This window comes from Bradyrhizobium arachidis (assembly GCF_015291705.1).
In the GTDB taxonomy this organism is placed as follows: Bacteria; Pseudomonadota; Alphaproteobacteria; order Rhizobiales; family Xanthobacteraceae; genus Bradyrhizobium; species Bradyrhizobium arachidis.
This window is the reverse complement of record NZ_CP030050.1, coordinates 2,558,346-2,672,932: the sequence shown is the minus strand read 5'-3', so window position 1 is coordinate 2,672,932 and position 114,587 is coordinate 2,558,346. Positions and strand designations below refer to the sequence as shown.

Annotated in this window: 106 protein-coding genes and 1 pseudogene (1 of these 107 only partly in view); 48 read left to right on the top strand and 59 right to left on the bottom strand. The window is 64.6% G+C overall.

The genetic code is table 11. From position 1 onward, the window contains the following. The 3 genes from WN72_RS12305 to WN72_RS12295 form a co-directional block, all read left to right on the top strand. Positions 1-188: the 3' end of a site-specific DNA-methyltransferase gene (locus WN72_RS12305; protein ID WP_092217888.1), read on the top strand. Its footprint begins 943 nt before the window's first position; 188 of the gene's 1,131 nt are visible here — the last part of the coding sequence; its start codon lies off the left edge, out of view; its stop codon occupies positions 186-188. Positions 189-378: 190 nt separating this feature from the next. Further along, complete coding sequence (locus WN72_RS12300; protein WP_027558154.1) at positions 379-705, top strand: hypothetical protein; 327 nt, start codon at positions 379-381, stop codon at positions 703-705. Between the two features lie 115 nt (positions 706-820). Further along, the gene (locus WN72_RS12295; RefSeq protein WP_092217887.1) at positions 821-1,501 is read left to right on the top strand and encodes a glutathione S-transferase family protein; all 681 of its coding nucleotides are present in this window, start codon (positions 821-823) and stop codon (positions 1,499-1,501) included. A gap of 59 nt (positions 1,502-1,560) precedes the next feature. Here WN72_RS12295 and WN72_RS12290 read toward each other — a convergent pair whose 3' ends face one another. From WN72_RS12290 to WN72_RS12270, 5 genes are all read right to left on the bottom strand, one after another. Next, positions 1,561-3,570 (bottom strand): HAMP domain-containing methyl-accepting chemotaxis protein, encoded by a 2,010-nt coding sequence (locus WN72_RS12290; RefSeq protein WP_027558152.1) that lies wholly within the window; start codon positions 3,568-3,570, stop codon positions 1,561-1,563. A gap of 265 nt (positions 3,571-3,835) precedes the next feature. Next, positions 3,836-6,379, bottom strand: a complete 2,544-nt coding sequence (locus WN72_RS12285; RefSeq protein ID WP_092217885.1) for an HWE histidine kinase domain-containing protein — start codon at positions 6,377-6,379, stop codon at positions 3,836-3,838. Next, complete coding sequence (locus WN72_RS12280; RefSeq protein ID WP_347337488.1) at positions 6,376-6,894, bottom strand: biliverdin-producing heme oxygenase; 519 nt, start codon at positions 6,892-6,894, stop codon at positions 6,376-6,378. Before WN72_RS12280 ends, WN72_RS12285 begins: the two co-directional genes overlap by 4 nt. A 200-nt stretch (positions 6,895-7,094) precedes the next feature. Continuing rightward, positions 7,095-7,310: a YjiS-like domain-containing protein gene (locus WN72_RS12275; protein WP_244553865.1), complete on the bottom strand. Its 216-nt coding sequence runs from the start codon at positions 7,308-7,310 to the stop codon at positions 7,095-7,097. A gap of 5 nt (positions 7,311-7,315) precedes the next feature. Continuing rightward, entirely contained in the window at positions 7,316-7,759 is a 444-nt protein-coding gene (locus tag WN72_RS12270; RefSeq protein ID WP_092217883.1) for a nuclear transport factor 2 family protein, read from the bottom strand. A gap of 91 nt (positions 7,760-7,850) precedes the next feature. On the opposite strand from WN72_RS12270, the gene WN72_RS12265 reads away from it, so the two are divergent. Then, a complete protein-coding gene (locus WN72_RS12265) occupies positions 7,851-8,774 on the top strand; it encodes a LysR family transcriptional regulator (protein WP_092217882.1) in 924 nt (307 codons plus the stop codon). 131 nt (positions 8,775-8,905) lie between these two features. On the opposite strand, the gene WN72_RS12260 is transcribed toward WN72_RS12265, so the two are convergent. After that, positions 8,906-9,526, bottom strand: coding sequence for a glutathione S-transferase family protein (locus WN72_RS12260; protein WP_092217881.1), 621 nt, complete (start codon positions 9,524-9,526; stop codon positions 8,906-8,908). Positions 9,527-9,655: 129 nt separating this feature from the next. Between WN72_RS12260 and WN72_RS12255 the strand changes: the two genes are divergently transcribed. Further along, entirely contained in the window at positions 9,656-10,930 is a 1,275-nt protein-coding gene (locus tag WN72_RS12255) for a flavin-dependent oxidoreductase (protein WP_092217880.1), read from the top strand. Positions 10,931-11,117: 187 nt separating this feature from the next. Here the strand turns inward: WN72_RS12255 and WN72_RS12250 are convergent, their stop codons facing one another. After that, positions 11,118-11,537 (bottom strand): PaaI family thioesterase, encoded by a 420-nt coding sequence (locus WN72_RS12250; RefSeq protein WP_027558145.1) that lies wholly within the window; start codon positions 11,535-11,537, stop codon positions 11,118-11,120. A 254-nt stretch (positions 11,538-11,791) separates the two neighbouring features. Between WN72_RS12250 and WN72_RS12245 the strand changes: the two genes are divergently transcribed. Next, complete coding sequence (locus WN72_RS12245) at positions 11,792-13,537, top strand: sensor domain-containing diguanylate cyclase (RefSeq protein WP_092217879.1); 1,746 nt, start codon at positions 11,792-11,794, stop codon at positions 13,535-13,537. A gap of 6 nt (positions 13,538-13,543) precedes the next feature. Here WN72_RS12245 and mutY read toward each other — a convergent pair whose 3' ends face one another. Next, on the bottom strand, positions 13,544-14,641 hold the full coding sequence (gene mutY / locus WN72_RS12240) for an A/G-specific adenine glycosylase (RefSeq protein ID WP_027558143.1): 1,098 nt from the start codon (positions 14,639-14,641) through the stop codon (positions 13,544-13,546). A gap of 160 nt (positions 14,642-14,801) precedes the next feature. On the opposite strand from mutY, the gene WN72_RS12235 reads away from it, so the two are divergent. The 8 genes from WN72_RS12235 to WN72_RS12200 all read left to right on the top strand — a co-directional run bounded on the left by WN72_RS12235 (position 14,802) and on the right by WN72_RS12200 (position 24,615). Beyond that, a complete protein-coding gene (locus WN72_RS12235) occupies positions 14,802-15,299 on the top strand; it encodes a DUF721 domain-containing protein (protein ID WP_092217943.1) in 498 nt (165 codons plus the stop codon). A 127-nt stretch (positions 15,300-15,426) separates the two neighbouring features. Beyond that, positions 15,427-16,098, top strand: coding sequence for a DsbA family protein (locus WN72_RS12230; RefSeq protein WP_092217878.1), 672 nt, complete (start codon positions 15,427-15,429; stop codon positions 16,096-16,098). Positions 16,099-16,315: 217 nt separating this feature from the next. Beyond that, positions 16,316-19,780 carry a chromosome segregation protein SMC gene (gene smc / locus WN72_RS12225; RefSeq protein ID WP_092217877.1) on the top strand — a complete coding sequence of 1,155 codons (3,465 nt, stop codon included), beginning with the start codon at positions 16,316-16,318 and terminating at the stop codon, positions 19,778-19,780. Positions 19,781-19,910: 130 nt separating this feature from the next. After that, entirely contained in the window at positions 19,911-20,888 is a 978-nt protein-coding gene (locus WN72_RS12220; protein ID WP_027558139.1) for a small ribosomal subunit Rsm22 family protein, read from the top strand. Positions 20,889-21,026: 138 nt separating this feature from the next. Beyond that, positions 21,027-21,587, top strand: a complete 561-nt coding sequence (locus tag WN72_RS12215) for a LemA family protein (RefSeq protein WP_027558138.1) — start codon at positions 21,027-21,029, stop codon at positions 21,585-21,587. Positions 21,588-21,737: 150 nt separating this feature from the next. Continuing rightward, positions 21,738-22,943 carry a M48 family metallopeptidase gene (locus tag WN72_RS12210; protein ID WP_027558137.1) on the top strand — a complete coding sequence of 402 codons (1,206 nt, stop codon included), beginning with the start codon at positions 21,738-21,740 and terminating at the stop codon, positions 22,941-22,943. Between the two features lie 188 nt (positions 22,944-23,131). Beyond that, a complete protein-coding gene (locus WN72_RS12205; protein ID WP_027558136.1) occupies positions 23,132-23,884 on the top strand; it encodes a P-loop NTPase family protein in 753 nt (250 codons plus the stop codon). A 62-nt stretch (positions 23,885-23,946) separates the two neighbouring features. After that, positions 23,947-24,615, top strand: a complete 669-nt coding sequence (locus tag WN72_RS12200) for a hypothetical protein (protein WP_027558135.1) — start codon at positions 23,947-23,949, stop codon at positions 24,613-24,615. Between the two features lie 19 nt (positions 24,616-24,634). Here the strand turns inward: WN72_RS12200 and WN72_RS12195 are convergent, their stop codons facing one another. The 5 genes from WN72_RS12195 to petA all read right to left on the bottom strand — a co-directional run bounded on the left by WN72_RS12195 (position 24,635) and on the right by petA (position 31,322). Next, entirely contained in the window at positions 24,635-25,174 is a 540-nt protein-coding gene (locus WN72_RS12195; protein ID WP_027558134.1) for an adenine phosphoribosyltransferase, read from the bottom strand. Positions 25,175-25,311: 137 nt separating this feature from the next. Then, entirely contained in the window at positions 25,312-27,477 is a 2,166-nt protein-coding gene (locus tag WN72_RS12190; RefSeq protein WP_092217876.1) for an anthranilate synthase component I, read from the bottom strand. A gap of 297 nt (positions 27,478-27,774) precedes the next feature. Then, positions 27,775-28,449 (bottom strand): dienelactone hydrolase family protein, encoded by a 675-nt coding sequence (locus WN72_RS12185; RefSeq protein ID WP_092217875.1) that lies wholly within the window; start codon positions 28,447-28,449, stop codon positions 27,775-27,777. Between the two features lie 216 nt (positions 28,450-28,665). Next, entirely contained in the window at positions 28,666-30,729 is a 2,064-nt protein-coding gene (gene fbcH / locus WN72_RS12180) for a cytochrome b/c1 (protein ID WP_027558131.1), read from the bottom strand. Between the two features lie 62 nt (positions 30,730-30,791). Further along, a complete protein-coding gene (gene petA, locus WN72_RS12175) occupies positions 30,792-31,322 on the bottom strand; it encodes a ubiquinol-cytochrome c reductase iron-sulfur subunit (RefSeq protein ID WP_027558130.1) in 531 nt (176 codons plus the stop codon). Between the two features lie 279 nt (positions 31,323-31,601). On the opposite strand from petA, the gene WN72_RS12170 reads away from it, so the two are divergent. From WN72_RS12170 to WN72_RS12140, 7 genes are all read left to right on the top strand, one after another. Next, positions 31,602-32,060 carry a tRNA (cytidine(34)-2'-O)-methyltransferase gene (locus WN72_RS12170; RefSeq protein WP_092217874.1) on the top strand — a complete coding sequence of 153 codons (459 nt, stop codon included), beginning with the start codon at positions 31,602-31,604 and terminating at the stop codon, positions 32,058-32,060. A gap of 19 nt (positions 32,061-32,079) precedes the next feature. Beyond that, the gene (gene queE / locus WN72_RS12165) at positions 32,080-32,712 is read left to right on the top strand and encodes a 7-carboxy-7-deazaguanine synthase (protein WP_027558128.1); all 633 of its coding nucleotides are present in this window, start codon (positions 32,080-32,082) and stop codon (positions 32,710-32,712) included. A gap of 17 nt (positions 32,713-32,729) precedes the next feature. After that, entirely contained in the window at positions 32,730-33,095 is a 366-nt protein-coding gene (locus WN72_RS12160; protein ID WP_027558127.1) for a 6-pyruvoyl trahydropterin synthase family protein, read from the top strand. 123 nt (positions 33,096-33,218) lie between these two features. Further along, positions 33,219-34,106: an oxygen-dependent coproporphyrinogen oxidase gene (gene hemF / locus WN72_RS12155; RefSeq protein ID WP_194483020.1), complete on the top strand. Its 888-nt coding sequence runs from the start codon at positions 33,219-33,221 to the stop codon at positions 34,104-34,106. Beyond that, entirely contained in the window at positions 34,097-34,843 is a 747-nt protein-coding gene (locus WN72_RS12150) for an HAD family hydrolase (protein WP_092217872.1), read from the top strand. Before hemF ends, WN72_RS12150 begins: the two co-directional genes overlap by 10 nt. Before the next feature lie 298 nt (positions 34,844-35,141). Further along, positions 35,142-36,215 (top strand): hypothetical protein, encoded by a 1,074-nt coding sequence (locus WN72_RS12145; RefSeq protein WP_143130715.1) that lies wholly within the window; start codon positions 35,142-35,144, stop codon positions 36,213-36,215. Between the two features lie 130 nt (positions 36,216-36,345). Next, complete coding sequence (locus WN72_RS12140; RefSeq protein ID WP_027558123.1) at positions 36,346-36,573, top strand: YodC family protein; 228 nt, start codon at positions 36,346-36,348, stop codon at positions 36,571-36,573. 137 nt (positions 36,574-36,710) lie between these two features. Here the strand turns inward: WN72_RS12140 and WN72_RS12135 are convergent, their stop codons facing one another. Genes WN72_RS12135 through WN72_RS12125 form a run of 3 tightly spaced genes read right to left on the bottom strand, consistent with a single transcriptional unit; the run spans position 36,711 to position 41,957 of the window. Next, positions 36,711-39,698, bottom strand: coding sequence for an efflux RND transporter permease subunit (locus tag WN72_RS12135; RefSeq protein ID WP_208617506.1), 2,988 nt, complete (start codon positions 39,696-39,698; stop codon positions 36,711-36,713). Between the two features lie 59 nt (positions 39,699-39,757). Continuing rightward, positions 39,758-40,864: an efflux RND transporter periplasmic adaptor subunit gene (locus tag WN72_RS12130; protein WP_092217869.1), complete on the bottom strand. Its 1,107-nt coding sequence runs from the start codon at positions 40,862-40,864 to the stop codon at positions 39,758-39,760. A gap of 13 nt (positions 40,865-40,877) precedes the next feature. After that, on the bottom strand, positions 40,878-41,957 hold the full coding sequence (locus tag WN72_RS12125) for a calcium:cation antiporter (RefSeq protein WP_092217868.1): 1,080 nt from the start codon (positions 41,955-41,957) through the stop codon (positions 40,878-40,880). 172 nt (positions 41,958-42,129) lie between these two features. On the opposite strand from WN72_RS12125, the gene WN72_RS12120 reads away from it, so the two are divergent. Then, a complete protein-coding gene (locus WN72_RS12120) occupies positions 42,130-43,194 on the top strand; it encodes an IS110 family RNA-guided transposase (RefSeq protein WP_194482925.1) in 1,065 nt (354 codons plus the stop codon). A 683-nt stretch (positions 43,195-43,877) separates the two neighbouring features. On the opposite strand, the gene WN72_RS12115 is transcribed toward WN72_RS12120, so the two are convergent. The 8 genes and pseudogenes from WN72_RS12115 to WN72_RS12080 form a co-directional block, all read right to left on the bottom strand. Continuing rightward, complete coding sequence (locus tag WN72_RS12115) at positions 43,878-45,176, bottom strand: glycosyltransferase (RefSeq protein ID WP_092218103.1); 1,299 nt, start codon at positions 45,174-45,176, stop codon at positions 43,878-43,880. A 248-nt stretch (positions 45,177-45,424) separates the two neighbouring features. Continuing rightward, positions 45,425-47,499: pseudogene (locus WN72_RS12110) on the bottom strand (PQQ-dependent dehydrogenase, methanol/ethanol family). A 547-nt stretch (positions 47,500-48,046) separates the two neighbouring features. After that, on the bottom strand, positions 48,047-48,745 hold the full coding sequence (locus tag WN72_RS12105; RefSeq protein WP_051378033.1) for a hypothetical protein: 699 nt from the start codon (positions 48,743-48,745) through the stop codon (positions 48,047-48,049). A gap of 21 nt (positions 48,746-48,766) precedes the next feature. After that, positions 48,767-49,258 (bottom strand): hypothetical protein, encoded by a 492-nt coding sequence (locus WN72_RS12100; RefSeq protein WP_027564357.1) that lies wholly within the window; start codon positions 49,256-49,258, stop codon positions 48,767-48,769. A gap of 188 nt (positions 49,259-49,446) precedes the next feature. After that, the gene (locus WN72_RS12095) at positions 49,447-49,689 is read right to left on the bottom strand and encodes a hypothetical protein (protein WP_027564356.1); all 243 of its coding nucleotides are present in this window, start codon (positions 49,687-49,689) and stop codon (positions 49,447-49,449) included. A gap of 207 nt (positions 49,690-49,896) precedes the next feature. Next, positions 49,897-50,538: a glutathione S-transferase family protein gene (locus WN72_RS12090; RefSeq protein ID WP_092218104.1), complete on the bottom strand. Its 642-nt coding sequence runs from the start codon at positions 50,536-50,538 to the stop codon at positions 49,897-49,899. A gap of 75 nt (positions 50,539-50,613) precedes the next feature. Further along, positions 50,614-51,087, bottom strand: a complete 474-nt coding sequence (locus WN72_RS12085) for a cupin domain-containing protein (RefSeq protein ID WP_092218105.1) — start codon at positions 51,085-51,087, stop codon at positions 50,614-50,616. 270 nt (positions 51,088-51,357) lie between these two features. Next, positions 51,358-52,431 (bottom strand): TauD/TfdA family dioxygenase, encoded by a 1,074-nt coding sequence (locus WN72_RS12080; protein WP_092218106.1) that lies wholly within the window; start codon positions 52,429-52,431, stop codon positions 51,358-51,360. Between the two features lie 316 nt (positions 52,432-52,747). On the opposite strand from WN72_RS12080, the gene WN72_RS12075 reads away from it, so the two are divergent. The 4 genes from WN72_RS12075 (at position 52,748) to WN72_RS12060 (ending at position 54,101) form a co-directional block, all read left to right on the top strand. Further along, positions 52,748-52,963, top strand: a complete 216-nt coding sequence (locus tag WN72_RS12075; RefSeq protein ID WP_027564352.1) for a dodecin family protein — start codon at positions 52,748-52,750, stop codon at positions 52,961-52,963. A 156-nt stretch (positions 52,964-53,119) separates the two neighbouring features. After that, positions 53,120-53,431, top strand: a complete 312-nt coding sequence (locus tag WN72_RS12070) for a hypothetical protein (RefSeq protein ID WP_027564351.1) — start codon at positions 53,120-53,122, stop codon at positions 53,429-53,431. Positions 53,432-53,561: 130 nt separating this feature from the next. After that, the gene (locus tag WN72_RS12065; RefSeq protein WP_167336525.1) at positions 53,562-53,738 is read left to right on the top strand and encodes a hypothetical protein; all 177 of its coding nucleotides are present in this window, start codon (positions 53,562-53,564) and stop codon (positions 53,736-53,738) included. Between the two features lie 30 nt (positions 53,739-53,768). Further along, a complete protein-coding gene (locus WN72_RS12060) occupies positions 53,769-54,101 on the top strand; it encodes a GcrA family cell cycle regulator (protein WP_347341968.1) in 333 nt (110 codons plus the stop codon). Between the two features lie 49 nt (positions 54,102-54,150). Here the strand turns inward: WN72_RS12060 and WN72_RS12055 are convergent, their stop codons facing one another. After that, complete coding sequence (locus WN72_RS12055) at positions 54,151-54,720, bottom strand: pyridoxamine 5'-phosphate oxidase family protein (RefSeq protein WP_027564349.1); 570 nt, start codon at positions 54,718-54,720, stop codon at positions 54,151-54,153. 99 nt (positions 54,721-54,819) lie between these two features. On the opposite strand from WN72_RS12055, the gene WN72_RS12050 reads away from it, so the two are divergent. Both WN72_RS12050 and WN72_RS12045 read left to right on the top strand, forming a co-directional pair. Next, on the top strand, positions 54,820-55,623 hold the full coding sequence (locus tag WN72_RS12050; protein ID WP_167381031.1) for a helix-turn-helix transcriptional regulator: 804 nt from the start codon (positions 54,820-54,822) through the stop codon (positions 55,621-55,623). A 195-nt stretch (positions 55,624-55,818) separates the two neighbouring features. Next, positions 55,819-56,673 (top strand): alpha/beta fold hydrolase, encoded by an 855-nt coding sequence (locus WN72_RS12045; RefSeq protein ID WP_092218108.1) that lies wholly within the window; start codon positions 55,819-55,821, stop codon positions 56,671-56,673. A 92-nt stretch (positions 56,674-56,765) separates the two neighbouring features. Here the strand turns inward: WN72_RS12045 and WN72_RS12040 are convergent, their stop codons facing one another. From WN72_RS12040 to WN72_RS12020, 5 genes are read right to left on the bottom strand one after another with little or no spacing between them, the layout of a single operon-like run. Further along, the gene (locus WN72_RS12040; RefSeq protein WP_092218109.1) at positions 56,766-57,536 is read right to left on the bottom strand and encodes a sulfite exporter TauE/SafE family protein; all 771 of its coding nucleotides are present in this window, start codon (positions 57,534-57,536) and stop codon (positions 56,766-56,768) included. Continuing rightward, entirely contained in the window at positions 57,533-58,789 is a 1,257-nt protein-coding gene (locus WN72_RS12035; protein ID WP_092218110.1) for a CCA tRNA nucleotidyltransferase, read from the bottom strand. The genes WN72_RS12040 and WN72_RS12035 overlap by 4 nt, the downstream gene beginning before the upstream one ends. A 10-nt stretch (positions 58,790-58,799) precedes the next feature. Further along, positions 58,800-59,063: a DUF6111 family protein gene (locus tag WN72_RS12030; protein ID WP_027564344.1), complete on the bottom strand. Its 264-nt coding sequence runs from the start codon at positions 59,061-59,063 to the stop codon at positions 58,800-58,802. Next, complete coding sequence (locus WN72_RS12025; RefSeq protein ID WP_092218111.1) at positions 59,060-59,731, bottom strand: CoA pyrophosphatase; 672 nt, start codon at positions 59,729-59,731, stop codon at positions 59,060-59,062. Before WN72_RS12025 ends, WN72_RS12030 begins: the two co-directional genes overlap by 4 nt. Continuing rightward, positions 59,728-60,339: a DUF1285 domain-containing protein gene (locus tag WN72_RS12020; protein ID WP_092218112.1), complete on the bottom strand. Its 612-nt coding sequence runs from the start codon at positions 60,337-60,339 to the stop codon at positions 59,728-59,730. The genes WN72_RS12025 and WN72_RS12020 overlap by 4 nt, the downstream gene beginning before the upstream one ends. A 275-nt stretch (positions 60,340-60,614) precedes the next feature. Here WN72_RS12020 and WN72_RS12015 point away from each other — a divergent pair, with 275 nt between their 5' ends. The 7 genes from WN72_RS12015 to WN72_RS11985 all read left to right on the top strand — a co-directional run bounded on the left by WN72_RS12015 (position 60,615) and on the right by WN72_RS11985 (position 71,312). Then, positions 60,615-61,613 carry an AAA family ATPase gene (locus tag WN72_RS12015; RefSeq protein WP_027564341.1) on the top strand — a complete coding sequence of 333 codons (999 nt, stop codon included), beginning with the start codon at positions 60,615-60,617 and terminating at the stop codon, positions 61,611-61,613. Continuing rightward, positions 61,613-62,557 carry a DUF58 domain-containing protein gene (locus WN72_RS12010; RefSeq protein ID WP_092218113.1) on the top strand — a complete coding sequence of 315 codons (945 nt, stop codon included), beginning with the start codon at positions 61,613-61,615 and terminating at the stop codon, positions 62,555-62,557. The genes WN72_RS12015 and WN72_RS12010 overlap by 1 nt, the downstream gene beginning before the upstream one ends. Next, on the top strand, positions 62,554-65,367 hold the full coding sequence (locus WN72_RS12005) for a DUF4159 domain-containing protein (protein ID WP_092218114.1): 2,814 nt from the start codon (positions 62,554-62,556) through the stop codon (positions 65,365-65,367). Before WN72_RS12010 ends, WN72_RS12005 begins: the two co-directional genes overlap by 4 nt. 7 nt (positions 65,368-65,374) lie before the next feature. Then, a complete protein-coding gene (locus WN72_RS12000; RefSeq protein WP_092218115.1) occupies positions 65,375-67,438 on the top strand; it encodes a hypothetical protein in 2,064 nt (687 codons plus the stop codon). Positions 67,439-67,840: 402 nt separating this feature from the next. Continuing rightward, a complete protein-coding gene (locus WN72_RS11995; protein ID WP_092218116.1) occupies positions 67,841-68,245 on the top strand; it encodes a DUF2946 domain-containing protein in 405 nt (134 codons plus the stop codon). A 148-nt stretch (positions 68,246-68,393) separates the two neighbouring features. Next, entirely contained in the window at positions 68,394-70,757 is a 2,364-nt protein-coding gene (locus WN72_RS11990; protein WP_092218117.1) for a TonB-dependent receptor, read from the top strand. Between the two features lie 297 nt (positions 70,758-71,054). After that, on the top strand, positions 71,055-71,312 hold the full coding sequence (locus WN72_RS11985) for a hypothetical protein (RefSeq protein ID WP_167381032.1): 258 nt from the start codon (positions 71,055-71,057) through the stop codon (positions 71,310-71,312). A 247-nt stretch (positions 71,313-71,559) separates the two neighbouring features. Here WN72_RS11985 and WN72_RS11980 read toward each other — a convergent pair whose 3' ends face one another. Next, positions 71,560-72,075, bottom strand: a complete 516-nt coding sequence (locus tag WN72_RS11980; protein WP_027564335.1) for a GNAT family N-acetyltransferase — start codon at positions 72,073-72,075, stop codon at positions 71,560-71,562. Positions 72,076-72,126: 51 nt separating this feature from the next. Next, the gene (locus WN72_RS11975; RefSeq protein ID WP_027564334.1) at positions 72,127-73,296 is read right to left on the bottom strand and encodes a hypothetical protein; all 1,170 of its coding nucleotides are present in this window, start codon (positions 73,294-73,296) and stop codon (positions 72,127-72,129) included. 107 nt (positions 73,297-73,403) lie between these two features. Between WN72_RS11975 and WN72_RS11970 the strand changes: the two genes are divergently transcribed. Beyond that, a complete protein-coding gene (locus tag WN72_RS11970; protein ID WP_092218118.1) occupies positions 73,404-74,180 on the top strand; it encodes a glycosyltransferase family 2 protein in 777 nt (258 codons plus the stop codon). A 58-nt stretch (positions 74,181-74,238) separates the two neighbouring features. After that, positions 74,239-74,655, top strand: coding sequence for a DUF2304 domain-containing protein (locus tag WN72_RS11965; RefSeq protein WP_092218165.1), 417 nt, complete (start codon positions 74,239-74,241; stop codon positions 74,653-74,655). Here WN72_RS11965 and WN72_RS11960 read toward each other — a convergent pair. Beyond that, entirely contained in the window at positions 74,652-75,143 is a 492-nt protein-coding gene (locus WN72_RS11960) for an NUDIX domain-containing protein (protein WP_092218119.1), read from the bottom strand. The two genes, WN72_RS11965 and WN72_RS11960, sit on opposite strands and share 4 nt — an antisense overlap. A 134-nt stretch (positions 75,144-75,277) precedes the next feature. On the opposite strand from WN72_RS11960, the gene WN72_RS11955 reads away from it, so the two are divergent. After that, positions 75,278-76,159 carry a metallophosphoesterase family protein gene (locus WN72_RS11955; RefSeq protein ID WP_092218166.1) on the top strand — a complete coding sequence of 294 codons (882 nt, stop codon included), beginning with the start codon at positions 75,278-75,280 and terminating at the stop codon, positions 76,157-76,159. 140 nt (positions 76,160-76,299) lie between these two features. Here the strand turns inward: WN72_RS11955 and WN72_RS11950 are convergent, their stop codons facing one another. The 3 genes from WN72_RS11950 to WN72_RS11940 form a co-directional block, all read right to left on the bottom strand. Then, positions 76,300-76,857 (bottom strand): hypothetical protein, encoded by a 558-nt coding sequence (locus WN72_RS11950; RefSeq protein WP_092218120.1) that lies wholly within the window; start codon positions 76,855-76,857, stop codon positions 76,300-76,302. Positions 76,858-77,149: 292 nt separating this feature from the next. Continuing rightward, on the bottom strand, positions 77,150-77,359 hold the full coding sequence (locus tag WN72_RS11945; protein ID WP_008560963.1) for a DUF4170 domain-containing protein: 210 nt from the start codon (positions 77,357-77,359) through the stop codon (positions 77,150-77,152). Between the two features lie 30 nt (positions 77,360-77,389). Then, positions 77,390-79,024, bottom strand: a complete 1,635-nt coding sequence (locus tag WN72_RS11940; protein ID WP_027564329.1) for an isocitrate lyase — start codon at positions 79,022-79,024, stop codon at positions 77,390-77,392. Positions 79,025-79,254: 230 nt separating this feature from the next. Here WN72_RS11940 and WN72_RS11935 point away from each other — a divergent pair, with 230 nt between their 5' ends. Next, complete coding sequence (locus tag WN72_RS11935) at positions 79,255-80,700, top strand: helix-turn-helix domain-containing protein (protein WP_027564328.1); 1,446 nt, start codon at positions 79,255-79,257, stop codon at positions 80,698-80,700. A 191-nt stretch (positions 80,701-80,891) separates the two neighbouring features. Here the strand turns inward: WN72_RS11935 and WN72_RS11930 are convergent, their stop codons facing one another. Beyond that, positions 80,892-81,185, bottom strand: coding sequence for an antibiotic biosynthesis monooxygenase (locus tag WN72_RS11930; RefSeq protein WP_014497428.1), 294 nt, complete (start codon positions 81,183-81,185; stop codon positions 80,892-80,894). A 397-nt stretch (positions 81,186-81,582) separates the two neighbouring features. On the opposite strand from WN72_RS11930, the gene WN72_RS11925 reads away from it, so the two are divergent. After that, on the top strand, positions 81,583-82,386 hold the full coding sequence (locus WN72_RS11925) for a hypothetical protein (protein ID WP_167381033.1): 804 nt from the start codon (positions 81,583-81,585) through the stop codon (positions 82,384-82,386). 160 nt (positions 82,387-82,546) lie between these two features. Then, positions 82,547-82,894 (top strand): hypothetical protein, encoded by a 348-nt coding sequence (locus tag WN72_RS11920; protein WP_092218122.1) that lies wholly within the window; start codon positions 82,547-82,549, stop codon positions 82,892-82,894. Positions 82,895-83,069: 175 nt separating this feature from the next. Here the strand turns inward: WN72_RS11920 and WN72_RS11915 are convergent, their stop codons facing one another. Together WN72_RS11915 and htpX are read right to left on the bottom strand one after the other, a co-directional pair. Further along, a complete protein-coding gene (locus WN72_RS11915) occupies positions 83,070-83,711 on the bottom strand; it encodes a tetratricopeptide repeat protein (RefSeq protein ID WP_027564325.1) in 642 nt (213 codons plus the stop codon). A gap of 135 nt (positions 83,712-83,846) precedes the next feature. Next, positions 83,847-84,806 carry a zinc metalloprotease HtpX gene (gene htpX / locus WN72_RS11910; protein ID WP_027564324.1) on the bottom strand — a complete coding sequence of 320 codons (960 nt, stop codon included), beginning with the start codon at positions 84,804-84,806 and terminating at the stop codon, positions 83,847-83,849. 188 nt (positions 84,807-84,994) lie between these two features. Here htpX and WN72_RS11905 point away from each other — a divergent pair, with 188 nt between their 5' ends. The 3 genes from WN72_RS11905 to WN72_RS11895 all read left to right on the top strand — a co-directional run bounded on the left by WN72_RS11905 (position 84,995) and on the right by WN72_RS11895 (position 88,348). After that, a complete protein-coding gene (locus tag WN72_RS11905) occupies positions 84,995-86,296 on the top strand; it encodes a lytic murein transglycosylase (protein ID WP_092218123.1) in 1,302 nt (433 codons plus the stop codon). Positions 86,297-86,564: 268 nt separating this feature from the next. Continuing rightward, positions 86,565-87,068 (top strand): DUF1993 domain-containing protein, encoded by a 504-nt coding sequence (locus WN72_RS11900; protein WP_027564322.1) that lies wholly within the window; start codon positions 86,565-86,567, stop codon positions 87,066-87,068. A 179-nt stretch (positions 87,069-87,247) separates the two neighbouring features. After that, positions 87,248-88,348 carry an alkene reductase gene (locus tag WN72_RS11895; RefSeq protein WP_027564321.1) on the top strand — a complete coding sequence of 367 codons (1,101 nt, stop codon included), beginning with the start codon at positions 87,248-87,250 and terminating at the stop codon, positions 88,346-88,348. A 214-nt stretch (positions 88,349-88,562) separates the two neighbouring features. On the opposite strand, the gene WN72_RS11890 is transcribed toward WN72_RS11895, so the two are convergent. The 13 genes from WN72_RS11890 to glpD all read right to left on the bottom strand — a co-directional run bounded on the left by WN72_RS11890 (position 88,563) and on the right by glpD (position 103,991). Further along, positions 88,563-89,441, bottom strand: a complete 879-nt coding sequence (locus WN72_RS11890; protein WP_027564320.1) for an IclR family transcriptional regulator — start codon at positions 89,439-89,441, stop codon at positions 88,563-88,565. 12 nt (positions 89,442-89,453) lie between these two features. Further along, entirely contained in the window at positions 89,454-90,359 is a 906-nt protein-coding gene (gene dapA, locus WN72_RS11885) for a 4-hydroxy-tetrahydrodipicolinate synthase (protein WP_027564319.1), read from the bottom strand. Positions 90,360-90,391: 32 nt separating this feature from the next. Beyond that, positions 90,392-92,158 (bottom strand): ABC transporter permease subunit, encoded by a 1,767-nt coding sequence (locus WN72_RS11880; protein ID WP_244553878.1) that lies wholly within the window; start codon positions 92,156-92,158, stop codon positions 90,392-90,394. 2 nt (positions 92,159-92,160) lie between these two features. Continuing rightward, complete coding sequence (locus WN72_RS11875) at positions 92,161-93,252, bottom strand: ABC transporter ATP-binding protein (protein ID WP_092218168.1); 1,092 nt, start codon at positions 93,250-93,252, stop codon at positions 92,161-92,163. A gap of 35 nt (positions 93,253-93,287) precedes the next feature. Then, positions 93,288-94,373, bottom strand: coding sequence for an ABC transporter substrate-binding protein (locus WN72_RS11870; RefSeq protein ID WP_092218124.1), 1,086 nt, complete (start codon positions 94,371-94,373; stop codon positions 93,288-93,290). A 13-nt stretch (positions 94,374-94,386) separates the two neighbouring features. Beyond that, positions 94,387-95,853 carry an FAD-binding oxidoreductase gene (locus tag WN72_RS11865; RefSeq protein ID WP_092218125.1) on the bottom strand — a complete coding sequence of 489 codons (1,467 nt, stop codon included), beginning with the start codon at positions 95,851-95,853 and terminating at the stop codon, positions 94,387-94,389. A 422-nt stretch (positions 95,854-96,275) separates the two neighbouring features. Further along, on the bottom strand, positions 96,276-98,018 hold the full coding sequence (locus WN72_RS11860; protein ID WP_027564315.1) for an ABC transporter substrate-binding protein: 1,743 nt from the start codon (positions 98,016-98,018) through the stop codon (positions 96,276-96,278). Positions 98,019-98,147: 129 nt separating this feature from the next. Continuing rightward, a complete protein-coding gene (locus WN72_RS11855) occupies positions 98,148-98,477 on the bottom strand; it encodes a DUF2160 domain-containing protein (protein ID WP_027564314.1) in 330 nt (109 codons plus the stop codon). A gap of 10 nt (positions 98,478-98,487) precedes the next feature. Continuing rightward, complete coding sequence (locus WN72_RS11850) at positions 98,488-99,294, bottom strand: carbohydrate ABC transporter permease (RefSeq protein WP_027564313.1); 807 nt, start codon at positions 99,292-99,294, stop codon at positions 98,488-98,490. Then, positions 99,294-100,268 carry a carbohydrate ABC transporter permease gene (locus WN72_RS11845; RefSeq protein ID WP_027564312.1) on the bottom strand — a complete coding sequence of 325 codons (975 nt, stop codon included), beginning with the start codon at positions 100,266-100,268 and terminating at the stop codon, positions 99,294-99,296. The genes WN72_RS11850 and WN72_RS11845 overlap by 1 nt, the downstream gene beginning before the upstream one ends. Beyond that, a complete protein-coding gene (locus WN72_RS11840; protein ID WP_027564311.1) occupies positions 100,268-101,353 on the bottom strand; it encodes an ABC transporter ATP-binding protein in 1,086 nt (361 codons plus the stop codon). The genes WN72_RS11845 and WN72_RS11840 overlap by 1 nt, the downstream gene beginning before the upstream one ends. Before the next feature lie 11 nt (positions 101,354-101,364). Continuing rightward, positions 101,365-102,444: an ABC transporter ATP-binding protein gene (locus WN72_RS11835; RefSeq protein WP_092218128.1), complete on the bottom strand. Its 1,080-nt coding sequence runs from the start codon at positions 102,442-102,444 to the stop codon at positions 101,365-101,367. Then, positions 102,441-103,991, bottom strand: a complete 1,551-nt coding sequence (gene glpD, locus WN72_RS11830) for a glycerol-3-phosphate dehydrogenase (RefSeq protein WP_027564309.1) — start codon at positions 103,989-103,991, stop codon at positions 102,441-102,443. The genes WN72_RS11835 and glpD overlap by 4 nt, the downstream gene beginning before the upstream one ends. 231 nt (positions 103,992-104,222) lie before the next feature. On the opposite strand from glpD, the gene WN72_RS11825 reads away from it, so the two are divergent. Beyond that, entirely contained in the window at positions 104,223-104,507 is a 285-nt protein-coding gene (locus WN72_RS11825; protein WP_092218129.1) for a type II toxin-antitoxin system Phd/YefM family antitoxin, read from the top strand. Continuing rightward, entirely contained in the window at positions 104,504-104,926 is a 423-nt protein-coding gene (locus WN72_RS11820; RefSeq protein ID WP_092218130.1) for a type II toxin-antitoxin system VapC family toxin, read from the top strand. The genes WN72_RS11825 and WN72_RS11820 overlap by 4 nt, the downstream gene beginning before the upstream one ends. Positions 104,927-104,930: 4 nt before the next feature. Here WN72_RS11820 and WN72_RS11815 read toward each other — a convergent pair whose 3' ends face one another. Next, complete coding sequence (locus tag WN72_RS11815) at positions 104,931-105,776, bottom strand: DeoR/GlpR family DNA-binding transcription regulator (protein WP_027564306.1); 846 nt, start codon at positions 105,774-105,776, stop codon at positions 104,931-104,933. Between the two features lie 103 nt (positions 105,777-105,879). Further along, on the bottom strand, positions 105,880-106,566 hold the full coding sequence (locus WN72_RS11810) for an HAD family hydrolase (protein WP_092218169.1): 687 nt from the start codon (positions 106,564-106,566) through the stop codon (positions 105,880-105,882). Positions 106,567-106,720: 154 nt separating this feature from the next. On the opposite strand from WN72_RS11810, the gene WN72_RS11805 reads away from it, so the two are divergent. Both WN72_RS11805 and WN72_RS11800 read left to right on the top strand, forming a co-directional pair. After that, positions 106,721-107,173 (top strand): nuclear transport factor 2 family protein, encoded by a 453-nt coding sequence (locus tag WN72_RS11805; protein WP_027564304.1) that lies wholly within the window; start codon positions 106,721-106,723, stop codon positions 107,171-107,173. 371 nt (positions 107,174-107,544) lie between these two features. Then, a complete protein-coding gene (locus WN72_RS11800; RefSeq protein WP_092218131.1) occupies positions 107,545-107,937 on the top strand; it encodes a nuclear transport factor 2 family protein in 393 nt (130 codons plus the stop codon). Between the two features lie 143 nt (positions 107,938-108,080). On the opposite strand, the gene WN72_RS11795 is transcribed toward WN72_RS11800, so the two are convergent. The 5 genes from WN72_RS11795 to WN72_RS11775 form a co-directional block, all read right to left on the bottom strand. Continuing rightward, positions 108,081-108,272 (bottom strand): hypothetical protein, encoded by a 192-nt coding sequence (locus tag WN72_RS11795; RefSeq protein ID WP_024341426.1) that lies wholly within the window; start codon positions 108,270-108,272, stop codon positions 108,081-108,083. A 190-nt stretch (positions 108,273-108,462) separates the two neighbouring features. Next, positions 108,463-108,873, bottom strand: coding sequence for an acyl-CoA thioesterase (locus WN72_RS11790; protein WP_027564302.1), 411 nt, complete (start codon positions 108,871-108,873; stop codon positions 108,463-108,465). A 7-nt stretch (positions 108,874-108,880) separates the two neighbouring features. Beyond that, positions 108,881-110,977, bottom strand: coding sequence for a 3-hydroxyacyl-CoA dehydrogenase NAD-binding domain-containing protein (locus tag WN72_RS11785; RefSeq protein WP_167381034.1), 2,097 nt, complete (start codon positions 110,975-110,977; stop codon positions 108,881-108,883). 2 nt (positions 110,978-110,979) lie between these two features. Beyond that, positions 110,980-112,263 carry an acetyl-CoA C-acetyltransferase gene (locus WN72_RS11780; protein ID WP_092218133.1) on the bottom strand — a complete coding sequence of 428 codons (1,284 nt, stop codon included), beginning with the start codon at positions 112,261-112,263 and terminating at the stop codon, positions 110,980-110,982. Continuing rightward, positions 112,263-114,530: an acyl-CoA dehydrogenase gene (locus WN72_RS11775; RefSeq protein ID WP_027564299.1), complete on the bottom strand. Its 2,268-nt coding sequence runs from the start codon at positions 114,528-114,530 to the stop codon at positions 112,263-112,265. Before WN72_RS11775 ends, WN72_RS11780 begins: the two co-directional genes overlap by 1 nt. Between the last annotated feature and the right edge of the window lie 57 nt (positions 114,531-114,587).

The window sequence follows — 114,587 nt, the reverse complement described above, 5'->3', positions numbered from 1 at the left end:
CCCTCGTCCGCGCCGACGGCGCCATCATGCTCGGCGACAAGGTCGGCTCGATCCACCGCATCGGCGCGGTGGCGCAAGGCGCGCAGGCCTGCAACGGCTGGACCTTCTGGCACGTCGAGACCAAGAAGGGCCTCAAGCTGATCGACGAGCTGCGGGCCGAGATTCGTGCGGGCATGGCGGCGGAGTAGCTGCTGCCGCACGTCGCGACCGTGTAGGGTGGGCAAAGGCGCTCTTGCGCCGTGCCCACGGCATCTTTCCGGAGCATGCAGAGTCCGTGGGCACGGCGCTTCGCGCCTTTGCCCACCCTACGGCTCCTTGAATGGCGCGACAGCCGGGACTACATTTGCCCGATCAGCCCCGTCCCGACGGGTGGCCCCCATGCGACGACAGTCCGAGACTTTGCTGTTGGTGCCGCTGCTGCCGATCTTCCTGCTCGGCATGTTTCCGATGTTCCTGATCGCCCTGCTCGGCTTCTTTGGCCTCGCTCTGTTCGGCGTGCTCGTGATCTGCGTTGGCCTTGCCAGCAGCAACGAGGCGCACGACAATTTCAATCACGACGTCATCGTGCACGGCTATGCCCGCGAAACCGAGCGCGCGGCGCGGGCGTCCGACATGCATCTCGCCGCCAAGCTCGGGCTGAGGCTGGAAGCGGTCGGCGCGGCGATGATCGTTACGGCGGCGATCGGGCTTTGTTACGCCGGCTGATCTGCGTGGCGCGCAGATACCGCCCGGCAAACTCGGCGGTTGCGCGTCTGGTCCCGGGTTTGGCAAGAGAGGGCGCCACGCGTTCGCTCTCGGCAACACACTGGGGAGATGCTCAATGCTCAAATTCTATTTCAACGGATCGCCGAACCCGACCAAGGTCGCGCTGTTCCTCGAGGAGTCCGGACTGCCGTTCGAGCCCGTTGCGGTCGACACCCGCAAGGGCGATCAGTTCACGCCGGACTATCTGAAGATCAATCCGAACGCCAAAGTGCCGGCGATCGACGACAATGGCACGATCGTGTTCGATTCCAACGCCATCCTGCTCTATCTCGCCGAGAAGACCGGTAAGTTCCTGCCCGCCAATCGCGCCGAATTGCTGTCATGGCTGATGTTCGTGGCGACCGGCGTCGGCCCGTATTCGGGTCAGGCCGTGCACTTCAAGCATTTCGCGCCGAAGGACCAGAACCACGACTACGCCCATAACCGCTACCAGTACGAGACCGACCGCCACTACACGATCCTCGACGGTCACCTCAAAGGCCGCAGCTACATGGTCGGCGATGCCTATTCGATCGTCGACATGGCGCTGTGGGGCTGGGCGCGGATGGTGCCGTTCAAGCTCGGTGACGGCGCCTTTGCGCGCTACCCGAACGTGAAGCGGCTTGTCGACGAGATCTCGGCGCGTCCCGCCGCGGCACGCGCAATCGCGCTGAAGGACAAGTTCACCTTCAAGGCCGAGATGGACGACGAGGCCCGTCGCAACATGTTCAAGCACATGACGACCAAGGTCGCCTGATCGCGTCCTGCCGCAGTTTAAAGGCCACGCGCATGCGCGTGGCCTTTTGCTTCTAGGGTTCAGGCGGCGTGGACCGAGTTCAGGAATTTGGCGACTTCCTGCTTCAGCCGGTTGCTGTCGGCCGACAGCGAGCGTGCCGCCGACAGCACTTGCGATGAGGCCGAGCCGGTCTCGGACGCGCCGCGCTGCACGTCGCCGATATTGGTCGAGACGCGCTGGGTGCCGTGCGCCGCCTGCTGGACGTTGCGGGAGATTTCCCGCGTCGCCGCGCCCTGCTGTTCAACGGCCGCCGCAACTGTCGAGGAAATCTCCGACAGCCGCTCGATGGTGCCGCTGATCTCCCTGATGGAGCCGACCGACTCTTCCGTGGCGGCCTGGATGCCGGAGACCTGCTGGGCGATCTCGTCGGTCGCCTTCGCGGTCTGTTGGGCGAGCGCCTTGACCTCGGAGGCGACCACGGCAAAGCCGCGGCCGGCATCGCCGGCGCGCGCCGCCTCGATCGTGGCATTGAGCGCGAGGAGATTGGTCTGGCCGGCGATGGTGGTGATCAGCTCGACCACGTCGCCGATGCGGGCGGCGGCCTTGGACAGCTCGCCGACGCGCGCATTGGTCCGGCTCGCCTGGCCGACGGCCTCGGTGGCGATGCGGGCGGATTCCTGCACCTGGCGGGCGATCTCGCTCACCGAGGAGGACAGCTCCTCCGTCGCCGACGCGACCGCCTGCACGTTGGCCGTGGCCTCCTGCGAGGCGGAGGCCACTTCGGTCGACCGGTCCTGGGCACGCGAGGCGGTCGCGGTGAGCGTGCCGGCCGAGGCTTCCAGCTCGCTCGATGCCGACGACACCGTGTCGACGATCTCGCCGACCGCCTGCTCGAACTGATCGGCCAGCCGGACCATGTCTTTCTTGCGGCTTTCGGCCTGCCGCGCCTCGACCTCGACCTGCTCGGCGCGAAGGCGCTCGGTTTCGACCATGTTGTCCTTGAACACCTGGATCGCCTTGGCCATGTCGCCGATCTCGTCGGCCTTGCCGCGACCGGGGATCTCGATCTCGAGATTGCCGCCGGCCAATAGCCCCATCGCACGCGTCATTGAGGTCAGGGGACCAACGAGGCTGCGGGCGGTCAGGAAGGCGACGATCAGGCCGAACAGGACGGCGATGCCGCCTGCAATCTCCTGCACGGTCGTCGTGCCGTCGATGACGGCTTCGGCCTGGCTGCGGGATTCCTTGTAGTCCTTCTTCAGGGCGGCTTCCGCCACCTTGAGCTTGGCGATGCTGTCGACGATCAGCGGCGCGAGATTCTTGTGATAGATCTCGTCAGCCTGGAGCATTGCCGCCGACGTGGTCTCGAACGCGGATTTGTAGATTCCGAGCGAGGTCTTCACCGGAGCCAGCGTGGTGCGCAGCTCGCTCGCCTGCGGGCTCTTTTCGAGCGCCGAAAGCCGCTGCATCGCCCGGTCCACATTGGTCCGGAAGTTGGCCGGCCCCTTGGTGTCGCGCAGGGCCAGGAAACGCCAGTTGGCGATCTGCACGACCAGCAACCTGGATTCGAGATCCGCAACCAGCGCCGCGGTGTCTTCGTCGACGGCCGCACGGGCGACGTCGACCAGCTTGCCCATCTTGACGGTCAGCTCGTCGCCGCTCGGCAGCAGCGTCGCCTTGCCCGTCCGCGCCTCGTTGACGGCATCGCCGAGATTGTCACGCAGGCTTCGCATCCTGGCGATATCGGCGATCAGATCGTTGTAGAGCTTGCGCCGCTCCTCCGAGGCCGTCCCCTTCGCGCCGACCTGCAACAGCTCGGTCGCCGCGGTCTCGCGCTCTGCGGCCTCCCTCATCGCGGATTCATTGGCGTCGTAGATGTAGCGCAGATTGGCCCGCTGGATCGCCTGAAGATGGGTCGAGATCTCCAGCACCCGCGCCGTGCTGTCCGAAAATGCCGAGGCCTTCGCGACCTGCTCCTGCACCGACCTCAAGTTCCAGACGGCAACCACCGCCATCACGAGACCGACCGCCACCAGGGCCATGAAGCCTGCGTACAGGCGTCCCCTGATCCGCAAACGAAACTTCGGCATTCCCACTGTCCACCCAGATGCATGTGAATTCGAGCGGACCGAACGAATCCGGCAATCGTCACGGCCACCCTGGCAGCCGCACGTCGCGCTTGAGGCGACTCACGCTGCACTGCGACACAATGGGGGACACTCGTTAATTGAACCTTCCAATATTTCGCGCAAACCTGCGGCGAAGCGCGCGACGCCTGCTGATTTTGTAGTCAGCCGCGCAAGGATTTGGCGTCCGGCCGCGGTGGACCGCGCGTGTTTCGGCGATGACCGCTCGTCAGGCGTTCGCCTGCTGCAATTTGCCGAGCGCGTGCTCGACAACTTCCAGCGTGTAGGGCTTCTGAACCACCGGCGCCGATGCCAGCTGCTCCGGGATCGGCGCGCGTTCGCCGTATCCCGTCGCAAAAATGAAGGGCACGCCGATCTCCTTCAGCTTCTGCGCCACCTTGATGCTGGTCTCGTTGCCGAGATTGAGATCGAGCAGGGCAAAGCTCGGCCGGGTGCGCTCGATCGAGCGCAGCGCCTGGTCGACAGTCGCGGCGGTGTCGACGTGGCGGGCGCCGAGATCGAGCAGGATGACCTCGGCGGCCATGGCGATGATCAGATTGTCTTCGACGATCAGCGCCGTGTCGGAAATCCTGGGGCGGGTGGATTGCTGCTCTTCGATGCGCATGGCGGCTCCCGCGATGGACGGTACGAGTTGGACGAAATTGGGCGGAATGACGAACTTCGCCTGCACGCCCAGCAGGTCGAAGCGAATCTCGGCATCGCCCTTGAGATCGAACGGCACCGACCGTTCGATGATGGTGGTCCCGAAGCCGCGCCGCGACGGCGGCTGCACCGGCGGCCCGCCGCTCTCCTTCCATTCGATCACGAGGCTGGAGGATGGATCGAGGCGCCAGACCACCTCGACGCTGCCGGTGGAATCGGCCAGCGCGCCGTATTTGGCGGAGTTGGTCATCATCTCGTGCACGACAAGCGCCAGCGTTGCGAACGCCTTGGGATCGAGCGCCACGTCCGGGCCACCCATCTTCACGCGCCCGGCGCGCGCGCCGAGATAGGCTCCAGCCTCGGATTCGACCAGGGTGCGGAGCGCGACCGGCGCCCAGTTCAGATTGGTGATCTGGTCATGGGCGCGCGCCAGCGCCTGGATGCGGCCGCCGAGCACGCCGGCGAATTCCTCGACATTGGTAGCGGTGTCCTTGCTCTGGGCGACCAGGGCGCGAACCAGACTGAGAATGTTGCGGACGCGGTGATTGAGCTCGGCGATCATCAGCTCCTGCCGCTCCTGGGCGCCGCGGCGCTCGCGGGCGGCAAGGTCGGACAGTTGCAGGATCACCTCGAGCAGCGTCACGCGCAGGCTCTCGGCGATGCGGATATCGGCCGCCGACCACGGCTTCGACTGCCCCGCCACCGTCTCCTGCCAGAGCTCGAAGCTCTTGCGCGGCGTCAGGCGCGGCCCATTCGGCCCCTCATCGTAGACCTTGTCGGCTGCGCCGGCCCAGTTCACGGACCGCGTGACCTCGCGGCGGAAGAAGATCAGGCAATCGCGCGGGGTGCGCGAGATCGGGATGGCGAGAAAGCCCGCCGCACGGTCCCGGAAGGCTTGGCCGGCGGCGTAGACCTTGGCGATCTCGGCGCTGGCGAAAATCCGCCCCGGCGAGGTCCGGTTGATGAAGGCGACGAGGTCCTTCACCTCGTCCTCGGTCGGCGCCTCGCCCTGGAGCGCGATCTTGTTGTCGGACCAGACCGCAACGCCGTCGCAGTCGATCATTTGCCGGTAGTCGCCCAGGAAGTCGAAGATCGCACGGCGGCTATGCTCGTGCGAGGCCGCGGTCTCGATCAGCCGCTCCTGAACCTGGTGGGCGCGGGTCTCGTAGGCGACGTCGCCCTCGCGCTCGCGGCCCTCGACAATCCAGGAGAACATCTGGCCGAACAGCTCGGCCGCGGTGCGCTTCTCGAACGAGATGTAGCGCGGCGCATAATGGTGGCAGGCGAACAGACCCCATAGCTTGCCGTCGCGCAGGATCGACACCGACATCGAGGCCGCGACGCCCATGTTGCGCAGATACTCGATGTGGATCGGCGACACCGAGCGCAGCACGCTCATGGAGAGATCGAGCAGCCCGGCATTGTGCGTAGCGGTCGAGACCAGCGCGGCGGGCCCCGCATCGATGTCCGCGATGATGCGCAGCCAGTTGCGCTGATAGAGGATGCGGGCCTGCTTGGGGATGTCGGACGCCGGATAATGCAGGCCGAGGAAGGATTCGAGGCCGGTCTCCGCGGCCTCGGCGATGACCTCGCCCGATCCATCCGGGTGGAACTGGTAGACCATGACGCGGTCGAAGCCGGTCAGCACCTTGAGCTGGCGCGCCGCCTCGCGGGCGAGCTCGCTCATGCTGCGCGTCTTGCGGATGCGCTCCAGCATCAGGCGGACGAGTTCGCCGGAATTGACACCGGGCTCATTCACACTCGGCTCCGCCTCGATCACGAGATAGGCGGCGGAGAAGTGAATGGAGACGTCATAAGGCGGCTTGCCGGCCTGGAGCTCGAGGCCGAACAGACGCTCCGTCGCATCGGGACCGCTCAGATGATCGACCCGGCTGCGGATGGTGTCGACCGCGCCTTGCGTGAAGATGCTCGACAGCGGCTGCCGGAGCAGGTCGGCGACGTCAATCCCGAGAAAGCCGCCCACATTCTCCGAGACCATGCAGATCGTGAAATCGGAGAGCACCGTAAGCAGGAAGCCGTAGGGCTGCACGCTGCCGGGAATGTGGATCGGCTCGCGATCGCAATTGGTGAGATTGACGGCCTCGTTCATGCGCGGTCCGCCGCTCGCTCGAACGCGGCGAAGGCGATGCGGGCGAAATCGATCGCCTCGTCCTCCTCGCAACCCTCCTCGCTCGCGAGCTTCGCCAGAAAGCTCTGCCAAAGCCGCTTGCCCGTGCCATGATTGAGATAGGCGGCCGCCTCACCGAGGCGCGGATCGGCCGCGTCCGCGACCGTCTTGAGCAGGAATTTCGCGCCGAGCCGGGAGCCCTCGAGCACATACATCGTGCCGAGCATGCCGCTGCGCGTCAGCGCCGGCACGGAGACAGTGAACGGCACGGCGCTGCCGAGGCGGCCGAGGTCGGCGACAATCGCGGCACTGCGCGACCGCTCCGGCCAGTCCGGAAATAGTCTTGCGATGCCGGCCTCGACCAGCGCGGTTTCGAGCGGCAGCAGGGCGGCGGCGCTCGCTTGCAGAAAGCGGCGGTAGCCGGAAAACACGGTGAGGTCGAACGCAGACAGCTGCGCATCGAGCTCCCGATGCGCCGACGCGGTTGAGTCCCTCAATCGTTCGCGGAGTCCGGAGAAGCTGCGGCCCACATGTGATGAAACGTCCGAAGCCCCAGCCAGCATGAAATTCCCACGACCCATGTTGCCGGGCGCGCAAGTACCCCCGGAAACCGAGGGAACGTCGGCGGAATTCAAAAGTTCCCTCCGGGGTCTTGATGAGCGGGGCAGACGTCATGCCCCTGCCCCGCACTGATGCTCTATTTCCGCCGAATGGGCTTCTTCAGCTCATAGGCAATCTCCGACCGGGTCATGCCGCAGTCCTGAAGCTCCCGTTCGGTCATGGCAGCGAGCTGATACCAGGCCCGGGACCGCTCCCGCCTGATACGCATGATGTCCACCAGCATCCGCCATGCTCGCACGACAATCGATGGCTGTGACGGATGGAACCGGCTGGCGGACGCGACGTCGTTCAATCCGCTCAGCTCGCGGCCCTCACACCCGTCTGCGGAAAAGGACCCAGCGCCTTCTCGGTCAGGACGGAGTCGCAGTATTCCCGGATCTCCTTGATCTTGCCCTCCTCGAACTGAAACACGAGACAATAGTCGTTGTCGTAGCGCACGCCCTCGGGCGTGACGTTGTCGCCCTTGGCTTCGACCACGACGACGTCGCCGTCGGCGATAAAGCGATGTGCGACGGTACGCGTGCGATCGCGCAGGCGGGTGCGCACATAGCCGTGCAGATCGTTGAGGATCGCCTCCTTGCCGGTGAAGGTGCGCGACCAGGAATACTGGCCGGTCACGACCCATCTGGCATCGTCGGCAAGGCTTGCGGTGAACAGGGCGCGATCGCGCACGGCCGGATCCGGATTGGCGGCGGCGGCGAAAATATCCTGCATCAGTTTCTTGTTGGCGCTCGCGCTCATGGCGGCATCTCCTTTAGTAAGAACCACGGAGATCATCGTTCGCCGATCGAAATTCTTCAAATCGATAGCGAATATGATATCTATTCGCCTCATGAATTTGAATTCGCTTGACCTCAATCTCCTGACCGCGCTCGACGCGCTGCTGCGCGAGGCCAATGTCAGCCGCGCCGCGATGAGGATGGGCCTGTCGCAGCCGGCGGCGAGCCACGCACTGCAGCGCCTGCGCGACATCTTCGGCGATCCGCTGCTGGTGCGGACCGGCGCGCGGATGGAGCTGACGCCGCGGGCACAGGCGCTCCGCGCGCCACTGGCGCAGGCGCTCGACCAGGTCCGCGGCCTGTTCCTGCCGGAGGACTTTGATGCCGCGCGCAGTGAGCGGCAATTCCGCCTGATGATGCCGGATCTGGCGGTCGAGCTGCTGATGCCGCCTTTGATGGAGAAGGTGACGCGCCTTGCGCCCAACGTCCGCATCGACGTCGTGCCGTGGCGGGGGCCGGCGATCTTCCACGCCGAGTTTGCCCGCACCATCGACCTCGTGATCTCGATCGGCAACGCCTTCAAGGGGTTTCACCGCCAGCTGCTCTACACCGATAGCGACGCCCTGGCGGTGCGGCGCGGCCATCCGATGGCTGCGAAGCTGAAGCGGCGTGAGGCATTCCTGGCCGCGCGCCATGTCGGCGTGATCATTCGCGGCAATGCAGAGGATCTCATCGACACCTGGCTGCACAGCAAAGGCATCGAGCGGCATATCTCGCTGGTGGTGTCGGGCTATCTCGAAGCGCTGCACGTCGCGGCGCGAACCGACCTCGTTGCCTTCGTGCCGCGCCGGCTGATCGCGGCGCTGTCCAAGCAGCTCGGCCTCGTCGCGGTGACGCCGCCGTTCGACCCTGGGATCGACGAGCAGTTCATGTTCTATCCGACCCGCGCGCAGATGGATCCGGGCTCGATCTGGCTGCGGCGGCTGATGCTGGAGACGGGACGGGAGCTGGAGCAAGCCAAGCGCAAGCTGCCGTAGGGTGGGCAAAGCGGCTTGTCCGCCGTAGCTCGAAGAGCGAACGCGGAAGCGTACCCACCATCTGTCGCCACCAGAGAAAGATCGTGGGCACGGCGCGTTGCGCCTTTGCCCACCCTACGGGAGCAGTGCTCCTACGCCTTCTGCGCGTCCATCACCTTGCGGATCGCCGGGCGATCGGACATGCGCTTGAAATGATCCGCGATCTTCGGCGTCGCGCTGATGTCGACGCTGTCGCCTTCGAGCCAGTGCGAGAGCGTGTGGAGATAGGGATCGCAGATCGTGAACTGATCACCCATCACCCAGGGCCCCCTGAACATCTTGTCTTCGATCAGCTTGAAGCAGGCGCCCATGGTCTGCGGGACCTTCGCCTTCATGTCCGCAAACGAGGTCTCCTGCGTCGCCCAGCGCGCGCCGCGCATCTTGTGGGCATGGTTGATGTGCACGGTCGAGCAGAGATAGGAGTTGAACGACTGCACCTGCGCGAAGTCGAAGGGATCGTCGAGCGGCGCAAGCTTCGCCTTGGGGAAGGTTTGCGCGATATAAGCGAGCATCGCCGGCGTCTCGGTGAGGACGCCGCGATCGGTCACCAGTGCCGGCACGCGGCCCTTCGGATTGATCGCGAGATAGTCAGGGCTGTTCTGCTGGTTGTCCTTGAAGCTCAGCCGTTCAGCCGTGTAGTCGGCGCCGGCCTCCTCCAGGGTCATATAGGTGGCGAGCGCGCAGGTGCCGGTGGCGTAGTAGAGCTTGAGCATGTCGGACCTCATGGGAAAATTGGAAATTAACGACTGTTGCCCCGGAGGTCCATAGCAAGACATCCTCTTCGCAGTTGCCCACCGCCGTCCGCCTGTGCCAAGACGCCGATGATCGGAGGGGGATTTGTCATGACGGTACTCATCGCCGGTGGCGGCATCGGCGGGCTGACGCTGGCGCTCAGCCTGCATCAGATCGGCGTTCCCGTAAAAGTGTTCGAGAGCGTCGCGGAACTGAAGCCGCTCGGCGTCGGCATCAACGTGCTGCCGCATGCGGTCCGCGAGCTGATCGAGCTCGGGCTGATGGACAAGCTGGATGCCAGCGGCGTGCGGACCCGCGAACTCGCCTATTTCTCCAAGCACGGCAAGCCGATCTGGAGCGAGCCGCGCGGGCTGGAAGCCGGCTACAAATGGCCGCAATTCTCGATCCATCGCGGCACGCTGCAGCAGCTCCTGCTCGACACGGCGGTCGAGCGGCTCGGCCGCGACAACATTTTGACCAGCCATCATCTGACCGGCTGGACCGAAACGGCGAACGGTGTGCGCGCCGACTTCATCGACCGGGCGACCGGCAAGGCCGCTGGCAGTTACGATGGCGCGATCATGATCGCCGCCGACGGCATCCATTCCGCCGCGCGAGAAAAGCTCTATCCGAACGAGGGCCCGCCGATCTGGAACGGCCGCATTCTCTGGCGCGGCGTCACGCCATCAAAGGCGTTCCTCACCGGCCGTACCATGATCATGGCCGGCCACGAAATCCTGAAATTCGTCTGCTATCCCATTTCGAAAGAGCCGGACGCATCCGGCAACCATCTGATCAACTGGGTCGCCGAGCGCCACATGCCGCCGACCTATCAATGGCGGCGCGAGGACTATAACCGCACCGCGCGGCTCGAAGAATTCCTGCCCTGGTTCGAGAGCTGGCAGTTCGACTGGCTCGACGTGCCCGGCCTGATCAGGAACTGCCCGCACGCCTATGAATATCCGCTGGTCGACCGCGATCCGGTGTCGCAATGGACCTTCGGCAAGGTCACGCTGATGGGCGATGCCGCACACCCGATGTATCCGATCGGCTCGAACGGCGCCTCGCAGGCGATCCTCGATGCCCGCGTCATCACCCGCGAGATTTTGGCGCACGGCCCGACACAGGCCGCGCTGCTCGCCTATGAGGCCGAGCGGAGACCCGCAACCACCGACCTCGTCCTGCTCAACCGCAAGAACGGTCCCGAGCAGGTGATGCAGCTCGTCGAGGAGCGCGCGCCTGACGGTTACAAGGTGGTCACTGACGTGCTGTCGCAAAAGGAGCTGGAAGACATCGCCGCCAACTACAAGCGCGTCGCGGGTTTCCAGGTCGAGGCGCTGAATGCGAAGCCGCCGATCGTGAGCAAGGACGCGCGCGCGGGTTAGCAGATCAGCGAACCGCGGGCTCCTTCCTTACCTCGCCCCGCTTGCGGGGAGAGGTCGGATTGCATCGCAGATGCAATCCGGGTGAGGGGGTACAGGTCTCACGACAATCGCATACGCGGAGAGAAGCCCCTCACCCCACCCTCTCCCCGTAAGAACGGGGCGAGGGAGTGAGAGCGCGATGCCCGCCTTACTTCACCACCCTCGCCGCTTCCAGCAACCGCTCGCTCGCGCTCGCCGTCGCCAGCACGGTGCCGTCCGCCGCCGTCAGCTTGCCCTCGACGAACGCAATGGTCTTCCCGAGCTGCGTCACCTTGGCTTCGCCAATGATCGGCCCGGGCTTTGCCGGCGCCAAGAAGTTCACGGTCATGCTGATGGTGGTGGTGTAGAGCCGCCCCTCGCTCATCACCAGCACCGCCGGGCCCATGGTGTCGTCGAGCATGGCCGAGAGCATGCCGCCCTGGATGAAGCCCGCGGGATTGCAGAACTCCGGCTTGCCGTCGAAGGCGAGCTTGATCCAGCCCTCCTCGGGGCGGGCGTCGAGCAGATGCCATCCCAACAGCTCGGCGCAGGGCGGCCTTGGAAAGTTGTCGAGCGCGGTCTTGACCATGCGGCACCTCCGTTACTGCCGACAGATAACCTAGCCCTGCTGACACCCTGGTGGCAGCAGACGACACGCCGCAGCGCGGCAGGCCCCGGGAAAATACGGAAAATTGTGCAGATCGAGGACAGTCCGCACGGCATTAAGCCCACCTCAACCAACCGATTTCACGACCGATTCAATACGATCCAATTGGGCAATCCGCCGGTAAGCGATTGGAAGCTACGACATGGCATGAGCGACGGTCACACCGGAGCCTTTCCATGCGAGCCCTCTTGCAGCAGGCAGCCAGCCGCCTGCATGCGATCGAAGATCGACTGACGGTACGGACGCAGATCGCCGCGGCCGTCGCCGCGATGTCCATCGTGCTGGTGGGCACGCTGGCAGCCGGCGCAGCCCTCATCAGCTACCGAAATACAGCCGCCCTGATCGAGAGCAGCCTCGCCGGGATCGCATCCAGCACCTCGGCCAGGCTCGATCGCTTCATGGCGACGCGGCAGCAGGAGATGAAGCTGTTCGCGGAGCTCCAGCCGATGCAGCGGCTGTGGCAGGGCAACCCCGATGAACTGCGCAGCGCGCTCGAGGCGCTGCAGCATTCGTTCGATTTCACCTGGATCGGCTTCGCCGACGTCGACGGCAACGTCGTCGCCTCGACCGGTGGCCTGCTGCAAGGCCAGTCCGTCGCCTCGCGGCCCTGGTTCAAGCAGGGCCTCGAACGGGTCGCCGTCGGCGACGTGCACGAGGCCATGCTGCTGGCCTCACTGCTGACGCAGCGCGCCAATAACGAGCCCTATCGCTTCGTCGACATCGCCGTCCCCGTCCGCGACGCCTCCGGCAAGCTGCTTGGCGTGCTCGGCGGTCATCTGGACTGGAATTGGGCTTCCAACCTGATCAAGGACGTCGAAGCCAATGACGGCAACACCGACACGCAGCTTTCGATCCTGAGCAAGGGTGGCGTCGTCCTAATCGGACCGCAGAAGGAAACGACGCGTTATGCCGGCGACGAACTCGCCGGCATCCTGAATGCCCGCGACGGCACCTTCCGCGAAACGACTGACGGGCGGCAGATGCTGACCGCGTTCCACGTCGGCCGCGGCTATCGCGACTATCAGGGCCTGAACTGGATCGTCACCGCAAGCCAGCCGGCGAGCGTGGCACTGGCCGCCGCGATCTCGTCGGCGCAGGCGATTCTGGCGATCGGCGGCGTCACCGCCCTCATCGCGTTGTCGCTGGCCGTGCTGGTCGCACGCCGGATCGCAGGCCCGATCATCGCCATCACGCAGGAAGCCGACCGTATCGGGCGCGCCCATGGCCCGACCATGCTGGCGCGACAGAGCGGCTCGGCCGAAGTCGTGCAGCTCTCTCGCGCGCTGCGCTCGCTGATCCGCCGCATCGGCCTCGCCGAGGAGCGCACCAAGGAAGCCGAGTTGCGCGCCACGGAGAACGCGATGCAGCTTCAGGAGGACATGCTGAAGCTGCGCCAGCTCGCCGACACCGATTTCATGACCGGCCTGATGAACCGCCGCTCCTTCCTCGCCGTCGCCGACGATGCCGTCGCGTTCTGCCGCCGCTACAAGCGCAACATGGCGACGCTGATGATCGACATCGATCATTTCAAGAAGATCAACGATACCCACGGTCACGCTGCCGGCGACGACGCCATCAAGCGCGTCGCCGAGATCGTCAGCCAGTCGATCCGCACCACCGACAAGGCCGCCCGCTTCGGCGGCGAGGAGTTCGTGGTGCTGCTGCGCGAGATCGACCAGGAGACCGCCATCCTGCTCGCCGATCGCATCAGGACATCGATCGAGAGCGCCACGGTGCGCCACGGCGACACCGTCATTCCCATCACCGTCTCGGTCGGCCTCGCGCTGTTCGACGACAGCGACCGCGACGTGCAGGACGTGATCGAGCGCGCCGACCAGGGCCTCTATGTCGCCAAGAAGACCGGGCGCAACCGCACCTTCTTGATGCCGGCCGAAGACGAGCGCGCGGCACGCGCGGCCTGACGATTTTCAGTCGAGCGCGTGCGCGATCACCTTGCGCATGACATTGGGCAGCGCCTCGCCGGCAAGGGTTGCGATCGGCACCCAGCGCATGCCCTCGGGCGCGCGCGTGCGCGCCTCCGCCTTCGCCGTGTAGACCACCAGCTCCAGCGGAAAATGCGTGAAGACGTGGGTGACGACGCCCACCTTGCGCTGCCAGCGCGACAGCCCCTTCAGTTCCGGCGCCTGCTGCTTCGCCGTCGCATCCTCCTGGCCGGCCAGCCAGTCCGAGCCCGGCACTTCCGTCATGCCGCCGAGCAGGCCCTTTTCGGGCCTCGAGCGGACAAGCAGCTCGTCGCCGCGCGTGACGACGAAGGCTGCGCCACGCCGTAGCGTCCCACTCTTCTTCGGCGCCTTGCGCGGGAACGTTTCCTGCGTGCCCTGCGCACGCGCGGTGCAGTCGTCATTCAGCGGACACAGCGAGCAGGCCGGCTTCTTCGGCGTGCAGATCGAGGCGCCGAGATCCATCAGCGCCTGCGCGCTGTCGCCGGCCCGGGTGTCGGCCAGAAGCGTCGCCGCCAACTGCTGGATCAGGGGCTTTGCCTGCGGGAGCTCTTCTTCAACCGCAAAGAGCCGCGACACCACGCGCTCGATATTGCCGTCGACCGGCATGGTGCGGCGGTCGAACGCGATCGCGGCGATCGCAGCTGCCGTGTAGGGCCCTATGCCTGGCAGTGCCCGCAGGCCTTCCTCGGTGTCGGGGAAGACACCACCATGCTCGCGCGTCACGGCGACCGCGCAGGCGTAAAGATTTCGCGCGCGCGAATAATAACCGAGCCCGGCCCACATCCGCAGCACGTCGTCCTGCGAAGCGCTCCCGAGCGCCGTGACGTCAGGCCAGCGCGCGACGAATTTTTCGAAGTAAGGCCCGACCGCCTTCACCGTGGTCTGCTGCAACATGATCTCCGACAGCCAGACGCGGTAGGGCTCCGATGCCTCGCCGGGCGGGGCGCGCCAGGGCAGCCGGCGGCGATGGCGATCGTACCATTGGAGGAGCGCGAGCGGACGCGATGTGGTCTCCGGCGGGGAAGGTTCCGGCTTCGGCTTGCGGGCGGATCTGGAGCTCATGCCTCACTGTAACGGCAAAGGCACCGGCCTCTCTACGTCATGCCCGCGCTTGTCGCGGGCATCCACGTCTTTCTTCGCAGGATACGTGGATGGCCGGGACAAGCCCGGCCATGACGGCATTGAGCCTATGGCCCGCCTCACGGAGTGCTATAACGCCGCCATGTCCAAATCCGGCCCGATCTTCAAACCCGGTCCCATCAGCGCAAAACCGCTCGGGATCCTGCTCGACGACGTCTTTGCCGAGGCCTATGCCAAGCAGGGTTTTGCGGCGCGCGAGCTGGTGACGCGGTGGGCGCAGATTGCCGGGCCCGAGATCGCGGCCCATGCCGAGCCGCTGAAGATGCAATGGCCGCGCCCCGTGGAGGGCCAGCCGCAGGAGCCGGCGACGCTGGTGCTGCGGGTCGAGGGGCCGATGGCGCTGGAGATCCAGCACTCCGCCGACGTCATCCTGGAGCGGGTCAACCGCTTCTTCGGCTGGAGCGCGGTCGGCAAGCTGGCCTTCCGCCAGGCCCCCCTGTCGCGCCCTCGGATCCGGAAGCGACCCGGCCCGCCGGACCCCAAGAGCGTCGCCAAGGTGGCCGAGAGCCTCGCGGACATCGAAGATGAAGAATTGAAGACAGCGCTGGCGCGGCTCGGGGCCGCCATCAAGCGAAATTGAGCCTCATTCCCCGGCTAATCTGGACCTGTCTTTGTCCCTCGCCATTGCCTCGAACGAGGTTTCAAGCTAGCGACAGGCCGCCCGAACGGGAACCTCGGGCGACACCTTGCCAATTCGGGAGCCGACCTTGATCATCACCCGCCGCGCCTTCACCACGATGCTGTCGCTGACCGGGCTTGCCGCGGTCGCCGGGCTCTCACCACTGCGGTTCATCTCCGAGGCGATGATCCCTGAGGCAAAGGCGCAGACCGCCGCCGACGTCGCCAAGCCGGTGTCGCTGCCCGACATGGCGCTCGGCCCGAAGGACGCCCCCGTCACCATCACCGAATTCGCCTCGATGACCTGCCCGCATTGCGCGGCCTTCAACGAGCAAGTGTTCCCCAAGATCAAGTCGGAATACATCGACACCGGCAAGATCCGTTACATCTTCCGCGAGTTCCCGCTCGACATCAAAGCTGCCGCCGGCTCGATGCTGTCGCGCTGCATTGCCAATGGCGACGCGACGAAATACTTCGCGGTCACCGACATGCTGTTCCGCCAGCAGAGCGACTGGGTGATGAAGAACACCACCGAGACCCTGACGCGGATCGGCAAGCAGGCCGGCCTCACCCAGCAGCAGGTCGAAGCCTGCCTGAAGGACCAGGCGCTGCTCGACAAGATCGCCGCCGACCAGAAATATGCCAGCGACATCCTGAAGGTGGATTCGACGCCGACCTTCTTCATCAACGGCGAGAAGATCAAGGGCGAGGCCTCGTTCGAGGAGTTCGCCAAGAAGATCAACCCGCTGCTCAAGAGCTGATTCGCTCGTCAAGATCCTGATTCGCATCTCGAAAGCCGTATCGTTCCCGTCATAAATCCCTTGGGAAAAGCGGCTTTCGCCGGTTGCCCTCGCGGCGCACCGCGGCCATTGTCCAGCCGCATGAGGCGCCTCGCGCGACTCGCCCGGATAGCGACATTGCCTTCCATGGTAGTGTCCCGGCAGGGGGATTCGCGCCTGCCAACAGAGATGCGTGCTTATGAAAATCACCCGCCTGCGCCTTCACGGCTTCAAGTCTTTCGTTGAGCCCACGGACTTCGTCATCGAGCCCGGCCTGACCGGCGTGGTCGGCCCCAACGGCTGCGGCAAGTCGAATCTCGTCGAGGCGCTGCGCTGGGCGATGGGTGAAACCTCGTACAAGAGCTTGCGCGCCGCCGACATGGACGCGGTGATCTTCGCCGGCTCCGGCAACCGTCCCGCGCGCAACCACGCCGAAGTGACGATGACGATCGACAATGCCGATCGCACCGCGCCGGCGGCGATGAACGACAGCCAGCTTCTCGAAATCTCCCGCCGCATCGAGCGCGAAGCCGGCTCGGTCTATCGCATCAACGGCCGCGACGTGCGCGCCCGCGACGTGCAGATCCTGTTCGCGGATGCCGCCACCGGTGCGCGTTCGCCCGCCCTCGTCCACCAGGGCAAGATCGGCGAGATCATCCAGGCCAAGCCCGAGCAGCGCCGCCGCGTGCTGGAAGACGCCGCCGGCGTCGCCGGCCTGCACGCCCGCCGCCACGAAGCCGAGCTGCGCCTGAAGGCCGCCGAAACCAACCTCACCCGCGTCGAGGACGTGATCGGCCAGCTCTCCGGCCAGATGGAAGGCCTGAAGAAGCAGGCCCGCCAGGCCGTGCGCTATCGCGAGGTCGCGGCCAAGGTCCGCAAGGCCGAAGCCACGCTGTTCCACCTGCGCTGGATCGGCGCTCATGCCGACGTCAACGAATCCGGCCAGACCCACGATCTCGCCGTGCGCGAGATGGCCGAGCGCACCCAGCACCAGGCCGAAGCCGCCCGCATCCAGGCGATCCGCGCCGCCGAAATGCCGGCGCTGCGCGATGCCGAAGCGCGCGCCGCGGCCGGGCTGCAGCGCCTCACCAATGCCCGCGAATTGCTCGACCGCGAGGAAGAGCGCGCCAAGGAGCGCGTCGCCGAGCTCGAGCGCCGCCTTGCGCAGTTCGAAGGCGACATTTCGCGTGCTCAGCAACAAACGATGGACGCCGACGTCGCGCTGCAGCGGCTCGACGCCGAAGACGCCGAGCTGAAGGAAGAGATCAAGTCGCGCGTCGAGAAGCGCTCCGGCGTCGACGAGCGCGTCGGCGAAGCCGAGGCGGTGCTGACCGAGACCGAGCAGCAGTTCGCCGAGCTCACCACCGCGCTCGCCGACCTCACCGCCAAGCGCAACCAACTCGAAGCCAACGTCCGCACCCATCGCGACAAGCTCGCCCGGCTCGACCAGGAAATCGCGAACGTCACCGCCGAAGAGCAGAAGCTCGCCGCGGATACCGGCGGCTTCGGCGATCTCGACGAGCTGACCGCGACGGTTGAGACCGCGGAGCAGACGCTGGCAGCTTCCGAAGCCGCGGCGCAGGCGAGCGAAGCCGCGCACGTCGCGGCGCGCCAGACGCTGGAATCCTCGCGCTCACCGCTGAACGAGGCCGACAAGCGCGTGCAGCGCCTCGAGACCGAAGCACGCACGATCTCCAAGATCGTCAACGGCGAGACCAAGAATCTGTGGCCGCCGATCATCGACGGCATCACCGTCGACAAGGGTTTTGAAAAGGCGATCGGCGCCGCGCTCGGCGACGATCTCGACGCGCCGGTCGACCCGTCAGCGCCGATGCGCTGGACCAATGCCGGCGTCACCGAGGGCGATCCGGAGCTGCCCGAAGGCGTCACCCCGCTCGCCAACCATGTGCAGGCGCCGGCCGAGCTGGCGCGTCGTCTGGCGCAGATCGGCGTGGTGCCGCGCGAGCGCGGCGCCGAGCTCGTCTCGCAGCTCAAGACCGGCCAGCGGCTGGTCTCGCCCGAGGGCGACGTCTGGCGCTGGGACGGCTTCGTCGCCGCCGCTCACGCCCCGACCGGCGCCGCGCGGCGTCTTGCCGAGCGCGCCCGTCTCGTCGACATCGAGAATGAGCTCGAGCAGGCCCGCATCGACGCGCAGATCAAGCGCCAGGCGCTTGAGAATGCCGAGTCCGAATTGCAGATGGCGGCCAGCACGGAAGGTGCCAGCCGCGAAGCCTGGCGCGCCGCGCAGCGCGAGCTCAACACCGCACGCGAACGTCATGCGAGCGCCGAGCGCGAGATCAGCCGCCACGCCGCACGCAAGGCGACGCTGTCGGAAGCGCATAGCCGTCTCGCCGCCGACCGCGCCGAAGCCGAAGCCGCGCATGAATACGCCGCCGCCGGCATCACCGAGCTGCCGTCGAGCGAGGACACCGAGACCCGCCTCGCCGCCGTCCGCAGCGACATCGAGGCTCATCGCCGCATGGCCGCCCAGGTCCGCGCTGAGGCGCAGGCGCTGGCGCGCGAGGCTGAACTGGCCGACCGCCGCGTGCAGGCGATCCTCGCCGAGCGCACCGAGTGGGCGAACCGCAAGGAGAGCGCGGCCTCCCATATCGACACCATCCAGGCACGTATCGCCGAACTCACGATCGAGCGCAGCGAGCTCGAAAACGCGCCGGCCGTGTTCGCCGAGAAGCGCAGCGCGCTGATCACCGAGATCGAATACGCCGAGAACGACCGCCGCATGGCCGCCGACGCGCTCGCCACCGCCGAGACCGCGATGGCCGAGACCGACCGCGTCGCCAAGCTGACGCTCGAAGCTCTCTCCAGCTCGCGCGAGGCCACCGCGCGTGCCGAAGAGCGCATGGAAGGCGCGCGGCGCCGGCTCGAGGACATCGAGCGCGAGATCCGCGACATGCTCGAGGTCGAGCCGCAGGCGGTTGCCGGCCTCGCCGAGATCGAGCCCGGCGCGGAGCTGCCGCCGCTGCACGACATCGAGGAAGACCTCGAAAAGATGCGCCGCGACCGCGAGCGCCTCGGCGCAGTCAATTTGCGCGCCGAGGAAGAGCTGCGCGAGGTCGAGACCCAGCACACCGGCCTCGTCACCGAGCGCGACGACCTCGTCGAAGCCATCAAGCGGCTGCGCCAGGGCATCCAGAGCCTCAACAAGGAAGCGCGCGAGCGCCTCCTGACCTCGTTCGAGGTCGTCAACAACCACTTCAAGCGCCTGTTCGTCGAGCTGTTCGGCGGCGGCGAGGCCGCGCTGCACCTGATCGAGAGCGACGACCCGCTCGAAGCCGGTCTCGAGATCATCGCCAAGCCCCCGGGCAAGAAGCCGCAGACGCTGTCGCTGCTCTCGGGCGGTGAGCAGGCATTGACCGCGATGGCGCTGATCTTCGCGGTGTTCTTGACCAACCCCTCGCCGATCTGCGTGCTGGACGAAGTCGACGCGCCGCTCGACGACCACAACGTCGAACGGTACTGCAACCTCTTGCACGAGATGACCGGCTCGACCGACACGCGCTTCATCATCATCACGCACAACCCGATCACCATGGCGCGGATGAACCGGCTGTTCGGCGTCACCATGGCCGAGCGTGGCGTCTCGCAACTGGTGTCGGTGAGCCTCGCCGAGGCCGTGGACATTCTCGACCAGAACGTGGCGTGACGCTGCGGTCGCGCCACACCCATTGACGTCATCATCCGCGAAGGCGGATGATTCAGTACGCCGTGACTTCTCGATTGACGGCACTGTCTCGGAGTACTGGATGCCCCGCCTGCGCGGGGCATGACTGCGGATGATGATAGCCCCCACCCTCCCCGCCGAATTGAAAGCCGCCCTCGACGGCAAGCTGCAGGGCTTCTCTCGTACCGACGCCGCACAACGCTCGCAGAAAATCTCCACCACCTATCGCGCCGGCGGCGGCTCGGGCACGATCAAGTCGGAGGCCGATGCGCTGGCTTACGCGCTGGCGCGCATGCCGGCGACCTACGCGGCCGTGGCCGCGAGCCTGAATGCGCTGACCGAGATCGCGCCAAGCCTTGCGCCTGAAACGCTGCTCGACGTCGGCGCAGGCCCGGGCACTGCGAGCTGGGCCGCCGCGGAGGCGTTTCCATCGCTGCAGGATTTCACCCTGCTCGACGCCAACCCCACGCTGAGCCGGCTCGCGCTCGAGCTGGCGCGCGACAGCTCGCGCCTTTCGGAGTGCCGCTATCTGCCGGGCGACGCCGGCGGCAACCTCACTGAAGTCTCGCAAGCCGATCTCGTCGTCGCCAGCTACATCATCGGCGAGCTCAATGAAGGCGACCAGCGCAAGCTGACGGAAGCGATGTGGGCCAAGGCGCGCCACGCGCTGGTCGTGATCGAGCCGGGCACGCCCGCCGGCTACGCCCGCATCCTCGCGCTGCGCCAGCAGCTGATCGCAGCTGGCGCCTACGTCGCCGCGCCCTGCCCGCACGAAAAGCCCTGCCCGCTCGTAGCGCCCGACTGGTGCCATTTCAGCCAGCGCCTGCCGCGCTCGCAGGCGCACCGCCAGATCAAGGGTGCCGAGGTGCCGTTCGAGGACGAGCGCTTCATCTACGTCGCCCTGACCCGTACGCCGCCAACGCGTGCGTCACGCGTGCTGGCACCGCCGGATGTCGGCAAGGCCGAGATCACGGCCAAGCTCTGCACCGAGAGCGGCGTCGAACTCGCCAAGGTCGCCCGCCGCGACAAGGCCGCCTATGCGGCTGCCCGGCGCTGGCGCTGGGGCGATGCCGTTATTGCCGAAAGTTAACCTCATTCAAGGCTTTCGCCTTGAACTTGGATGGTTCCCGGTTCGACCAAGTCTTACCTGCCCTCTGCGCCGGGGCTCTCGTCCTGCGCCAATTTGGTCTACCCTAGCGCCCGCCTCAATCCCCTTCAGGAGTCCTCCATGTCGACCGGCTGGATCGTTCTCGGCGTCATCGTCGTTCTCGTGTTCTTGGCCTTCAGCGCCTACAACCGCCTGGTCGCGCTGGGCCAGCGCGTCGGCCAGGCCTTTGCCGATATCGACGTGCAGCTCAAGCAGCGTCACGATCTCATTCCGAACCTGGTCGAGACCGTGAAGGGCTATGCCTCGCATGAGCGCGGCACGCTCGACGACGTCATCAAGGCGCGCAATTCGGCGATGTCGGCGCAGGGCCCGGCGCAGGTATCCGCCGCCGAGAACCAGCTCTCCGGTGCGCTCGGCCGGCTGATCGCGCTGTCGGAGGCCTATCCGGACCTCAAGGCCAATGCCAACTTCCAGCAACTCGCATCCGAGCTCTCCGACCTCGAGAACAAGATCGCGGCGAGCCGCCGCTTCTTCAACAACGCGGTCCAGGAATACAACACCGGCATCCAGCAGATGCCCGCCGCGCTGTTCGCCGGCATGTTCGGCTTCACCAGGAAGGACTTCTTCGATCTCGGCGCCAGCCGCACCGAGGTCGAAGCCACGCCTCAGGTGAAGTTCTGATTGCCTAGCATGTCCATTGTTTTTCTCCGTCATTCTGGGGCGTCACGAAGCGACGAACTATGGTGCGCAGTTGCGCACCAGGGAATCTCGAGGTTCCGGGTTCGCGCCTTCGGCGCGCCCCGGAACGACGGACATTGACGAAGGCCCGCCATGGCCGCGTATGGACTCTACACGCATATCGCCTCGAACAAGTTTCGTTCGATGCTGCTGCTCGCCGGCCTGTTCGCGCTGGTCTATGTGCTGGTCTATGCCGGCGCGCTGGTCGCTGAAGTTCTGATCGACAGCAATCGGACCGCCGCCTTCTACCTGAGCCACGCCTTCCATGATCTGATCGTCGCCGCGCCCATTGCGACGGTCGTCACAGTGGCCTGGGTCGTGATCGCCTATTTCTTCCACCAGTCGATGATCGACGCCGTGACCGGCGGCCACGATGTCACCCGGCAGGAGGAGCCGCGGCTCTACAATCTGCTCGAAAACCTCTGCATCTCGCGCGGCATCACCATGCCGAAGCTGAAGATCATGGAAAGCCCGGCGTTGAACGCGTTCGCGACCGGCCTCAACCCGCGGCAATACTCGGTCACCGTCACGACCGGTCTCCTCAGCGCGCTGAACGACAAGGAGATCGAGGCGGTGCTGGGGCATGAGCTGACCCACATCAAGAACGGCGACGTGCAGCTGATGGTGGTTGCCGTCATCATCGCCGGCGTGGTCGGCTTCTTCGGCGAATTGTTCTTCCGCCTGTTCACCAATTTCAGCTGGAACACCAGTGGCGGCTCGTGGTCGTCAGGCTCCTCCTCCTCGTCGCGCTCGTCCTCGTCGAGCGACAGCAAGAGCTCCGGCGGCGGCGCGGTGATCGTCATCATCATCGCGGTCGTGCTGATCGTGGTGGCCTGGCTGATGTCGCAGGTGGTGAAGCTGGCGCTGTCGCGCTCGCGCGAATATCTCGCCGATGCCGGCTCGGTCGAGCTGACCAAAGATCCCGATGCCATGATCTCGGCGCTGCGCAAGATCGAGGGCCGCGGCGAGCTACCGGGCGCGACCTCGGCGGTGATGGAGCTCTGCGTCGACAATCCGCGCGAGGGCTTTGCCGATTTGTTCGCCACCCATCCCTCGGTGCAGTCCCGGGTCGATGCACTGGTCAAGTTTGCCGGCGGCCACGATCCCGGCCCGCTGCCCGACCCGACTGCAGCGACGGATCAGCCCGAAGCGCAGGCTGACTCGCAAACCACCCCGCCGCCGCTATCGCAGGGACCGTGGGGCGATGCAGCCGGTCCGGCCAGTCCGCCGCCGATCCCCGCGCCCAGCCCCTCCGGAACCGCGGCTGGCAATCCGATGGGTCCCTGGGGCCGCCATTGAAGCAGGCACCGCGTGCGGCGGTTTCGCAACGATCAGGAAAAACCGCCGGAATAGCTGCATCGGCGTGCCGAGGATTTGAATTCTCCCTTGTTTCTGCCATGTTCGCGCCCAACAGCAGACTCGGGACATCGGTCTCGGGCCCGGCCGATTGCGACCTCGCGATCGGGGGCGCGCGTTAGGGGACAGCAATGGCAAAGCCGGCAGTGGTTGTGGTGGGCGCGGACAAGGGCGGGGTCGGCAAGACCACGGTATCGCGCACCCTGCTCGATTATTTCTCAGCCAACAACGTGCCGACTCGTGCCTTCGACACGGAGTCGCCGCGCGGAACCCTGAAGCGCTTCCACCCTGATATCACCGAGATCGTCGACATGACGACGACGGCCGACCAGATGAAAATTTTCGACACGCTCAACGCGGTCAGCCCGTCGGTCACCGTCATCGACGTCCGCGCCGGTCTGCTCTCGCCCGCGCTGGCCTCGCTCCGCGACATCGGCTTCCTCGACGCCGCCAAGGCCGGCCAGATCACCTTCGCGGTGTTCCATATCCTCGGCCCCTCGATCGCCTCGCTGGAGGAAATCGCCGAGACCGCCGGCTTCATGACCGGCGCGAAATACTTCCTGGTCAAGAATTTCATCAACGATACCCAGTTCTTCCAGTGGGATCAGGCGACCTATAATTCCTATTTCCACCGCATCAAGGACGCCACCGAGCTGACCATCCCCAAGCTCAACGAGATGGCCTATGAGCAGGTCGAGGTGTCGTCCGTTCCGTTCCTGAAATTCGTCGCCAACAAGGGCATCAGCGACGAGGCCGCGAACTATTCCTTCGTGCTACGCGGCTATGTCCGCCACTGGCTGGCCAATGTCTGGAGCGAGTTCGACCGCATTCGCCTGACGGACATCGTCGGTTCGAAGCCGGTGACCCGCAACAGCGAAAAATAGTTGCGGACCCCGGGCTGATACGGCTGGATTGGGCGGCAAGTTCGCTCAAATAATAACCCGCAATGTCCGCGACACCCGTCTACATCATCTGCTCGCCCCGCCCGCAGGTCGGCAAGACCCTGCTGGCGCGGCTTCTGAGCGAATTCCTGCTGCTCAAGAACGGCAACGTGGCGGCCTTCGACGTCAATCTGAAGGAGCCGTCGCTGCTGGACTATCTGCCTGGCATCACCGAGACCGCCGACGTGATCGACACCTACGGCAAGATGCAGCTGATGGACCGCGTCATCGTCGATGACGGCCTCGCCAAGGTCATCGACCTCGGCTTCCACGCCTTCGACGAGTTCTTCAAGATGACCGAGGAGATCGGCCTGCTCAAGGAAGCGGCACGCCGGCATGTCGCACCGCAGATCATGTTCGTCGCCGACACCGACCGCGTCTCGGCGCGCGCCCACGAGATGCTGCGCGGACAGATCCCCCGGATGAGCTTGATCACGGTTGACAATGAATATGTCGTGCGCGGCGAGCTGCCGGCTGCGATGGAAGGCGGCCGGCTGTTCCGCCTGCCCGCGCTGCCCGGCTTCCTGAAAACCTATATCGACCGGCTGAACTTCTCCTTCACCGGCTATCTGCGCCAGGAGAAGGACTCCTCGACCGAGCTGCACCAGTGGACCCGGAGGAATTACCTCGCCTTCCGCGAGCTGGAGCTCAACCTGATCCTGCAGAGGTCGTGACCCGAAACGACCCGGACGCTCAGTGCCCCTCGAACGTCATCAGCGTGCGTACCGGCAGGTCCATGGCGCGCAGCTTGGCGGCGCCGCCGAGCTCGGGCAGGTCGACGATGAAGCAGGCAGCGATCACGTTGGCGCCGATCTGGCGCAGCAGTTTTACAGCGCCCTCCGCGGTGCCGCCGGTGGCGATGAGATCGTCGACGAGAATGACGCGTTCACCGGGCTGGACCGCATCCACATGCATCTCCATCTCGTCGATGCCGTATTCGAGCGAGTAGGCGATGCGCACGGTGGTGTGCGGCAGCTTGCCCTTCTTGCGGATCGGCACGAAGCCGGCCGAGAGCTGATGCGCCACCGCCCCGCCGATGATGAAGCCGCGCGCTTCCATGCCGGCGACCTTGTCGATCTTGTTGCCGGCCCAGGGATTGACGAGCTCGTCCACCGCGCGGCGGAAGGCGCGCGCATCGGCGAGCAAGGTCGTGATATCGCGGAACATGACCCCCGGCTTGGGATAGTCGGGGATGGTGCGGACGCTCGCCTTCAGATCGTGGTCAAAGGTCATTTGTATCCCATGTTAGCTGTCATTCCGGAGCGGCTCGAAGAGCCGAACTCTGGTGCGCAATTGCGCACCTGAGAATCTCGAGATTCCGGGTCTGGTGCTTGCGCACCATCCCGGAATGACGAGCATGAAACATGCACTCAATTCGTCCCGGCATCCAGCCGGAACGCATTCTCGACAATCTTCAAGCCCACCTCGTTGCCGAGCGACATCAGCGATTCCGGGTGGAATTGCACGCCGGCGACCGGCAGGGTCTTGTGCTCCAGCGCCATGGCGACGCCGTCCTCGGTGCTGGCGGTGACGCTTAGCACCTCCGGCATGCTGTCGCGCTCGACGAACAGCGAATGATAGCGGCCGATGACGATCTCGTTCGGCAGATTGCGCATCAAGCGTCCGCCGCGCACCTGCACCCGCGACGGCCGGCCGTGGGCTGGATGGGTGAGCTGGCCGAGCTCGCCGCCGAAATATTCGCCGATGGCCTGCACGCCGAGGCAGACGCCGAACACCGGCAGCTGCTTCTCCAGCGCCGCATCGATCGTCTTTTTGATCCCGAAATCTTCGGGGCGCCCAGGGCCAGGCGACAGCACGAGCAAATCCCACCTCTTGCGCTTGAGCATGTCGAGCGCATGCACATAGCGGACCACGGTGACCTCGGCGCCGACCTGGCGGAAATAGTCGGCGAGCATATGCACAAAGCTGTCGTCGTGGTCGATCAGCAGCACCTGCTTGCCCGAGCCTGTGGCATCGGGCGCGAAAGTGGAGAGCGGCTTTGGCGGATCGCCGCGCAGCGCCTGGAACAGCGCAGCGGCCTTGACCTGGCACTCGCGGTCTTCCGCGGCGGGATCGGAGTCGAACAGACAAGTCGCGCCGACCCGCACTTCGGCAAGGCCGTCTTTCATGCGGATGGTGCGGATGGTGAGGCCGGTGTTGATGCTGCCGTCAAAATTCACCGCGCCGATGGCGCCGGCGTACCAGCGCCGGGGCGAGCGTTCGTGATCCTCGACGAACTGCATCGCCCAGAGCTTTGGCGCGCCTGTTACGGTCACCGCCCAGGCATGGGTGAGGAACGCATCGAGCGCGTCGAAGCCGGGGCGCAGCATGCCCTCGACGTGATCGACGGTGTGGAACAGCTTTGAGTAGGTCTCGATCTGCCGCCTCGCCAGCACCTTGATGGTGCCGGGCACGCAGACGCGCGCCTTGTCGTTGCGATCGACGTCGGTGCACATGTTGAGCTCGAACTCGTCCTTCTCCGAGTTCAGCAGCTGGCGGATTTGTTCGGCATCACCGATCGCGTCGGTGCCGCGCGCGATCGTGCCCGAGATCGGGCAGGTCTCGACGCGGCGTCCGTCCGAGCGCACGAACATTTCCGGCGAGGCCGAGACGAGGAATTCGCCCTCGCCGAGATTCATCAGCGCGCCATAGGGCGATGGATTGATGACGCAGAGCCGCTGAAACACTTCGGCCGGCGAGCGATCGCATGGTTCTGCGAAGAGCTGGCCGGGCACAGCCTCGAACAAATCGCCGCGGGCAAACGCCGCGCGCGCGGTCTCGACGGTCGCCTGATATTCGCCGGGCGCGTGATCGGCAAAGCCCTGGCGCGGCGTCTTCAGATACGGGCTCTCGGCGGTCTCGCGCGGCAGGCCCTCGGTGGATTTGCCCTTCCAGGCAAAATCGTAGGTGAGCACCACGCCGCGGCCGGTGGCGCGGTCATAGGCCAGCAGGCGATCGGGAACGTAGAGCACGATGTCGCGCTGGTCGGCCTCGCGCGGGCGCTTTTGCACGAGGTCCTCGATCTGGAACACGAGGTCATAGGCGAAGGCGCCGAACAGGCCGAGCAGCCCGTCATCATTGGCGGAGAAAGCGGCAATGATGTCGCGCACCATCGACATCACGCTGGCGCGCCGCGTGCGCTGGTCCTCCTCGACCGGCGCATCGCCGCGGATGATGTGGCCGGCAAGGCGCGTGGCGGTCTTCTCGGAGATCACCACGCAAGGCTCGCGCAGCACGTCCGCGAGGAAGGCGATCAGTACCTGGCCGCGTTCGTTGAGCGCCTCCAGCTTGAAATCGACGCCTGATGTCTCGAGCTTGAGCGGCGGATCGGAGAAGCCGAGGTCAAAGCTCTCGTAGCGGCCGGGCACGGTGGTGCCCGAGGACAGCACCACCCCGCGGCGGCGGTCGAGCAGATTGATGAGATCGTCGAGCCGATTGGCGCCGCCGGTGAATTGCTCCGCGACACGCGTGATCGCGAGACCGCCGCGGGTCACGTAATCGCTTCTGGCCGGGAGGGCAAAGACTATCCTGTTCATGTGATCCTCTTGGGGTCCTCTTACGAGACTTGCCGAGGGAACGCCACACAGGACAAACGAGAAGGCCGCCGCGCTGTGCTGGCGACCTCAGACGATTTGGGAAAGGAAAATCGCACCGGCCACCTCTTTAGGAGGTGCGCCACCAAAGACGGGCTGGGCGGACGGCGGTGCTCATGGGGCGGATACTCACCATGGCCCGGGGGCGGCGTCAAGGGTGGCGGCAAGGCGGTAGCCCGGATGGAGCGAACGGGGCGACGCTTCGCGCCGACCCGTTGGCTCCATCCGGGCTACGAGCGATCACCCAAGATGCTTCCGGAAAAACTCCGTCGCCCTGCCCCAGGCGAGCTCGGCGGCTTCGCGGTCGTGCACGGCCTGGCGCTGCTCGTTGACGAAGGCGTGTTCGGCGTCATAGCGGAACAGCTCGAGCGACTTGCCGGCGGCCTTCATGGCCTTCTCGAAGCCGCCCACCAGCTCCGGCGTGCACCAATCGTCCTTGTTGGCGAAATGGGCCTGGAGCGGGATCTTGACGTCGGCGGGCTTGGCGGCCTGCTCCGGCGGGATGCCGTAGAACACGACACCGGCGGCGAGCTCAGGCACATGGACCGCGCCGATGATGGTGACGGCACCGCCGAGGCAGAAGCCTGTCAGCCCGACCTTGGCACCGTTGCGCGACAGATATTGCGCGGCGCCGCGCACGGTCTGCGTGGTGGCATCCATGAAGTCGAGCGAGTTCATTTCCTTGTTGGCGGAATCCGTGTCGTGATACGGCACCACCTTGCCCTTGTAGAGATCGGGCGCCAGCGCATCGAAGCCGGCCAGCGCAAAGCGATCGCACAGGCCCTTGATCTGGTCCGACAGGCCCCACCATTCCTGGATCACGACCACGCCCGGCGCATTGCCGCGCGCGGCATTGGCGAGATAGCCCGAGGCGTCCTTGCCGTCCGGGCGCTTGAAGGTGATCGTGGTTCCCATGGTGTCCTCCGGTGAGTTTCTTGGGGGAGCGGTTGACGGCATTTTGGCGGGTGAGGACGTGTGAAGCAATCCACACTCTCGTCATTCCGGGGCGGTGCGCAGCACCGAACCCGGAATCTCGAGATTCCGGGTTCACGCCATCGCGCGCCGCCCCGGAATGACCGCACAACAAAAAAGCCCCCTTGCGGGGGCTTCTTCATTCTCGTCGCGCGCCGCTCAGTGGGAGTCGGCCCAGACCTTCTTCTTGGTGAAGTACATCAGCAGCGCGAAGATGATCAGGAACACGAACACCTGGAAACCGAGGCGCTTGCGCGCTTCCATGTGCGGTTCGGCGGTCCACATCAGGAACGTGGTGACGTCCTTGGAGTATTGCGCGACCGTCGTCGGCGAGCCGTCGTCATAGGTCACCTGGCCGTCGCTGAGCGGCTTCGGCATCTTGATGGCGTGGCCCGGGAAGTACCTGTTGAAGTAGGAGCCCTCCGGGATCGTCACGCCTTCCGGCACCTTCTCCTCAAAACCCTGGAGCACCGCCGCGACATAGTCCGGGCCCTGCTCCTGGTACTGGGTGAAGAAGTCGAAGATGAACCAGGGGAAACCGCGGCCGTAGGAACGCGCCTTGGTGATCAGCGACAGGTCGGGCGGCGCCGCACCGCCGTTGGCAGCACGGGCGGCCTGCTCGTTCGGGAACGGCGAGGGGAAGTAGTCGGCTGCCCGGCCAGGGCGCTCGAACATGTCGCCCGCGTCGTTCGGACCATCCTTGATCTTGTAGTCGGAGGCGAAGGCTGCCACCTGCGCCACGGAATAGCCGGGGCCACCGGGTTCACCGAGATTGCGGAAGGCGACGTAGGACAGGCCGTGGCAGTTGGCGCAGACCTCCTTGTAGACCTTCAGGCCGCGCTGGAGCGCGCCGCGGTCGAACTTGCCGAACGGACCTGAGAACGACCATTTGTTGCCCGGCGGCTTGTCGCTGCCTTCACTGGCCCGGGCATCCCCGAGGCTGCCGAGGAACAGCGCACCGGCGGCGACCAGCGCGACCGCGACGGAGGCCACAGCCTTGCTGCCCTTGGCGAGGATCGCCTCCGAGATCGAGTTCGGCACCGGCCGCGGCGTCTCGATGCGCGAGAGCAGCGGCAGCACGATCAGGAAATAGGCGAAGTAGCACACCGTCAGGACCCGGCCGGCAACCACGTAGATGCCTTCCGGCGGCTGCGCGCCGAGATAGCCGAGCAGGATGCAGACCGCGACGAAGATCCAGAAGAACTGCTTGGCCAGCGGACGGTACTTCGACGACCGCGTCCTGGCGCTGTCCAGCCAGGGCAGGAAGCACAGGATGATGATCGCCGAGAACATCGCGATGACGCCCGCGAGCTTGTTCGGGATCGAGCGCAGGATCGCGTAGAACGGCAGGTAATACCATTCCGGCACGATGTGCGGCGGCGTCACGCCCGGGTTCGCCGGAATGTAGTTGTCGGCATCGCCCAGATAGTTCGGCATGTAGAAGATGAACCAGGCGTAGAGCAGCAGGAAGCAGGACACGCCGAACATGTCCTTGATGGTCGCGTGCGGCGTGAACGGCACCGTGTCCTTTTCCGTCTTCGGCTCGACGCCGTCGGGATTGTTCTGGCCGGCGACGTGCAGCGCCCAGACGTGCAGCACGACGACGCCTGCGATCAGGAACGGCAGGAGATAGTGCAGCGAGAAGAAGCGGTTCAGCGTCGGGTTGCCGACCGAATAGCCGCCCCACAGCAGCGTCACGATGCTCTCGCCGACATAGGGAATGGCGGAGAACAGGTTGGTGATGACGGTGGCGCCCCAGAAGCTCATCTGGCCCCACGGCAGCACGTAGCCCATGAAGCCCGTCGCCATCATCAGGAGGTAGATGATGACGCCGAGGATCCACAGCACCTCGCGCGGCTCCTTGTAGGAGCCGTAATAGAGGCCGCGCAGCATGTGGACATAGACCGCGAAGAAGAACATCGACGCGCCGCAGGCGTGCATGTTGCGCAGCAACCAGCCGTAATTGACGTCACGGACGATCAGCTCGACCGACTTGAAGGCGAGATCGGCATGCGGCGTGTAGTGCATCGCCAGGATGACGCCGGTGAGGATCTGCATCCCCAGCATGAAGGAGAGGATGGCGCCGAAGGTCCACCAGTAGTTCAGGTTGCGCGGGGTGGGATAGACGACGAAGGAAGAGTGCATGAGGCCGAGGATCGGCAGACGCCGCTCGATCCATTGCAGGGCCGGATTGCTCGGCTGGTAGTCGGATGGTCCGCTCATGATGCGATCCTGAGGAAATATAACGACGAGACGGCGCGAAGCTTCGGACGCAGGTCCGCGGCTCAGCCGATCTGGATTTTGGTGTCGGAAACGAACTGGTACGGCGGCACGGCCAGGTTCGCGGGCGCGGGTCCCTGGCGGATGCGGCCAGACGAGTCGTACTGCGACCCATGGCAGGGGCAGAAAAAGCCGTCGTAATTGCCCTCATGGGCGATCGGGATGCAGCCGAGATGGGTGCAGATGCCGATCACGACCAGCCACTGCTCATGGCCGGACTTGACGCGGGCCTCGTCGGTCTGCGGATCGGGCAGGCTCGCCACGTTGACGGCGCGCGCCTCGTCGATCTGCTTCTTGGTGCGGTGGCTGATGTAGATCGGCTTGCCGCGCCAGAACACCTTGATGTCCTGGCCCTCGGCGACCGGGCTGAGATCGACCTCGATCGGCGCACCGGCGGCGATGGTCGACGCATCGGGATTCATTTGGGAGATGAAGGGCCAGAGCGCGGCTGCGCCCCCTACTGCTGCAGCTGCCCCTGTTGCAACGAATAAGAAATCACGGCGTGTCGGATGGTCCGCCGAAGACGCTGTCGTCACGATTCCAACCCTTTCTTCTTATGCTGCCGGCGGAACCGCTCCGGGAGCCCCCAAGGTCCCCAGAACAGCCTGCCGGCGCCCGCGGCCCCCCGCGGCGGCAGAACTTCACTTGTCCCCACCAAAACAAGGGCGAAAACAGCAGTCCAGAATCGTTCTATTGGCACCCTTGCCGGGCGAGCGCAAGCCCGCTAACGGCGCGGGAGCGTGCAATGCACGAATTCCCGCGCCAGCGATGTTTTATTGAGACAATTCGGTCCCGGCCCAACCCGACATCAAGCCATGCAGATAGCGCTTTTCCAGCCTGACATCCCCCAGAACACCGGCACGATTCTCCGCCTCTGCGCCTGCCTGGGTATGACTGCCCATATCATCGAGCCGGCAGGGTTCCCGGTCTCCGACCGCCATTTCCGCCGGGCGGGAATGGATTATCTTGACCATGTCAGCATCGTCAGACACGACTCCTGGGCGAAGTTCGAGGAGTGGCGCGCGGCACAGGGCTACCGCCTGCTCCTGTTCACCACCAAGGGTGCCACCGACTACCGCGATTTCCGTTACCAGACGGCGGACATCCTGCTATTCGGGCGCGAGAGCGCCGGGGTCACCGACGCGGTGGTCGAGGCCGCGGATGCGCGGCTGGTGATCCCGATCAATCCGGGGCTGCGGTCGCTCAATGTCGCCATGAGCGCGGCGATGGCCGCAGGCGAAGCGCTGCGGCAGCTCCGGAACCCGCAAGTTTGAGACCATTGAGGAGAGACCAGTGAGTTACGCGGTCAAGGAGATCTTCCTGACCCTGCAAGGCGAAGGCGCCCATGCCGGGCGCGCGTCCGTGTTCTGCCGTTTTGCCGGCTGCAACCTCTGGAGCGGCCGCGAGGCCGACCGCACGGACGCCGTGTGCAAGTTCTGTGACACGGACTTCGTCGGCACCGACGGCACGCTCGGCGGCCGTTACGCCTCGGCTGCGGATCTCGCCGACACCATCGCCGCGCAGTGGACCGCCTCCAACGACAACCGCTATGTGGTGCTGACCGGCGGCGAGCCGCTGCTCCAGGTCGACGCCGACCTGATCGATGCGCTCCATGCGCGCGGCTTCGAGATCGGCGTCGAGACCAACGGCACGATTGCAGCGCCTGACGGCCTCGACTGGATCTGCGTCAGTCCCAAGGGCGGCAGCGAGCTCGTGCAGACGCGCGGGCATGAGCTGAAGCTGGTCTATCCGCAGGCCCTCGCCGCCCCCGAGACCTTCGAGGGCCTCGCCTTCGAGCGCTTCTCGCTGCAGCCGATGGACGGGCCCGAGGTCACGGAGAACACCGCGCGCGCGATCGACTATTGCCTGCGCCACCCGCAGTGGCGGCTGAGCGTGCAGACGCATAAATCGCTCGGCATCAGATAGGATTGGTTTTCGGACAGATGTGGGAATTGACCAAATCGTTCCGCTTCGAGGCGGCGCATTCACTATCGGGCACGACCTTCGGTGCAGCGAGCGAGGAGATCCACGGCCACTCCTTCCGCGCCGAGGTGACGCTGCGCGGCACGCCCGATCCCAAGACGGGCATGGTGGTCGACCTCGGCCTCGTCCAGCGCGCCATCGAGGACGTCAGGCTCACGCTCGACCACAAGTACCTCAACAAGATCGAGGCGCTGGGCACGCCGACGCTGGAAAACCTCTCGCGCTTCGTCTGGGAGCGGCTGGCGCATATCGGCAAGCTGACCCGCGTCAGCATCCACCGCGACAGTTGCAACGAGAGCTGCACCTATTACGGTCCGCAAGAATAGTCACGATCTCGTAGGGTGGGCAAAGCGGAGCGTGCCCACCAATCAAGACGACGGTGAAAGATGGTGGGCACGGCGCGAGGACGCCTTTGCCCACCCTACGGCAGCTTCGCTCGGGAATAGATGATGGACGCATCGACAATCGAAGACCGCAAGAGCCGCGCCCGCGCCTGGTTCGAAGCCCTGCGCGATGACATCTGCGCAAGCTTCGAGCGGCTCGAGGACGACGCGCCGCAGAGCCTCTATCCGGGCGAGGCCGGCCGCTTCGAACGCACGCCCTGGCAGCGCACCGACCACTCTGGCGCGGCGGGCGGCGGCGGCATGATGTCGATGATGCATGGGCGCCTGTTCGAGAAGGTCGGCGTGCATTGCTCGACCGTGCATGGCGAATTCGCACCCGAGTTTCGCGCGCAGATTCCGGGCGCGGCGGAGGACCCGAAATTCTGGGCCTCCGGCATCTCGCTGATCGCACATATGCGCAATCCGCATGTGCCCGCCGTGCACATGAACACGCGCTTCGTCGTCACCACCAAAGCCTGGTTCGGCGGCGGCGCGGACCTGACGCCGGTGCTCGACCGCCGGCGCACGCAGGAGGATGCCGACACGCTCGCTTTCCATGCCGCGATGAAAGAGGCGTGCGACCAGCCGAACGGCGTTGCCGACTACGACAAGTACAAGAAGTGGTGCGACGAGTATTTCTACCTGCCGCACCGGAAAGAGGCGCGCGGCATCGGCGGCATCTTCTACGACTGGCACGACAGCGGCGATTGGGACGCCGACCTCGCCTTCACGCAGGATGTCGGCCGCACCTTCCTGAAGATCTACCCCGAGATCGTCAGGCGTAATTTCGCGAGCGCCTGGACGGCTGATGATCGCGAGGAGCAACTGATCCGGCGCGGGCGCTATGTCGAATTCAACCTGCTCTACGACCGCGGCACCATCTTCGGGCTCAAGACCGGCGGCAATGTGGACTCCATCCTGTCGTCGCTGCCGCCGGAGGTGAAATGGCCATGAGCGCTTTGAGGCCACTGCCGCGCGCCATGTTGATCGACATGGACGACACCATCCTGTCGGCCTATGGCCGGCCCGAGATCGCCTGGAACACCATCGCCAACGAATTCGCCGCAGAGCTTGCCCCGCTGCCGCCGCGGGAGGTCGCAACGGCGGTGCTGGCCTTCGCGCGAAACTTCTGGACCAATGCGGACGCCTCGTGGCGGCTCAGGCTCGCCGAAGCCCGTCATCTGACGGTGAAGGGCGGCTTCGCCGCGCTCGCCGCCGCCGGCCACCGCGCGCTCCCCGACGATCTCGCCATCCGCATCGCCGACCGCTTCACCGCCTATCGCGAGGAGGAGATGTTCGTCTTCCCCGGCGCGCATGAGGCGATCGACCAGTTGAAGGCGCTCGGGGTCAAGCTCGCGCTGGTGACCAACGGCGCCGCCGATACCCAGCGCGCCAAGGTCGAGCGCTTCGAGCTCGCGCACCGCTTCCACCACATCCAGATCGAAGGCGAGCACGGTTTCGGCAAGCCCGAGGAGCGCGCCTATCTGCACGCGATGGAGGCGCTCGGCGTCAGCGCGAAAGACACCTGGATGATCGGCGACAATCTGGAATGGGAAGTCGTGACGCCGCAGCGGCTCGGCATCTATGCGATCTGGATCGACGTGCATGGCGACGGCCTGCCCGCAGGCTCGACCGTCAGGCCCGACCGCATCATCCGCTCGCTGACCGAGCTCGTGCCGGACCGGGCTTGATCGGGGCACGCCACCAAAAATCGAAAACAACCCCATGCACAGTAGCGGGGTGTTGCAAATTCAAGAGATTGCTGATTTTCAGAATAGTCGTTGACGCGTCGGGCAAAACAGGGGCATGATGTCATCGTCGCGATGTCCGATGGACAGGCGGGCCCGCATCATCCGCTCGCCCATCGAGCCGCCGCCTCCCGACATCCGACAGCGCCCCTGCCCCACTTGAAGTGAAATACCTCACAGTTCGCAATCCGCGATTGCGCTACTTTTGCACCATGGGGCGTGGAGTGAGTTGGAGGCGATCATGGAGCAGGAGAAGGAGAAGGAGAAGGAGAAGGACGCAGCGCAGAAGCAGCCTCCCGCCGAGGAACCGCTGGGTTGGCTCGCCAAGTTCGATCGCCGTTTCACCCTCGTCAAAGGCCTCTCGGTCGTGACGGTGCTGAGCAGCCTCTTTGTCGGATCCTTTCAGTACCTGGGATCCTATCAGGACAAGGTGAGCGCTCAGGCCAAGGAAAACATGCAAGCCGCGGCGAAGACGTTCGACGACATCTCGACGAAGTTTTCCCAGGTGCAGGCGCTGCAACAGCAGCTGTTCTCCGACTACGCGACCGCACTCGACGATCGCGCCGACGCCAGCGAGCAGGCTCTTGCCGTCAAGAGCGCCCAGGAGATTCTGAAGGTCTACGAAGACGCCCAGCTCGCCCTGTTCGAAACCGGCGAGTTGATGGCGCGCAACGCCCAGATGTACATCGACTGGGCGACGAACTTCAGGCGCGATCCGACGGAACAATCTGCCCCGACGAGCGATCCGCTCGACCAGACCCTGCTGCGCGCCTATGACTTCGATTGCGACCACAACCTGCCGCAATTCATGCCCGCGAACGGCAGCACGGCCGCCGCCCCGCGCGTCTCTGCCGAGAATGCGTGCACGATCGATGCCAAGCATAATTGGGACCCGGCCTATTCCTACGTCGATATCTGTCCCAAGAACCGCGAGAAGGCCGGCTCGAACGAGTCCGTGACGATTCATTGGTACAGCGCCAAGCACCAGGTGCTGGTGATGCACTATTGCCTGCGCAATTTGCACGAGAGATTGGCGCCGGTGCGCCACTGGGCTTCGCGACCCGAAGCGAAGGCGGCCGCGAGCGAGGCTTCACCGCCGGTCGATCGGGACAACATCCAATTGGCGATCGACCTTCAGGCCAAGCGGCTCAACGCCTTCATGAACCTTGCGACCTTCGACATGGACGGCATCCGGGAGAGTTATCGTCCGGACAGCTTTGCCTGCCGTGTCCCGATCGTGACGTCCGTGGTGGGCTTCTTCAACGATTCCTGCACGCCGATCAAAACGACGCCGATCATCGTCACCAGGCGTTGATATCGCACCGGAATTTCGGGCGGCGCGGAGGCGTCCGCATCACCGGCTGAAACCCGGCCGCCGGTGATCGCCCTGTCATGACCGCCTGCTAACTTCGCCGCCGCGTCGATCAACTCGAAAGGGACAATCCATGGACTTGAAAGCCGGCGATGTCGTGATGCTGAAATCCGGCGGCCAGCCGCTGACCGTCGCGGAAGTGAAAGAAGACGACGTGCTCTGCCTCTGGATGGGCATGGAAGGCGACCTGTTCCGCGAGACGCTGCCGCTGGCCACGCTCGTGCAGGTGGAGGAAGACCCCGACGAGGAAGAGGACGACGAAGATGAGGATGAAGACGAGGACGACGAAGACGAGGAGTAGGCGCGCCTAAGACCGCATCCTCATCAGGCCGGAGCGTTCCGCTCCGGCGCTCTGATGTCCGCCTCTCTGCCGATAACGCTGCAATGGCGGACATCGCTGGATGGCGCGGATGGGCCAGAACTGACAATGCGATGGCTTCAATGGTGACTCCCGCCGAACCGGAAGAGCAAAAAATAGCCCGCCGGAACGAAAAACAATGTCAGCAACGAGGCGATGGCGAGCCCGGACATCATGAGTATCGCCATTGGCTGCCACAGCGCGCCACCCGCGATCGCCATCGGCGCCAGTCCGAGAACGGTAGTCGCCGAAGTCAAGAGGATCGGCCGTAGCCGCTTTTCGGCGGCCGAAACGATCGCGTCCCGTAAACTCAGCTCCCTTCGTTCGATGTCGATCTGATCAATCAATACGATCGCGTTATTGATGATGATTCCCGACAGGCTAATGATGCCGAGCGTTCCGAAGAAGGAAAGCGGTTGCCCGGTCAGCAGCAGGCCATAGGGGATGCCGATCAGGATCAGCGGAACGGTGATGAACGTCAGGAGCGTGCGGCGGAACGAGTTGAATTGCAGAATGATCGCAAGCACCATGACCCCCAGGGCAAGGGGAAATCCAGCGACGAGCTTCTGGTTTGTCTCCGCACTCTGTTCGATCTCACCTCCGATCGCGACATGATAGCCGCCTGCAAGGTCGAGAGTCTGCAGACCCGGGCGAATGGACTCGAGAAGCTGACCAGCCGTCATGGATGCACCCCGCGCAGACACCGTGATCGTTCGCTCCTGATTCTTCCGGCGGATGCGCGCAAGATCGAATTCGGGCCGCAGCCTCGCGAACTGCGCCAGCGGAATCAGACCGCCGTTCTTCGCAAAGGTCGCACTGGTGAGACCTTCCAGGTTTTCCGACGTGTAGGCTCCGGCGCGGAGCACGATCGGAATGAGATTGTCGCCTTCGCGATAGGTCGACACCGCGTCGCCGCTGAAATAGGTGTTGAGGAGCTGGGCGATGTCTTCCGTGGTTATTCCAAGCTGGCGCGCGCGGTCCTGATCTATCTCGACGACCACTTTGATGAGCTTGTTGCCCCAATCGTCCTCATTTTCCCGGACGCCCGCTACGGCGCGAAGCAGCGATTGCACGTGTTCGCTCAGCTTCAAGAGGCGATCGGCATCGGGTCCGGAGATCTCCACGTCGACGATCCCCGATTCCACGGCCCCCATTGCAAGACGCTTGACCTTGAAGCGCCCCTCCGGGTGATTGGTGTAGAGGTACTTCCAGGCACGATCCGCTGCCCGCACCGCGCCGGGGTAATCGTTGGCATCGACAAGGAAGAAGGCCGACGCGGGATCGGGCGCCACAGGGGTCAACGTCAGATAGAAGCGCGGACCGCCGTCTCCGATATAGACGATGTTGCTAGCGACCTCGGGATTTTGCGTTTTGTCGCCGAGCCATCTGGAAATCGCCAGAGCCTGCGTCTCGGTGCGGGAAATATCCGTGCCATCGGGCATGTTCATGTAAATCAAAAATTGGTTGCGCTCGCTTAGCGGAAACATCTGTCTCGGCACGCGGCCGAACAGCGCAACAGAAAGCACGATCAGGCCGATGCACGCAGCCAGCACGAGAGGAGCGAACCGGAGCCCGGCCTGCAGGGCCGTGCCGTAAATCCATTGCAGCGGTGACGGAGACGCGGGCCGGTTTTCGCTGATCTCGACGCGGCCGAACAGCCAGACGGTCAGTGCCGGTAGGATGTAGAGGGCGGCGAGCCAAGAACCGGCCAACGTCAGGGCGACGACTGCGGCGAGCGAGTAACCGTATTCGCCCGACGATCCCGGCAACAGAAACAGGGGCAAGAAGGCCGCGACCGTGGTAACCGAGGATATCAGCAGCGGAAAGGCATATTGCTCTCCGGAGGCAAGACCCGCAGCCTGGGCCGGCATGCCGCGACCGATGCGACTGACGATATCCTCGACGATCACCACGCCATTGTCCACGAGAAGGCCAAGGGCAATGATGATGGCCGCGATCGAGACCTGCTCGAGCGCAATGCCGAGCTGACGCATGCCGATCAGCGCAAACATGATGGCAAACGGAACGATCATCGCCGCGATCAACCCCGCACGCAGGCCGAGAAACAGCACGACCAGCGCAGCCACGACCACGAAGGTTTGCGCCACGCTCGACAGCGCGGAATTGACGGAAGCGCGGACCTGATCGGCCTGGAAGCTCGCAAAGCTGATCGCGTACCCGATCGGAAGTTGTCGCTCATAGGCCTCCGCCTCGGCGCGCAGCCTCCGTCCGAGTTGCGTCACATCCTGGTCGGGCTGCATGATTACGCTGAGCACGACTGCGGCTCGCCCGTTGAAATAGACGGGCTTGGTCTTGGGAGAGACGTATCCGCGGTGAACGGTCACAAGATCGGCGAGCCGCACCAGGCTGTCCGTCACGCCCACGCGGGTCAGCATGGTCTCGATCGCACGCACGTTCGGAAAATCGCCGGATGTTTCCAACAGCAGTCGGGTGCCGTCCACATTCATGGACCCAGATGGAACCACAACGTTCTGCGCCTGCAGATCTTTTACCAGCGCGTTGACCTGGACGCCGACGGAGCCGAGTTTGCGCACATCGAGCTCAAGCCAAACCCGTTCGTCCTGAACGCCGAGAAGGTCGATCTTGGCGGTCCCGGGCAGATCATAGAGCTTCTTGCGAAAGTCTTCCCCGACGTCCTTCAATTCTCGCTGTGAAAAGCCCTCGCCGGTGATCGCGATCGTCGCGATTGCGACGTCACCGAAGTCGCTGTTGACGAAGGGGCCGGCGACGCCGGCGGGCAGCTCGACCTTCACGTCGCCCATCTTGTCACGCAGACGTTGCCAGGTCGCATTGACGTTGCCAATCTCATCCTTGAGATCGACGTAAATGATAAGCGATCCTTCGCTGGCAAGCGTTCTGATATCCTTGACTTCGGCCAACTCGCGGATCTTGCGCTCGATCGGAATCGCAATCAGGTTTTCAACGCGCTCCGGTGCCATTCCCGGGGACAGCGCCGATACCACCGCGGTCCGGATCACGACGACCGGATCTTCACGCTTGGGAAAACTCGGGTAGAGCGCCACGCCCGCAGCAAGCAGTACGATCATGACTGCGATGGTGAATCGTGACCGGGCGAGACTAAATCGCGTGAGGAAGTTCACGTTGCTTACTCCTGCACGGGAAGAAGCTTCACTTTTTGCCCGTCAAACAGATAGGAGACGCCGGCAGACGCAACGATGTCTCCCTCGCTCAGACCTTCGGTGACGATCAGGCGATTGTCGCGAACGCCTCCGACGACGACCTTGCGCTTGTGCACCGTGGAGCTCTGGCCGTCATAGACAAACACCGTCGCAGGTCCCTTGAGTTCCTTGCCGCCCTCCGGCGCCAGCACGCTGATAGGCACCAGAAAGCCGCTTGGCCCACCGCTCAAGGGATCCTCGATCGTGACTTCGACCGACATTCCGGCATTCAATCCGGTAACGTTGTTGTCGAGCCGGACGACGGCTGGAAAGGCCGACACCTGCTCCGCTTTGGATCCGAGCTCTCTGATCTCCCCGGTCACGGAAACGTCGGGCAGGTCCGCGACCTTGACGCCGACATGCTGACCGACTTTCAGATTCTGAAAGGTCGGTGCCGGCACCAGGAGGGACATCTCGAAGCGGTCATCGCTGTACAGAGTGAGGATCGGCTGTCCGGCCGCAACCTGCGCGAATGACTTCGTGTCCACGCGCGCGACCGTGCCCGAGAACGGTGCGAGAAGCTTGCTGCGGTCGAGATTGTGACTCGCGAGATCAAGCTGCCGCTTCGCTTGGTCCACCTGCGCCCGGGAGGTCAGCAGCGCCGCTCGCGATTGGTCGAATATGGCCTGGGTCGTAACCCCTTTTTTGAGCAGGTCCTCCTTGCGCTGGAAATCCGCCTCTGCGTTGTCGAGCTGTGCCTGCGCCTGCTGCACGCCGGCGCCCGCCTGCTCGACCTGCGTCTGCAGTGAGCGGGGATCGATCTCAGCCAACACATCGCCCAAAGACACCTTCTGGCCGACGATGAGGGTAACCGCTCTCAGTTGGCCAGCGATCTCGAACGACAGGCTGCTGACGTCCGCCGGCTGCAGGACGGTGGGAAAGCGGCGAACACGGCTCCCGGCTGTCGTCGAGACCTTGTAGGCGCGAAGTCCGCGCAAGGGCTGGTCGGTGGCGGCCTGCTGCTTCTCGCTACAGCCCTGCAAACCAAAGACGACGAAAGCGCAGATGACGAGTCGAGAAGACGGTCGACGCATGGCTCTGCTCCGTTCATGGCGCGACAGCAAAGAACATGAACGCGGCGAAAATCATCAAATGGACGATGCCTTGAAGCACCGTGGTTCTGCCGGTGCCGAACGTAATCACGCTGATGAACAAAGTTATGGCCAGCAGGGATTGATCTTTGGAATCCAAACCGAGCTGCAGGCGCTGTCCGAGCACAATCGAGACCGCGGCAACGGCCGGAATGGTCAGGCCGATCGTCGCCAGGGCCGATCCCAGGGCAAGGTTGAGGCTTGTTTGCAACCGATTCATTTGCGCGGCTCTCAATGCCGCCAGGGCCTCGGGCAGCAACACAAGCGCTGCAATGACGACCCCGACGACGGCCTTCGGCACATCGAGGCGAGTGATGGTCAATTCAACCGTGGGGGTGAGAGCCTTCGCGAGCCCGACGATGCCGACCAGAGAGACCATCAGGAGGCCCGCGCTGAGCAGCGTCGTCTGCACAGACGGCGGATGCTCATGTATCTCCTCATCGTCGGTCTTGACCGGAAGAAAAAAGTCGCGATGCCGCACTGTCTGAACGAAAACGAAAGCGCCGTACAACACCAACGACACGAAGCCCGCGAAAACCAGTTGCGGCGTCGTATAGGCCGGCCCGAGTTCCGCTGCCGCATAGTTGGGAAGGATCAGGGCAAGAAAGGTGAGGGCCGCCAGCACGACGAGCGCCGCGCTTGCCCCCTGGATCTGAAATCCCTGCTCGCGATGCCGGGCGCCCCCCATGAGCAGGGACAGGCCGACAATGCCATTGCACACAATCATCACCGCAGCGAAGACCGTATCGCGTGCCAAACCTGCCTTTTCAGCCGGAGCCGCGATCATCACCGAAACGATCAGCGCGGTCTCAATTGTCGTGACGGCCAGAGCCAGGACCAGAGTCCCGAACGGCTCGCCGACACGGTGAGCGATCACCTCCGCATGGTACACGGCCGCGAACACGGCACCGAACAGCGCAATGCCTGCGAGCGCGGAGACCAATCCGCCGGCACCGAGTACGAGCGCGAGTAGAAGTACGAGCCATGAGGCGACCGGCCACGCCCACGTCCACCAGCTAGTCCGTGCCGCACTCATCCGCACCCTCGTGCCCAGCTTTGCCCGCCGAGGATAATGCTGAACGATATCGTTGGAACCGCTTGATCTAAGTCAATGCAGCGCGGAAGTCCGCTAATGGGATGGTCCGGCCGTGCTCCGGCCCTGCCAGCACGAGAAGCTGGCAAGGGGCGCTCAAGACAAGGAGCACGCCATGTCTCAGAAACTCAACGCGGCGATCGCCGTGATCGGCATCGACATCGGCAAAAACTCGTTCCACATCGTGGGTCAGGATCACCGCGGTGCCATCGTGCTGCGGCAGAAGTGGTCGCGCGGCCAGGTGGAAACGCGGCTCGCCAACCTGCCGCCGTGCTTGATCGGTATGGAGGCCTGCGTAGGCGCCCATCATCTCAGCCGCAAACTCCAAGTACTTGGCCACGACGCCCGCCTGATGCCAGCGAAATACGTGCGCCCGTATTCGAAGGGACAGAAGAATGACTTCCGAGATGCGGAAGCCATCGCCGAGGCTGTCCAACGCCCGACCATGAAGTTCGTCGCGACCAAGACCGCCGATCAGCTCGACCTTCAGGCACTGCACCGCGTCCGCGATCGATTGGTCGGTCAGCGTACCGGCGCGATCAATCAGATCCGTGCGTTCCTGCTGGAACGGGGCATCGCCGTGCGGCAAGGCCCGCATTCCCTGCGGTTCGAGTTGCCAGGTATCTTGGCAACACGCACTGATGTGCTCTCGCCTCGCATGTTGCCCATCATCGAGGGTCTGGCGGAAGACTGGCGCCGGCTGGATGAGCGTATCGAGGGTCTATCTGGCGAGATCGAAACACTAGCCCGTCAAGATAGGGCCTGCCAGCGACTGATGACGGTGCCTGGCATTGGCCCAATCATCTCGAGCGCAATGGTGGCTGCGATCGGCACCGGAGACGTGTTCTCGAAAGGCCGCGACTTCGGCGCCTGGCTTGGACTTGTTCCGAAGCAGATATCGACCGGCGACCGCACGATCCTCGGCAGTATATCAAGGCGCGGTAATCGCTACCTGCGCGCGCTGTTCGTGCAAGCCGCGTGGGTTGTTCTGGTAAAGGTCAAGTGCTGGGAGCGCTATGGCCTCAACTCTTGGATCGAAGCCGCCAAGAAGCGATTGCACCACAACGTGCTGGCGATTGCGCTCGCCAACAAGCTCGCCCGGATCGCCTGGGCGGTCCTCAACAAGGGACGCGCCTTCGCGTGCGTCAAGATGGAGGAGACGGTGTCCCGACCTGCTTGATCCTCGCGCCGTGCGCGGGGCCGTCAAGGCGCAGCCTGGCAGCAGGAGAGCAAGACGTCAGGACAGCACGACGGCCGGCTTTGACGGCCCCTTGCGCGCGGCGCGTCTGCGCGCGCAGGCCGGGACGAAGGAACGGCCGCCAGGCACGAACGAAGGAACAGCGCGAAGTGAGGAGCTATCGATGACGTAACAACCCTTACCCGCCGAGGTCTGCGAGAGGATGAGACGACGATGGAGAATCGGTCTTCCCGGCACATGTGAACCCTGGTGACCCAAATGGCCCGGTCGAGGCCTGTCCGCTAACCAGATCACATGCGCGCTGATATCCATGATGGCCCGGAGCACTGCGCTCCAAACAGAGGCCGGATACATTGATGCAAGACCGCATCTACCGGATCGTCGAAATCTTCTTGCACCCCACGGCCGGACCATACATTTGGGTCATGAACCGCCGATGACGGCCATACGAGGCGACTCCCGGCTTGCGCTCAGAAGCCGACGTCAACGAGCACGAGGCTCAATCCGCGATCCGGATGCAAACGCCAATCGGGCCGGGGCCGGATCGCAGACCCGCTAGGCTGCTGTTGCCCACAAATTCATGGCTTTCCGACACGGATCGCAATCTTGTCTGTCAGCTTGGCGGAGCAATGGTGTCGGGTACAAAATCCGTCGGCACCGAACCGTCAGGCAGATTTGCGAAGCGGCAGCCTGTTCGGTTGCCGTCTCGCCGCACGGCCAGTGGCGGCGATCGCCTCCATCTCCTCGACCAGGCTGGACCGATCGATATCGGCCTTCATGGCCTCGCCGAGGAGACCGGCTGCCATCCTGAATCGCGGCTCTGCAATCAATCGGTTCACCGCCGCGGCAATGTCAACTTCGGAGGCGGTTGGCGGCAATTGAAGCCCTGCCCCCTTCGCCTCGATGCGCGCGGCGTTAGCGGCCTGGTCCCGCCCCATCGGCAGAATGAGCTGCGGCAGTCCGTTGATGAGTGAGCGCGTGGTCGTTCCGTGGCCGCCTTGCGATATCACCACGGACACATCCTTCATCACCAGGTCGTGAGGAGCGCCCCGGACCAGATGCACGTTCTTCGGAGCCCTGAGATCGGCGACGTCCAGATTGGGACCGGCCGTTGCTAGGGCATCGACCTCGACCGCTTCCATCGCGTCGAGAATGCGCTGAAACATGTCGCGCTGACCTTGCGCGCCGGTGCTGCATGCGATCAGCGCGCGAGGACGACCCGACCGGGCCGACCATGGCGCTCGCCACGCCTCCGTCTCCAGAGACTTGGACCAGTTCGGGACATCGAGCAGCGGTCCGACATAGCGGAGATTGTCGGGCAGCGTGTCGGCCTGGAAGTCGAACGCCCGGCTGGTCGCAAGCAACAGCCGGCTGGCGCGATCGAACAGGTCGAAGACATCTCTCAGCGGAAATAGACCGAGATCGGCGCGTGCGCGATTGAGATCGAGCAGAAAGGCATTGATCGTTTCGGCCTGCCTGACATTGGCCGCGTCGACCTCGGCGCGCTGTTCCGGCGTCTTCGGTTGGGTCAATCCGCTGGTGGCCGGCGGCACTCCCGGCAGGGGCCGAAGGCTGACATGAGGCGACAGCAGAGCGAACGGCAGGCCGGATGCCTCCGCCCCCAGCGCGCCGCCAAACAGCACGTCAAGCACGAGAACGGCATCCGTCGGTACGCGGCCGATCTCATCGCGAAGATCGGCCGCATAGAGCACGGCCGGATCGAAGATGGCCCGGCGGAAAAAGTCGTTTATGTCCGAGACATCGACCGGATCCGCAGCCGTTCCGGTCGGAGCGCGGCGCCATGTGACGAATGCAAAGCCGGAGGCCTCGACTTCAGAGCGCATCGCCGGATCCGCCATCACCCGGATGCGGTGTCCATTCTGGCGCAACCGCCGCGCCGCAGTCAGCATCGGGCTCAAATTTCCGAGCGTTCCCCACGACGCCAGCAGAAAATCATACGACATTCGAAAGCCCTTCCGTCACGCTGGTGAATTGACTTGCGATCCATCCTGGGCGCAGGCGTCCGGACGGATGCTTGGCCGCACTGGCCACACCAAGAATGAAGCACCACGCGCTACTGAAGGATGTCTCTTCAGGCCGGGATGGTTACAGCTGTAAGGGGAGGACGACCGCTTGTCGGCGCAAAGCGGACATTTGCGTTGATGGCCGCAGGCGGACATTCGCATGTCTGCCTGCCGCACCTGTTGGCTCATCACCTGATCTTCGGCCTGATGGCGTCGACCGTTCCCTGGATGAAGGCCTGGAGCTTGACGACGTCCCCTTCCGTCAGCTTGCCGCTGAAATCCGGCATGCCCTGATCGCGGAATGGCCCGTGGAAGAGGATGTTCCTCAGATTGGTGATCTCATCAGCGCCGACATAACCGAGATTGATGATGTTGCCGCCGCGGCCGACACCGGGCACGCCGTGGCAGGCGACGCAGGCCGCCTCGACATAGATCTCTCCACCTTTCTTGATATCGTTCGGATCGTACGTCACGCCCTGGAGCAGACCTTCGGTCTGATATTTGACGAACGCCGGCAGCTTCGCCGTGCCGCCGAGCGCGTATGTGTAGATCGTTCCCGGGTTCTGGTACTCGGTCACGCGATGCGTAAGGCCGTAGGAGCCGCCCCAGCCGACCGCAATCGAGATGTATTGTTTGTCGTCGACCATGTAGGTTGCAGCGGCCGCCACCGCACCGGTCCCGGTCGGGATTTCCCACAGCTTGGAGCCGTTTGCTGCGTCATAAGCGACGAAGCGGCCATCCGCCGTGCCCTGGAAAACCAGATTGCCAGCGGTGGTCAGCGTGCCGCCATTCCACGGCGACACGTGCTCGACGCGCCAGACTTCCTTCTGATTCACGGGATCCCAGGCGAGCAGACGTCCGAATGGGGTTGAGTTCGGCGGGTTGAAAACGAAGCCGATATTGCCGCCCAATATGCCGCCGAGCTTGCCCGGCGCGGCGGCATTCTGCACGAATGACTTTTCCGGCGTCAGATTGACCGGGATGTGCTGCGCCGGAAGGTAGACGAGGCCGGTCAGCGGATTGAACGACATCGGCTGCCAGTTGTGAGCTCCGTCCGGTCCCGGAATGGACTCGTATCGATCTGCGTCGCGCGCAGCCGGCAGCTCAATAGGCCGCCCGTTGGAATCGTATCCGGTCGCCCAATTCACATCGACGAAGTTCTTCGCCGAGATGAACTTGCCATTGGTGCGATCGATGACGAAGAAGAAGCCGTTCTTCGGCGCGTGCAGGATCACCTTGCGCGGCACGCCGTCGATCTTGATGTCGGCCAGGATCATCGGCTGGGTCGATGTATAGTCCCAATTGTCGCCGGGCGTTTCCTGGTAGTGCCAGATATACTGCCCCGTGTCGGCGTTGAGCGCGACGATGGAGGCGAGATAAAGATTGTCGCCACCCGACGGACTGCGAAGCTTGCGATTCCAGGGACCGCCGTTTCCCGTGCCGACGTAAACCATGTTCAGATCGGGATCGAATGTGATCGTGTCCCACGGCGTGCCACCGCCTCCGTTGACCCAATATTTGCCTGAGGGATCCCAGGTCTTCGCCGCGGCTTCCATCGAAGCGTCCTCGAACGGCTTCGATGGATCCCCGGGCACGGTGAACCAGCGCCAGAGTTGATTGCCCGTCTCGCTGTCGTACGCCGTGACATATCCGCGCGCACCGTATTCGGCACCACTCTGGCCGATCACGACCTTGCCGTTGAAGACGCGAGGCGCGCCGGTGACCGTGTAGGAATGCTTGTGATCGATCAGCGTGTCCTTTTCCCAGAGCTTGGCCCCGGTCGCGGCATCGAGCGCGATCAAGCGTCCGTCATAGGCGGCAACGAAGACCTTGCCCTTGTAAAGCGCGAGCCCGCGGCTGACAGTGTCGCAGCAACCCCGATAGCCCTTGGACCGGTCGACGCCCGGATCGAACGACCAGATCTTTGTCCCGGTCCGTGCATCGATGGCATGGACCACGTTCCAGGGGGCCGGCTGATACATGATGCCGTCGACGACGAGAGGAGTTGCCTCGATCCCGCGCGAAGATTCGAGGTTGTAACTCCAGACGAGCCCGAGCTCCCTGACGTTGTCGGTGTTGATCTGATTGAGCTTGCTGAACGCGTTTCCGCATAGTCGAGGCCGACGGTCGGCCAATCCCAGGATGTTTTCGTATTGGCTTTGATAAAGTCGCCGTCGACTCTCGAAGTTTCCGCCTTGATGCGGTCCGGCGTCGCGCTAGTCGCGGTCTGCGCCAATGCACTGGAAGGCAGGGAAAGACCCAAAAGAGCAAAAAAGACGCTGAGCTCACGGAAGGCAATCTGAATCCTGAACCGGTCGCCCGACGTTTTTTCAGGCCATTGGCACTCTGCGTTGGATCGTTCCATGCCTCACCTCCCGTGCACGTCGAGACCACGGTGCGCGCGCATGCACGCGCCCGCTTCCGTTGATATGAAGCGACGAGCCTGGCTCGACGGTGCTACTGAAGCATTTCAGTCCCGACATGCCCGGTTGCAGTTGTAAGAAAGCGTCCTACGCCGGACAGAGGCGAGCGATACCTACAAGCGAGCCCATGGCGGCAGCACGTTTCAGGTCGCCGAGCTCAAGCGATCAAAGCGATTGCGCCAAAGCATGATCCGGAAAAGTGCGAAGCGGTTTTGCCTTGGTCAACCGTGACGACGGGGGCCTAATAGCCGGTGGAAAGCGGCAGCCTCTGTGCGATAGCACGAGCCGGATGAAATGGAGAGGTCCAGATCTGGGATGATCCGTGAGCGGCTTGGCGTGAAATCCTGGGCGGACTCTGTGATTTCATCCTCGCCTTCGCCAAGCATGTCACTTGCCACCGGCAAGAATATTGATCGCGCTGCCGGCTATCGCGGTCAACGAGACAACTGAGATCGCCGCCTGCAGGAGCATCAGCAACTTGGCGCGGCGCGTCAGTGGCAGCACGTCGGTTGGACTGAACGCGAAGCTGGTCGTGAACGCGACGAACAGATAATCAGCATAGAGTGGGGACCACGATTCATAATGTGGCAAGCTGCTCCCCCGCTGCGGAAACAGAAAATCCCATGGCTCACCGGCCCGTGTGACCTCCTCGACTCCCGGGGGATCAATAATCCAATACCAGATTGAAAAAATCAAAATGTTCGACACCGCCATTAGCCCGACGTCGAGCAGAAGCGTGCGGACCGCCGGCGAGCCGGAACCGAACAGGGTGGCAATAAGGCCGCTCGTCTGGCCCAGCAGTCCCAACGTGAACCATGCGTTGACAAGAATGATTAACTGGAAAAGCGCACGTTTGAGTTTGAAGAGCCACAATATGCTCAGCGCTGTAACGAGGCCAAATCGCAAGACAATCAGGCCCTTTCCGAACAACGACACATCACTCGGCAGAAGGCCCCGCAAAGCGCCCAGCGTCATCGTGTAGGAGATGGCGCCCTGCGCAAGAGAGGTGGCAAACAAGATCAGCACAACCATCGTGAGGCTAGTGCCGCGATTGCGCAAGAAAGACTTCATTGCTGGCGCGAACATGGGGCTTGATCTGCCGGTTGATCATGGCGGCTTTCCTGGTTGCCTTGCAATGGCTGCGATCAACTGCATGACATCATCGACAGACTCTTGCACGCCATGAACTTTCCCACTCGCAAAACCGAGTTCAGCATTTGTGCCGGGAATTTGACTGTCAAACCTAACGGTGGTTACTTGTGATACGTTGACGTAGATCAGCAGACCGCTAGGTTCAGTCAATTTGATCCAAGACATTTCGCCACGTTGTCCGACTGTGACTAACCGCATGACTTCGTCGACGTTCTCCTGCACGCCCTGAATTTTCCCGCTGGCCAAACCGAGTTCGGCGTTAGCACCGGAAACTTGAGTGTCAGATCTGATGTAGGTTATCTGCGCTACGTTGATATGAACCGGCTTCCCATTAGGTTCGGTCAATTTGAGGGAGCCCAGCCGGGAGATGTTTGCCTGCTGCGCGCGGGCCGAGCGCGACCACGCCGCCGCGCCGCTGATCAACCCGAGAAATTGCCGTCGCCGCATCCCTCGCCTCGCGATCAGAGTGCGATAGTGTAGCTGGCCAGAACCGGCGCTTGGAAGACGTCGGCATCGGTTGAATGAGGTATATTTGGAGATACCGACTTGGTGTCCGGGTAGGGTCACAAGCCGCCGACGACGGTTTGGGCTTGCGAGCCGAAATTATCAGTACGAGGTTCGATCTACGGTCCTGGCTAGACGGGGTAGCGCCACCGCAGAACGCGACGGACGACAACCAGAGCCAGGACATTTGCTGGAAGGCCAAACCAGAGCATCATCGGGACCGACAACGCGATGCAAGCGTGGATCAGGTAGATGAGCTGGCCGATCAGGCCGGCAAGGAGCCCAACTCTGATCCAGCCCAGCCACGTTCGCGGCATCCAATCGTCGGACTCGCCGATCAGATATTCAGAAAACCATCCTGACAGAAATTCCATTGCTCTGCCCTAAAGCATGATCCGGAAAAGTGCGAAGCGGTTTTCCGAACAGATCATGCTCAAACGACAACCTAAAGCGCGATGACGATTCATCCCAATCTCATCGCGCTTTAGCACACGATTCGTTCGCTCGCGCTTGAGGACTCGCATCAATATTGATCCAGGCCTTCTCGTCAGCGCGGAGCCACACCCGGATTGAAGCGAGCGCTACAATCCCGGTGATCTCGCCGCCCAGGCCTTGGTGGCCTGGCAGCTTTCCATCGCTCGGGCGTAGGCAGGCCGTGCCGTCGTGCGGGCGAGATAGTCCTGCTCGGTCGAACCGGGGACGTAGTTACCGGTGCGCAGGCCGAGCAGGAGGGCGTAGCTCACCGAGATATCGGCAGCAGTGAATCGGTCGCCGGCGAGATAGGGGCAATCCGCGAGGCGGCGGATAACCAATCCCAGCCGGCTCTCGAAGGTCTCGAATGCCCAGCGGGTCACCCGGGCATTTCGCTCGGCTTCGGGCGCCAGTTGGCGACCGACAAGGACGGTGTTCATCGGCCCGGCGAGCCCGGCCTCGCCCAAGTGGAGAAATTGCAGATAGGACGCGAAGGCGGGATCGTCCGGGGCGACGGCGAGCGAAGCTGAGCCGTATCGGGCGAGCAGGTACTCGAGAATTGCGATCGATTCGACCATGATCGTCTCGCCGTCCTGCAGTGCGGGAATGAAGCCGGCGGGGTTGATCGCGAGGAAATCGCGATCAACCTCGGCTGCCAGCAGATCGACCGGGCGCAGCCGATAAGCCAATCCCAATTCCTCGAGCAGCCAAACAACACGGAAGCCACGACCTTCGCCATAGACGGTGAGCATAGTTGAGCGTTCCTGGATTTGGGCTAGATATGGCCGGCAGCGAACATTCAGGCCGAGGCGTGCGCCACCACTCACCTACTTCTTCGCTTGTTCAATCCTGACGGTGCTGCTCGGACCGATACTCGTCGCCTGAAGAACGACCTCGCCGTCCTTTGCCATCGCGTAATGGGAGATTTTCGCCGGTTCAATCAAGAACGAGCCGGGTGGGTATGCCTTGAATTTGCTTTCATCCCACTCATCGCCGTTCGCGTAATAGAAGGTGCCGGACAGAACGACGGCGGTTCGCGTCTCACCGTGCCAATGCGGCATGATCTTGAAGCCAGCCGGGATTCTCACCCGCTCCGAAAGCATGCCCGCCTTTTTCGGGTCGCCATACAGGACAGCGATCCCCACCGCTCCGGCGGGGCCCTCGAAATGAATGTCCTGGGGAAGCGTTGCGACAACCGCATCCTGGGCAAGAACCGGCGTCGATCCGCCCAGCGCGAGAGACGCCGCAGCCGCAAGGCTAATCAATGAAGGTGCCAGCCTTGTGGAAATCGCGAGCGTCATGTCTCGATCCTTTCTGGGTCGGCGGTTGCCGGAAGGCTAAGCTACACCACGGGCCTGACGCAGAAATATGGCAAGCCTGATCCTGCAAGCGCGCGGCCAAAGCCGCACTCGTGCAGGTGGAAGAAGACCCGGACGAGGAAGAGGACGACGATTAGTCGGCACGGATGAGATCGCATCCTGCCTGGATTGGAGCCCCATGCTCCGCCGCGCCTGATGTCCGCTCTGTGCCAACAGCAGCACAATAGCGGACATCGCCGGACGCCTCGATCGTCAATCCAACGGAACGTTCAGGCTGGTGCCTTTGGTGATAATGCCGCCACGGTTGCCGATCTCGATCGAACCATAGCGCTGCTTGAAGCAATCGGGCAGTGGGCGGTCTCCTTCCATGCTGAGCCAAAGGCGCAACAGATGACGCCTCTGGCTTGCATCGGGCCAATCGCGGAATCCGGTCCGATCGTGCAACAAGGCATGATTGTAGACAAACTGCATGTCACCCGGCTGAAGCCGCATGCCAAAATGCAGCGTGGGGTCATTTGCGAGCGCGTCGAACAGATCGAGAGCCTCGACGTGAGCTGGCGTCAGTCTTGGCGCACCGGGAAAGCGCTGCGCACTATCGATGTACTGGCGCTGATAGAAGCCGGTCAGGAACCCCGCATGCCAGTTCAGCACCGGGATTTCGAGATATGGCTTTTCGTTCTCAGGCACCTCGCCGCGCCGGTCCGTCGCGATGAGATCGAACAAGAGGGCGGCAAGGTCGGGACGCCTGTCGAACATCTCGTTGTAGATGGTCGACGTACTGACAAGGAGAGAATCTCCTCCCTCCATCGCCTCGCGAATGCATAACAGGCCAACCACGTCGGACGAATCCGTGTGGAATGTTTGTCGTTCCGACGTTTGATAGATGCGGGTATTCGGATCCCTCGCATCGGCGCCGATGTCACGGACGTGACCGAGAATATGACCCGCTGCATTCTGGGACCGCGCCGATCCGAGATGCGCGCCCACCCCGCAAAAGATCGTCGCGGCAAACTCCTGGCTGTATCTTGCCACAGGCAAGCCGCGGATGACTTCGAAACCCAGGCCAGCCAGCAGCGTTGTCTTGAGCTCTTCCAGGTGCGCACCGAGGCGGGGAAGCGGAAAGCTTTCCTTGGTGATGTCGGCGATTTTCGTGGTCCGGCCAAGATAGGATTCCGCCGCGCTCTCAAGCTCCGCGATCTCGCTGGCCCCAAGCGATATCAGCCATCGATCAGGATGGGCCTTCATGTCGGCGCCAAGCCAGGCCGATGGGATATCGATCTTCCCGGGCGGGCGATTGATCCCGCTGGGCACTGAGACCACATTCATATCGTTGGCTCCTGGCAAGATTGGCTGTCAGAACAGGCGTCGGACCATCGACATCGACGGTATTGCGCCGACCGCTTGCTTGCAACTTGGCCAGGCACTCTCGTAGAGGCACGACATTTCTAGAGGCACGACATTTTGTCGGCGATTGAACTGGATCGTCCTGCGATCCGGGTCGGATTGAAAAGTGACAGCCAATCGGACGTTTTTCAGTCTACCCGCCGTGAGATGGCGCTGGTCCGGCCGCGGCTACGGGTGCGGTATCGGCCTCGTGAGCCTGATGCTAGATTTCCCGGGTCACACCGGACAGGAGGACGACATGCCCGATAGCGTCTACAAAGTCATAGAACTGGTCGGTACCAGCAGCGACTCGTGGGAGAAGGCGGCCGCCAATGCGGTCGAGCAAGCTGCAAAATCGCTCCGAGACCTTCGCGTCGCAGAGGTCATCAAGCTCGATATGCAACTGGATGAGAAGGGAAAAGTTGAGGCCTATCGCGCCAAGCTCAACGTATCGTTCAAATTCGAGGGCTCCTGAGCCTCGGCATCCTCGCCCCGCTTTGCGGGGCGAGGATGGCTCATCGGAACAAGGCGCTGCGGTCCGCCGAACAGGGCAGTGTAAGCCATCTCGGAAGTAGGCCCTAGTCTGATCGGGACCGATATGTTTTGATGCGTGGGGGCGTGTGGTGACCTCATGTACATGGTCATTCGCAAGTACACCAAGGTTCGTTCGGTAGCGGACGCTGCCCGCCGCGCCAAGAGCGGCGTCGGCGAGATCCTGAGGCAATCGCCCGGGTTCAGATCTTACCATGTGCTGGATGCCGGCGACGGCGTTGGTATCGCCGTGATGATATTTGAGGACCGCGAAAGCGCCAACGCAGCGAACGCCAAGATATTGGCGTTCGTTCAAGCAAGTCTACCTGACCTCGATCTCGGAGTTCCCGAGATCTTCGCCGGTGAGGTTTTGGTGAACATGGAGCCTGACGGGCCTTCAGGCATAAGGTAGCCACGTCACCGTTGCGTGGCGGATGCCGCCCGGACCCCCGTCGCGCTTGCGGCGACCGCGCCTCCGAGCATCTGCATGTCGTCAACCAGGAACGTGCGACTGCGCTTTCCTTTCGAGGAGCAGCAACAACATGAAGCAACACACCTCCGAAGCACTTTTCACCCCAGCGAACGGCTGGACACCGCTCGTGCTTATGGGCACGGCGATGCCGCCAAGAGATCCCGACGAAGACGATGAGGACGAAGACGACGAAGAGGAAGATGACGCTGACGAACCGGCGGTCGTGCGCGAGCCGGACGAAGACTAGACTAGCGCGTGCTCGCCGATCGGCTTTATAATGTCTCCCATGGGCTGGGACGCGAAAGACATAGCGCTCCTCAAGAGGCTCTGGTCCGCAGGACAGAGCGCGGCGGAGATTGCGCGCCGTCTCGGGTGCAGTCGTAACGCGGTCTGCGGCATGTTGACCCGTCAGGGCCTGAAGCGCGGCCGCAAGCCGCCTACAGCAAGGCCCAAGATAAGGCCGCCCCCGAAGCTGATGTCATCGGCAGCCTGCACCAATCGGGTCGCACAGAAGGTGTCGCGGAAGACAGCCGACAGGCGGCAGCCGAAGGAATTCAGCAAGCAGCAGCTCTATGCCATTCTGGCTGAGGCGGTCAAAAACACTGGCTAGGAGCTGGCCGCGACCGTGGTCGCGCTCCCGCGGAATGCAACCTTGCCTGTCAGCTCGGCGGAACCATGCTGTCAGGTACAAAGTCGGTCGGCAGGCCGTCGATGCTCTTCATGTTCTTCAGACGCCAGTATTTTCGCAGATTGTCGACACCCTGCGCCATCCAGTAGCGGACGAGGCTGCCGCGCTCCTGCTTGTAGTCGAACAGCGGCACGCCCATGCCGCACGAGGTCTGCACGAGGTCGACCGCAAGACGCACGATCTGGCGGGCGCCCGCAACTTCCTCGAACTGCGGAACGAGATCGGCATATTCCGGCGTGCCGCGCATCAGCGATCGGCCCTGGCCATAGAGTCGCAGGATCATCGGAGGACCATCGAAGGCGCAAAACATGATGGTCAGCCGCTTGTCATGCGAAGCCATCAGATGCGCGCGGGTCTCGCTGCCGCTGCCGGTGCAATCGAGATAGGCGACGTCGGTCTCCCCGAGCACGCGGAATGATGACAGGCCCTTGGGCGAGACGTTGATGCGTCCTTGCGGCGGGGCGCTGGCGACGAAGAAGATTTTCTGCCGCTCGATGAAAGCCCTGTGCTCCGGCTCGATCCCAGCGAATTGCTTGCCCATGCCCGGCCATCCTTTGCTCAGCGAAGACGTCGAGACAAAGAGCTAGCACGTCATATGTACCGGTTTAAGGATACATCTTATCCTGGTATAAAGACCACCATGACAGGACAAGACCCGATCGCTCCGGCGCTCTCGCTCAGCGCGTTCCTGCGGGCGCTCCGGGAGCGCCAGTCTCCGGCAGAATTCGGTCTCGCCGCCGGGCCGCGACGACGCACGCCGGGCCTGCGGCGCGAGGAGGTCGCGCAGCTCTGCGGATTGAGCGCCACCTGGTACACCTGGATCGAGCAGGGGCGCGATGTGTCGGTCTCCGCCGCGACACTTGCGCGCCTCGCACGCGGATTGCGCCTGTCGCGCGCCGAGCGCAGCTATTTGTTCGAAGTTGCCGGCAAGCGCGATCCCGAGCGGCCGGACAGCAGGGACGATCCGCCCGAGGCGGTGCTGGCCTGCGTCGATGCGATCGATGGTCCCGCCTACATCCTCGATCGCAGCTGGGGCGCGCGGCGCTGGAATGCGAAAGCGTCCCGCCTGTTCGCAGGATGGCTCGATGCCGACGGCGAGAAAAACCTGCTGCGCTACATCTTCCTCAGGCCCGAGGCACGAACGCTCATCCGCGACTGGCCCTCACGCGCACATCGCGTCGTCGCAGAATTCCGTGCAGCAGCGACGGGCTACTCCGACGATCCGGATATCCGCCGGCTCGTCGACGAGCTGAGAATTGCAAGCTCCGATTTCGCGCGCTGCTGGGAGACGCAGGGGGTTCTGGCGCGCGAAGGCGGCGAACGTGCGTTCGATCATCCGGCCATGGGAGTGCTGCACTATCAGCAGGTGTCGCTGTCGCTCGCGGGCTGGCCGGATTATCGGCTGACGATGCTGCTGGCTGCACCGGCGCTGCGCGAGCGGTGATTTGGGCCGGCCAAACCCGCCGATCGAGGAAATTAGAATGAAACGGTCGCCCAAGATCCACTTGCGGACATAGCCGGGCATCCGCTGATGTGACTTTTGGGCCAGAAGTGGACACTATGGCCTGCCTGTCTCCTTGGAACGTTATCGCTTCAGCTCGGTTTTGCCCGCGTGACATCCGTTCCAGGTCGAAGCCTCATGAAAACTGTCGATCAGCTTGACGAACATTGGCGGCTGCAAAATCGTTTCGATTTTCGGGGACACTCGATTGCTTGGGATTGCATCGGAAATGGTCCGCCCGCCGTCCTCTTACATGGTACTCCATTTTCGTCGGTCGAATGGCGGCGGATTGCTCCTCTGCTTGCACAGGAACGCCGCGTATACTACTTCGACATGCTGGGATACGGTCGATCCGATATGCCGAACGCTGACGTGTCGAGAGGCATTCAAAACCGTCTCTTCGCAGCCCTCTATGAACATTGGGGCATCGGTACTCCGGATATCGTCGCACACGACTTCGGAGGATCCACTGCTTTGCGGGGGCATCTGCTCGACGGGCTTGAATACAGATCGCTTACTCTAATAGACCCTGTAGCAATCAGCCCTCAAGGATCAGCGCTTGTTCAATCAGCCAAGCAACACGAGGACGTCTTCTCTAATCTGCCGGCCTATGTCCATGAAGCTATCTTGCACGCTTACATCGACGGCGCGGTTGCCAAGGCCCTGCGTACTTCCGACATGTCGTTGTATTTGCGCCCGTGGCTTGGTGATGAGGGTCAAAAGGCATTCTGGCGGCAGATTGCGCAAATGGACGACAAGTATACGCAGGAGATCGAGTGGCGTTACAGAGAGATGCGCTGTCCCGTTACGCTTATTTGGGGAGAAGAAGACGAGTGGTGCCCGCTGTCGGACGGAGAGGAGCTGTCGCGCCGGCTCTCGGCTCCGTTGATGATCGTTTCCGGAGCGAAGCACCTTGTTCAAGAAGACGCCCCAAAAGCAGTCATCGCCGGCGTGACGCGATTTTGGCGTGCCGACGTCCGCTGTGGGTCATAAACCGCCGATGACGGCCAAGCTGGGCCACCTTCGACTTGCGCTCGGAAGCCGACGTCTGTGCACACACGCCCCTGACGAGCTTCGATCCGCCTCTACGCGACGAGCTGCCTCCCCGCCGCCGAGATCATCACCAGCCCGCCGGTGATCACCGCGACATCGAGGATCGCGGCGTGGATGTGCACCGGCATGCGCTCGACGAAGGCCTTTGCCAGGAACGCGCCGGGGATCGCGATGCCGCCGATCAAAAGCGCGAAGGCGAGTACCTGCGCGGTCACCGCACCGGCGAGGCCGAACACGGCGATCTTGATGAGGCCGGTGCCGAGCGAGATCATCGCGTCGGTCGCGATCACGGCGGCGCCTTCGAGGCCGGCGGCCATCAGGAGCGAGAGCAGGATCACGCTGGAGCCCGAGGTGCCACCGACCAGCACGCCGTAGCCGACCGAGCCCGCGGCAAGGCCGGTATCGCCGATCCTGACCTCGCGACGCCGTAGCATGCGGCGCAGCGGCACGCTCAGCATCAGCATGGCGCCGATCACGATCGCAGCGCCCGCATTGGTCAGGCGCGTATAGCCATAGGCGCCGAGCGCGGTCGTGAGCGCGGCGCAGGCGAGCACGATCAGCGCGCGGCGGCGGTCGGCATAGCGGACATAGGCAAGGGCGCGGCTCGCATTGGTCAGCATCGCGGAGATCGCGATGATCGGCACCACCGGCTCGGCGCCGACCAGCGGCACCAGCACCAAGGGCATCAGCGCGCCGGTGCCGTAGCCGGCAAGACCACCGATGATCGAGGCAAACAACGCCATCATCGCGACCAGCAAAAGCTGAAGGATCGAGATGTCGGCGAAGCCTGAGACGATGGTCAATTTTTCTGATCGCGCGTGATGCGTGCCGCAGCTTGATCGGCGATGGAAGCGAGTGCGGCTTCCTCTAGTGGAAAATCCGCCGCAAGCCAAGCGTCCTCGGCCAGCGTCAACACATGTCCAAGCGCGGGACCTTCGGCGAGACCACGCGCGATGAAATCGGCTGCCTTCAGCGGAAATTTCGGCGCGGTCCAGCGCTGCGGCAGCTCGGCGAGCGCACGCCAGCGCGACGAGCCGGTATCGCCGCCGTCCCGCGCCCAGGCCAACAGCACGCGATCGTGATAGCGCTCCGCGCCGAGCCGGTAGAGCAGCCGCCGCGCATGGGCCTCGTCCTTGGCGGCGAAGCGCCACCAGCGATGGCCCATCGAGTCCAGCGCCTTGGCCTCGGCATTGGAGAGCCGCAGGCGCGTCGCGACGCGCTTGGCGTCTTCCGTCACGGCGACCGTCAGCGCGGCGAGGCGCCGCGTAGTGCTTGCGGCGAGGCCGAGCTCGCGCTCGAGCGCAATCATCGCCGCCAGCGGGCCGGTATAGGCAACGCCGCCGGTCAGCGCCTGCAACAGGCCGCCATCGGTCATCGCCAGCGCGGCGGCGGATGCGCCTGATGCCACCAGCAGCTTCAGCATCTCCATGCGCACTCGCTCGGCCGACAGGCTGGCCAGCCCTGCGCGGCCGCGGATGCAGGCGAGATAGCCGTCGCGGTCGGGCTCGCCGGCGCCGAAGGCGGCATGGATGCGGAAGAAGCGCAGGATGCGCAAATAGTCCTCGGCGATGCGCTGGTCGGGATCGCCGATGAAGCGCACGCGGCGCGCCTTGGCATCGGCGATGCCGCCGACATGGTCGTAGACGACGCCTCTCGCATCGACCGACAGGCCGTTCATGGTGAAGTCGCGCCGCTCGGCGTCCTTCACCCAGTCGCGGCCGAACGCGACCCTGGCCTTGCGGCCGAAGGTCTCGGTGTCCTCGCGCAGCGTCGTGACCTCGTAAGGATGCCCGTCGATGACGAGAGTGACGGTGCCGTGGTCGACGCCGGTCGGCACGCTCTTGATGCCGGCCGCCTTGGCGCGACGGATCACCTCGTCCGGGAGCGCCGTGGTCGCGATGTCGATGTCACCGGGCACGAGGCCGAGCAGCGCGTTGCGCACGGCGCCGCCGACCACGCGCGCCTCCTCGCCATCGGCATTGAGCAACTTCAGGACGCGTGCGGTGCCACCGGAGGTCAGCCAGGGCGCTTGCGCAAGTAACGGCTCCGCGGTCATCGGCCCGCCCCTATCGTTCCACGCCCGGCACGAGCCTGCCGTTCTCGATATGGGCGGGCGTGTAGGTCGAATCCGGCGCCGCGCCGGAGAAATGCGCAAGCCCGACCAGGCCTGCGATCACCAGCACCAGTGCCGCCAGGACGAGGCGCGCGACGACCGTGACCGGCCAGGACGATTGCACGAACAGGCCGGAGCGGGTGGCGGCCAGGAACAGCGCATAGACGGCAAAGGGGATGAGGAAGATTCCGATCTCGGTCAGAACCGTCCGGATCATGATGAATAGATCCGCTCATACAGCACACGCAGCATTCCGGCCGTCGCACCCCAGATGTAGCGCTCCGCGAACGGCATCGCGTAGTAGAACCGCTCCATGCCGCGGAATTCCTTGCTGTGCACCTGGTGGTTCGCCGGGTTCATCAGGAAGGATAGCGGCACCTCAAAGGCGTCATCAACCTCGGAATGGTTGATGGTGAGCTCGAAGCCCGGCCGGACCCTCGCGACCGTCGGCAGGATGCGGAAGCCGAAGGCGGTGCCGTAGAGATCGAGGTAGCCGATCGGCTCGACGAAGTCCCTGGACAGCCCGACCTCCTCCTCGGCCTCGCGCAGCGCCGCATCGAGCGGCGAGGAATCGGTCGCGTCGATCTTGCCGCCGGGAAAGGCGATCTGCCCGGCATGGTCGTTGAGATGGGCCGAGCGCTGCGTCAGCAGGATGGTCGGCTCGGGACGGTCCACCACCGCGATCAGGACCGCTGCGGGGCGCACCGGCTGCTCACGCGCGACGATCTCCAGCATCTTGTCGGTGCCGGGATCGCCGGAGGCGGGAATGATATTGGGATCATAGAGGCCGGGCGGCACGTCGAAGCCGAGCCTTGCCCGCGAGCGGGCAAAGAAATCCGCCGCGCCGATCGCGACGGGCTCACCTCTGGGGATAGGCTTGTTCAAAGCGCGGCCCTCACCTGCTCCGCGTCGGCCATGGCGAAGAACTCGCCGGCCGACTCGACGCCGAACATCGGCTGGCCATCGACCATCCGCTCCTCGCCCATGTCAACCAGATCGTAGTAGAGCGCGCGGGTCACCTTGGCCCAGAGGTCGGCGCGGACATGCAAATACGGCGTCAGCCCGCCGTCCGCGGCCTGCTCGAAGCGCAGCCGGTGCGCGGCATCGCACGTCACCCAGTCGTCGACATTGGTGCGGAAGCGCAGCACGCGATGGTTGTCCTCGCCGCTCTTCAGCATTTCGACCGCCATGAACGGCGCGTCGTCGACGCGGATGCCAACCTTCTCAACCGGCGTGACCAGGAAATGCTTGTCGCCCTCGCGCTTGAGGATGGTCGAGAACAGGCGCACCAGCGCGTGACGACCGATTGGCGTCCCCATGTAGAACCAAGTACCATCGGAAGCGATTCGGATATCGAGATCGCCGCAAAACGGCGGATTCCACAGATGCACCGGAGGCAGGCCCTTTTTGGCGCCTTCGGCACTGGCAGCACTTTTGGCGGCGGCAGTCAGCCCCTCAAGACCGCGATCGGCGCTCTGCCCTTGGTTCGCCATGGTTTGCCCTGACTTTGTCATTTGGCACGAATTTCGTTTGGCACGATTGGTGCAGGTCTACGTTGTAGTGCGGCGCTCGGTTCCACCCCGGATTAGTCCGGTGCGGAGGTCGCCACTTCGTGATGCCGTACATAACCCGAAGCCGATAAGGTGGGGATAGGTTAATTCAACGAATACATGGCCTTCCTGCAAGTCTAGCATAGGGCCCATGATCCAGCCGACGTGCTGATGTGACGACGCAAGCGAGCCGAAGGACCGGCTGAAGGAGCGAGCGAATGGCGGAGAGTGTCGAGAAACTCGAGGACGGGATCGTCCGTTCGGCCGAGCAGGTGTCGAGCCAGATTCGCGCGGCGAAGGAGGCGATCGGCTCCGTCATCTTCGGCCAGGATCGCGTCGTCGAGAACACGCTGGTGACGATCCTCTCCGGTGGCCATGCGCTGTTGATCGGCGTGCCCGGTCTTGCCAAGACCAAGCTGGTCGAGACGCTCGGCGTCACGCTCGGTCTCGATGCCAAGCGCATCCAGTTCACGCCCGATTTGATGCCGTCGGACATTCTCGGCGCCGAGGTGCTGGACGAGAGCACCGCCGGCAGGCGCGCCTTCCGCTTCATTGCGGGCCCGGTGTTCGCGCAGCTGCTGATGGCCGACGAGATCAACCGCGCCTCACCGCGCACGCAGTCGGCGCTGCTCCAGGCGATGCAGGAGCAGCACATCACGGTGGCCGGCGCACGTCACGATCTGCCAAAGCCCTTCCATGTGCTGGCGACGCAAAATCCGCTGGAGCAGGAAGGTACCTATCCGCTGCCGGAAGCGCAGCTCGACCGCTTCCTGATGGAGATCGACGTCGACTATCCCGATCGCGACGCCGAGCGCCGCATCCTGTTCGAAACCACCGGCGCCGAGGAGACGCTCGCCAAGGGCTCGATGAGCGCGGATGCGCTGATCACCGCGCAGCGGCTGGTGCGCCGCCTGCCGGTCGGCGATTCCGTGGTGGAGGCGATCCTGTCGCTGGTGCGCTCGGCCCGTCCGGGCGCCGAGAGCGGCGAAGCCGGCAAGTTCATCGCTTGGGGCCCCGGCCCGCGCGCCAGCCAATCCCTGATGCTCGCCGTGCGCGCCCGTGCGCTGATCGACGGCCGCCTTGCGCCTTCGGTCGACGACGTGCTCGACCTCGCCGAGCCCGTGCTGAAGCACCGCATGGCCTTGACGTTCCAGGCGCGCGCCGAAGGCCGCACGATTCCGGACGTGATCAAGCAACTCAAGACACGGATCGGTTGATGGCCGCAGAGACCGGGCACACAGCAAAGGAGATCATCGCGATCCGACGTGCCGATGGCGAAAGCCGCACGCTCGCCGCTTCGCTGCCGCGCCTGGTGCTAGAAGCCCGCCGCATCGCCGCCAACGTCATCCACGGCCTGCATGGCCGCCGCCGTGCCGGCTCCGGCGAGAATTTCTGGCAATACCGCCGCTTCGTCTCCGGCGAGCCGGCGCAGAACGTCGACTGGCGCCGCTCGGCGCGCGACGACCATCTCTATGTCCGCGAGCTCGAATGGGAGGCGTCGCACACGGTCTGGATCTGGCCCGACCGCTCGCCCTCGATGGCGTTCGCCTCGAAGGCCGCGCGCGAATCCAAGCTGGAGCGCACGCTGATCGTGGCCTTCGCGCTGGCAGAGCTACTGGTGTCCGGCGGCGAGCGCGTCGGCATTCCCGGCCTGATGGCACCGACCGCGAGCCGCAGCGTCATCGACAAGATGGCGCAGGCGATGCTGCATGACGATGCCGACCGGCTCAGCCTGCCGCCCTCCTTCGTGCCCGCGGCGCTGGCCGAAATCATCGTGCTGTCGGATTTCTGGTCGCCGATCTCCGAGATCAAGACCACGCTCGCGGGCCTCTCCGGCTCCGGCGCACACGGCACCATGGTGCAGGTCGTCGATCCCGCCGAGGAGTCGTTCCCCTATTCCGGCCGCATCGAGTTCGTCGAGCCCGAAGGCTTCGGCGTGATCACCGCCGGCCGCGCCGAGAGCTGGGCGCAGGATTACACCGCGCGCCTCGCCCTGCACCGCGACCAGATCCGCGCCGAGACGAGCAAGCTCGACTGGCTGTTCACGACCCATGCGACCGACCGCTCTGCGGCCGAGCTGTTGCTGTATCTGCATGCCGGCATGCAGGTGAGCAAGTCGGGCGTCCGAACCACCACCATCAAGGCGGGGCCGGCCGCATGATGGGACTGCCGCTCGCCTTCACCGAACCGCTGCTCCTGATCGGCCTCGTCAGCCTGCCGGTGCTGTGGTGGCTCCTGCGCGTGATGCCGCCGCGGCCGCGCCGCATCGAGTTTCCGCCGACACGCCTGTTGTTCGACATCGCACCGCGCGAAGAGACGCCGTCGCGGACGCCGTGGTGGCTGACCGCGCTGCGGCTCCTGGCTGCGGCGCTGGTCATTTTCGCCGCCGCCGGCCCGATCTGGAATCCGCAGACCGGGCTTGCCGGCAGCAAGGCGCCGCTGATGATCATGTTCGACGACGGCTGGAGCGCGGCCTCGAACTGGGACATCCGGATCCGGGCCGCCGACGAGCTGATCGCCAATGCCGACAACGACCGCCGCGCCATCGCGCTGGTGCCGCTCTCCGAGCCGAACCGCGACATCACCCTGATGCCGGCGGGCGCGGCGCGCGTCGCACTGCGGCAGCTCGCGCCAAAGCCCTATTCGATCGACCGCGTCGAGACGCTGAGCACGATCGACCGTTTCCTCAAGGCAACCGGCGACTGCGAGATCGCCTGGCTGTCGGATGGCGTCGACACCGGCCGCGGCGAGGAATTCGTAACTGGCCTCGGCAAGACCATCGGCGACCGCAGCCTGACCATTTTCGAAGGCGGCACCTCCGCGCCGCTGGCGCTGGTCGCGGCCGAGAACGCCGCCGCCAAGATGACAGTGAAGGTGCTGCGCACCGACAGCGGCATCGCCGCAGGCACCGTGCGCGCGCTGGACCAGAAGGCTTCCCCGATCGGCGAAGCGCGCTTCTCGTTCGGCTCGCAGGACAAGGAGACCGACGCCGCGTTCGACCTGCCGGTCGAGCTGCGCAACGACATCACCCGGCTCGAAATCTCGGGCGAACGCTCCGCCGGCGCGGTGCAGCTGCTCGACAAGCGCTGGCGCCGCCGCGCCATCGGCATCGTCTCGGGCTCGACCAGCGAGACCGCGCAGCCGCTGCTGGCACCGACCTTCTACCTCACCCGCGCGCTGGCGCCGTTCGCCGATGTGCGGCTCGCCGACAAGGGCTCGCCGCAGCAGGGCATCACGCAGTTCCTCGACCAGAAGCTGCCGATGATCATCCTCGCCGATGTCGGCACCATCGCGCCGGAGCTGCGCGAACGCCTCAACGCCTGGATCGACGGAGGCGGCGTGCTGGTGCGGTTCGCAGGGCCCCGCCTCGCGCAGGCCGAGGACGATCTCGTGCCGGTCAAGCTGCGCAAGGGCGGCCGCACGCTCGGCGGCAGCCTGACCTGGGAGAAGCCGCAGCATCTCGCCTCCTTCGCCGCCGACGGTCCGTTCGCCGGCGTCGTCGTGCCGAAGGACGTCACCGTGAGCCGGCAGGTTCTGGCCGAGCCGGACGCCGTGCTCGCCACCAAGAGCTGGGCCTCGCTGGAGGACGGCACGCCGCTCGTCACCGGCGAGCATCGCGGCAAGGGCCTCGTCAGCCTGTTCCACGTCAGCGCCGACATGCGCTGGTCGGATCTGCCGATGTCGGGCACCTTCGTCGAAATGCTGAGGCGCGTCGTCGACATGTCCGGCTACACCGCCAAGCCAGGCGCTGGCGTTGCCGCCGAGGCCACCACCGAGACGGTGGCGCCGCTGCACATCCTCGACGGTTTTGGCGCCTTCGGCCCGCCGCCGGCGACCGCGAAGCCGCTGCCTGCGGATTACCGCGACCGCGCCACCCCCGATCATCCGCCCGGCTTCTATGGTCCGGCAGAAGGACCGCTTGCCGTGAACACGCTTGCTGCCGCCGACCGCATCGCCGCCCTGAACACCGCGAGCCTGCGCGCCCGGCACGCCACCTACACCAATGCCGAGCCGCGCGACCTGCGCGGCTGGCTGCTGTCGAGCGCGCTGGCGCTGTTCCTGATCGATGCCATCATCGTCGCGGTGCTCGGCGGCGGCCTCGCCGCACTGCTGCGCCGCCGCGCCGCGACCGCAACGATCGTGCTTGGCCTCATGCTCGCAGGCCTCGCGTCGCTCTCGCCCTCGCCGTCGCGCGCCGACAGCGCCGCGGACGATTTCGCGATGAAGGCGACCTCGCAGACCCGCCTCGCCTATGTCGTCACGGGCAATGCCGACGTCGATTCCATCGTCAAGGCCGGCATGTCCGGACTGACGCTGTTCCTGGCGCAGCGCACCGCGCTGGAGGCCGGCGATCCCGTCGGCGTCGATCCGGCGCGCGACGAGCTCGCCTTCTTCCCGCTGATCTACTGGCCGATCGTGCCCGGCGCGCCCAAGCCGCCGCAGGACGCCATCAACAAGATCGACGCCTACATGAAGCAGGGCGGCACCGTGCTGTTCGACACCCGCGACGCCATCGAGGCCGCGCCCGGCGACAACGGCGGGTCGCAGACCCCGGCGATGCGGACGTTGCGCGAGATCCTGTCCTCGCTCGACGTCCCCGAGCTCGAGCCGGTGCCGCGCGAGCACGTGCTGACCAAGACCTTCTACCTGCTGCGCGACTTCCCCGGCCGCTTCAGCACCGGCCAGACCTGGGTCGAAACCCTGCCGCGCGAAGAGGATGACGAGGCTGCGCAGCGGCCGGCGCGCGGCGGCGACGGCGTCTCGCCGATCATCATCACCTCGAACGATCTCGCCGGCGCCTGGGCGGTGCGGCCCGACGGCCAGGCCATGCTGCCCGTGGTCGGAGGCGACCCCCGCCAGCGCGAATTCGCCTACCGCGCCGGCGCCAACATCGTGATGTACACGCTGACCGGCAACTACAAGGCCGACCAGGTGCACGCACCGGCCCTGATCGAACGGTTGGGGCAATAGGATCGATATGAATTACGGCATCGCCTTCACGCCGCTTGTTCCCGCGATCGTGCTGTGGATCGCGCTCGCGGCGATCGTGGTCATCGCACTTCTGCTGCTGGTGGCGCGTGCGCGCGGCGCGGCCGTGCGCGTCGCGGCGCTGGCGCTGTTCCTGCTGGCGCTCGCCAATCCGTCCTTCACCCGCGAGGACCGCGATCCCCTCACCTCGGTCGCGGCCGTCGTCGTCGACAAGAGCCCGAGCCAGAACTTCGGCAACCGCAATCGCGAGGCAGCCCAGGCGCAGGAAGCGCTGGTCGACGGCCTGAAGAAAATCAAAGGACTCGAGGTCCGCGTCGTCGACGCCGGACAGGCCGACGGCGAGACCGACGGCACACGGCTGTTCGGCGCCCTCGCCTCGGCCCTGTCGGACGTGCCGGTCGACCGTGTCGCCGGTGCGTTCCTGATCACCGACGGCCGCGTCCACGACATTCCCGCCAGTGCCGCCGCACTCGGCTTCCAGGCACCGGTGCACGCGCTGATCACCGGGCAGAAGGACGAGCGCGACCGCCGCATCGCGATCACGGCAGCGCCGCGTTTCGGCATCGTCGGCCAGAGCCAGACCATCACCTACCGCCTCGACGACCAGGGCGTCTCCGGCGAGCGCGCCAAGGTCACGGTGCGCCGCGACGGCGAGACCATCAACGAGCGCACGCTCTCGAGCGGCCAGACCGCCAGCGTCGAGGTCGACATCAAGCATGCCGGCCCGAACATCGTCGAGATCGAGGCCTCGCCGCTGGAACGCGAGCTGACGCCGGTCAACAATCGCGCCGTGGTCGCGATCGACGGCGTGCGCGACAAGCTGCGCGTGCTGCTGGTCTCGGGCGAGCCGCATTCCGGCGAGCGCACCTGGCGCAACCTCTTGAAGTCCGACGCCAGCGTCGACCTCGTGCACTTCACCATTCTGCGTCCGCCGGAGAAGCAGGACGGCACGCCGATCAACGAATTGTCGCTGATCGCGTTTCCGACCCGCGAGCTGTTCCAGCAGAAGATCAACGAATTCCAGCTGATCATCTTCGACCGCTACGCCCGCCAGGGCGTGCTGCCGATCGCCTATTTCGACAACATTGCGCGCTATGTGCGCAGCGGCGGCGCGGTGCTGGTCTCGGCCGGTCCGGACTATGCCTCCAACACCAGCATCTGGCGCACGCCGCTGGATTCGGTGCTGCCGGCCGAGCCCGTCGGCGTGACCGAGAAGCCGTTCTATGCGCATCTCTCAGACATCGGCAAACGCCACCCCGTCACGCGCGGGCTGGAAGGCTCGGCCAGCGAGCCGCCGCATTGGAGCCGGTTCTTCCGCACCGTCGACACCCGCAACGCCGTCAACCCGCCTGTCATGACGGGCGTCGACGGCAAGCCGCTGCTGTTCCTGTCGCGCTTCGGCGAGGGCCGCGTCGCGCTGCTGCTCTCCGACCACATCTGGCTGTGGGCGCGCGGCTATGAAGGCGGCGGCCCGCATCTCGATCTGCTCAGGCGGATGTCGCACTGGCTGATGAAGCAGCCTGATCTCGACGAAGAGGCGCTGCGCCTCCAGGTGCAGGGCAAGGATCTCATTGTGGTGCGCCAGACCATGGCGGACAGCGTCCCGCCGGTCAGCGTGACCTCGCCGTCGGGCGTGTCGCGCGACCTGACGCTGAGCGCCGGCGATCCCGGCGAGTGGCGTGCCAGCCTGCCGGCCAATGAGCTCGGCCTGTGGCAGGCCACCGACGGCACGCTGAAGGCGCTGATCAATGTCGGCCCGACCAATCCGAAGGAGTTTTCGGAAGTCACCTCCACCACCGAGACGTTGAAGCCGCTGACGCAGGCGACCGGCGGCAACGCCGTGCGCGTCGTCGACGGCAACAGCGTCGAGCTGCCGCGCATCGTGCCGTCGCGCTCGGCGAGCGTCTTCGCCGGCGACGGCTGGATGGGCGTGCGGATGCGCGACGCCAGCGTCGTGAAGGGCGTCGGCGTGCTGCCGATCTTCGCCGGCCTGATCGGCCTGTTGCTGCTGCTCGGCGCGTTTGCGGCGACGTGGGTGCGCGAAGGGCGGTGATTTCCTAACGTTTGATTGGATCTGCTTGGCGCCCCCAACGCCGGTGCGTTCCCTCCCCCCTTGTGGGGGAGGGCTAGGGAGAGGGATAGCCCAGCAAATGGTGCCGGACGTTGGCGATGCGTCGCGTGTGGGTGCGCGACGGAAAGAGTCCCCGTGCGGCACCCCTCTCCCTGCCCCTCCCCCACAAGGGGGGAGGGAACGGAGAGAGCAACGCTGTTGGCCCAACTCGATTCGAGTTCATCTTCTCATCGCACTAGAGTTGCCCGAACGACACATCGGGCCGGCCGCCTGCGTGCGCGGCTCCGCTCACCGTTGACATCCCCTCACTGATCAGGCGATGTTACATTATAACATCGCGACCGCCTGCAATCGGCGCCGCGCGATGCGGGGTGGCGTCTGCAGATGAAGTGGTTCCGGTCGAATATCAGGCACGGCGCCCGGCTCGCGTTGTTCGCGATGCTGGTGCAGCTCGCGCTGACCTTCGGCCACAGCCATTGGTTCGCGCAGGCCGCGCCGCTTGCGGCAGCCTCGCTTCAGCAGACCGACAGCGGCAAGGCTGTCGCTTCGAGCGACCGCACTGCTGTCCAGAAGCAATCGCCTGGAAGCCCCGACCGCGAACAGCCGGGCGAGGACAATTGCGCGATCTGCGCCGTGGTCGCGATGGCGGGCACCGTCGTGTTTGCGACGCCGCCTCTGTTGCAGCTGCCGCAGGCGACCGAGCTGCTCTACCGCGCCCTCGACGCCGAATTCACCCATCTGGAATCGGCCCGCACGGCGTTCCAGCCGCGCGCCCCTCCCGCGTCCTGACTTCCAACATCGCTTGATCACACCCGGGCTCGCCGCTTTCAGGCGATCGCCTGGGAGCCGTTGAAGTCGAATTCCGTCGCGCCGCGACGGCAGGCCGCCTCCGATCAGCACACCATCACGCGGACGGCGCCTGACTGGAATCAGGACCATGTCATTTGAATTGCGACGCGCGCAGCGCCTCGGCGGAGCGAGCCTGCTCCTGCTCGGTGCCGCCGCCACCCCGGCGCTGGCCCAGGACAAGCCGGTGGCCACCGAGCTTCCGTCCGTCACCGTGACGGCCCCGAGCCCGATCGTGCGCAGAGCGGTGGTGCCGTCCCGCACCCCCGGCCGCGCCACACGAACCGCTCGGGAGCGAAGCCGCGAACGCACGGCCGAGGCCGCGCCGGCAGCACCGCCGACTGCCGCGCCCCAGCAGGGCGTGCTGCCTATCGTGACCAACCAGTTCGCCACCGTCACCGTGGTACCGAACGAGGAGATCCGCCGCGAGGGCGGCGGCCAGCTCGGCGATCTCCTGTTCTCCAAGCCAGGCATCACCGGCTCCAGCTTTGCGCCCGGCGCCTCCAGCCGGCCGATCATCCGGGGTCTCGACGTCAACCGCGTCGGCATCGTCGAGAACGGCACCAATTCGGGCGGCGCCTCCGATCTCGGCGAGGACCATTTCGTTCCGATCGATCCGCTCGCGACCAACCAGGTCGAGGTGGTGCGCGGGCCGGCCGCGCTGCGCTACGGCTCGACCTCGATCGGCGGCGTCGTCAGCGCTACCAACAACCGGATTCCGGATGCGCTGCCGTCCTGCGCTCCCTCGTTCCAGAGCTACGGCCTGCCGACCAAGGCGCCGCTCGCAACCGCCGGAACCTCGCCCTGCGTCACCGCCGAGACCCGCAGCGCCTTCAGCTCGGTCGATCGCGGCGTCGAAAGCGGTGTGCTGCTCGACACCGGCGGCGGCAATTTTGCCTTCCATGCCGACGCCTATGGCCGCAGCACCACGGACTACGGCATTCCGAGCTATCCCTACCTGACCGACCAGACGCGCATCATTACCAACGGCCGCCAGCCCAACTCGGCGACGCGGTCGGACGGCGCCTCGATCGGCGGCTCCTACTTCTTCCAGGGCGGCTATATCGGCGCGGCAATCACGCAGAACGACTCGCTCTACTACATCCCCGGCATCGACGGCGCCGACCACAACACGCGGATCGACGGTCACCAGACCAAGATCAACGTCAAGGGCGAGTACCGGCCCGATGCCACCGCGATCGACACTATCCGCTTCTGGGCTGGCGCCACGGATTATCGACACAACGAGATAGGCCTCGCCGATCCCGCCGATCCCAACACCGACGGTGTGCGGCAGACCTTCACCAACAAGGAGCAGGAGATCCGCACCGAGGTGCAGCTGATGCCGTTCAACGCGCGCTTCGCCGAGGTGACGACGGCACTGGGCTTCCAGGTCGGACACCAGGAATTGACCGCACCGAGCCCCGACAATCCCGGCACGCTGTTCAACGGCTTGTGGGACCCCAACAACAACACGCGCGTCGCCGGTTACGCCTTCAACGAGTTCAAGTTCACGGATGCGACGCGAGCCCAGATCGCCGGCCGCATCGAGCATGTCGAGCTGCACGGCACGACGCCGAATTTCCCGGCCGACTACCTGCCCGACGGCACGCCGCAGGTGGCAATCGCGCGCAATCCGTCGTTCACGCCGAAGAGCGGCAGCATCGGCCTGTTGCAGGACCTGCCGGGCGGCATGGTCGGCAGCATCACCGCGCAATATGTCGAGCGCGCGCCGAAGCCGGCCGAGCTGTTCTCGCGCGGCGCTCATGATGCAACCGCGACGTTCGACATCGGCAATCCGAACCTGAAGATCGAGACCGCGAAGTCGATCGAGGTCGGCGTGCGCAAGGCGACGGGGCCGTTCCGCTTCGAAGCCACCGTCTACTACACGCATTTCGACAATTTCATCTATCGCCGCCTCACCGGCGTGATGTGCGACGACGATTTTGCCTCGTGCGGTGCGCCCGGCGCCGAGCTGAACCAGGCGGTCTATTCGCAGCGCAATGCGAATTTCCGCGGCGGCGAATTCCAGTCGCAGCTCGATGTCGGCGCGTTCCAGGGCGGCATCTGGGGCATCGAGAACCAGCTCGACGTGGTCCGCGCCACCTTCACCGACGGCACCAACGTGCCGCGCATTCCGCCCTTGCGCATGGGCGGCGGCGTGTTCTGGCGCGACGACAACTGGCTGATGCGGGTCAACCTGCTGCACGCCTTCGCGCAGAACAACATCGCCGCGATCGCGGAGACGCCGACGCCCGGCTACAACCTGCTAAGGGCCGAGGTGAGCTACAAGACCAAGCTCGCCCCCAACTGGTTCGGTGCGCGCGAGATGATGGCGGGCATCACCGGCAACAATCTCCTCAACGAGAGCATCCGCAACTCGGTGTCCTACACCAAGGACGAAGTGTTGATGCCCGGCATCGGCGTCCGGGCGTTCGCGAACTTCAAGTTCTAGGTCATTGCGAGCGCTGTAGCCTGGATGGAGCGAAGCGAAATCCGGGACAGCACCTCTGCAGCAAAACGCTTCCCGGATTGCGCTACGCTCCATCCGGGCTACGAGGCTAGACAGTCGAAGTACGAAACTGCGCTTCTGCGGCATCGCGACCGGCCAGCGCTGCGGACCGCCGAGAGCCTGGTGCGAGGCGCGCTGGGAGCATTTTCTGCGTCCGTCGATATTGATCTGAATCAACCTCTTTCACGAGATGCCGTGGCCCTCTGCCCAGGACGTGGATTTGATTGCAGGAGAATTCATATGTTCTCAAATGCATCGTACGTCCTCATTCTTGCTGTTGCCGCTCTCGCAACGACCGACACCGCATCTGCCGGAACGGCAGCTCATGCTTCACCGAAGAATACGATCGGCACAACCAGACCCAAGGTGCCATTTGCGCTCGATGCCCCTTCGGCAGCACGCGGCTTTGTGTTGCGACAGGATCTGTTCGATCGCGCCGCTCCCAACAATGTCAGGTCTGATTGGCCGGCTCCGCCGGCGCAGCCGGGACAGTTTTAGAGATGGAGAGCTAGACGAGACGGCAGCCCAGCAACAGCTCGGCACGGTGTGGGCGACGACCAAGTCCACTGTCCGTGATGCCTGCGAGGGCGAGGCGGTATCAGCGGGATCCCAGAGCTATGTCGATCTACTTACCTGCATCCAGATGACGGAGACGGCGAGTGCGCTGTCATCGCCCCCGCCGCTCAGAGGTGCGAGCAAAAATCGCAACAAGCAGTAGCGAACACATTCCTTTCGACCCGCACCGCTACCCCCGCGCCTTGCTCCAATCGGGCACGACCGTCCCCGACACGCCCTCGAACGCACCTTCAACCAGCTCGTACACCAGGACGCGGGCGGCATCGACCGGGCCCGGCATGATGACGCGGCCCTTCGGCACCGGCTTGAAGCCGACGCGGCTGTAATAGGCCTCGTCGCCGACCAGCAGCACGATGGCGTGGCCTTTCTCCTTCGCGTCCTTCAACGCGCGCTCCATCAACTGACGGCCGATGCCGCGGTCGCGGAACGGCGGCTCGACGGTGAGCGGCCCGAGCATCAGCGCCTTGGTCTCGCCGATCAGGATCGGCAACTGCCTGACCGAGCCGACCAGCAGCGTGCCGATGCGCGCGGTGAAGGAGACGTCGAGCAGATGATCGACATGCTCGCGGATGCGATAGGCGCTGAGCACGAAACGGCCGGGGCCGAAAGTGCGCTCATGCAGCCGCTCGATGGCCTGGGCGTCGCCGGCAGCTTCTGGAAGGATGGAGAGCGAGAGATCATTCATGTCGGCATGCGTCTTCGAGCGAAGTGGACCTGTTCGCGTTCGGAAAACGCGTCAATGCGGGATGCGGGATAACATCTCGCGCGGCCGCGGTCCATCGGACTTCTGGGCGATAAATCCCCGCGCCGGCCCGCGGGTGAGGACGGCGGCGAACAGCAGCGTCCACAGGGACAGCATCAGGATCGGGATGATGTAATACTGCGTGAAGACCGGATGCGTGGCGAAGAATGCCAGATTCAGCGCCAGGTTTCCGGCGACGAGCAACGCGAGTTGCCTGACGCCCGCATGGTCACCGAAACGCCACAGCAGCGCGGTGCCGGCACAGGCGACCACCATCAACGGGAACTGCGGGTCGCGGAGATAGGCGGCCAGCACCGCGGGATCGAGATATGGTGCCGCGGTATCCTGGCCGCCATAGGCCGAGACCAGCGGATGACCCGAATTGACGAGGTTCGCGGCGAACACCGGCAGCAGCCCGACGAGGAATGCAAGACCCAGCGCAAGGCCCGACACGAAGCTCTCGCGGGTGCGCCAGACCAGGAACGACACGCCGAAGAACAGGAAATAGCCGGCCGCAAGAACGATGTTGGCGATCCGGAAGCTCACGGACAGGCTGAGCAGAAGACCGACGATGGCGATCATCAGCAGACGCCTTCTGTCGCCAATGAACAGTCTTGCAGTCAACAGACCTGTCAACGCGCAGACGACCATGGTCGGCGCCATCGAATAGCTCGCCTTGGTCGGATTGATCATGAAGTAGATCGCGAGCGCGCCGAACACTGCTGCAAGCGTCAAGGACCCGGGCTCTCGCGCCCGCCATAGTCCATACAGCGCAAAGCCGGCGATGATGACATTGGCCAGCACATAGAGCGGAATGACCTGGAACCCTTCCGGAAACAGCGCCAGCACAAAACCCGTGCCCGGCGGCGGCGTCATCACCCATTTGCTGCCGTCGGCGGTCTCGGTGTGGCAGGGCGCCCGGGTCGGCTCGTTCCAATTCGGAAAATCGATGCTACGCAACTTGCCCGCGAGATAGCCGTCGGTTTCGTGGGCGAGACTGGTATCGATGCCGGTCCAGCCGAAACGCTGGAAGAGATGCGCCTGCCGGAGATAGCAGATGTCGTCATAGACGCCACGGCTCTCGCTCCAGTGCGAGATCGCCCGAACATTGCTGGCCAGAATTGCCAGAAACAAAAGCGAAAAAAATACTCTAACAGCTCTCATGGATGCCTGCCGGGCGAGCCGCCACAGCTTGAAAAGGGCTCTGCCGCCTGTACAGGAAAAGCACCGGCAAGTATAGCAAGAGTGGGGATTTTGGGGGTGAGGCGGACGTGGCCGACATCGGCATGGGTTTGGGCTTGGGCTTGGGCGTCGGTTCAACCGACACGTGCCGCAGCGGTGCTGGCGCAGCGCGAATCCTGCTCATCATCCCCTGCTTCAACGAGGAGGCCTCGATCGGCGGTCTCCTGAACGAGATCGCCGCGACCGGCCGCTGCTACCACACGCTGGTCGTCGACGACGGCTCAACGGATGCAACCTCCGCGGTCGCAAGCCGTCACTCGCCGGTCGCCCGCCTCGCTCAGAATCTCGGCATCGGCGGTGCCGTGCAGACCGGCATCAAATATGCCGCGCGTCAGAACTTCGATTTCTGCATCCAGATCGACGGCGACGGACAGCACGATCCGCGCGCGATCGAGACGCTGCTGAACGCCTATCGCAAGGACCCCGCCAGCATCACCATCGGAAGCCGCTTCATCGACCATGCCGGCTTCTGCTCGACGCGGATGCGCCGCGCCGGCATCAGGCTGATCGTGCTCGCGCTCAACAGCCTCTTCAGCACCGGCGGCCGCATCACCGATCCGACCAGCGGCATGCGGCTGCTCGACCGCGCCGCCATCGCCTTCTTCGCAAAAGCCTATCCGACGGATTTTCCGGAGCCGATCTCGCTGGCCTGGGCGATGCGCGCCGGCCTCACGGTCAACGAGGTCGCAGTCGAGATGCGGGCGCGGGAGGCCGGCGCCAGCTCGATCGACGGGCTGAAATCGGCAAGCTACATGATCCGCGTCCTCGGCTACATCCTGCTCGCGCGCCTCACGAGATCGCCATGACGCGTTCGTTTTCGATTTGCGACTTCACGATTTCATCGAACAGATTGAGGAGGCGGCCGTGACAAACGTCCTTCCGAGCATCGAGACAGTCGTCGTCATCTCCGTCTTCGCGCTGGTCTACATGCTGGTGCTGCTGAAGAAGACGCTGCAAGGCAAGTTCGATCTCTACGACTTCCTGATGCTGTCCATGGTCGCGATCATCCCCGCGGGCTTCGCGCTGTTTCCAAGTCTCGCCTATCTCCTCAGCCACCTGACCGGCGTCGTGTTCCCGTTCGTCGTGATGTTCGGCGCGCTGTTCCTGGTGGTGTTCGCGTTCATGCACAACATGACGGCGCGGCTGCACCGGCTGGAGCGGCAGAACTGCGCGCTGATCCAGGAGCAGAGCCTGCTCGCGCTGGAGCTGCAGGCGAAGAAGGCAGCCGGCCCGGCCGTCGAGCGGGTTATCGCCAAATTGCCTAGCGCAGAATCAGCTTAATGCCACGTCGTGATCAGCGGCCTGCCATCCAGCACTTCGGCAAGCCGCAGCCGCGTGCCGGGCGTGGTGCCCTCGGGCAGTGCCGAGATCGCGAAGAAGCCGCATTCGGCGATCTCGTGATTGGGCTCGGGCAGACGGTCCTGCCTGAACTGCCTGACGACATAGACCGCGACATGGTCGCGGCGGGAGATGTGGCTGTTGAGGAAGATGCCGTGCAGCACGGCCTCTCCGGTGAGATCGATGTCCCCCTCCTCCTTGAGCTCGCGCCGCATCGCCTGCTCCATGGTCTCGCCATAGTCGACGCCGCCGCCGGGCAGATACCAGCCGCTGACATAGCTGTGCCTGACCAGGAACACCCTGTTGTCGGCATCCAGCACCACGGCGCGGACGCCGAGGGTCATGCCGCGGACGAACAGGAAATAGGTGTGGAAGACGTGCCGCAGCAGCGGCTCGAATTTCCGTCGCATCCGGTCGAGAGGTTCTCCCATCAGGCTTCTTTGACGCTCCGCTTCAGGATTTGCTTGTCAGGCTTGATTGCCAGGCTTGGCTTGCGCGCTGGCCGCGACCTTGCCATTACAGCGGACGAATAGCGAGGCAATCGCGCGCCATGACTTACAACACGCTGGCCCCCTTCACGCTCGCCCACCTCTCCGACCCGCATCTGCCGCCATTGCCGAAGCCGCGGCTGGTCGAGCTCGCGGGCAAGCGCGTGCTCGGTTACGTCAACTGGACGCGCAACCGCCACAAATACCAGCGCCGCGAGGTGCTCGACGCCATCGTCGCCGACATGAAGGCGCAGGCGCCCGACCACATCGCGGTGACGGGCGATCTCGTCAACCTCGCACTGGAAGCCGAGTTCGCGCCTGCCCGCGCTTGGCTCGATGATGTCGGGCCGCCCGACCGCGTCACCACGATTCCCGGCAATCACGACGCCTATGTCCGCGCCACCTTTCATCGCTTCGGCGAGACCTTTGCGCCCTATCTTGCCGGCGACGACGGCCGCATCGGCTTTCCGAACGTGCGCCGGCGCGGGCCGCTCGCGCTGATCAGCCTGTCGACGGCGGTGCCGACCTTGCCGTTGATGGCGACCGGCACGCTCGGGGGCGATCAGCTCGCCGCGCTCGCGGAGGTGCTCGAACGGCTCGCGGCCGAAGACGTCTTCCGCGTGTTGCTGGTGCATCATCCGCTGAAGTCGGCCGCACGCCAGAAGCGAATGACCGATTCGGCCGAGTTGCTCGCGCTCGTGAAGCGCCACGGCGTCGAGCTGATTCTGCACGGGCACGACCACATTCATTCGACGATGTGGTTCGAAGGCCCCAACGGCAACATTCCCGCGCTCGGCGTGCCCTCGGCCTCCGCGCTCGCGCACGGGCGCTATCCGGCGGCGGCGTATAATCTCTTCACGATCGAGAGGGACAATGCCGGCTGGCGCTGCGAGCAGACGGTGCGGGGCCTCGGGGCTGGGTTTCAGATCCAGCAGGTCAAGCATGCGAGGTTGATTTGAGGTCACAGTCATTCCGGGGCGCGCGTAAGCGCGAGCCCGGAATCCATACTCACGATAGTGGTTATGGATTCCGGGCCTGCGTGCTTCGCACGCATCCCGGAATGACGAACTGAGAGATTTGCGCGCTCGCGCGTGCGTCCTCACCAGCTCCGCAAGACCGCCACCACGGCGAGGCCGAACAGCGCGGCGGCGCCGAGGATGAAGCCGAACACGAACGGCCAGACGCGCGAAGGCCGCCGCGACATCTCCGCGACCTCGGGCACCGGCTCGGGCGGGACCACCATCGCGCGCTCGCGCTCGATCATGCGGCGCGCGACATAGTCGGTGACGGCCTCGACGATCACGGCGGTGTCGTGCGATTCGGCGAGCACGATGCGGCCGAAGCGCGTGTCCTGGACGAAGCGGTACTGCCGCTTGTCGCGCCCCATCATGATGTGCGCGACCACGTCGATCCAGAGCCTGGGCGTCTCGCCCTGACTGATGCCGCGGTCGAACAGGTCGATCTGATCGGGCACCTGCGCAAACAGTGGATCGAGCGCGTCGTTGAGGATCTCCAGCCGCGCCACCTCCGCGTCGCGGAGGTCGACGACGACGCCGGTCCGGTCGGCGGCCTCGATCCGCGCACGCAGCAGCGCATCGCGCAGCCGCACCGGGCGCGGCTGGCTGGGATGGGTCACGCTGGTCTCGGGCTCTGACATTGTCGGCCTCGTCCTGAATTGCTGACGTTAACCTATCAGCAACCAAACCGTCCGCAAAGGGTCCACAATTCCAGATACTTACGGCGCCCACAGCAGACTGATTGTGCCAAAAACAGACGATCCCACCCAGGCAGAGCCTGGATGGGACCATCCGTCCTTGGACGTCTTCTTAATTCAGCTTGGCGGCCGGGCTCTTAAGCGCTGAGATTTGGATGAATCGTCATCGCGCTTCAGGTTGTTGTTTACGCATGATCTTTCCGGAAAACCGCTTCGCACTTTTCCGGATCATGCTTTAGGCCGAGACGCGCGAGGGCTCTTCCACGATCGAGAAGCGGACGCCGGCCTTGTGGCGGCTCTCTTCCGAGACCTCGCGCCAGCAGTCCTCGGCTTCCTTGCGGGTCTTGAAGGGGCCTTTGACCTGGGCCGAACCTTCCACGAGCTTGTGGAAGTTCATCGAGCCGAACTCGCCGCCGATCACCCAGAAATTGCTGCCTTTGGTCATTGTCAGTCTCCTCTCGAAGCGCGTGGTGCGTTAGCCGAACTGGTTCATCGTGTTGTGGGCGCCGCCCGCCTTGAGGGCGGCCTCACCCGCGAAGTACTCCTTGTGGTCGTCGCCGATGTCGGAGCCGGCCATGTTCTGGTGCTTCACGCAGGCGATGCCCTGACGGATCTCGGCGCGCTGGACGTTCTTGACGTAGCCCAGCATGCCCTGTTCGCCGAAATACTCGCGGGCGAGATTGTCGGTCGAGAGCGCGGCCGTGTGATAGGTCGGCAGCGTGATCAGGTGGTGGAAGATGCCGGCGCGCTTGGCCGAATCCGCCTGGAAGGTGCGGATGCGCTCGTCGGCTTCCTTCGCCAGCGGGGTGTCGTCGTACTCCGCCTTCATCAGCTCGGCACGGTTGTACTTGCTGACGTCCTGGCCCGCTTCCTTCATCGCGTCGTAGACCTGCCAACGGAAGTTGAGGGTCCAGTTGAACGACGGCGAGTTGTTGTAGGCGAGCTTGGCGTTCGGCACCACCTTGCGGATGCGGTCGACCATGCTGGCGATCTGCTCGATATGCGGCTTCTCGGTCTCGATCCAGAGCAGGTCGGCGCCGTTCTGCAGCGAGGTGATGCAATCGAGCACGCAGCGGTCGGCACCGGTGCCCGGGCGGAACTGGTAGAGGTTCGAGGGCAGCCGCTTCGGACGCATCATCTTGCCGTTGCGGTTGATGATGACGTCGCCGTTGCGGGCGTTCTCAGCGGTGATTTCCTCGCAGTCGAGGAAGCTGTTGTACTGGTCGCCGATGTCGCCGGGCTTGTGGCTGACGGCGATCTGCTGCGTCAGGCCGGCGCCGAGCGAGTCGGTGCGGGTCACGACGATGCCGTCTTCGACGCCGAGCTCGAGGAAGGCGTGGCGGCAGGCGCGGATCTTGGCGAGAAAGACGTCGTGCGGCACGGTGACCTTGCCGTCCTGGTGGCCGCACTGCTTCTCGTCGGAAACCTGGTTCTCGATCTGGAGCGCGCAGGCTCCCGCCTCGATCATCTTCTTGGCGAGCAGATAGGTCGCCTCCGCGTTGCCGAAGCCGGCATCGATGTCCGCGATGACGGGCACGACGTGGGTCTGGAAGTTGTCGATCTTCTCGATCAGCTCCTTCTCACGGGTCTTGTCGCCTTCCTTGCGCGCCTTGTCGAGCAGGCGGAAGATGTCGTTGAGCTCGCGCGAATCCGCCTGACGCAGAAAGGTGTAGAGCTCCTCGATCAGCGCCGGCACAGAGGTCTTCTCGTGCATCGACTGGTCGGGCAGCGGGCCGAACTCGGAGCGCAGCGCCGCGATCATCCAGCCGGAGAGATAGAGGTAGGTGCGATCGGTCTTGCCGCCGAAATGCTTCTTGACCGAGATCAGCTTCTGCTGGGCGATGAAGCCGTGCCAGCAGCCCAGCGACTGGGTGTACTTGGTCGGATCCTTGTCATAGGCCGCCATGTCGGCGCGCATCAGCGCCGCGGTGTAGCGGGCGACGTCGAGACCGGTCTTGAAGCGGTTCTGCAGGCGCATGCGCGCGACGGCCTCGGCCGTCACCCCGTTCCAGGTCGGCTTGGTCTGAAGCAGCGCCTGGGCTGCCTCGATCTCGCTCTGATAGGACGCCGGACGCTCGAGAGCGCTAATGCCGCGGGGCTGGTAATTCATGTGCCTGATCCTTCTCGATGATGACGGAGCCTTCGGTTCGCCATCGACATTTTTGACAGTGCATTGCGAAATGCGTGTCATGAGCTAAACGCGAGAAAGGGAAGTTCGTACAGAGGCCTTGTATTCGAATGGTGATGTCATGTAACATCAGAACATGTAATAGATGTTATTTTGTAAATTTTGTAAATATAGGTCAACAAAACTGACCTTCGTGCATGGAGACCTGAGAAATGCCCGCCGAATCCGGGAAGAAACTGTTCGTCGGGCCGCGGTTCCGGAGGATCAGGCAGCAATTGGGGCTGTCGCAGACCCAGATCGCCGAGGGGCTCGGGATCTCGCCGAGCTACGTCAACCTGATCGAGCGCAACCAGCGCCCGGTGACGGCGCAGATCCTGCTGCGGCTGGCCGAGACCTATGATCTCGACCTACGCGACCTCGCCACCGCTGACGAGGACCGCTTCTTCGCCGAGCTGAACGAGATTTTTTCCGATCCCCTGTTCCGCCAGATCGACGTTCCCAAGCAGGAGCTGCGGGATCTCGCCGAGCTCTGCCCCGGCGTCACCCACGCGCTGCAGCGGCTCTATGCGGCCTATACCGAGGCGCGCCAGGGCGAGACGCTGGCGGCCGCACAGATGGCCGACCGCGACGTCGGCACGCGCTTCGAGGCCAATCCGGTCGAGCGCGTGCGCGAGCTGATCGAGGCCAACCGCAATTATTTTCCGGAGCTGGAGCAGGCTGCGGAGACGCTGCGCGACGAATTGAACGTGCCGGCCGAAGGGCTCTACGCCGCGCTCGCCGCGCGCTTGCGCGAAAAGCATTCGATCCAGACCCGCATCATGCCTGTGGACGTAATGCGCGAGACGCTGCGGCGATTCGACCGCCACCGCCGCCAGCTCTTGATCTCGGAGTTGGTCGATCCGCCCGGCCGCGCGTTCCAGCTCGCCTTCCAGCTCGGCCTTGGCGAATGCACGCAAGCCCTTGAGACCATCATCGGCCGTGCCGGCCCGCTCGACGACGCGCCGCGCCGGCTGTTCCGGATCACGCTGGGCAACTACTTCGCGGCGGCCGTGATGATGCCCTACCCGGCGTTCCTCGCGGCGGCCGAAGCGCTCAACTACGATATCCACGTGCTGGCGCAGCGCTTCAATTCCGGCTTCGAGCAGGTCTGCCACCGCCTCACCACGCTGCAGCGGCCGAACGCGCGCGGCATTCCGTTCTTCCTCTTGCGCGTCGACAATGCCGGCAACGTCTCCAAGCGCTTCTCGTCCGGCACATTCCCGTTCTCGAAGTTCGGCGGCACTTGCCCCCTGTGGAACGTGCACTCGACCTTCGACACGCCGGATCGCCTGCTCAAGCAGGTGATCGAGCTTCCCGACGGCACGCGTTATTTCTCGATTGCGCAGATGGTGCGCCGGCCGGTGGCACCCCATCCGCTGCCGCAGCCGCGCTTTGCCATCGGCCTCGGCTGCGAGATCCGCCACGCCGCGCGCCTCACTTACGCCGCCGGCCTGGACCTCGAGAAGACCGAGGGCACGCCGATCGGCGTCAACTGCCGCCTCTGCGAGCGCGAAAACTGCGCCCAGCGCGCCGAGCCGCCGATCACGCGCACGCTGATTTTGGACGAGACGACCAGACGGGTGAGTTCGTTCGCGTTCTCGAATGCGCGGGAGTTGTGAGGGCAGGAATCGCGCGGGCATTGCTTCGCGTTTGGCGGAAGGCATCCGCTACACCCACCGCTGTCATCGCCCGCGAAGGCGGGCGATCCAGTACGCCGCAGCGGCTGTGATTGAACCGAGACGCCGCGGAGTACTGGATGCCCCGCCTTCGCGGGGCATGACAGTGGAAAATGAGGCGTGACTGACCCGCCTCACGCCAGCGTATGCACGATCACCGGCCCGGCGGCGGCACTCGCATGCCCCGCCAGCAGCGGGCCCAGATCCTTCTCGATCCAGGCGATGGCGCGCCTGTTCGCTTCCTCGGCCTGCTCGAACTTGTCGAAGATCGAGATCGCGGTCACCGTGTCGTCGCCGGCATAGACGACGTAATAGGCGCGGAAACCGTCGACGTCGCTGATGATCGGAACGGCGCCGTCCTTGATGCGGCGCGCCAGTTCTTCCGCGCTCCCGCTTTTCGCCTTGGCCTGACGGATGGCGGCATACATGGCATCCTCCCTTCCGGCTGTCTGAAGCTTGGTAACGTCAACCTACACCTGACAGCCAGCCCCGTCATCTCCGCGCAACGGCGAAGCCGTTGTCGCTGAAGGTGCGAGGCCTGCGGTGCGGAGCACCGCAGGGGGAGCCTCGAAGGATGCACGGCCCCGATGCGGCAGCCGGGCCGTCGCGCTTCGAGGGCCGCTGAAGAAGCGGCCACCTCAGGGTGACGGATGACAGCCTGCGCCCGCAGTATCGGCCTTGGTTAACCCCGCCCTAATCAGCTGCCGCGATCTGCAACCAGCGGTTAAGCACGCCTCAACATCGGTGCCTTAGTGTTGCCCCACTCACTTTTCGCAAACAACGGTGGCCTATCCTGCCGGGCGAAGTGACATCAGGGGGTTCATCATGCGCATTGCGTTGCTGCTGTCCGCAACCATTGTCGGCGCGCTTTTCGCCAATCCGTCCCATGCCGGCTCGCTCGATGCCGCTGGCGCAGCGCAGCCGCTGCCGCCCGGCTTCGAGAGCTACCGCGGCTACATGTTCGACCTCACGGAGAATTCCGAGCGCAAGGACGTCGAGAAGCTCACCGAGAATGTGAAGCAGCAGATCGACGTCGTCGAAGCATCCGGCCTGTCGCCGCGCGTGCTGCGCTTCTTCCGCACCGTCCCGATCGTCGCGAGCGAGCTCGCCTGTCTCGACGAGGGCGCCGCGACCGCCTGCTACGGCCGCGTCACCCCGGACATCCAGCGCAGCGCGCCGCGGACGCTGACGGTGTGGGACCATGACAAGCAGCGCTGGACCAATCCCAACGCCGTCGACCTCGCGGTCGATTCGGGCCTCGGCGTCATCATGCTGCGACCGGACATGATGCGCTACGAGAAGGAGGCTGTGTTGCTGCACGAGTTGCTGCACGCCTATCACGCCCGGCTCTTGCCGGACGGCTACGCCAACAAGGGCGTGATCCTCTATTATGCGCTGGCCAAGACCAAGGACCTCCTGCCCAAGGAATCCTATGCGATGAAGAATCCCATGGAATTCTTCGCCGTGACCGGCAGCATCTTCCTGGCGGGAAAAAGCGAATTCCACGACCCGAAGTCGCGCGAGGCGCTCAAGGAGAAGATGCCGGACTATTACAAATATCTGGTCGGCGTGTTCGGCTTCGATCCCGATCCGGCAGCCACGAGCGGCCCGGTCGCCTCGCTGAAATAAGGCGTCTGCCTCAGACACCCCAAAAGCCGCGCCAACAGCGCGGCTTTTTTGTTTTGCTAACCGGAAGCTGCGGATGACGCGTGGGGAGGAATTGCCAAGGTGGGGCCCGATCTGCATAGTCCCGCCCGCATCGAGACTGTTTTCAAGAGGATAGAACAACATGGCGGACGCCGACCTGGATGTCGTGATCCGGCAACTGGCCAGACAGCTGCATACGGGCCTGATGACCCGCGCCAAGGAGCGGCGGGATCGCTTCAACGGCCTTGCGGCCAAGGCCAAGGGCAAGGAGACCGGCGAGCGCTTCAAGATGATGGCCAAGGCCACCATGGAGCAGGCCACCGCTGCCGCGAGGCGCCTGCAGATGTCCGCCGACAACGTCGCCGACAGCTACGCCAGGTCGATGCGGGTTGCCGCGAGCACGCCGGTTGCGGTGAAGGCGGAGAAGCCGAAGGAAGACAAGCCTGCGAAGGCCAAGGCGAAGAAGGCGAAAGCGAAAAAGGCGAAGTAGCGCCGGAGTTCTTCCCTTCTCTCCTTGCGGGAGAAGGTGGCCCCGCACATTCAGCATCGTAGGGTGGGCAAAGCGAAGCGTGCCCACGCGTCTGTTGCCGTATTGCAAAGATCGTGGGCACGGCGCAAGTGCGCCTTTGCCCACCCTACGATTCCGGGACTAGCGGATAGAGACCTCACCTTCTCGGCACCGACACCTGGGCCGGCTCGGCGCTCGCGAGCTCGGCGAGCTTGGCCCGCGCGGCCTCGCGGGTGCGGGCATCCTTGCCGGCGGGCAGTGCGAGGGCGGCCTCGAAATCGGCGCGGGCGTCGTCGGCCTGGCCGCGGGCGAGGAAGGCAAGGCCGCGGTCGAGGCGGGCCTGCGCATCCGACGGGTCGAGGCGGATCGCCGTGTTGTAGCTCAGGATGGCGCGGTCGAGGTCGCCGGTGGCGGCGAGCGCCAGGGCGCGCTGGTGATAGGGCGCGGCAAGCTTGGGATCATGCGCGATCGCCTCGTCATAATCCTCGATGGCGAGCGCGAGATCGCCGTTCTGCCGGCGCGCCAGCGCGCGATCGCGATAGAGCGAGGCGCGGTTGGGATTGAGGTGGATGGCCTCGTCGAAATCGGCGATCGCCCGCCGGAAGTCGCCATGGCGCATCGCGATCCGGCCGCGCCCTTCATAGGCAAAGGCGATCAGCGAGCCACGCAGCGGCGAGAAGCCGATCACAGCCGAGCAGATGTCGGAATCATCCTCGTCGCCGCAATTGACGACCATGTGCGTGGACAGCCCGATGAGCACGCAAAGGACGATCAGCAATGGTACGGCAGTTCTGGTCATCTTCGACCGTGACCGGCGGCAGGCCGGCCACGCATCCCCTTTCGAAGGAAGTGGCTCGCCTGCGTGTTAACACCGGCCAGGGCCATTCTGTGTGCGCCAGGTCACAAAGCCAGACGCAATTCCTGATCGGTTCCATCAGCCCCAAGGGCCGCGAGCAGGACCATTGGAAGGCCCGCGCGAGGACGAGCGGCCCCACGGGCCCTGCGGCGGATAATTCTCGTTGGCGCCGACCGAGGGCGCCGCATGTGCGCCGAGCTGAGCCGCAAGCCGCTGGAGCGCGGCGATGCGGTTCTGCGTCGAGGGATGGGTCGCGAACAGATTGTCCACGCCGTGGCCCGACAGCGGATTGATGATGAACATGTGCGCGGTCGCCGGGTTGCGCTCGGCCTCGAAGTTCGGGACCTGGTGCGCGGCGCCCTCGATCTTCACCAGCGCCGAGGCCAGCCACATCGGCTGCCCGGCGATGCGCGCGCCGAGATCGTCCGCGGCGTATTCGCGGGTGCGGCTGATCGCCATCTGCACCAGCATCGCGCCGAGCGGCGCCAGGATCATCATCAGGATCGAGCCGACGATGCCGGGGCCGCTGTTGTTGTCGCGGTGGCCGCCGAAGAACATGCCGAACTGCGCCAGCATGGAGATCGCGCCGGCGATGGTGGCAGTGATCGTCATCAGCAGCGTGTCGTGGTTCTTGATATGCGCAAGCTCGTGCGCGATCACGCCGGCGAGCTCCTCGCGGCTGAGCTGGTTCATCAGTCCGACGGTGACGGCGACGGCGGCATTTTCCGGATTGCGGCCGGTCGCGAACGCATTGGGCTGCGGCTCGTCCATCACGAACACGCGCGGCATCGGCAATCCGGCGCGGCCGGCGAGCTCGGCGACGAGGCCGACCAGTTCCGGCGCGCTGGCGCGGTCGACCTGATGAGCCCCGTACATCGAGAGCACCATGCGGTCGGAGTTCCAGTAGGTGAAGACATTGGTCGCAGCCGCGATGACGAGCGCGATCATGGCGCCCGTGGCACCGCCGATCAGATAGCCCACGCCCATGAACAGGGCGGTGAGGCCTGCGAGCAGCATTGCGGTACGAAGATAGTTCATGGCCGTCTCCCAAACCGGCCGCGGGCGGGCAGGAGGCGCCAGCAGGCCGGCAGACATGAGGTGGGGATGACCCCGGCCCGGATGCAAGGTTTCAAGGTGCGTCGCGGAGCCGCGGCACTGGTTTGACCTGGATCATTCCATTAAACTTCGACAAGAATCCTGGCGTCTCCTCCCCTTCCGGAACCCTCATGCTCAAGACCCGATTTGCGATCGCGGCCGCCGCTCTGCTCTCGCTCTCTCTTCCCGCCTCCGCCCAGTTCATGTCGCCGCCCGCAGCGCCCAAGCCCGCAGCGCCGAAGGCACCCTCGCCGCGTGCGGCCTCGTGCCATAACGGAGCGAGCTTCGATCGCTTCCTCGCCGAGGTGAAGCAACAGGCCGTCGCCGCCGGCGTGTCGCAGCGGACGATCGCGGAGGCCTCGCCCTATCTCGTCTACGACCAGGGCATCGTCAACCGCGACCGCGGCCAGCGCGTGTTCGGCCAGCTCTTCACCGAATTTGCCGGACGCATGGCCGCACCGTATCGCATGCAGAACGGGCAGCAGCACATCAAGCAATACGCCGCCGCATTCGCGCGTGCCGAGAAGGAATATGGCGTGCCGCCGGCGGTGATCGCTGCGTTCTGGGGCCTGGAGAGCGACTTCGGCGCCAACATGGGCAATCTGCCGACGCTGAAATCGCTGGTGTCGCTGGCCTATGACTGCCGCCGCTCGGAGATGTTCGTGGGCGAGACCATCGCCGCGCTGAAGATCATCGACCGCGGCGATCTCACGCCCGACGAGATGATCGGCTCCTGGGCCGGCGAGCTCGGGCAGACGCAGTTCCTGCCGGTGCATTACGTCAACTACGCCGTCGACTATGACGGCGACGGCCGGCGCGATCTGTTGCGCTCGGGCCCCGACGTGATCGGCTCGACCGCGAACTACATCGCCAACGGATTGAAGTGGCGGCGCGGCGAGCCGTGGCTGGAGGAGATCAAGGTGCCGCAGAATCTGCCCTGGGAGCAGACCGATCTCACTGTGCAGCAGCCGCGCTCGAAATGGGCGCAGTTAGGCGTCACCTATCCCGACGGACGGCCGCTGCCGAACGACAATCTCGCAGCCTCCGTGCTGCTGCCGATGGGACGCTTCGGGCCGGCCTTCATGGCCTATGCGAATTTCGCGGCCTATACCGAGTGGAATAACTCGCTGATCTATTCGACCACCGCGGGCTATCTCGCCTCGCGCATCGCCGGTGCCGCGCCGATGCGAAAGCCCGCCCAGCCGGTCGCGCAGCTGCCGTTCAACGAGCTCAAGCAATTGCAGCAGCTTCTGGTTCAGGCCGGCTTCAATGTCGGCAAGGTCGACGGCGTGCTGGGCCAGCAGAGCCGCGCCGCGGTGAAGGCGATGCAGATCAAATACGGCCTGCCGGCGGATTCCTGGCCGACCGCCGAGCTGCTGGCGCGGATGCGCGGCGGCACGGCGCAGGCGCAGCCCCAGGCGACGGTGCGGTAAGCACTCAACTCGTGGTCATGCCCCGCGAAGGCGGGGCATCCAGTACGCCGCGGCCTATCGATTCAATCACAACCGTCTCGGAATACTGGATCGCCCGCCTTCGCGGGCGATGACACTGTGGGTGGGGCGGCGATTACAGCGGGGTGGCGAAGCGATAGAATTTTCGCACTGCACAGGCGGCGTTGCGCGATTGTATTTTTCCATGAGGCTCCCATGTGAGTGGCTCAGGTTTTCTCCTGAGATTTCCCACCATTGAAGCGAGCATCACATGTCCTTCTACGACGCCGTCGTCCCCGCATACTTGCAAATGCTGAACAGCCTCACCGGCCTGCTCACCAAGGCCGAGGCGCATTGCGCGGCCAAAAAGATCGACCCGAGCGTGCTGCTCGGCTCCCGCCTCTTCCCGGACATGCTGCCGCTGTCGAAGCAGATCCAGCTCGTCAGCGATTTCGCCACCAAGGGCTGCGCGCGGCTGACCCACAGCGAAGTGCCTTCCAATCCCGACACCGAAAAGACCTTCGAAGAGTTGAAGCAGCGGCTGGCGAAAACCATCGACTACGTGAAGTCGTTCAAGCCCGAGCAGTTCGAGGGCGCCGAGGCCAAGGACGTCACCTTCCCGACCGGACCCGATAAGACCACGACCCTGAAGGGCCAGCAGTTCCTGAGCGCGTTCTCGCTGCCAAACTTCTATTTCCACTGCGCGACCGCCCACGGCATCCTGCGTCACAACGGCGTCGAGATCGGCAAGCGCGATTTCATGGGCCAAACCTGATTTGCGCAATCGCACGGCCGCGGCAGCGGGATTCTGCTGTCGTGGCCGAAATTGCACATGAATTATGCTACGCGAGGCCCCACGCGTAGCTCGCCTGCACTTTCCGTATGGCTCCTCCCTTGCGCGGGTTATCGCGATGCACAAGTGTTGCTGACCTCTCACCGCCTGGAAGCATTCCCATGAGCCGTTCGACCAAATTGTTTGAGACCTACAAGCTCGGCCCGATCACGCTGGCCAACCGTTTCGTGATGGCGCCGCTGACACGCAACCGCGCTGTTCCCGGCACCTTCGTACCCGGTGCGCTCGCCGCCGATTATTACAGCCAGCGCGCTTCCGCAGGCCTCCTGATCACCGAGGCGAGCCAGGTCTCGCAACAGGGCCAGGGCTACCAGGACACCCCCGGCATCTACTCCAAGGAGCAGGTCGCGGGATGGCGCAAGGTCACCGACAAGGTGCATGAGCGCGGCGGCAAGATCTTCATCCAGCTCTGGCATGTCGGCCGCATCTCGCATGTCGATCTGCAGGCGAATGGCGCTGCTCCCGTGGCGCCGAGCGCGATCCGCGCCAAGGGCAAGACCTTCGTGAACGGCGGCTTTGCCGACGTCTCCGAGCCGCGCGCGCTCGAGCTCTCCGAGATTCCCGGCATCATCGACGACTTCAAGCGCGCCACGAAGAATGCGCTGGAGGCCGGCTTTGACGGCGTCGAGATCCACGGCGCCAACGGCTATCTGCTCGAGCAGTTCGCCAAGGACGGTACCAACAAGCGCACCGATGCTTACGGTGGCTCGATCGAGAACCGCGCGCGGCTGATGCTGGAAGTCTCCAAGGCCGTCGTGGCAGAAGCCGGCGCCGATCGCACCGGTATCCGCATCTCGCCGGTGACGCCCGCCAACGACATCTCGGATTCCAACCCGCAGGCTCTGTACGACCACATCGTCGACGGCCTCAGCGCGCTGAAGCTGGTTTATCTCCACGTCGTCGAGGGCGCTACCGGCGGGCCGCGCGACGTCGCCCCGTTCGACTATGCGTCCCTGCGCAAGCGCTTCAGTGGCGCCTACGTCGCCAACAATGGCTACGACTTCGATCTCGCCAGCAAGGTGCTGGACGCGAACGCGGCCGACCTCATCGCCTTCGGCAAGCCGTTCATCTCCAACCCCGACCTGGTCGAGCGGCTGAAGCAGGGCGCGGCGCTGAACGATTGGGACAAGAACACGTTCTACGGCGGCGGCGCCAAGGGGTATACGGACTATCCGTCGCTGGCGGCCGAGCCGGCGGAGTAAGCGGCGGGCACACTGTCATGCCCCGCGAAGGCGGGGCATCCAGTACTCCACCAGCAGTGAGATTCAACCGAGAAGCTGCGGCGTCCTGGATCGCCCGCCTTCGCGGGCGATGACACCGTGAATGTGGGACGCGTGTGCCACGAGCTCGTCATTGTGAGCGCAACAAGAAAAAGGCCGGGATCGCTCCCGGCCTTTTTTCCTGCCCAGAACCGCCTCAGGCCGCGTAGCGGTTGAATTTCGATTTGGAAATCGAGGTCGCGGCGACGTGGACGTGCTGCGCCAGCTCGGCCTCGGCACGCTCCTTGGTCCAGCGCGTCGTCGGCACCGAGATGTTGATCGCGGCAACGGCGCGGCCGTGCTCGTCGATGATGGGAGCGGCGACCGAAATGTCGCCCATCACGGTCTCGTTCATGATGACGGCGTAGCCGCGTTGGGCGGCGACACGCACGCGCTCCAGCAGCGCCTTTGGGTCGGTCACGGTGAAAGGCGTCAGCGGTTCGAGCGGCGTCCGTTCGAGCAGCGCAAGGCGCTCCTCTTCGGGCAGCGCCGACAGGATTGCGGTACCCGAGGCCGTGAAGAAGGTCGGCAACCGGCTGCCGATCACGATGTCGATGTTGATGAGATGCGCGCCCGGAAAGCGCGCCACGAAGACGACCTCGTGGCCGTCGAGTTCGTGCAGGTTGGTCGTCTCGCCGAGATTGCGGCTGATCTCCAGCAGATAGGGCGAGGCGCGGTCGATCAGATCGTTGGCCTTGAGATAGCTGTGCGAGAACTGGAGCACTTTCGAGGTGAGGCCGTAGTTGCGCGTACCCTCGATGCGCTTGAGATAGCCGAGCGTCTCCAGCGTATATACCAGGCGCTGGGTGGCGCTGCGGTCGAGATCGGCGGCGCGCGCAATGTCGGCCAGCGTCATGTAGCGCTGCGGCCCGTCGAAGGCATGCAGGACCTGGAACGCCTTCTCGGTCGAGCCGACGAACAGCGACGAGCGCGGCTCGTCTGCCTTGTCCGTCGTCTTCGTCACCGACTTCGTGCTGGCTTTGGTGGCCTTTGCCTTCGCCGGCCGGCCGCCGCCCGCGCCGCTGCTACGCGCCATGCTGCCATCCCTTCATGCGATGCCTTCCGAGATCGCCAGCTGCCGGCCGAGCTCGGCGCGGAGAGATGCGACCAGCGCCGGCGCCGGCTGCACCAGGGGCGCCAGCATGCGCGGCGCCTCGACGCCGACCATGTCCATCACCGCCTTCATCGGACCCGGATTGGTCTCGGCGAATGCCATGTTCATCAGCGGAATCAGGCCGCGATGCAGGCTCAACGCCTCCGCCGTCTTGCCCGCCGTCGCCGTTTCGAAGATCTGGCGCCAGGCGCGCGGCAACAGGCACGCGGTGACGATGATGCCGCCCTTGGCGCCCGCCGCCAGATGCAGCGGGAACAGGCTGTCCTCGCCGCTCAGCACCGCAAAGCTCTCGTCGACGCCGGCCACGACCTGGAGGAAATGGTACATGTCGAGATTGCAGGCCTTCATGCCGATGATGTTGGGATGCCTGGACAGCTCATGCAGGATTTTGGGCTCGATCGCGATCCGGGTGCGATAAGGAATCTCGTAGATCAGGACGGGCACCGGCGAGGCATCGGCATAGCGCAGGAAATAGTCGCGAATGCCCGCCTGAGTCGGGTTGGTATAATATGGCGTAAGAACGAGGAGCCCGTCCACGCCTTCGGCTGCGAATTCACGGCCGGCCTGCAAGGCATCGTGGAAGCCGGTGTCGAGCACGCCGGCGATGACCGGGCCCTTGCCTGCCATCGCCTTCACTGACAGGCCAGCCATCTTGATCCGCTCGGCACGCGCGAGCGCGCCATATTCGCCGGTGCCGCCAAGCGGCACCACGCCATCGATGCCCTGCTTGTTGAGCCAGGCGAACATGGCCGAGACCGCGCCGGCATCGATGGTGTCGTCGGCCTTGACCGGGGTCGGAATGGCCGGGAACAGGCCGCGGAGGCGATTGGCAGTGAGCATGATTGAGAACCTCTGGTTGGGATGCGGGACGGCTATCTCGCGGCAGCACGCCGGCGCAGGCGTTCGGCGACGAAGATGAGAAGCCCCATGAAGACGAACAGGCAGGTCGAGACGGCGGCGATCGCGGGCGAGACCTGAAGCGTCACCTCGTCCCAGAACTGCTTCGGCAACGTCGCGTTCAAGCCGCCGGTGGCAAACAGCGCGATGGTGAGCTCGTCGAACGAGGTCGCGAAGGCGAACAGGAACGACGACATCATGCCGGCCCCGAGGATCGGGAAGGTGACGTAGCGCAACGTGGCAAGCGGGCGCGCGCCGAGACTCTGCGCGGCATGGTCGAGCCGCGTGTCGTAATTGCGCAGCACGGCCATCATGGTCATGACCACGTAGGGCACCGCGACGACGGTATGGCCGAGAATGAGGCCGAAGGCGCTGCCGACAAGGCCCATGCGCGCGAAGACGTAGAACAGGCCGACCGCGATGATCATGCGCGGCACGACGATCGGCGACAGGATGAAGGCGAGCCACGCCGCCTTGCCGGGAATGTCGCTGCGCACCAGCAGGAACGCGGCCGGCGTGCCGATCAGCATCGCCAGCAATCCAGTGCCGATTCCGACCAGCAGCGAGCGCAGCAGCGCCTGGGTCCAGACCGGCGAATTCAGCACCGTCTCGTACCAATGCAGGGTGAAACCCTGCGGTGGCCAGTTGAGGCCGCCGGTGCCGAACGACAGCGGGATCATCAGAATGGTCGGCGCGCTGATGACGAGCAGCATGGTCCAGACGAAGGCCCGCAAGCCGAGGCCGGCCTGATCTGGATTGCGGTCGCGACGGCGTGACGGCAGCACGCGGAGGAGTCCGTCCGAGATCGCGCCGAGCAGCGTGAGGAGCGCATCTCCCACCCTCTGCGCCGGGGCAAACAAGCGCGACGGCGCCGCCTTGCGAGGCGCGGATGCGCCGGTCATGGTCGACAGGCCGAGCAGTCGGTCATAGGCCGCAAAGACGATGAGGACCACGAGCAGCAGCAGCACCGAAATCGCGCCGGCAAAGCCCCAATTCATGGTCTGCTGGACCTGGTCGATGATGAGCTGCGTGATCATGGTCTCGCGGCGCCCGCCAAGCAGCGCCGGCACGATGAAGAAGCCGATCGCGGTGACGAACACCATGATTCCGGCGGCGGCGACGCCGGGCAGCGACAGCGGGAAATAGATCTTCCAGAACGCCATGCCCGGCCGCGCCCCGAGGGTTGCGGCCGCGCGCGGCAAGGTGCGATCGATGTTCTCCATCACGGAGAGCATGGTCAGAACGGCAAGCGGCAGCAGCGCATTCACCATGCCGACTAGGACGCTGCCGAAATTGTAGAGCAGGCTCGCAGGACTGGAGATGATGCCGAGCGAGATCAGCATCTTGTTGATGACGCCGTTGCGCCCGAGCAGCACGATCCAGGCGAACGCGCGGACCAGGAAGCTGGTCCAGAACGACAGCAGCACCCAGAACAGAAGCGTCGTCTTTCGGTCCTTGCCGGCGATCGAGATCAGATAGGCGATCGGGTAACCCGTCGCGATGCAGACGAGCGTGGTGACCAGCGAGATCTTCAGGGTTATCAGCAGGACGTCGAGATAAACCGACGAGGCAAAGAGCTGGCGATATTGGGCAAGCGTGAAGCCATTGTCGCCGTAGACGCTGAGCAGCAGCAACTGGCCGACCGGATAGACCAGGAACAGCACGAGCAGCAGGATGAGCGGCGCGCCCATCGCAGCCCGCGTCCAGGCCAGCCTCCGCGATATCGTGCGCAGGGCGGCCAAGCTCAGATCCCCTTCCCGTCGCGGATGGCGACGGCGTCGACCGCATTCCATCCGAGCGACAGACGCTGTCCTATCTCGTAGGGCGCCGACCCGCTGCGGGTCGGGTGCGCTGCGACGAGCTGCGGCAGGCCCGCCATCTCCGGAGCGATGTAGAGCCGCGTCAGGCTGCCGCTGATCATCACGTCCACGAGCCGGCCGCTGAGCTGGCCGCCTTCCCCGCCGACCACGAGGTTCTGCGGACGAACCATGACCTTGATCGGCTCGCCAGCGGCGAAACTGCTGCCGTTGCCGACCGCGCGCGACGACCCCGCCTGCTCGGCGAGGACGATGTCGAGCCCGTCGCCGTCGACGCTGCGCACGGTAGCGCTGAGCAGATTGGACTCGCCGAGGAAGTCGGCAACGAACAGCGAGCGCGGCCGGAAGTAAAGATCCTGGGGCGTGCCGAGCTGCTCGATCGCACCCGCATTCATCAGGCAAATGCGATCCGACATGGTCATCGCCTCTTCCTGGTCGTGGGTGACGTAGACGATCGTGGTGCCGAGCTCGCGATGGATGCGCTTGATCTCGAGCTGCATCTGGTCGCGCAGCTTCTTGTCGAGCGCACCGAGCGGCTCGTCCATCAGAATGATCGCGGGGCGATAGACGATGCAGCGCGCCAGCGCGATGCGCTGCTGCTGACCACCGGACAGCTCGCGCGGATGGCGCTTTGCAACGTGCGGCAGCCGCACCGTCTCCAGCGCCTCGGCGGTGCGCCGGCGCGCTTCCGCATCCGGCACTTTCCGCATCTTCAGGGGAAAGGCGATGTTGTCCTCGATCGTCATGTGAGGAAACAGCGCGTAGTTCTGGAACACGACGCCGATGTCGCGGTCATAGGCCGGGCTATGCGTGACGTCGGCGTCGTCGATCAGGATCCGTCCCTCGTCGGGATGGGCGAGGCCCGCGATCAGGCTGAGCAGCGTCGTCTTGCCCGAGCCGGACGGACCGAGCAGCGTGAGGAATTCGCCCTTCGCGACATCGAGGCTGGTCGGCGCCAGCGCGACGAAGTCGCCATAGCGCTTGCACAACTCGTGAATGCGCAGGCTCGATGAGACCATGGGCCGCTCCGATCCCTTGGCGCCTCCCTTGCCGGTCAAGCCAGGATCCAGCTGTTGAAGCGCTCGATGACGGCGGCCTGGTTGTCGTACCAGAACTTCGCGTCGATCTTCAGCCCGGCCTTGATGTTGTCAGGATAGGTCGGACAGTTCTTTGCGACCTCGGGCTTGACGTAGTTGAAGGCCTCCGGCTGCGTCAGGCCGGCCGGGAAATATTCGACGAGCGCCGCCTGCCGCTTCGGATCGGAGGCGAACTTGATGAACTCGCGGCAGGCATCGGCGTTCGGCGTGCCGGCGAGGATCGACCAATTGTCGGCACCCCAGATGCCCTGGTTCCAGACAATCTCGACGGGCGCACCGGCCGCCTGCGCGGACTGCGCGCGCGACACCCAGGTCGGAAGCATGTCGATCTCGCCGGAGGTCAGCATCTGCTCGACCTGCGCGCCGCTGGTCCACCACACCGCGACCTGCGACTTGATCTTGTCGAGCGAGGCAAAGGCCTTGTCGAGATCGCAGGGATAGATCTGCGCGGTCGGCGCGCCCGCGCCCATCAGCGCTTCCTCGATCGTGTCGAACGGATGCTTGCGCACCGAACGGCGTCCGGGGAAATCCGCCACGTTCCAGAAATCGGCCCAGGACTGCGGCGCCTTGCGGCCCTTGAAGGCGTCCGTGCGATAGGCCAGCACGGTGGTGTAGACGTTGGTGGCAACGCCGTAGGGCGATGCGTATTCGGCCGGGATCGATTTGATGACGGGCTCGGCTTCGAGGCCGTGCTTCTCCAGATATTGCTTGGCGCCGGTGGTCAGGATCTGGATCGCGGGCCAGGAAATCTTGGCCATGTCCCAGGTGTAGTTCTTGGTGTCGACCATGGTCTTGATCTGCGCGACAGGCTCGGCATTGGCCTGCACGCCGACGACCTCGATCCCGGTCGCCTCGGTGAAGGGCCGGTAGTACACGGCGCCATAGGCCTTGGTGTAGATGCCGCCGTCGTCGCGCACGACGATGCGCTTGCCGGCGGCGCGGGACGGCGACCAGACGGAGGGCGCGGCGAGCGCGACGGCGCCAGCCCCTGCGCCCAGCAGCAGGCGACGGCGGGAAGTGATGATCTTCGGTGCGTTGGTCATGTCAGTCCCCTCTCTACGATGTTGCATTGGTCGGCGAAGCGGCGGCCGCCTCAGTCGCCGATGACGGCGGCAGAACGCGGCCGGGATTGAACAGACCCGATGGGTCGAACGCCTGTTTCACCGCCCGCATCAAGGCGAGCTCGACCGGCGGCTTGTAGCGGGTCATCTCGCCGGTCAGGGTGCGGCCGACGCCGTGCTCGGCGCTGAACGTACCGCGCAGCGAGCTTGCGACGTCGTTCATGGCGCGGCGGATCCGCTGTGCAACGGCGTCGCGATCCGGCAGCGCGTCCCATTCGGCGAAGCTGAAGAAGGGGATGAGGTGGATGTTGCCGTCGCCCATATGGCCGACGATGATGAACGGCAGACCCGGCACGATCGCACGCACGGCCGCCATGGCCTGGTCGATGAAATCAGGCACGGTCGAGACCGGCACCGCGGTGTCCGACGTCAGGCCGACGCCGGCCTTCTTGTTGGCTTCCGACACGCTGTGACGCACCAGCCACATCGCCTTGCGCTGCGCCTCGCTCGATGCGACGACGCCGTCGCTGACGAGCCCGGCCTCTAACGCCTGTTCGAGCACCGTCTGCATCGTCGCGGCGAGCACTGCGGCATCGCCGGTATCGGAGAGTTCGACGAGGACGTGCCAGGTGTTGATCTCTGCGACCGGACAGCGTCGGCCCGGGACCTGCTCCAGCACCAGCTCAATCTGCTTCGCATTCATCAGCTCGAACGCGGAGAGCCGTGAATTGCAGGCGGCCTGGAACAGGCCGAGCACCTTGAGCGCTGCTTGCGGACTGTCGACCGCGAGCCAGGCAACAGCCTCCGCCGTCGGCAGCGGATGCAGTTTCAGCACCGCGCCGGTGATGATGCCGAGCGTCCCCTCTGAACCGATGAAAAGATGCTTGAGGTCGTAGCCGGTGTTGTTCTTGCGCAGCGCGTAGAGGCCATCCCAGATCGAGCCGTCCGGCAGCACGACCTCGAGCCCAAGCACGTTGTCGCGCGTGTTGCCGTAGCGGAGCACGCCGGTGCCGCCGGCATTGGTGCCGATGTTGCCGCCGATCTGGCACGAGCCTTCGGCGCCGAGGCTGACCGGATAGAGCCGGCCGGCGGCAGCGGCGCTCTCCTGGATGGTCGCCAGCACGCAGCCGGCATCGACCACCATGGTGTTGTTGACGGGATCGAGCGAACGGATTCGGCGCATGCGCGTCAACGCGACGATCACGGGCGGCTTGCCCTGCCCCGACGGCGTCGCGCCGCCACAGAGGCTGGTGTTGCCGCCCTGCGGCAGCACCGGCGTTTCATGCGTGACGCAGAGACGGACGATCGCCGCGACCTGCTCCGTCGTCCAGGGCAGCACCGCACAGAGCGCCGGCGCACGAAACCGGCCGCGCCAATCCTCGGTGACAGCAGCGAGATCCTCCTCGCGCGTCAGGACGGCCGTGTCGCCCAGCAACTGCCTGAACGCCTCGATCAATGCCATCTACCGGCCTCCGGAACGGGCCGACGCTGGCCCAAACGGGTTCTGCATAAGTAATCGCAATGCAATTACTTCAATCGCATTATGCTGATCATGAATTCGATGTGACAGGGAGTCAAGCGGGGGCGTCCGGCTGCGTCGCGGCGACGCGCCACACCTCCGCTGGCATTCCCCGCGAAGGCGTGGAATCCAGTACGCCGCGGCCTCTCCGTGGCCCGCTCCCGTCTCTGGAATACTGGATCGCCCGATCAAGTCGGACGATGACACCGAGAATGTGGAAACACCTGCCACAGACTCGTCATTGCAAATGACGCGGGGAGGCGGCGTCCGACACAACGCAAAAAGAAAAAAGGCCGAGATTGCTCCCGGCCTTTCGTGTTTGATGGATGGCCGGGTCAAGCCCGGCCATGACGACGTCTACGACGTCACTTCGCTTCCGCCCGCTTCGGGGGCTGCGCCGGCCACGACTTGATCAGCGTGTCGTAGTCGACCGTCTCGCCCTTCGGCTTCTCGTTGGCGAGCTTGCGCTGCGGCGCGATCGTGCCGTCCTTCTGGGCCTTGGCGAACCAGTACTCGGCCGTCTCCTTCTTGTGCAGCTTCGGACCGCAGGCGCCCTGCACGCCGGACTTCTCCAGGCGCTCCATCACGGAGTCCTGGGCCGCCGCGAGAGCGTCCATGGCCTGCTGCGGCGTCTTCGTACCGGACGACGCATCGCCGATATTCTGCCACCAGAGCTGCGCGAGCTTCGGATAGTCAGGCACGTTGTTGCCGGTCGGGGTCCACTGCACGCGCGCGGGCGAGCGGTAGAACTCGATCAGGCCGCCGAGCTTCGGCGCACGCTCGGTGAACGACTTGTCCCAGATGTCGGATTCACGGATGAAGGTGAGACCGACATGACTCTTCTTCAGCGACACCGTCTTGGAGACGATGAACTGGAGATAGAGCCAGGCCGCTTTGCGGCGGTCAGCCGGAGTCGACTTCAACAGCGTGAGCGAGCCGGCGTCCTGGTAGCCGAGCTTCATGCCTTCCTTCCAGTACGAGCCGTGCGGCGACGGGGCCATACGCCATTTCGGCGTACCGTCCGCGTTCATCACGGCGATGCCGGGCTTCACCATGTCGGCGGTGAAGGCGGTGTACCAGAACATCTGCTGGGCGATGTTGCCCTGCGCCGGCACCGGACCCGACTCGGAGAAGGTCATGCCCTGCGCCTGCGGCGGGGCATACTTCTTCATCCATTCGAGGTACTTGGTGATCGAGTAGACCGCAGCCGGACCGTTGGTGTCGCCGCCGCGCTCGACCGACGAGCCGACCGGACGGCAGCCTTCCATGCGGATGCCCCATTCGTCGACCGGCAGGCCGTTCGGGATGCCCTTGTCGCCGTTACCGGCCATCGACAGCCAGGCGTCGGTGAAACGCCAGCCGAGCGAGGGATCCTTCTTGCCATAGTCCATATGGCCGTAGACCTTGACGCCGTTGATCTCCTTGATGTCGTTGGTGAAGAACTCGGCGATGTCCTCATAGGCCGACCAGTTCACGGGCACGCCGAGCTCGTAGCCATACTTGGCCTTGAACTTGGCCTTGTAGTCGGGGTTGGTGAACCAGTCGTAGCGGAACCAATAGAGGTTGGCGAACTGCTGGTCGGGCAGCTGATAGAGCTTGCCGTCCGGCGCGGTGCCGAACGACTTGCCGATGAAGTCGTTGACGTCGAGCATCGGGTCGGTGACGTCCTTGCCCTCGCCGGTCATGTAGTCCGACAGCGCGATGGTCTGGCCGTAACGGAAGTGCGTGCCGATCAGGTCGGAGTCGTTGATCCAGCCGTCATAGACGTTCTTGCCCGACTGCATCTGGGTCTGCAGCTTCTCGACGACGTCACCTTCTTGAATGATGTCGTGCTTGAGCTTGATGCCGGTGAGCTCGGAGAACGCCTTGGCGAGCGTCTGCGATTCGTATTCGTGGGTGGTAATGGTCTCGGAGACGACGTTGATCTCCATGCCCTTGAACGGTTCGGCCGCCTTCGCGAACCACTCCAGCTCCTTCTTCTGGTCTTCCTTCGACAGCGTCGAGGGCTGGAATTCCGCGATCCACTTCTGGATCGCGGCATCGTCGGCGGCGCGCACCGGCGCCGAGACGGCGAACGACACCGCAACGATGGCGGCGGCGCTGGACATGGTCAGAAAGCTGCTCTTGGTCAATGGACCTTTCCTTCTCCTAAACTGTCGCATGTTGTTCCTCCGTTGCAGCGACAAACTTTTATACAGACCCGGTTGCCCCCGGATCTGGCCGTCCCTTCGCGAGCGTCAGACCGTGCGGAAAATGAGCACGGCCGTGGCCAGCGAAATTCCACTTGCGAGCCAGAGGCTCGAAATCTCAAAGCCATCCTCGCCGATCGGCAGCGTCGCGATCGCGTCGGTACCGACGAGGCCGATCCACAAGAGGTGGATGACGGCCGCCGATATCAGCGAGATGAACAGGCGATCGCCGCGCGTGGTCGGGATGCGCAGCACGCCGACGCGCTCGGCTTCGGGATAGACCGCGGCAAGGTAAGTCATGACCGCGAGCGTGCATGCGAGTGCGGCGAAGAAGATCGCCGTCGGCAGCGTCCAGGCCATCCATGCGATGGATTCCATTGATGCCTCCTCAGACGCGGCCGAGCGCGAAACCGCTCGCGATGTAATTGCGGACAAACCAGATCACGAGCGCGCCCGGAATGATGGTGAGCACGCCGGCCGCCGCAAGCAAGCCCCAGTCCATGCCGGCGGCCGACACCGTGCGCGTCATGATCGCGGCGATCGGCTTTGCGTGCACCGAGGTCAGCGTGCGCGCGAGCAGCAGCTCGACCCAGGAGAACATGAAGCAGAAGAAGGCGGCGACGCCGATGCCGCTAGCAATCAGCGGCACCAGGATCTTGATGAAGAAGCGCGGGAAGGAATAGCCGTCGAGGAAGGCGGTCTCATCGATCTCGCGCGGCACGCCCGAGACGAAGCCCTCGAGGATCCACACCGCGAGCGGAACGTTGAAGATGCAGTGCGCGAGCGCAACCGCCCAGGGCGTATCGAACAGGCCGATCGCCGAATAGAGATTGAAGAACGGCAGCGCATAGACCGCCGCCGGCGCCATGCGGTTCGACAGCAGCCAGAAGAACAAATGCTTGTCGCCGAGGAAGCGATAGCGCGAGAAGGCGTAAGCCGCCGGCAGCGCCACCGAGATCGAGATGATGGTGTTGAGGACGACGTATTCCAGCGAGTTGATATAGCCGGAATACCAGCTCTCGTCGGTGAAGATGCGCTTATAGTGCTGCAAGGTCGGCGTGTGCGGCCACAGCGTCATCGTCGAGACGATCTCGCTGTTGGTCTTGAAGCTCATGTTGATGAGCCAGTAGATCGGCAGCAGCAGGAAGACCAGGAACAGCCCCATGATGAGGCGGCGGCCGGGAATCGAATGCATCAGGCCACTCCTTCCTTTGGCTTGAGCGCGGGCACGGGCTTGAGCGCGGCCGCAGGCTTGGGCTCCAGCGCCGGTTCGCTCTCCGCCTGGACCTTTCGTTCGACGCCGGCATTGGTCATGACGGTGTAGAAGATCCAGCACACGATCAGGATGATCAGATTGTAGACCAGCGACAGCGCGGCGGCCTTGCCGAGGTCGAACTGGCCGAGCGCGATCTTGACCAGCTCGATCGACACGAAGGTGGTGGAATTGCCGGGTCCGCCGCCGGTGACGACGAACGGCTCGGTGTAGATCATGAAGCTGTCCATGAAGCGCAGCAGCACCGCGATCAGCAGCACGCGGTTCATCTTCGGCAGCTGGATCGCCTTGAACACCGCCCAGCGCGAGGCGCCGTCGATCTGGGCCGCCTGGTAATAGGCATCCGGGATCGATTTCAGGCCGGCATAGCAGAGCAGCGCGACAAGGCTGGTCCAGTGCCAGACGTCCATCACGATGACGGTGACCCAGGCGTCGACCTCGTTGGAGACGTAGTTGTAGTCGATGCCCATGGCATTCAGCACGTAGCCGAGCAGGCCGATGTCGGGCCGGCCGAAGATCTGCCAGATCGTGCCGACCACGTTCCACGGAATCAAGAGCGGCAGCGCCAGGATGATGAGGCAGGCCGCGACGGTCCAGCCCTGGCGCGGCATCGACAGCGCGACGACGATTCCGAGCGGCACCTCGATCGCGAGGATCACCATCGAGAAGAACAGGTTTCGCCCGAGGGAAGCGAGAAAGCGGCCGCCGAGATCAGTCGAGGGGTCGAGCAGCTCCTTGAACCAGCCGACACCGTTCCAGAAGAACTGGTTGTTGCCGAAGGTATCCTGCATCGAATAGTTCACCACCGTCATCAGCGGCAGCACCGCCGAGAAGGCGACCACCAGGAACACCGGCAGCACCAGGAACCAGGCTTTTTGGTTGACGGTCTTGTCCATCAGGCGGTTCCCTCAACCAGAAGGCTGTCGGCATAGACGTGGACATGCGACGGATCGAATTTCAGCCCGGCCGTGCCGTCGGATGGCGTGAAGCCCGCCGGCGCGCGCGCCGCGAGCTTGGCGTCGCCAACACGCACACGCGCAAAGCGGATGCGACCGAGATCGTCGATGCGTTCGACCTTCGCGCTGAGCAGGCCGGGCGCGGGCGTGACGGCCTCGACGAATTCGGGGCGCACGCCGATCTCGATCTTGGCGCCTGCCGATAGATTGTCGTAAGCGCGGTTGAGCGCGATGACATGGCCGTCGACCCTGGCCTCGCGTCCCCTCACCTCCGCCGGCAGGATGTTCATGCCGGGCGAGCCGATGAAGTAGCCGACGAAGGTGTGCGCCGGCTTGTCGAACAGCTCGGCCGGCGTGCCGCTCTGCACCACCCGGCCGTCATGCATGACGACGACGGTGTCGGCGAAGGTGAGCGCCTCGGTCTGGTCATGGGTGACGTAGATCATCGTGAGGTCGAGCTCGCGATGCAGCGCCTTCAGCTTGGAGCGCAGCTGCCATTTCAGCTCGGGATCGATCACCGTCAGCGGCTCGTCGAACAGCACGGCGGCAACGTCGGAGCGGACGAGGCCGCGGCCGAGTGAGATCTTCTGCTTGGCGTCGGCCGTGAGCCGCGTGGCTTTGCGGTTCAGATAGGGCTCGAGGTCGAGCAGGCGGCCGATCTCGGCGACGCGCTTGTCGATCTCGGCCTTCGGAACGCCGCGGTTCTTGAGCGGAAACGCGAGGTTCTGCCCCACCGTCATGGTGTCGTAGATCACCGGAAACTGGAACACCTGGGCGATGTTGCGCTTCTGCGTCGACAGCGGCGTGATGTCCTTGCCGTCGAACAGGATCTTGCCGCGCGAGGGCGTGATGATGCCGGAGATCACGTTGAGCAGCGTGGTCTTGCCGCAGCCGCTCGGGCCGAGCAGCGCATAGGCGCCGCCCTGCCGCCAGGTCATGGTGACCGGCTTCAGCGCAAAGCTTTCCTGTGGCGCATCATTGCCGCCGTAGGAATGGGCGAGATCGACGAGGTCAATGCGAGCCATCGCGCATCCCCCTACGAGCTCGGCGCTGCGACCAATCGGTCGGCAGCATCGAAGACAAAGACATCATTCGGATCAAGCACAGCATCGATGGTCTGGCCGGGCTCGAACTCATGCACGCCGTGCAGCACCGCCACCCAGTTCGATCCGTCGCGGGTCAGATGCACGAAACTCTCCGAACCGGTGATCTCGGTCACCGTGACAGTGGCATGGAACGCGTGGCGGTCGGCCTCGCCGTTGGCAAGCCCGAGCTGATGGGCGCGGAAGCCGACGCGATAGGTGCCGTCGGCGAGCGAGGAATAGAGGCCCGAGGCCGGCGAGGCCGTGCCGCCGCCGGCATATTGCACAGAACCGTTCCTCTTCTCGATGCCGACCAGATTGAGCGGCGGATCCGAAAACACCTGTGCGACGCGCAGGGTCTGCGGCCGGCGGTAGACATTGGCGGTCTCGCCCATCTGCAGCGCCTGGCCCTCCCACATGCACACCGTGTTGCCGCCGAGCAGCAGCGCCTCGGTCGGCTCGGTGGTGGCATAGACGAAGATCGCGCCCGAGGCCTCGAAAATGCGCGGCAGCTCGGCACGCAGCTCTTCGCGGAGCTTGTAGTCGAGATTGGCGAGCGGCTCGTCGAGCAGCACGAGATCGGCGCCCTTCACCAGCGCCCGCGCGATCGCGGTGCGCTGCTGCTGGCCGCCTGAGAGCTGGAGCGGCGTGCGCTTCAGGAACGGCTCGAGCCGCAGCAGCTTTGCCGCCTCCGCCACCCGCTTTTCGATCTCCCCGCGCGGCTTGCCCTGCACGCGCAAGGGCGATGCGATGTTCTCGTAGACCGTCAGCGAGGGGTAGTTGATGAATTGCTGATAGACCATCGCGACGGAACGCTGGCGCACGTCGGCGCCGGTGACGTCCTTGCCACCAACCAGCACCCTGCCCGTGCTCGGCTTGTCGAGGCCGGCGAGCAGCCGCATGATCGAGGTCTTGCCCGACAGCGTCGGTCCGAGCAGCACATTCAGCGTGCCGCTTTCGAGCGTCAGCGAGACGTCGCGGATGTGCGCGATGCCGTCGACGGTCCTGGTCACGTGATCGAGTGTCACGCTCATGAACGTCCTCCTGCTTCCAGCAGTGGACTTTGCTGCACAGCGTGGGTCCTGATCCAGTCTTCAAGTGTCGCGATCTCGTCGGCACTTAGTCGCAGGCCGAGCTTGGAGCGGCGCCAGACGATATCCTCGGCGGTGACCGCCCATTCATTGGCCATGAGGTAGCGCACCTCGCGCTCGGTCAGTGTCGCACCGAAGGCCTGGCCGAGATCCGCGGCCGATTTGGCATCGCCGAGCAGCTTGATCGCCCTGGTGCCGTAAGCGCGCGCAAGGCGACGTGCATGCTCATGGCTGAGGAAGGGATAGCCACGCTGAAGCTCGGCGATCAGGCCGTCGACATCGGACACACCCATATCCCCGCCGGGCAGCGGCCATTTGCCGGTCCAGCCCTCGCGCGCTTTCGCACTGCGAAGATAGGGCGCGAGCCGCTCCAGCGCCTCTTCGGCGAGGCGGCGATAGGTGGTGATCTTGCCGCCATAGATCGACAGCAACGGCACGCCGCCGGGGGTGTCGAGCTCGAACACGTAGTCGCGCGTCGCGGCCTTGGCCTCGTTGGCGCCGTCGTCATAGAGCGGTCGCACACCGGAATAGGTCCAGACCACGTCATCGGGCGTGACGGGTTTCGCCAGATACTCGCTCGCCGCCGTGCAGAGATACTGAATCTCCTCGGGCGTCGCCTTCACCTTGGCAGGATCGCCGTCATAGTCGCGATCGGTGGTGCCTATCAGCGTAAAATCGTCCTGATAGGGGATCACGAAGATGATGCGGCCGTCGGCGTTCTGGAACATGTAGGCACGGTCGTGGTCGTAGAGCTTCTTGACCACGATATGCGAGCCCTGCACCAGGCGCACCTTGGCTTTCGCATTGACGCCGGCGCCGCGGCCGAGCACGTCCTCGACCCAGGGACCGCCGGCATTGATCAGGGCCTTCGCCCGAATCGACGAACGTGCACCGGTCAGCGTGTTGACCATGCTGACGGTCCAGATGCCATCGGACTGGCGAATCTCGGTGGCGCGGGTGCGGGTGCGGATCTCGGCGCCCTTGTCGGCGGCATCGCGCGCGTTGAGCACGACGAGGCGGGCGTCATCGACGAAGCAGTCGGAATATTCGAAGGCGCGGCTGTAGCGGTTCGGGATCAGCGGTTTGCCGACCTCGTCACGCTTGAGATCGACCGAACGGGTCGCCGGCAGCAGATGGCGGCCGCCGATGTGATCATAGAGAAAGAGGCCGAGGCGCAGCAGCCAGGCCGGGCGCAGGCCGGCGTGATGCGGCAAAACGAAACGTAAGGGACGGATGATGTGGGGCGCGATGCCCCAGAGGATCTCGCGCTCGATCAGCGCTTCGCGGACGAGCCGAAACTCGTAATATTCGAGATAGCGCAGGCCGCCATGCACCAGCTTGGTCGACCAGGACGAGGTCCCGCTCGCCAGATCGTTCATTTCACACAGGAAAACCGTGTTGCCGCGGCCCACCGCGTCGCGCGCGATGCCGCAGCCGTTAACACCGCCTCCAATGATGGCGAGGTCGAAAATACGCTCCAACAGACGCATCCCCCGGCGACCGCCCGTTCCTTCGAGCGGCTACTTTCGTTTTTGATTAGATCACACCGAAAAACGAAAGCAAGATGAAAGAGAGGCGAAAGGAAGTGAAAGAGGAACTTTTTTGATGGGCAAGAAGCCGAGAAATGAAGCAGCTCGGAGGGGGCAATTTGAAGCAAGCGCGCCGTTGAAAGGTCATCGACGCAGAATTATAGTCATAATAGTCATATTGGTTTCCACTCCATGGTCGACAGCAACCCTGCACCTGCCACGCTTCCGACTGATGACACTTGGACGCTCGCCAATGCCAAGGCACGGCTGTCCGAGGTAATCGATCGCGCCCAAACCGGCCCGCAGGTCATCACCCGCCACGGCAAGCCCAATGCGGTCGTCGTTTCCGTCGAGGAATGGGCGCGCAAGGTCGCTCGCAAAGGTACGCTCGCCGAATTCCTGCTGGCGTCGCCGCTTCGTGGCGCAGACCTTGAGCTCGATCGCGTGCACGACACGCCACGCGACGAAATGCCGTGAACCTGCTGCTCGACGCGAACGTACTGTCCGAGGTTCGGCGGCCTGCGCCTTCGCCGAAAGTTCTGGCGTGGCTTGATACGATCGATGAGGATCGCACTTTCATCAGTGTTGCCTCGATCGCCGAGCTTCGCCGCGGCGTGGCGTTGCTGGAGGACGGCCGTCGGCGCACAGCGTTAGCCGCCTGGCTGACTCATGATCTACCGGCGCGGTTTGCCGAACGCGTCCTGCCGATCGACCACGCGGTGGCGGAACGCTGGGGCGACCTGATGGCGCAGAGCCGCAGAAGTGGCGTCGTATTGTCTGTCATGGACGGCTTCTTTGCCGCAACCGCGCTCGCGAACAGCCTCACGCTCGTCACGCGCAATGTGAAGGATTTTGCACCGTACGGCCTGTCGCTGCTCAACCCGTGGGACGCCTAACACCCTATCTCAGCCGCACCACCGGTGCCGCTTCAGGCGCCGCGTCCTGCGCATCGGCCTGGGTGTCGTCGATATCCGCCCCCTTCGGCATCGCCTCCACCACTTCGATGCCCTTGCTGTGGCAGATGGTGGCGAGGCGCTCGGGGAGCTCCTGATCCGTCACAAAGGTCTGGATCTGGGTCATGTGGGCGATGCGCACCGGCGCGCTGCGGCGGAGCTTTGTGGAATCGGCAACCAGCATGACACTGCGGGCGTTGGCGATGATGGCCTGCGCGACCTGCACCTCGCGATAGTCGAAGTCGAGCAGCGCGCCCTCCTCGTCGATCGCGGACGCCCCGATGATGGCATAGTCGACCTTGAACTGGCCGATCAGCTGCGTCGCGGTCGAGCCGACCACCGCGCCGTCGGCGCGGCGCACCGTGCCGCCGGCCACCACCACCTCGATGCGAGGATGGCGGTAGAGCAGCATGGCGACGTTGAGGTTGTTGGTGATGACGAGAAGATCCTCGTGCGAGGTCAGGGCGCTCGCGACCTCCTCCGTCGTGGTGCCGATGTTGATGAAGAGCGAGCAGCCGTTCGGAATCAGCGATGCGGCGGCAGCGCCAATCGCCTTCTTCTCATCGGCGGCGACGAAGCGGCGCGCCTCGTAGGCGAGATTTTCCACGCCGGAGGCGATGATGGCGCCGCCATGGATGCGGGTCAACGATCTCCGCTCGCAGAGATCGTTGAGATCCTTGCGGATGGTCTGTGCCGAGACCTCGAACCTGCGCGCGAGCTCCTCGACCATGACACGGCCGGAGGCGCGCGCGATGTTGAGAATTTCGGCTTGGCGGTGGGTCAGTCCGGTCACGGCAACGGCCTCAAATCAGGAGGATGCATGGTGCGGCGGTTCGCGGCTTCGGTCAATGTGCGCGCCGATCACGGTTAACGGATGGCCCTCACCACGCCATTTCTTACCAAGTCATGGCGCTGGCCAGATGCGCGAGCAGCTGCGGATCGTCGAAGGCACTGGCGGACGCGACCGCGCCTGATGCAACCAGGTCAGCATGGCTGAGGCTGGTGCGGATGCCGATGGTCGGAATGCCGGCCGCCGTGGCGGATTGCACGCCGGTGCGGGAGTCCTCGAATGCGACCGAAGTCTCCGGCCTCGCCCCGACAAAGTGGAGACCTTCCTGATAGGGCAGCGGATGCGGCTTGCCGTGCGGCAGCTCGGCGCCGATCACGAGCGCCTTGAAGCGGTGCGTGATGCCGAGGCCGGACAGCAGCAGCTCGGCGTTGAGACGCGGCGCGTTGGTCACGGCGACCATGGGAATGCCGGCGCCGTCAGCCTGGTCGAGCAGCGCCATCAGGCCCGGCAGCGGCGCGATCTGCCCGGCCACCAGCGTGCGGAAGACCTCCTCCTTCTCATCGAGGATCAAGGCGCGCCGCTCCGGCGCTTCGTGGGGCAGAAAGCGCTCGCCGATCGCGACATTGGCGAAACCTTGCAGCTCCCTGGAGAAGCGCGCGTGGTCAAAGACATGGCCGTGCGGACCAAGCACCTGGTTGAAGGCCTTCAAATGCAACGGGTCGGTGTCGGCGAGCGTGCCGTCGATGTCGAACAGCAATGCCCTGCCCGTCGTACCCTGTCTGGCCTCGATCATTTCCGTGCTTTCCAAAATGCGCGACGCATCGATGCGCGAGACGTATCAATACGGCCTCGATCGCGCAATGACGCATCCACATGACGACAATGCGGCACTCGACAAAGTCGCGCGCGGCTGCAACACTCCGTGCAAGATCAAAAAGGAGGAAACGATGACGATCAACCGACGCGATCTGGCTCTCTCGACTCTTGCCGTCTCGGCGCTCGCGCTCACATCACCTGCGCTTGCCGCATCGGCGGACGAGGAAGCCGTGGCGAAGAAGGTCGAGGCCTTCCGCCTCGCCCAGATCGCGGCCGACCCGAAGGCGCTCGGCGCGCTGTGCTGGGACGATCTCAGCTACAGCCATTCCAGCGGCAAGGTCGAGGACAAGGCGACCTTCATCGCCAACGCCACCGACGGCAAGTCGAAATTCCTTTCGATCGAATACAAGGACCCGACCATCAAGGTGATCGGCCCCGCCGCGATCGTGCGCTTCCACTGGGTCGCGGAACAGGAGATGGCGGCCGATGGGAAGAAAGTGCCGACCAACCTTCACATCCTGATGAACTGGCAGAAGCAGGGCGACGAGTGGAAGCTGCTGTCGCGGGCCGCAACGAAGTTGTGATGCCCGCTCTTACCCTCTCCCCCTGCGGGAGAGGGTGGCTCGCCGCAAGGCGGCGAGACGGGTGAGGGGTCTCTCTCCGCGAGCGAATGTCTCACTTGTGAGTTTGCCGAGCCAACACCTCATCCGGCGCCATAGCCGAAGCTTTGCTTCGGCGTTCTCTTAGCAACGGCCGCCGAAGGCGGCCTACGCCACCTTCTCCCACAAGCGGAGAAGGAAGAAGACAGCAGCACTGAGGGCTGCATAAAATTCCGACCATACTTTGCGCGTCAGAATTCGCGCCACCTAGCGCAATGCGCCGTATTGCGACCTGACGCTCGACAAAATCAAGTGCGGCTGCAACAGTGGGCGCAAGATCAAGAACGGAGGACACGATGACACTGAATCGCGATCATGCCGCCACGACGGACCACGAGGCGGTGGCAAGAAACGTCGAGGCATTCCGTCTCGCCCAGATCGCAGCCGACCCGAAAGCGCTCAGCGCACTATGCGCGGATGATCTGAGCTACAGCCATTCCAACGGCTTCCTCGAGGACAGGGCGGCCTTCGTCGCCAACGCCACTGACGGCAAGACGGAGTTCCTGTCGATTACGTACAAGGATCCGACCATCAAGATCGTCGGCTCCGCCGCGATTGTGCGCTTCCACTGGCAGGCCGAGATGATGACCGGCGGACAGAAAGTGGCAAACAGCCTTCATATCCTGATGAACTGGCAGAAGCAGGGCGACGATTGGAAGCTGTTGTCACGCTCCGCGACGAAGTTGTGATCGACGCCGTCATTCCGGGACGCCCGACAGGCGCGGGCGATGATGCGCAATTGTGCATCTGAGAATCCATTGGTCGGCAATTTCTGCAGCACGATAGATTCCGGGGTCACGCTTCGCGCGCCCCGGAATAACAGGTGCGACGCTTACGCCGCCTCCTTCACATCGCCGTTAACCAGCTTGCGCGCAGCGCGCTCGGCCTCGCGGGCGTTGCGAAAGAGCTGGCCTTCGAGACGGTTGAAGCGGTGCGACGAGGCGAAGAAGCAATAGCCTCCTTGGGAACGAACGACGATACCTGCGGTCTGCGAATTAACTTCGATGATGTAGCTGTCCGGCATGGTCCGTGAGGTCCTCAGTGCGCGCAGATAACGGCATCCAGGCCCAAAGGTTCCTGGGCATCTGAGGCCGTTTCCACCCCGAATCGACACGCAATTGAGTACGCCGAGACCTCATCCGTTTTGTGACTTGTTCTTGGCGAAGCCGCGACGGATGCGGACGCGACGCCGCGCGATCATCCGCCGCGCGCGCTTACGTCGCGATCGACGTGTCCGTGGAGCGCACCTCCTGCGGACGGCCGTGCTCGTCGATCGAGACATAAGTGAAGTTGCCGTCGGTGACGAGGAACGGATGCTCCTCGCCGCGGCGCAGCGCCCAGGCTTCGAGATGCACGGTCATCGACGTGCGGCCGACCCGCACGAGATTGGCATAGACCGAGACGAGATCGCCGACGTAGACGGCCTTGCGAAAATTCATCGCCTCGATCGCGACCGTCACCGTACGCGACTTCGCGACCTTTGATGCGAACACGCCGCCGCCGACGTCCATCTGGCTGAGCAGCCAGCCACCGAAGATGTCGCCGTTCGCATTGGTGTCGGCGGGCATCGCCAGCGTGCGGATGCAGAGATCGCCGCGCGGGGCGGTATCGGACTTCTCGGTCATGTGGCTCTCACTTGAAATGATCCCAGCCCGGATCGGGCGCGAAGCGTCCGCCGAATCGTTCGGCCAGCGCGCGCAGCGTGGATACAATATTTTCCACGCCGCGCGTGCGCGCATAGTTCAGCGGACCGCCGCGGAACGGCGCATAGCCGGTCCCGAAGATCATCGCGCCGTCGACCGCATCAGGGTCATCGACGATGCCTTCGCGAAGGGCCGCAACGCAGACATTGGACATCGGCAGCACCAGGCGGTCGATCATCTGGTCGGTGACGCGCGGACCGGTCTCAGGCAGCGGCGCCTTCTCGGCCTTGCCGTCCTTCCAGGTGTAAAAACCCTTGCCGGACTTGCGGCCGAGCTCACCCTCGGTGACCTTCTCGCGCAGCCAGGCCGGCGTCGGCGGCAAGAGGTCGCCGAACTTGGCGCGCAGCATGTCGCCGACATCGAGGCAGATATCGAGACCGACCTGATCGGCGAGCTCGATCGGTCCCATCGGCATGCCGAACTGCTCGGCCGCAGCATCGATCAGGCGCTGGTCGATCTTCTCGTCCAGCATCACCATCGCTTCCAGCATGTAGGGCGTCAGCGCGCGGTTGACGAGGAAGCCGGGCGAGCTCTTCACGGGCAGCGGCAGCCGATCGATGGCACCGACGAAGGCGAGCGCTTCCTTTAGCACCTGCGACTCATTGCCGTCGTGGCTGACGACCTCGACAAGCTGCAGCCGCGACACCGGGTTGAAGAAATGCAGGCCAACGAGGCGCTCCGGCCGCGCCAGCGTGGTGCGCAGATCCTGAAGCGGAATGCTGGAGGTGTTGGTCGCAAGGATCGCGCCCGGTTTCATCCGCGGCTCGAGGCCGGCATAGACCTTCTGCTTCAGCTCGAGCTTTTCCGGCACCGCCTCGATGATGAGATCGGCGTTACGCACGCCCTCGCCGTCCATGTCGGGGATCAGTCGATCGAGTGCGTCGCGCACCTCGGTCGGTCTGCGGATGATCTTGCCGTAGAGCTCGGCGGCGCGCTTCACCGCGCCGGCGATCGGCTCGGCCTTCATGTCGGCGAGCGAGACGCGCAGTCCCTGTCCCGCACACCAGGCCGCGATGTCGCCGCCCATGGCGCCGGCGCCGATGACGTGGACGTGCTTGATGGTGTTGCCGGTGCCGGCGGCCTTCTTCATTTGCTCGCGCAGGAAGAAGACGCGGATCAAATTTTGCGCGGTCGGCGTCACCATCAATTTGGCGAAGGAGGCCTGCTCGGCCTTCAGCATCGCGGCCTTGCTGCCGCCATGCGTCTCCCACAGATCGATCAGCGCGTCAGGCGCCGGATAGTGCTCGCGCGATGCAGCCTTCGCTGCCTCCGAGCGCATGCGCTTGGCCAGCAACCCACGCACGGGCCCGAAATTGGCCGCGCGTGTGAGGAGACCCGGACGCGCCCGCTTCAGGCGGCCGAACAGCGCGTCCTTCACGGCGCCCCGGACGTGGCGCTCTTGCGTCACGGTGTCGACGAGGCCGAGCGACTTGGCGCGGCGCGCATCGATGGTGCGCCCCGTAAGCATCAAGGCCATCGACTGCGTCGGGTTGACCAGCGCGGTGAAACGCGCGGTGCCGCCGAGGCCGGGATGCAGGCCCAGCATCACCTCCGGGAAGCCGAAGCGCGCGCCGTCGATGGCGATGCGCGACTGACAGGCGAGCGCAACCTCGAGCCCGCCGCCGAGGCAGAAGCCGTGGATGACCGCGACCGTCGGCAGCTTGAGCGCATCCAGATGATCCACCACCGCATGCGCGGCGCGGATGCGTGTCTCCACCATCTCGGCATCGCTGGCGCCGCGGAATTCGTTGACGTCGGCGCCGGCAATGAAGCCGGACGATTTTGCCGAGCGGATCACGAGACCGGCCGGACGCTCGGTCTCGATTGCCGCGAGCACGGCGTCGAACTCCTCCATCACGTCGGACGAGAGCGTGTTAGCGCTTGCGTCAGCGCGGTCGAACAGCAGCCAGGCAACGCCGTCGGCATCGCGGGTCAGCTTGAAGTGCTTGTACCGGCCGTCCGAAGCGGGCTGCGGTCCGAGCTCCAGCACGCGGTCGCCGAGCGCGGTCATGATCTTTGAATCCATGGTCACACCGCCTCGATCAGCATGGCGCCGCCGAGCCCGCCGCCGATGCATTCGGTGGCGACCCCACGCCGCGTGCCGAGCCGCTTCATTGCATTGACGAGATGCAGCACGATGCGATTGCCGGAGGTGCCGACGGGATGACCGAGCGAGATCGCGCCGCCGTCGACATTGAGCCTTTCGCGGTCGATCTCGCCGGCCGCGCCGTCGAGGCCGAGGATCTCGCGGCAGAACTTGTCGTCGTTCCAGGCGGCGAGGCAGCCGAGCACCTGCGTGGCAAAGGCCTCGTTCAACTCCCAGGTCTCGACGTCCTTGATGGTGAGGTCGTTGCGCTGAAGCAGCGGCGTTGCCGACATCACGGGTCCGAGCCCCATGATGCTGGGATCGAGCGCGGCCCAGTGGCTGTCGACGATCGCAGCCTTCGGCGTCAGTCCGTGTTTTGCCACCGCCGCATCGGAAGCAAGGATCACCCAGGACGCGCCGTCGGTGATCTGCGAGGAATTGCCGGCCGTGACCTGGCCCCACGGACGCTCGAACACCGGCCTCAGCTTTGAGAGCGTCTCGGCCGTCGAGTCCGGGCGCACGCCGTCGTCATGATCGAAGAATTTGCCGTCGCGGGAGAACGCGGTCTCGACCTCGCCCTTCAGATATCCTTCGGCCTGCGCGTGGGCGAGCCGGCGGTGGCTCTCGGCCGCATAGGCGTCCGACTGGGCGCGGGTGATGCCGAAGAGATGGCCGACGACTTCGGCGGTCTGGCCCATGTTGAGGTCGGTGACTGGATCAGTCAGCCCGCGCTCGAGGCCGATGATCGGCTTGAGATAGCGCGGCCGCAGCCTGAACGCGGCAGCGAGCTTGGCGGCCATGCCCTTGGCGGTGGCAAGGCCGGCGAACCAGCGCACACCGGAATTGGGCCAGACCAGCGGCGCGTGGCTCAGCGCCTCGGTGCCTCCCGCCAAAATCATGTCGGCATGGCCCTCGCGGATGTAGCGATAGGCGGTGTCGATCGACTGCATGCCAGAGCCGCAATTGATCTGCACCGTGAAGGCGACCATGTCCTCGCCCATGCCGAGCCGGAGCGCGGCGACACGGGCTGGGTTCATCTCGTCGGCGATCACGTTGACGCAGCCGAGGATGACCTGGTCGAAATCGTCAGGCGAGAACGGCTGGCGCGCCAGCAGCGGCCGTCCGCACTGCACGGCAAGATCGACCGGCGTGAACGGCCCCGGCCCGGAACGTGCTTTCAGAAACGGCGTCCGGCTGCCGTCGACGATGAAAACCGGTCGTGCCATCAGCTCGCCGCCCTCTGTTCACCGAGTTCCTGGAAGAACTGATGCACGTCGCCGGATTTCTTGTAAATCGGCGATAGCGCCTCCGGCGCAAAATCGTCGACCTCGATGACTTTTGTGACGGCTTCGTGAGCGGCCGCGAGCTGCTCGCCTTCGGCCTGCGTGATCACGCCTTTGGCGATGGCGTCTTTCCAGTCGCGGATATGCGCAGCGCGCATGCGCTTGGCGATCGCATCGGTGCTCGCGACCAATTTGAACGCGCGCTCCAGCCGGGCAAAGCCGCTGTCGTCGTCGACATGGGCGAGATCCGGCGTGAGGCGCTCGCGCGCGGCCGACGGCTCCAGCACGATGCCAGCGCATTGATGCACGACACGGTCGGACGGACCGAGCACGCGGGCGCCGAATGGCTGGACCACGAGCTTGAGGAAGCCGGCAACGAAGCGGTTGGGCAGGTTGGCGAGGATTTCGGCCAGCCGGTTCTCGATCGTCTTGAAGCCGGTCGCCATGCACCATTCCAGCGCGGCAAAATCCTCCTTCTGCCGGCCCTCGTCCTGCCATCGCTTGAGCGCGGCCGAGAGCAGGTACAGCTCGGAGAGAATGTCGCCGAAGCGCGCCGACAGCATCTCCTTGCGCTTGAGCGCGCCGCCGAGCGTCAGTAACGCCATGTCGGCGCAGAGCGCGAACGCCGCGGAGTAGCGCGAGAGCTGGCGATAGAACGGCGTGGCATCGCCCGCATCCGGTGCCATCGCGAAGGCGCCGAAGGTCCAGCTCTGGCCGAAGGCACGGAACAGTGTCCGGAAGCTATGGCCGACGTGTTTCCAGAACGCAGTGTCGAAGGCGGTGAGCCCGCGCTCGCGGTCGGTGTCGGCCAGCGCGTTCATCTCGTCGAGCAGATAGGGATGCGCGCGGATCGCGCCCTGCCCGAACACGATGAGATTGCGGGTGAGGATATTGGCGCCCTCGACGGTGATGCCCACAGGCACGGCACGGTGCAGGTTGCCGATATAGTTTTGCGGGCCGTCGATCACGGCCTTGCCGCCATGGATGTCCATGGCATCGTCGACCGCGGTCCGCATCCGCTCGGTCGCATGCAGCTTCATGATGCCGGAGATCACGGCGGGATGAACGCCGGCGTTGAGCGCTGCGCAGGTCAGCCGCCGTGCTGCATCGAGCTGGTAGGCGGTCGCAACGATGCGCGCGAGCGGCTCCTCGACGCCCTCGAATTTGGAGATGGAGATGCCGAACTGCTCGCGGATGCGGGCATAGGCACCGGTGGTGCGCGCGGCGTAGGCGGCGCCCGCAGCGGAGAGCGACGGCAGCGAGATGCCGCGGCCTGCGGCGAGCGCCGTCATCAGCATCTTCCAGCCTTGGCCCAGCCGCTCCTTGCCGCCGATGACGTAATCGAGCGGGATGAAGACGTCGCGGCCCCGGTTCGGGCCGTTCTGGAACACCTGCATCGACGGCAGATGGCGATGGCCGATCTCGACGCCCGGCAGGTTGGTCGGGATCAGCGCGACAGTGATGCCGAGCTCTTCCTGTTGGCCCACCAGATGGTCGGGATCGTAGGCCTTGAAGGCGAGACCCAGCAGCGTCGCCACCGGGCCGAGCGTGATGTAGCGCTTGTGCCAGTTGAGGCGGAGGCCTGTGACCTCGCGGCCTTCAAAGTTGCCCTTGCAGATGATGCCGGTGTCGATCATCGAGGCGGCATCTGAGCCGGCCTCAGGGCTGGTGAGGCCGAAGCAGGGAATGTCGCGGCCGTCGGCAAGCCGCGGCAGCCAGCGCTCCTGCTGCTCTTTGGTGCCGAAGCGCATCAGGAGCTCGCCGGGCCCGAGCGAGTTCGGCACCATTACGGTGACCGCCGCTGCGATCGAACGGGTCGAGATCTTGCGCACCACTTCCGAATGCGCGTAGGGCGAAAAGCCGAGGCCGCCAAACTCCTTCGGAATGATCATGCCGAAGAATTTCTCGCGCTTGACGAAGTGCCAGACATCCGGCGGCAGGTCGCGCCATTCCCAGAAGATCTTCCACTCGTCGAGCATGGCGCAGAGCTCGTCGACAGGCCCGTTGAGAAAGGCCTGCTCCTCGTCGGTGAGCCGCGCCGGCGGCACCTTCAGGAGCTTGGTCCAGTCGGGATTGCCGGTGAAGAGGTCGGCGTCCCACCAGACGTCACCGGCCTCCAGCGCCTCGCGCTCGGTGTCGGACATCGCCGGCAGCACGCCGCGCGCCCAGGAGAAGATCGGCTTTGTGATGTTGTCGCGGCGGAAGCTCATGGCGGACCTCATGGATCGGCGCGGTTATCAGGCATTTTAGCGGAAAGTGGCCGGGGT

Bases quoted from the DNA above. Each gene is read 5' to 3' on its own strand.
- WN72_RS12300 (WP_027558154.1), top strand. From the start codon at position 379: ATGCGACGACAGTCCGAGACTTTGCTGTTGGTGCCGCTGCTGCCGATC.
- WN72_RS12295 (WP_092217887.1), top strand. From the start codon at position 821: ATGCTCAAATTCTATTTCAACGGATCGCCGAACCCGACCAAGGTCGCG.
- WN72_RS12290 (WP_027558152.1), bottom strand. From the start codon at position 3,570: ATGCCGAAGTTTCGTTTGCGGATCAGGGGACGCCTGTACGCAGGCTTC.
- WN72_RS12285 (WP_092217885.1), bottom strand. From the start codon at position 6,379: ATGAACGAGGCCGTCAATCTCACCAATTGCGATCGCGAGCCGATCCAC.
- WN72_RS12270 (WP_092217883.1), bottom strand. From the start codon at position 7,759: ATGAGCGCGAGCGCCAACAAGAAACTGATGCAGGATATTTTCGCCGCC.
- WN72_RS12265 (WP_092217882.1), top strand. From the start codon at position 7,851: ATGAATTTGAATTCGCTTGACCTCAATCTCCTGACCGCGCTCGACGCG.
- WN72_RS12260 (WP_092217881.1), bottom strand. From the start codon at position 9,526: ATGCTCAAGCTCTACTACGCCACCGGCACCTGCGCGCTCGCCACCTAT.
- WN72_RS12255 (WP_092217880.1), top strand. From the start codon at position 9,656: ATGACGGTACTCATCGCCGGTGGCGGCATCGGCGGGCTGACGCTGGCG.
- WN72_RS12250 (WP_027558145.1), bottom strand. From the start codon at position 11,537: ATGGTCAAGACCGCGCTCGACAACTTTCCAAGGCCGCCCTGCGCCGAG.
- WN72_RS12245 (WP_092217879.1), top strand. From the start codon at position 11,792: ATGCGAGCCCTCTTGCAGCAGGCAGCCAGCCGCCTGCATGCGATCGAA.
- mutY (WP_027558143.1), bottom strand. From the start codon at position 14,641: ATGAGCTCCAGATCCGCCCGCAAGCCGAAGCCGGAACCTTCCCCGCCG.
- WN72_RS12235 (WP_092217943.1), top strand. From the start codon at position 14,802: ATGTCCAAATCCGGCCCGATCTTCAAACCCGGTCCCATCAGCGCAAAA.
- smc (WP_092217877.1), top strand. From the start codon at position 16,316: ATGAAAATCACCCGCCTGCGCCTTCACGGCTTCAAGTCTTTCGTTGAG.
- WN72_RS12220 (WP_027558139.1), top strand. From the start codon at position 19,911: ATGATGATAGCCCCCACCCTCCCCGCCGAATTGAAAGCCGCCCTCGAC.
- WN72_RS12215 (WP_027558138.1), top strand. From the start codon at position 21,027: ATGTCGACCGGCTGGATCGTTCTCGGCGTCATCGTCGTTCTCGTGTTC.
- WN72_RS12210 (WP_027558137.1), top strand. From the start codon at position 21,738: ATGGCCGCGTATGGACTCTACACGCATATCGCCTCGAACAAGTTTCGT.
- WN72_RS12205 (WP_027558136.1), top strand. From the start codon at position 23,132: ATGGCAAAGCCGGCAGTGGTTGTGGTGGGCGCGGACAAGGGCGGGGTC.
- WN72_RS12200 (WP_027558135.1), top strand. From the start codon at position 23,947: ATGTCCGCGACACCCGTCTACATCATCTGCTCGCCCCGCCCGCAGGTC.
- WN72_RS12195 (WP_027558134.1), bottom strand. From the start codon at position 25,174: ATGACCTTTGACCACGATCTGAAGGCGAGCGTCCGCACCATCCCCGAC.
- WN72_RS12190 (WP_092217876.1), bottom strand. From the start codon at position 27,477: ATGAACAGGATAGTCTTTGCCCTCCCGGCCAGAAGCGATTACGTGACC.
- WN72_RS12185 (WP_092217875.1), bottom strand. From the start codon at position 28,449: ATGGGAACCACGATCACCTTCAAGCGCCCGGACGGCAAGGACGCCTCG.
- fbcH (WP_027558131.1), bottom strand. From the start codon at position 30,729: ATGAGCGGACCATCCGACTACCAGCCGAGCAATCCGGCCCTGCAATGG.
- WN72_RS12170 (WP_092217874.1), top strand. From the start codon at position 31,602: ATGCAGATAGCGCTTTTCCAGCCTGACATCCCCCAGAACACCGGCACG.
- WN72_RS12160 (WP_027558127.1), top strand. From the start codon at position 32,730: ATGTGGGAATTGACCAAATCGTTCCGCTTCGAGGCGGCGCATTCACTA.
- hemF (WP_194483020.1), top strand. From the start codon at position 33,219: ATGGACGCATCGACAATCGAAGACCGCAAGAGCCGCGCCCGCGCCTGG.
- WN72_RS12150 (WP_092217872.1), top strand. From the start codon at position 34,097: ATGGCCATGAGCGCTTTGAGGCCACTGCCGCGCGCCATGTTGATCGAC.
- WN72_RS12145 (WP_143130715.1), top strand. From the start codon at position 35,142: ATGGAGCAGGAGAAGGAGAAGGAGAAGGAGAAGGACGCAGCGCAGAAG.
- WN72_RS12140 (WP_027558123.1), top strand. From the start codon at position 36,346: ATGGACTTGAAAGCCGGCGATGTCGTGATGCTGAAATCCGGCGGCCAG.
- WN72_RS12135 (WP_208617506.1), bottom strand. From the start codon at position 39,698: ATGATCGTACTGCTTGCTGCGGGCGTGGCGCTCTACCCGAGTTTTCCC.
- WN72_RS12130 (WP_092217869.1), bottom strand. From the start codon at position 40,864: ATGCGTCGACCGTCTTCTCGACTCGTCATCTGCGCTTTCGTCGTCTTT.
- WN72_RS12125 (WP_092217868.1), bottom strand. From the start codon at position 41,957: ATGAGTGCGGCACGGACTAGCTGGTGGACGTGGGCGTGGCCGGTCGCC.
- WN72_RS12120 (WP_194482925.1), top strand. From the start codon at position 42,130: ATGTCTCAGAAACTCAACGCGGCGATCGCCGTGATCGGCATCGACATC.
- WN72_RS12115 (WP_092218103.1), bottom strand. From the start codon at position 45,176: ATGTCGTATGATTTTCTGCTGGCGTCGTGGGGAACGCTCGGAAATTTG.
- WN72_RS12105 (WP_051378033.1), bottom strand. From the start codon at position 48,745: ATGTTCGCGCCAGCAATGAAGTCTTTCTTGCGCAATCGCGGCACTAGC.
- WN72_RS12100 (WP_027564357.1), bottom strand. From the start codon at position 49,258: ATGCGGCGACGGCAATTTCTCGGGTTGATCAGCGGCGCGGCGGCGTGG.
- WN72_RS12095 (WP_027564356.1), bottom strand. From the start codon at position 49,689: ATGGAATTTCTGTCAGGATGGTTTTCTGAATATCTGATCGGCGAGTCC.
- WN72_RS12090 (WP_092218104.1), bottom strand. From the start codon at position 50,538: ATGCTCACCGTCTATGGCGAAGGTCGTGGCTTCCGTGTTGTTTGGCTG.
- WN72_RS12085 (WP_092218105.1), bottom strand. From the start codon at position 51,087: ATGACGCTCGCGATTTCCACAAGGCTGGCACCTTCATTGATTAGCCTT.
- WN72_RS12080 (WP_092218106.1), bottom strand. From the start codon at position 52,431: ATGAATGTGGTCTCAGTGCCCAGCGGGATCAATCGCCCGCCCGGGAAG.
- WN72_RS12075 (WP_027564352.1), top strand. From the start codon at position 52,748: ATGCCCGATAGCGTCTACAAAGTCATAGAACTGGTCGGTACCAGCAGC.
- WN72_RS12070 (WP_027564351.1), top strand. From the start codon at position 53,120: ATGTACATGGTCATTCGCAAGTACACCAAGGTTCGTTCGGTAGCGGAC.
- WN72_RS12065 (WP_167336525.1), top strand. From the start codon at position 53,562: ATGAAGCAACACACCTCCGAAGCACTTTTCACCCCAGCGAACGGCTGG.
- WN72_RS12060 (WP_347341968.1), top strand. From the start codon at position 53,769: ATGTCTCCCATGGGCTGGGACGCGAAAGACATAGCGCTCCTCAAGAGG.
- WN72_RS12055 (WP_027564349.1), bottom strand. From the start codon at position 54,720: ATGGGCAAGCAATTCGCTGGGATCGAGCCGGAGCACAGGGCTTTCATC.
- WN72_RS12050 (WP_167381031.1), top strand. From the start codon at position 54,820: ATGACAGGACAAGACCCGATCGCTCCGGCGCTCTCGCTCAGCGCGTTC.
- WN72_RS12045 (WP_092218108.1), top strand. From the start codon at position 55,819: ATGAAAACTGTCGATCAGCTTGACGAACATTGGCGGCTGCAAAATCGT.
- WN72_RS12035 (WP_092218110.1), bottom strand. From the start codon at position 58,789: ATGACCGCGGAGCCGTTACTTGCGCAAGCGCCCTGGCTGACCTCCGGT.
- WN72_RS12030 (WP_027564344.1), bottom strand. From the start codon at position 59,063: ATGATCCGGACGGTTCTGACCGAGATCGGAATCTTCCTCATCCCCTTT.
- WN72_RS12020 (WP_092218112.1), bottom strand. From the start codon at position 60,339: ATGGCGAACCAAGGGCAGAGCGCCGATCGCGGTCTTGAGGGGCTGACT.
- WN72_RS12015 (WP_027564341.1), top strand. From the start codon at position 60,615: ATGGCGGAGAGTGTCGAGAAACTCGAGGACGGGATCGTCCGTTCGGCC.
- WN72_RS12010 (WP_092218113.1), top strand. From the start codon at position 61,613: ATGGCCGCAGAGACCGGGCACACAGCAAAGGAGATCATCGCGATCCGA.
- WN72_RS12005 (WP_092218114.1), top strand. From the start codon at position 62,554: ATGATGGGACTGCCGCTCGCCTTCACCGAACCGCTGCTCCTGATCGGC.
- WN72_RS12000 (WP_092218115.1), top strand. From the start codon at position 65,375: ATGAATTACGGCATCGCCTTCACGCCGCTTGTTCCCGCGATCGTGCTG.
- WN72_RS11995 (WP_092218116.1), top strand. From the start codon at position 67,841: ATGAAGTGGTTCCGGTCGAATATCAGGCACGGCGCCCGGCTCGCGTTG.
- WN72_RS11990 (WP_092218117.1), top strand. From the start codon at position 68,394: ATGTCATTTGAATTGCGACGCGCGCAGCGCCTCGGCGGAGCGAGCCTG.
- WN72_RS11985 (WP_167381032.1), top strand. From the start codon at position 71,055: ATGTTCTCAAATGCATCGTACGTCCTCATTCTTGCTGTTGCCGCTCTC.
- WN72_RS11980 (WP_027564335.1), bottom strand. From the start codon at position 72,075: ATGAATGATCTCTCGCTCTCCATCCTTCCAGAAGCTGCCGGCGACGCC.
- WN72_RS11975 (WP_027564334.1), bottom strand. From the start codon at position 73,296: ATGAGAGCTGTTAGAGTATTTTTTTCGCTTTTGTTTCTGGCAATTCTG.
- WN72_RS11960 (WP_092218119.1), bottom strand. From the start codon at position 75,143: ATGGGAGAACCTCTCGACCGGATGCGACGGAAATTCGAGCCGCTGCTG.
- WN72_RS11950 (WP_092218120.1), bottom strand. From the start codon at position 76,857: ATGTCAGAGCCCGAGACCAGCGTGACCCATCCCAGCCAGCCGCGCCCG.
- WN72_RS11945 (WP_008560963.1), bottom strand. From the start codon at position 77,359: ATGACCAAAGGCAGCAATTTCTGGGTGATCGGCGGCGAGTTCGGCTCG.
- WN72_RS11940 (WP_027564329.1), bottom strand. From the start codon at position 79,024: ATGAATTACCAGCCCCGCGGCATTAGCGCTCTCGAGCGTCCGGCGTCC.
- WN72_RS11935 (WP_027564328.1), top strand. From the start codon at position 79,255: ATGCCCGCCGAATCCGGGAAGAAACTGTTCGTCGGGCCGCGGTTCCGG.
- WN72_RS11930 (WP_014497428.1), bottom strand. From the start codon at position 81,185: ATGTATGCCGCCATCCGTCAGGCCAAGGCGAAAAGCGGGAGCGCGGAA.
- WN72_RS11925 (WP_167381033.1), top strand. From the start codon at position 81,583: ATGCGCATTGCGTTGCTGCTGTCCGCAACCATTGTCGGCGCGCTTTTC.
- WN72_RS11920 (WP_092218122.1), top strand. From the start codon at position 82,547: ATGGCGGACGCCGACCTGGATGTCGTGATCCGGCAACTGGCCAGACAG.
- WN72_RS11915 (WP_027564325.1), bottom strand. From the start codon at position 83,711: ATGACCAGAACTGCCGTACCATTGCTGATCGTCCTTTGCGTGCTCATC.
- htpX (WP_027564324.1), bottom strand. From the start codon at position 84,806: ATGAACTATCTTCGTACCGCAATGCTGCTCGCAGGCCTCACCGCCCTG.
- WN72_RS11905 (WP_092218123.1), top strand. From the start codon at position 84,995: ATGCTCAAGACCCGATTTGCGATCGCGGCCGCCGCTCTGCTCTCGCTC.
- WN72_RS11900 (WP_027564322.1), top strand. From the start codon at position 86,565: ATGTCCTTCTACGACGCCGTCGTCCCCGCATACTTGCAAATGCTGAAC.
- WN72_RS11895 (WP_027564321.1), top strand. From the start codon at position 87,248: ATGAGCCGTTCGACCAAATTGTTTGAGACCTACAAGCTCGGCCCGATC.
- WN72_RS11890 (WP_027564320.1), bottom strand. From the start codon at position 89,441: ATGGCGCGTAGCAGCGGCGCGGGCGGCGGCCGGCCGGCGAAGGCAAAG.
- dapA (WP_027564319.1), bottom strand. From the start codon at position 90,359: ATGCTCACTGCCAATCGCCTCCGCGGCCTGTTCCCGGCCATTCCGACC.
- WN72_RS11875 (WP_092218168.1), bottom strand. From the start codon at position 93,252: ATGGTCTCATCGAGCCTGCGCATTCACGAGTTGTGCAAGCGCTATGGC.
- WN72_RS11870 (WP_092218124.1), bottom strand. From the start codon at position 94,373: ATGACCAACGCACCGAAGATCATCACTTCCCGCCGTCGCCTGCTGCTG.
- WN72_RS11865 (WP_092218125.1), bottom strand. From the start codon at position 95,853: ATGGCATTGATCGAGGCGTTCAGGCAGTTGCTGGGCGACACGGCCGTC.
- WN72_RS11860 (WP_027564315.1), bottom strand. From the start codon at position 98,018: ATGTCCAGCGCCGCCGCCATCGTTGCGGTGTCGTTCGCCGTCTCGGCG.
- WN72_RS11855 (WP_027564314.1), bottom strand. From the start codon at position 98,477: ATGGAATCCATCGCATGGATGGCCTGGACGCTGCCGACGGCGATCTTC.
- WN72_RS11850 (WP_027564313.1), bottom strand. From the start codon at position 99,294: ATGCATTCGATTCCCGGCCGCCGCCTCATCATGGGGCTGTTCCTGGTC.
- WN72_RS11845 (WP_027564312.1), bottom strand. From the start codon at position 100,268: ATGGACAAGACCGTCAACCAAAAAGCCTGGTTCCTGGTGCTGCCGGTG.
- WN72_RS11840 (WP_027564311.1), bottom strand. From the start codon at position 101,353: ATGGCTCGCATTGACCTCGTCGATCTCGCCCATTCCTACGGCGGCAAT.
- WN72_RS11835 (WP_092218128.1), bottom strand. From the start codon at position 102,444: ATGAGCGTGACACTCGATCACGTGACCAGGACCGTCGACGGCATCGCG.
- glpD (WP_027564309.1), bottom strand. From the start codon at position 103,991: ATGCGTCTGTTGGAGCGTATTTTCGACCTCGCCATCATTGGAGGCGGT.
- WN72_RS11825 (WP_092218129.1), top strand. From the start codon at position 104,223: ATGGTCGACAGCAACCCTGCACCTGCCACGCTTCCGACTGATGACACT.
- WN72_RS11810 (WP_092218169.1), bottom strand. From the start codon at position 106,566: ATGATCGAGGCCAGACAGGGTACGACGGGCAGGGCATTGCTGTTCGAC.
- WN72_RS11805 (WP_027564304.1), top strand. From the start codon at position 106,721: ATGACGATCAACCGACGCGATCTGGCTCTCTCGACTCTTGCCGTCTCG.
- WN72_RS11800 (WP_092218131.1), top strand. From the start codon at position 107,545: ATGACACTGAATCGCGATCATGCCGCCACGACGGACCACGAGGCGGTG.
- WN72_RS11795 (WP_024341426.1), bottom strand. From the start codon at position 108,272: ATGCCGGACAGCTACATCATCGAAGTTAATTCGCAGACCGCAGGTATC.
- WN72_RS11790 (WP_027564302.1), bottom strand. From the start codon at position 108,873: ATGACCGAGAAGTCCGATACCGCCCCGCGCGGCGATCTCTGCATCCGC.
- WN72_RS11785 (WP_167381034.1), bottom strand. From the start codon at position 110,977: ATGGATTCAAAGATCATGACCGCGCTCGGCGACCGCGTGCTGGAGCTC.
- WN72_RS11780 (WP_092218133.1), bottom strand. From the start codon at position 112,263: ATGGCACGACCGGTTTTCATCGTCGACGGCAGCCGGACGCCGTTTCTG.
- WN72_RS11775 (WP_027564299.1), bottom strand. From the start codon at position 114,530: ATGAGCTTCCGCCGCGACAACATCACAAAGCCGATCTTCTCCTGGGCG.